This window comes from Lentzea miocenica (assembly GCF_033949945.1).
Lineage (GTDB): Bacteria > Actinomycetota > Actinomycetes > Mycobacteriales > Pseudonocardiaceae > Lentzea > Lentzea miocenica.
The window spans coordinates 219,995-306,735 of the sequence record NZ_JAXAVW010000006.1; the positions used below are offsets into that span (position 1 = coordinate 219,995).

General features: G+C 69.8%; 77 protein-coding genes and 3 pseudogenes (1 of these 80 cut by a window edge). 42 read left to right on the forward strand and 38 right to left on the reverse strand.

What is annotated here, in order from left to right:
* Nucleotides 1-197: the end of an alpha/beta fold hydrolase gene (locus SK803_RS09885; RefSeq protein WP_319965527.1), read on the forward strand. Its footprint begins 583 nt before the window's first position; 197 of the gene's 780 nt are visible here — the last part of the coding sequence; its start codon lies off the left edge, out of view; the stop codon is at nt 195-197.
* On the opposite strand, the gene SK803_RS09890 is transcribed toward SK803_RS09885, so the two are convergent.
* Genes SK803_RS09890 through SK803_RS09900 form a run of 3 tightly spaced genes read right to left on the reverse strand, consistent with a single transcriptional unit; the run spans nt 181 to nt 2,124 of the window.
* Complete coding sequence (locus SK803_RS09890; protein ID WP_319965528.1) at nt 181-933, reverse strand: class I SAM-dependent methyltransferase; 753 nt, start codon at nt 931-933, stop codon at nt 181-183. The two genes, SK803_RS09885 and SK803_RS09890, sit on opposite strands and share 17 nt — an antisense overlap.
* Nucleotides 934-943: 10 nt before the next feature.
* A complete protein-coding gene (locus tag SK803_RS09895) occupies nt 944-1,417 on the reverse strand; it encodes an alpha/beta hydrolase (RefSeq protein ID WP_319965529.1) in 474 nt (157 codons plus the stop codon).
* The gene (locus SK803_RS09900) at nt 1,375-2,124 is read right to left on the reverse strand and encodes an epoxide hydrolase family protein (protein WP_319965530.1); all 750 of its coding nucleotides are present in this window, start codon (nt 2,122-2,124) and stop codon (nt 1,375-1,377) included. Before SK803_RS09900 ends, SK803_RS09895 begins: the two co-directional genes overlap by 43 nt.
* A 138-nt stretch (nt 2,125-2,262) precedes the next feature.
* On the opposite strand from SK803_RS09900, the gene SK803_RS09905 reads away from it, so the two are divergent.
* Together SK803_RS09905 and SK803_RS09910 are read left to right on the forward strand one after the other, a co-directional pair.
* The gene (locus SK803_RS09905) at nt 2,263-2,847 is read left to right on the forward strand and encodes an NADPH-dependent F420 reductase (protein ID WP_319965531.1); all 585 of its coding nucleotides are present in this window, start codon (nt 2,263-2,265) and stop codon (nt 2,845-2,847) included.
* Nucleotides 2,844-3,863, forward strand: coding sequence for an LLM class flavin-dependent oxidoreductase (locus SK803_RS09910; protein ID WP_319965532.1), 1,020 nt, complete (start codon nt 2,844-2,846; stop codon nt 3,861-3,863). Before SK803_RS09905 ends, SK803_RS09910 begins: the two co-directional genes overlap by 4 nt.
* On the opposite strand, the gene SK803_RS09915 is transcribed toward SK803_RS09910, so the two are convergent.
* The 5 genes and pseudogenes from SK803_RS09915 to SK803_RS09935 all read right to left on the reverse strand — a co-directional run bounded on the left by SK803_RS09915 (nt 3,856) and on the right by SK803_RS09935 (nt 8,865).
* On the reverse strand, nt 3,856-5,211 hold the full coding sequence (locus tag SK803_RS09915) for a hypothetical protein (RefSeq protein WP_319965533.1): 1,356 nt from the start codon (nt 5,209-5,211) through the stop codon (nt 3,856-3,858). The genes SK803_RS09910 and SK803_RS09915 overlap by 8 nt on opposite strands.
* A 60-nt stretch (nt 5,212-5,271) precedes the next feature.
* A complete protein-coding gene (locus tag SK803_RS09920; RefSeq protein ID WP_319965534.1) occupies nt 5,272-5,805 on the reverse strand; it encodes a hypothetical protein in 534 nt (177 codons plus the stop codon).
* A gap of 17 nt (nt 5,806-5,822) precedes the next feature.
* Complete coding sequence (locus SK803_RS09925; RefSeq protein WP_319965535.1) at nt 5,823-6,992, reverse strand: ABC transporter permease; 1,170 nt, start codon at nt 6,990-6,992, stop codon at nt 5,823-5,825.
* A 149-nt stretch (nt 6,993-7,141) separates the two neighbouring features.
* A pseudogene (locus tag SK803_RS09930) lies at nt 7,142-7,816 on the reverse strand (ABC transporter ATP-binding protein); the annotation flags it as partial.
* Nucleotides 7,813-8,865 (reverse strand): HlyD family secretion protein, encoded by a 1,053-nt coding sequence (locus SK803_RS09935; RefSeq protein WP_319965536.1) that lies wholly within the window; start codon nt 8,863-8,865, stop codon nt 7,813-7,815. The pseudogene SK803_RS09930 and the gene SK803_RS09935, both read right to left, overlap by 4 nt.
* Before the next feature lie 58 nt (nt 8,866-8,923).
* On the opposite strand from SK803_RS09935, the gene SK803_RS09940 reads away from it, so the two are divergent.
* From SK803_RS09940 to SK803_RS09960, 5 genes are all read left to right on the forward strand, one after another.
* Nucleotides 8,924-9,628 carry a response regulator transcription factor gene (locus SK803_RS09940; protein ID WP_319965537.1) on the forward strand — a complete coding sequence of 235 codons (705 nt, stop codon included), beginning with the start codon at nt 8,924-8,926 and terminating at the stop codon, nt 9,626-9,628.
* A complete protein-coding gene (locus SK803_RS09945; RefSeq protein ID WP_319965538.1) occupies nt 9,618-11,312 on the forward strand; it encodes a HAMP domain-containing sensor histidine kinase in 1,695 nt (564 codons plus the stop codon). Before SK803_RS09940 ends, SK803_RS09945 begins: the two co-directional genes overlap by 11 nt.
* Nucleotides 11,313-11,346: 34 nt before the next feature.
* A complete protein-coding gene (locus SK803_RS09950) occupies nt 11,347-12,141 on the forward strand; it encodes a glycoside hydrolase family 20 zincin-like fold domain-containing protein (protein ID WP_319965539.1) in 795 nt (264 codons plus the stop codon).
* 287 nt (nt 12,142-12,428) lie between these two features.
* Nucleotides 12,429-13,076, forward strand: coding sequence for a response regulator transcription factor (locus tag SK803_RS09955; protein ID WP_319965612.1), 648 nt, complete (start codon nt 12,429-12,431; stop codon nt 13,074-13,076).
* On the forward strand, nt 13,073-14,317 hold the full coding sequence (locus SK803_RS09960) for a sensor histidine kinase (protein ID WP_319965540.1): 1,245 nt from the start codon (nt 13,073-13,075) through the stop codon (nt 14,315-14,317). The genes SK803_RS09955 and SK803_RS09960 overlap by 4 nt, the downstream gene beginning before the upstream one ends.
* 15 nt (nt 14,318-14,332) lie before the next feature.
* Here the strand turns inward: SK803_RS09960 and SK803_RS09965 are convergent, their stop codons facing one another.
* A complete protein-coding gene (locus tag SK803_RS09965; protein WP_319965541.1) occupies nt 14,333-15,829 on the reverse strand; it encodes an aromatic amino acid ammonia-lyase in 1,497 nt (498 codons plus the stop codon).
* A 63-nt stretch (nt 15,830-15,892) separates the two neighbouring features.
* Between SK803_RS09965 and SK803_RS09970 the strand changes: the two genes are divergently transcribed.
* From SK803_RS09970 to SK803_RS46500, 7 genes and pseudogenes are all read left to right on the forward strand, one after another.
* A complete protein-coding gene (locus tag SK803_RS09970; RefSeq protein ID WP_319965542.1) occupies nt 15,893-17,437 on the forward strand; it encodes an NAD(P)-binding domain-containing protein in 1,545 nt (514 codons plus the stop codon).
* Nucleotides 17,424-18,803 (forward strand): class I adenylate-forming enzyme family protein, encoded by a 1,380-nt coding sequence (locus SK803_RS09975; RefSeq protein WP_319965543.1) that lies wholly within the window; start codon nt 17,424-17,426, stop codon nt 18,801-18,803. Before SK803_RS09970 ends, SK803_RS09975 begins: the two co-directional genes overlap by 14 nt.
* An 11-nt stretch (nt 18,804-18,814) precedes the next feature.
* Nucleotides 18,815-20,359: an NAD(P)-binding domain-containing protein gene (locus SK803_RS09980; RefSeq protein WP_319965544.1), complete on the forward strand. Its 1,545-nt coding sequence runs from the start codon at nt 18,815-18,817 to the stop codon at nt 20,357-20,359.
* A complete protein-coding gene (locus tag SK803_RS09985) occupies nt 20,356-21,351 on the forward strand; it encodes an alpha-hydroxy acid oxidase (protein ID WP_319965545.1) in 996 nt (331 codons plus the stop codon). The genes SK803_RS09980 and SK803_RS09985 overlap by 4 nt, the downstream gene beginning before the upstream one ends.
* A complete protein-coding gene (locus SK803_RS09990; protein WP_319965546.1) occupies nt 21,345-22,652 on the forward strand; it encodes a cytochrome P450 in 1,308 nt (435 codons plus the stop codon). Before SK803_RS09985 ends, SK803_RS09990 begins: the two co-directional genes overlap by 7 nt.
* Nucleotides 22,653-22,667: 15 nt before the next feature.
* Nucleotides 22,668-23,945, forward strand: coding sequence for a cation:proton antiporter domain-containing protein (locus tag SK803_RS09995; RefSeq protein ID WP_319965547.1), 1,278 nt, complete (start codon nt 22,668-22,670; stop codon nt 23,943-23,945).
* 49 nt (nt 23,946-23,994) lie between these two features.
* A pseudogene (locus SK803_RS46500) lies at nt 23,995-24,198 on the forward strand (AMP-binding protein); the annotation flags it as partial.
* Nucleotides 24,199-24,305: 107 nt separating this feature from the next.
* On the opposite strand, the gene SK803_RS10000 reads toward SK803_RS46500, so the two are convergent.
* Both SK803_RS10000 and SK803_RS10005 read right to left on the reverse strand, forming a co-directional pair.
* Nucleotides 24,306-25,172 (reverse strand): hypothetical protein, encoded by an 867-nt coding sequence (locus tag SK803_RS10000; protein WP_319965548.1) that lies wholly within the window; start codon nt 25,170-25,172, stop codon nt 24,306-24,308.
* A gap of 51 nt (nt 25,173-25,223) precedes the next feature.
* Complete coding sequence (locus SK803_RS10005; RefSeq protein WP_319965549.1) at nt 25,224-26,876, reverse strand: choice-of-anchor B family protein; 1,653 nt, start codon at nt 26,874-26,876, stop codon at nt 25,224-25,226.
* 114 nt (nt 26,877-26,990) lie between these two features.
* Between SK803_RS10005 and SK803_RS10010 the strand changes: the two genes are divergently transcribed.
* The 3 genes from SK803_RS10010 to SK803_RS10020 all read left to right on the forward strand — a co-directional run bounded on the left by SK803_RS10010 (nt 26,991) and on the right by SK803_RS10020 (nt 30,098).
* On the forward strand, nt 26,991-28,427 hold the full coding sequence (locus SK803_RS10010) for a phenylacetate--CoA ligase family protein (protein WP_319965550.1): 1,437 nt from the start codon (nt 26,991-26,993) through the stop codon (nt 28,425-28,427).
* Nucleotides 28,428-28,528: 101 nt separating this feature from the next.
* The gene (locus SK803_RS10015; protein ID WP_319965551.1) at nt 28,529-28,987 is read left to right on the forward strand and encodes a peptidase inhibitor family I36 protein; all 459 of its coding nucleotides are present in this window, start codon (nt 28,529-28,531) and stop codon (nt 28,985-28,987) included.
* Nucleotides 28,988-29,186: 199 nt separating this feature from the next.
* Nucleotides 29,187-30,098 carry an ArsR/SmtB family transcription factor gene (locus SK803_RS10020; RefSeq protein ID WP_319965552.1) on the forward strand — a complete coding sequence of 304 codons (912 nt, stop codon included), beginning with the start codon at nt 29,187-29,189 and terminating at the stop codon, nt 30,096-30,098.
* Here the strand turns inward: SK803_RS10020 and lnt are convergent.
* The 5 genes from lnt to SK803_RS10045 form a co-directional block, all read right to left on the reverse strand.
* On the reverse strand, nt 30,063-31,577 hold the full coding sequence (lnt, locus tag SK803_RS10025; RefSeq protein ID WP_319965553.1) for an apolipoprotein N-acyltransferase: 1,515 nt from the start codon (nt 31,575-31,577) through the stop codon (nt 30,063-30,065). The genes SK803_RS10020 and lnt overlap by 36 nt on opposite strands.
* A complete protein-coding gene (gene mptB / locus SK803_RS10030) occupies nt 31,561-33,009 on the reverse strand; it encodes a polyprenol phosphomannose-dependent alpha 1,6 mannosyltransferase MptB (RefSeq protein WP_319965554.1) in 1,449 nt (482 codons plus the stop codon). Before mptB ends, lnt begins: the two co-directional genes overlap by 17 nt.
* 64 nt (nt 33,010-33,073) lie before the next feature.
* The gene (locus SK803_RS10035) at nt 33,074-34,660 is read right to left on the reverse strand and encodes a sigma-70 family RNA polymerase sigma factor (RefSeq protein WP_319965555.1); all 1,587 of its coding nucleotides are present in this window, start codon (nt 34,658-34,660) and stop codon (nt 33,074-33,076) included.
* Nucleotides 34,661-34,753: 93 nt separating this feature from the next.
* A complete protein-coding gene (locus SK803_RS10040; RefSeq protein WP_319965556.1) occupies nt 34,754-35,524 on the reverse strand; it encodes an SDR family NAD(P)-dependent oxidoreductase in 771 nt (256 codons plus the stop codon).
* Nucleotides 35,525-35,570: 46 nt separating this feature from the next.
* Complete coding sequence (locus SK803_RS10045; protein ID WP_319965557.1) at nt 35,571-36,152, reverse strand: TetR/AcrR family transcriptional regulator; 582 nt, start codon at nt 36,150-36,152, stop codon at nt 35,571-35,573.
* A gap of 52 nt (nt 36,153-36,204) precedes the next feature.
* Between SK803_RS10045 and SK803_RS10050 the strand changes: the two genes are divergently transcribed.
* A complete protein-coding gene (locus SK803_RS10050; protein ID WP_319965558.1) occupies nt 36,205-37,227 on the forward strand; it encodes an alpha/beta hydrolase-fold protein in 1,023 nt (340 codons plus the stop codon).
* A gap of 8 nt (nt 37,228-37,235) precedes the next feature.
* The gene (locus tag SK803_RS10055; RefSeq protein WP_319965559.1) at nt 37,236-37,700 is read left to right on the forward strand and encodes a GNAT family N-acetyltransferase; all 465 of its coding nucleotides are present in this window, start codon (nt 37,236-37,238) and stop codon (nt 37,698-37,700) included.
* A gap of 73 nt (nt 37,701-37,773) precedes the next feature.
* On the opposite strand, the gene SK803_RS10060 is transcribed toward SK803_RS10055, so the two are convergent.
* On the reverse strand, nt 37,774-38,613 hold the full coding sequence (locus SK803_RS10060) for a helix-turn-helix transcriptional regulator (RefSeq protein WP_319965560.1): 840 nt from the start codon (nt 38,611-38,613) through the stop codon (nt 37,774-37,776).
* 99 nt (nt 38,614-38,712) lie between these two features.
* Between SK803_RS10060 and SK803_RS10065 the strand changes: the two genes are divergently transcribed.
* Complete coding sequence (locus SK803_RS10065; protein WP_319965561.1) at nt 38,713-39,474, forward strand: SDR family oxidoreductase; 762 nt, start codon at nt 38,713-38,715, stop codon at nt 39,472-39,474.
* A gap of 40 nt (nt 39,475-39,514) precedes the next feature.
* Here SK803_RS10065 and SK803_RS10070 read toward each other — a convergent pair whose 3' ends face one another.
* Complete coding sequence (locus SK803_RS10070) at nt 39,515-40,714, reverse strand: PP2C family protein-serine/threonine phosphatase (protein WP_319965562.1); 1,200 nt, start codon at nt 40,712-40,714, stop codon at nt 39,515-39,517.
* On the reverse strand, nt 40,711-41,511 hold the full coding sequence (locus SK803_RS10075; protein WP_319965563.1) for an alpha/beta fold hydrolase: 801 nt from the start codon (nt 41,509-41,511) through the stop codon (nt 40,711-40,713). The genes SK803_RS10070 and SK803_RS10075 overlap by 4 nt, the downstream gene beginning before the upstream one ends.
* Nucleotides 41,512-41,590: 79 nt before the next feature.
* Here SK803_RS10075 and SK803_RS10080 point away from each other — a divergent pair, with 79 nt between their 5' ends.
* Nucleotides 41,591-41,968, forward strand: a complete 378-nt coding sequence (locus SK803_RS10080) for a DUF2231 domain-containing protein (protein WP_319965564.1) — start codon at nt 41,591-41,593, stop codon at nt 41,966-41,968.
* Here SK803_RS10080 and SK803_RS10085 read toward each other — a convergent pair.
* Nucleotides 41,950-42,573: a hypothetical protein gene (locus tag SK803_RS10085; protein WP_319965565.1), complete on the reverse strand. Its 624-nt coding sequence runs from the start codon at nt 42,571-42,573 to the stop codon at nt 41,950-41,952. The genes SK803_RS10080 and SK803_RS10085 overlap by 19 nt on opposite strands.
* Nucleotides 42,574-42,617: 44 nt before the next feature.
* Here SK803_RS10085 and SK803_RS10090 point away from each other — a divergent pair, with 44 nt between their 5' ends.
* Together SK803_RS10090 and SK803_RS10095 are read left to right on the forward strand one after the other, a co-directional pair.
* Entirely contained in the window at nt 42,618-42,773 is a 156-nt protein-coding gene (locus tag SK803_RS10090; RefSeq protein WP_319965566.1) for a GNAT family N-acetyltransferase, read from the forward strand.
* A 4-nt stretch (nt 42,774-42,777) separates the two neighbouring features.
* Nucleotides 42,778-43,134 (forward strand): 5-carboxymethyl-2-hydroxymuconate Delta-isomerase, encoded by a 357-nt coding sequence (locus SK803_RS10095; RefSeq protein WP_319965567.1) that lies wholly within the window; start codon nt 42,778-42,780, stop codon nt 43,132-43,134.
* Here the strand turns inward: SK803_RS10095 and SK803_RS10100 are convergent.
* Genes SK803_RS10100 through SK803_RS10140 form a run of 9 tightly spaced genes read right to left on the reverse strand, consistent with a single transcriptional unit; the run spans nt 43,079 to nt 54,349 of the window.
* Nucleotides 43,079-43,921, reverse strand: a complete 843-nt coding sequence (locus SK803_RS10100) for an alpha/beta fold hydrolase (RefSeq protein WP_406601510.1) — start codon at nt 43,919-43,921, stop codon at nt 43,079-43,081. The two genes, SK803_RS10095 and SK803_RS10100, sit on opposite strands and share 56 nt — an antisense overlap.
* Complete coding sequence (locus SK803_RS10105; RefSeq protein ID WP_319965569.1) at nt 43,869-44,294, reverse strand: isocitrate/isopropylmalate family dehydrogenase; 426 nt, start codon at nt 44,292-44,294, stop codon at nt 43,869-43,871. Before SK803_RS10105 ends, SK803_RS10100 begins: the two co-directional genes overlap by 53 nt.
* On the reverse strand, nt 44,186-44,443 hold the full coding sequence (locus SK803_RS10110; protein WP_319965570.1) for a LysR family transcriptional regulator: 258 nt from the start codon (nt 44,441-44,443) through the stop codon (nt 44,186-44,188). Before SK803_RS10110 ends, SK803_RS10105 begins: the two co-directional genes overlap by 109 nt.
* Before the next feature lie 9 nt (nt 44,444-44,452).
* Nucleotides 44,453-46,186 carry an ABC transporter ATP-binding protein gene (locus SK803_RS10115; protein WP_319965571.1) on the reverse strand — a complete coding sequence of 578 codons (1,734 nt, stop codon included), beginning with the start codon at nt 46,184-46,186 and terminating at the stop codon, nt 44,453-44,455.
* A complete protein-coding gene (locus tag SK803_RS10120) occupies nt 46,179-47,921 on the reverse strand; it encodes an ABC transporter ATP-binding protein (protein ID WP_319965572.1) in 1,743 nt (580 codons plus the stop codon). Before SK803_RS10120 ends, SK803_RS10115 begins: the two co-directional genes overlap by 8 nt.
* On the reverse strand, nt 47,918-49,480 hold the full coding sequence (locus tag SK803_RS10125) for an alpha/beta fold hydrolase (RefSeq protein ID WP_319965573.1): 1,563 nt from the start codon (nt 49,478-49,480) through the stop codon (nt 47,918-47,920). Before SK803_RS10125 ends, SK803_RS10120 begins: the two co-directional genes overlap by 4 nt.
* Nucleotides 49,477-51,057, reverse strand: a complete 1,581-nt coding sequence (locus tag SK803_RS10130; protein WP_319965574.1) for a hypothetical protein — start codon at nt 51,055-51,057, stop codon at nt 49,477-49,479. The genes SK803_RS10125 and SK803_RS10130 overlap by 4 nt, the downstream gene beginning before the upstream one ends.
* Complete coding sequence (locus SK803_RS10135; protein ID WP_319965575.1) at nt 51,054-51,785, reverse strand: GNAT family N-acetyltransferase; 732 nt, start codon at nt 51,783-51,785, stop codon at nt 51,054-51,056. Before SK803_RS10135 ends, SK803_RS10130 begins: the two co-directional genes overlap by 4 nt.
* Nucleotides 51,782-54,349, reverse strand: a complete 2,568-nt coding sequence (locus SK803_RS10140; RefSeq protein ID WP_319965576.1) for a class III lanthionine synthetase LanKC N-terminal domain-containing protein — start codon at nt 54,347-54,349, stop codon at nt 51,782-51,784. The genes SK803_RS10135 and SK803_RS10140 overlap by 4 nt, the downstream gene beginning before the upstream one ends.
* Nucleotides 54,350-54,808: 459 nt before the next feature.
* On the opposite strand from SK803_RS10140, the gene SK803_RS10145 reads away from it, so the two are divergent.
* The 9 genes and pseudogenes from SK803_RS10145 to SK803_RS10185 all read left to right on the forward strand — a co-directional run bounded on the left by SK803_RS10145 (nt 54,809) and on the right by SK803_RS10185 (nt 65,144).
* Nucleotides 54,809-57,208 (forward strand): type 2 lanthipeptide synthetase LanM family protein, encoded by a 2,400-nt coding sequence (locus SK803_RS10145; RefSeq protein ID WP_319965577.1) that lies wholly within the window; start codon nt 54,809-54,811, stop codon nt 57,206-57,208.
* A gap of 56 nt (nt 57,209-57,264) precedes the next feature.
* A complete protein-coding gene (locus tag SK803_RS10150) occupies nt 57,265-57,489 on the forward strand; it encodes a hypothetical protein (RefSeq protein WP_319965578.1) in 225 nt (74 codons plus the stop codon).
* 57 nt (nt 57,490-57,546) lie between these two features.
* On the forward strand, nt 57,547-60,417 hold the full coding sequence (locus SK803_RS10155; RefSeq protein WP_319965579.1) for an ATP-binding protein: 2,871 nt from the start codon (nt 57,547-57,549) through the stop codon (nt 60,415-60,417).
* Nucleotides 60,418-60,452: 35 nt separating this feature from the next.
* Nucleotides 60,453-60,998, forward strand: coding sequence for an SMI1/KNR4 family protein (locus SK803_RS10160; protein WP_319965580.1), 546 nt, complete (start codon nt 60,453-60,455; stop codon nt 60,996-60,998).
* 129 nt (nt 60,999-61,127) lie between these two features.
* Nucleotides 61,128-62,936, forward strand: a pseudogene (locus SK803_RS10165) (glycoside hydrolase family 3 protein); the annotation flags it as partial.
* A gap of 24 nt (nt 62,937-62,960) precedes the next feature.
* Complete coding sequence (locus tag SK803_RS10170) at nt 62,961-63,350, forward strand: carbohydrate-binding protein (RefSeq protein ID WP_319965613.1); 390 nt, start codon at nt 62,961-62,963, stop codon at nt 63,348-63,350.
* Between the two features lie 416 nt (nt 63,351-63,766).
* Complete coding sequence (locus SK803_RS10175) at nt 63,767-64,555, forward strand: ANTAR domain-containing response regulator (protein WP_319965581.1); 789 nt, start codon at nt 63,767-63,769, stop codon at nt 64,553-64,555.
* 66 nt (nt 64,556-64,621) lie between these two features.
* Nucleotides 64,622-64,972 (forward strand): hypothetical protein, encoded by a 351-nt coding sequence (locus tag SK803_RS10180; RefSeq protein WP_319965582.1) that lies wholly within the window; start codon nt 64,622-64,624, stop codon nt 64,970-64,972.
* A 19-nt stretch (nt 64,973-64,991) separates the two neighbouring features.
* Nucleotides 64,992-65,144, forward strand: a complete 153-nt coding sequence (locus SK803_RS10185; protein ID WP_319965583.1) for a hypothetical protein — start codon at nt 64,992-64,994, stop codon at nt 65,142-65,144.
* Here the strand turns inward: SK803_RS10185 and SK803_RS10190 are convergent.
* The 5 genes from SK803_RS10190 to SK803_RS10210 form a co-directional block, all read right to left on the reverse strand.
* A complete protein-coding gene (locus tag SK803_RS10190) occupies nt 65,075-66,262 on the reverse strand; it encodes a glycosyltransferase 87 family protein (protein WP_319965584.1) in 1,188 nt (395 codons plus the stop codon). The two genes, SK803_RS10185 and SK803_RS10190, sit on opposite strands and share 70 nt — an antisense overlap.
* A complete protein-coding gene (locus SK803_RS10195) occupies nt 66,259-66,768 on the reverse strand; it encodes a VanZ family protein (RefSeq protein ID WP_319965585.1) in 510 nt (169 codons plus the stop codon). Before SK803_RS10195 ends, SK803_RS10190 begins: the two co-directional genes overlap by 4 nt.
* 138 nt (nt 66,769-66,906) lie before the next feature.
* Entirely contained in the window at nt 66,907-67,533 is a 627-nt protein-coding gene (locus SK803_RS10200) for a response regulator transcription factor (RefSeq protein WP_319965586.1), read from the reverse strand.
* The gene (locus SK803_RS10205; RefSeq protein ID WP_319965587.1) at nt 67,530-68,543 is read right to left on the reverse strand and encodes a sensor histidine kinase; all 1,014 of its coding nucleotides are present in this window, start codon (nt 68,541-68,543) and stop codon (nt 67,530-67,532) included. Before SK803_RS10205 ends, SK803_RS10200 begins: the two co-directional genes overlap by 4 nt.
* An 84-nt stretch (nt 68,544-68,627) precedes the next feature.
* Nucleotides 68,628-69,857, reverse strand: coding sequence for an aspartate aminotransferase family protein (locus SK803_RS10210; protein ID WP_319965588.1), 1,230 nt, complete (start codon nt 69,855-69,857; stop codon nt 68,628-68,630).
* 92 nt (nt 69,858-69,949) lie between these two features.
* On the opposite strand from SK803_RS10210, the gene SK803_RS10215 reads away from it, so the two are divergent.
* The 7 genes from SK803_RS10215 (at nt 69,950) to SK803_RS10245 (ending at nt 78,738) form a co-directional block, all read left to right on the forward strand.
* Nucleotides 69,950-70,837: a LysR family transcriptional regulator gene (locus SK803_RS10215; RefSeq protein WP_319965589.1), complete on the forward strand. Its 888-nt coding sequence runs from the start codon at nt 69,950-69,952 to the stop codon at nt 70,835-70,837.
* A 2-nt stretch (nt 70,838-70,839) separates the two neighbouring features.
* The gene (locus tag SK803_RS10220; protein WP_319965590.1) at nt 70,840-71,823 is read left to right on the forward strand and encodes a LacI family DNA-binding transcriptional regulator; all 984 of its coding nucleotides are present in this window, start codon (nt 70,840-70,842) and stop codon (nt 71,821-71,823) included.
* Between the two features lie 89 nt (nt 71,824-71,912).
* Nucleotides 71,913-73,196, forward strand: a complete 1,284-nt coding sequence (locus tag SK803_RS10225; RefSeq protein ID WP_319965591.1) for an ABC transporter substrate-binding protein — start codon at nt 71,913-71,915, stop codon at nt 73,194-73,196.
* On the forward strand, nt 73,193-74,089 hold the full coding sequence (locus SK803_RS10230; protein WP_319965592.1) for a carbohydrate ABC transporter permease: 897 nt from the start codon (nt 73,193-73,195) through the stop codon (nt 74,087-74,089). The genes SK803_RS10225 and SK803_RS10230 overlap by 4 nt, the downstream gene beginning before the upstream one ends.
* Complete coding sequence (locus tag SK803_RS10235; RefSeq protein WP_319965593.1) at nt 74,086-74,904, forward strand: carbohydrate ABC transporter permease; 819 nt, start codon at nt 74,086-74,088, stop codon at nt 74,902-74,904. The genes SK803_RS10230 and SK803_RS10235 overlap by 4 nt, the downstream gene beginning before the upstream one ends.
* A 20-nt stretch (nt 74,905-74,924) precedes the next feature.
* Nucleotides 74,925-77,666, forward strand: coding sequence for a glycoside hydrolase family 2 TIM barrel-domain containing protein (locus tag SK803_RS10240; RefSeq protein ID WP_319965594.1), 2,742 nt, complete (start codon nt 74,925-74,927; stop codon nt 77,664-77,666).
* A gap of 67 nt (nt 77,667-77,733) precedes the next feature.
* Nucleotides 77,734-78,738 carry an LLM class flavin-dependent oxidoreductase gene (locus SK803_RS10245; RefSeq protein WP_319965595.1) on the forward strand — a complete coding sequence of 335 codons (1,005 nt, stop codon included), beginning with the start codon at nt 77,734-77,736 and terminating at the stop codon, nt 78,736-78,738.
* Here the strand turns inward: SK803_RS10245 and SK803_RS10250 are convergent.
* Complete coding sequence (locus SK803_RS10250; RefSeq protein WP_319965597.1) at nt 78,735-79,523, reverse strand: lanthionine synthetase LanC family protein; 789 nt, start codon at nt 79,521-79,523, stop codon at nt 78,735-78,737. The two genes, SK803_RS10245 and SK803_RS10250, sit on opposite strands and share 4 nt — an antisense overlap.
* 647 nt (nt 79,524-80,170) lie before the next feature.
* On the opposite strand from SK803_RS10250, the gene SK803_RS10255 reads away from it, so the two are divergent.
* A complete protein-coding gene (locus tag SK803_RS10255; RefSeq protein ID WP_319965598.1) occupies nt 80,171-83,212 on the forward strand; it encodes a BTAD domain-containing putative transcriptional regulator in 3,042 nt (1,013 codons plus the stop codon).
* 19 nt (nt 83,213-83,231) lie between these two features.
* Here SK803_RS10255 and SK803_RS10260 read toward each other — a convergent pair whose 3' ends face one another.
* The 3 genes from SK803_RS10260 to SK803_RS10270 form a co-directional block, all read right to left on the reverse strand.
* The gene (locus SK803_RS10260; RefSeq protein ID WP_319965599.1) at nt 83,232-84,005 is read right to left on the reverse strand and encodes an ABC transporter permease; all 774 of its coding nucleotides are present in this window, start codon (nt 84,003-84,005) and stop codon (nt 83,232-83,234) included.
* A complete protein-coding gene (locus SK803_RS10265; RefSeq protein ID WP_319965600.1) occupies nt 84,002-84,952 on the reverse strand; it encodes an ATP-binding cassette domain-containing protein in 951 nt (316 codons plus the stop codon). Before SK803_RS10265 ends, SK803_RS10260 begins: the two co-directional genes overlap by 4 nt.
* A gap of 67 nt (nt 84,953-85,019) precedes the next feature.
* Nucleotides 85,020-86,138, reverse strand: coding sequence for a MalY/PatB family protein (locus tag SK803_RS10270; protein ID WP_319965601.1), 1,119 nt, complete (start codon nt 86,136-86,138; stop codon nt 85,020-85,022).
* A gap of 327 nt (nt 86,139-86,465) precedes the next feature.
* On the opposite strand from SK803_RS10270, the gene SK803_RS10275 reads away from it, so the two are divergent.
* The coding region (locus tag SK803_RS10275; protein ID WP_319965602.1) for a DUF222 domain-containing protein at nt 86,466-86,741 on the forward strand (276 nt) is incomplete at its 3' end.

Genomic DNA, 86,741 nt, shown 5'->3' on the forward strand with positions numbered 1-86,741 from the left:
AGATCTCCGTGCCCGCACTCGTGCTGCACGGCACCGCCGACCTCGCCTACCCGGTCGCGAAGGCCGAGGCGCTCGTGGCCGCGTTGCCCAAGGCCGAGCCGCTGGTCGTGGTCGAGGGCGGCGCGCACTTCCTGAGCCTCACCCACGCCGCGGACGTGAACCCGCACCTGGAGCGGTTTCTCAGCGCGACCCTCTGACGGCCCACGCCTTGGCGGTCAGCTCGATCGGGCCACCGGCATCCAGGCGTGACTCCAGCAGGTCGCGGATCGCGGCCTGCTGGCCGGCGGGCAGCGTCGCGTAGTAGGCGGGTGCCGCGCCCGCGCCGCCCAGGAACGGTTCCCAGAAGTCGGCGAAGTCGCGGAACACCGTGGGCACGACGATGCCCGTCACCTCGACGTCCCGCAGACCGGCACCGGACCACAAGGCGCGCAACGGCTCCTCGCCGCTCACGTTGGCGAACCGCAGGCCTTCGTCGTGGGTGGCGGCGGAGGGGTCGACGTGCCGTGCCGCGTCCCAGAAGTGGCGCATCATCTGCATGCCGGCCGTGTAGTCCCAGACGTACGAGCCGACGAACGAACCCGCGCGGGCGAACTCGGCCACGGCGCGGGGCACGTCGGGCACGAAGGTGAGCACGAGCCCGCTGACCACGACGTCGGCCTGGAGGTCGCCCAGTTCCATCGCGTTGCCGACGTCGAAGGTGGCGCCGTGCACGCGTTGCCTGGCCAGTTCGAGGAAGCCCGGCGACGGGTCGACGCCCATGATCGACGCCGGCCGCGCGTGGGCCAGCACGGTCTCGGTGAGCGCGCCGGTGCCGCAGCCCACGTCGAGCCACGTCCGGTCCGGCGGCACGTCCAGCCAGCGCAGGAACTCCACCGCGACCGGCCTGCTCCACCGGCCCACGTAGCGTTCGTACGCGTCACCGAGATCCCACATTCCCGCGACGCTAACGCAGCGGACGGAAGCCCGCCCAGAGTTCCCGGGCGAACAGCTGTGGCTGTTCCCAGGCCGCGAAGTGCCCGCCGGCGGTCACCCGGTTGTAGTGGATGAGGTTGGGGTACGCGCGTTCGGCCCAGCTGCGCGGCGCCTGGTAGACCTCCTCGGGGAACACGCTCACCGCGACCGGCAGCGTGACGCCCTTGGCGGCGATCACCGAGTACTTGCTCTCCCAGTACAGGCGGGCCGCGGAGAGCGCGGTGTTCGTCAGCCAGTACAGCGAGATGTTCTCGACGACGTCCTGGCGCGTGAGGCCCTCGCGATGGCCGTCGAACGCCCGGACGATCTGCGCGAGGCTCGCGAGGTTGTGGTCGATCATGAACGACGCCAGCCCTGCCGGGGAGTCCGTGAACGCCATCAGCGTCTGCGGCCGGGTGCCCATCATGCGCGCGTAGGCCTGCCCCTTGCTGTAGCGGAAGAGCACGTCCTGCCACGCCTTGAGTGCACGCCGAGCAGTCCGGCCGGCTGGCGCAACGCCATGAGGTCGACGACCAGCGCGCCCCAGTCGCCGCCCTGCGCGACGTACCGGTCGTAGCCCAGTCGTTTCATGAGCTCGATCCACGCACCGGCGATGTGGTCGGGTCCCCAGCCGGTCGCCGCCGGCCTGCCGGAGAAGCCGTAGCCGGGCATGGACGGGATGACGAGGTGGAAGGCGTCCTCGGCCTTGCCGCCGTGCGACGTCGGGTCGGTGAGCGGCCCGATGATCTTCAGTTGTTCGATGACCGACCCGGGCCAGCCGTGCGAGACGAGCAGCGGCAGGGCGTTCTCGTGCTTCGAGCGGACGTGCAGGAAGTGGATGTCCAGGCCGTCGATCTGGGTCATGAACTGCGGCAGCGCGTTGAGCTTGCGTTCGGTCGTGCGCCAGTCGTACTCGTGCGCCCAGTAGTTCGTGAGCGCCTTCATCGTGCGCCGCGGCGGGCCCTGGGAGAGGTCCGTGACGGTCTCCGCCTCGGGCCAGCGGGTCGCGAGCACGCGGCGGCGCAGCTCGGTCACGTCCCGCTCGGGGATCCGCACCCGGAACGGCCGGATGGCGCCTGCCGCCTCCGCCGTACTGGCTTTGACCAGCCCGAACGTGAGTGCGGCCGCTGCCGAGGCGGTCAGGAAACTGCGGCGAGAGGGCTCGTTGGACACGGTTCACGACCGTAGGGAGGCGGTGCTGGCCGTCGCGAGCGTCGGGTGACGGCGTTCCGGTACGTCACCCCGGCGGAATAAACGGGGGCTGGTCCGGTTATGCTGGATGACACGTCAACTAGCCAGGTCGGGTGAGCTGTGAAGATCGCTGTTCTCGGTGCGGGCCACGTCGGTCCCGTCATCGCGCGCCTCGCCCTCGCGGCGGGCTGTCCGGTGGCCATCGCGGGTTCGGGTGATCCCTCGCGGATCGAGATGATCACCGAGTTCCTGGCGCCGGGCGCGGTGCCGCGGTCGGCCGCAGACGCGCTCGCGGACGCCGATCTGGTCGTGCTGGCGATCCCGTGGCACCGGCTCGGTTCACTCGAACCAGCGATGTTCGCGGGCAAGGTCGTCATCGACGCCATGAACCACTGGCCGCCCGCCGACGCGCCGTTGGGCACGAGCGAAGAGGTGGCCGCACGGCTGACCGGCGCGCACGTCGTCAAAACCCTCAACCACGTCGCCTACCAGGACATGGAACCCCCGAACGGCCGTGCCGTCGGCCTGGCCGGTGACTCGCCGGCCGCCGTCGAAGCGGTGCGGGAGTTCTTGTCCCGCATCGGCTTCGACCCGGTGCCGGTGGGCCCGCTGACGTCGGGACGCCTGCTGGAACCCGGCAGCCCGGTGTTCGGTGCCGCCGTCCGCCGTCCGGAACTCGAGAAGCTCGCGAAGGAGCAGTCATGAACACGTTCGGACTCGACACGTTCGGCGACGTCACCCACGACGCCGAGGGCAGGCCGCTGACGCACGCCCAGACCATCCGCAACCTGGTCGAGCAGGGCGTGCTCGCCGACCAGGTCGGCCTCGACTTCTTCGGCATCGGCGAGCACCACACCCCGGACATGCCGCTCTCGGCCGCCGACGTGGTGCTGGCCGCGATCGCCGCCCGCACCTCCCGCATCCGCCTGGGCTCGGCCGTGACCGTGCTGAGCTCGGACGACCCGGTGCGCGTGTTCCAGCGGTTCTCGACGTTGAACGCCGTGTCGGACGGCCGCGCGGAGATCATCCTGGGCCGCGGGTCCAGTGTGGACTCGTTCCCGCTGTTCGGCTACGACCTCGCCGACTACGAGGACCTGTTCGAGGAGAAGACGCACCTGTTCGCCGAACTGGTGAAGGGCGGCCCGGTGACGTGGCAGGGCAAGACCCGCTCGTCGCTGCACGAGCAGGACGTCGTGCCGTTCACCGAGCCGTTCCCCACCTGGATCGGCGTCGGCGGCAGCCCGCAGTCGGTGGTGCGGGCCGCTTCGCACGGGTTCTCGCTGATGCTCGCGATCATCGGCGGTCACCCCGGCCGGTTCGCCCCGTTCTCCGAGCTGTACCTGCACGCGCTGGAGAAGTTCGGCCGCTCGCCGCTGCCCATCGGGATCCACTCCCCCGGTCACGTGGCGCCGACCGACGAAGAGGCCCAGGAGGAGTTCTGGCCGCACTACCTCGACATGATCTCGCGGCTCGGCAGGACGCGCGGGTTCTCCACGCCCACCCCTGAGTCGTACGCGCACGAGGTCGGGCCGCACGGCGCGTTGTTCGTGGGGTCGCCGGAGACCGTGGCCGCGAAGATGGCGCGGACGATGAAGACGTTGCGCGCCAGCCGGTTCGACCTGAAGTACGGGATCGGCGGGCTGTCGCACGAGTCGCTGATGCGCACGATCCAGCTGTACGGGACCGAGGTCGTGCCCCGGGTCCGGGAGCTGCTCAGCTGATCAGCCGTTCCACCTCGTCGTGGCTGATCGGCAGGTATCGGCTGTAGTACGCCTTGTTGATCTGTTCCTGCGGGCCTGTCGGCACCCAGCCGGCGGGCCCGGAGAACTTCTCCTCGATCTCGGCCCTGCGCCGGATCACCAGCCGTGCGCGGGAGAGGTCGAAGGCGGCCTCGCGGGTGGGGAAGATCGCGAAGTACTCGTACTCCTGGCCGCGGAATTTGACGGCCCTGCTGAGGTGCGCCGACCAGAACCGGTGGCCGGCCATGCTCTCCTCGTCCACCTCGCCGACGAACCACGACTGTTCGCCCGGCAGCCGGGTGAGCACGTCGGACGGCTCCCAGCCGAGGTCACGGGCTGATTCCTCGGTGGTGCCGGTGAGCCGGAGAAGTGCGACGGGTCCCCGGTCCCGGCAGCGCACCGCCAGGTAGCGGGACTCACCGGCGGCGAGCCTGGCCGTGACCGCCGCCAGGTCGGCGTCCCCGAGCGGCAGCAACGTCTGCTGACTCGACGGCCGTACCGCCGGCAGCCACTGTCCCGGCCGCACGAACACCTCCCACCGCTGCGGCGAGGCGTCCACAGTGGAGCGGATCACCGAGTAGGCGTTGCGGGTGTCTCCTGCCTCTCCAACGTTGTTGAACAGCCCGAAGTACTGGTGCGCACCGACCGCCGCGGCCTGTCGTTTCGCGTTCCTGAGGCGGAGCAGGTCCGTCAGGCGTTCGGCCTCCGACGTGTCCAGACGCACGGTGAACTCGTGCTGCTCCCCCGGCTCCGGCACGACCGCGCAGGCGGAGTCGAGGTCGAGCACGTCGATCAGGGTGCGGAACACCGCGTAGCCGCCGGTCAGCCCTGACCTGTCGCGCCGCCGCTGCTCGATCCGGGCCAGGACCTCGCCGGCCGCGGCCGGTTCCACCACTTCGACGCTCCACGTCGGTTCGGCCGACACGCGGTCGAGCAAGTCCGTCTCCGAACGGCCGTGGTACCCGTACCGCGAGATCTCCTGCGGCCGCCGCCCCCAGTCCCGGTTCTTCGCTGTCAGCACCACGGCGAACGGCGTGCCGTCTGCGGAGATGACGTGGTGGTGCCAGTGGGTCGCACAGGACTCGTCGATCAGGGACCTGAGTTCAAGCGCCTCGGCCTCGGTGATCGCGCTGTAGTCGTCGGTCCAGTCCCGGCCGGAGTCGAGGCGGTAGAGCTTGTCCGTGTGGACCCACAGGCCGTAGCCGACGTAGCTCTCCTCGCGATAGCCCTCCGGCCGTCGCACGAGCATCGACGCTCGGTCCATGCCGCCGACGCCGTTCTTGAAGACCGCGTAGTAGCGGAAGTCCGCGAGTTCCCGTTCAACGTTCATGAGACCGCCCCCCAGCAGATCCGTTGATCCAAGTCTAGACCAACGGATCGCTGCGGAGGCTCACTTCTTGGACGAGGCGATCTCGCACTCCTTCGCGTGTTCCAGGCCGAGCGTGATCGACGCCGCGTCGTTGTTGGGGCCGCCGAGCGCGTAGGAGACGATCTCTGCGCCGGGTTCGTTGTGCACCTCGACGTAACGAACTCCCTTGTCCCGCAGGCATTGCACGACGCGGTTGGCGAAGTCGAGTGCCTCGGGGTTGGTGACGTCCTTCTCCCACGGCGGCAGCGGGGTCTTCGACTCGCAGGCCTTCAGCGCCTTGTCGACCTCTTCCTTGGCCGGCTGCGGGCGGCCGCTGCCCTCGGGAGCGCGGCCCTTCTGGTCCAGGCCGAACCCGGCCATGCACTGGTGGTACGGCGCCTGCAGGGCCTCGTAGTCCTCCGGCGTCATGTCGAGGCGTTCGCGGGGCCGTTGTTCCTGCTGGGCCGACGTGGTGGCGGCGCTGCTCGGGGTCTGGATCGAGGCGACCTCCGGCTCGGCGGCGGGCTTGGAGCAAGCTGCCAGCAGGAGCAGGAGTACGAGCGCGGCCTTCTTCATCGGAGATTTTCCTTTCGTCACGCGGAGAGCGCCTGTGTCGGGGTGAGCCGGGCGGCGCGGATGGAGGGATAAAGGCCTGCCGCGGCGCCCACGACGAACGCGGCCAGCACGCCGGAAGCCAGGACTGGCAACGGAATCACGAGCGGCCAGTCGTGCAGGGCGGCGTACCCGGCGACTCCGGCGGCGCCGAGCGCGGTACCCGCCAAGCCGCCCAGGGTGGACAGGAGGACCGCCTCGGTGAGGAACTGGGCGCGAATGTGGCCGCGGGTGGCGCCGAGGGCCCGGCGGAGGCCGATCTCGCTGCGGCGTTCCAGCACGGAGATCACCATCGTGTTCGCCACGCCGACCCCGCCGACCAGCAGCGCGACCCCGGCCAGCCCGAGGAACAGCGCGCTGTAGGAGTTCTGCGTGGCGCGTTTGGCCGCCAGCGCGTCCGACGGCCGGCTCACCTGCACCAGCCCGGGGATCTCGCCGTACAGCGTGGCCGGCAGCACCGCGCGGACGTCCTCAATGGACTCCTCGCGGGCCTTGACGTACACGACGGTCGGGTGGCCGTCGAAGCCGAGCTGGGTGCGCGCGGCCTCCCAGCCGACGAGGACCGAGCGTTCGATGTCCGGGGCGAGGGGCATCGGCCCGAGCACGCCGACGACGGTGAACCACCGCTCCCCCACGAACACCGCCGGCCGGTCCTGGGCGTGCGCGATGCCGAGCCGTTGCGCGGCCGTGTTGCCGAGCACGACCGACGGGAAGTCGGGGCGTGGCAGGAACTCCCCGCTCTGGACGTGGCCGTTCACGGTCTCCAGGAGGTTCGGCGTGGCGGCCAGGACGGTGATGTCGGAGCTGTGGCCGGGGTCCAGCAGGTCGTTGCGGCGGACGCGGGTGTGGGTGTTCGCGACGGCCGCGGCGGCGGTCACCGGGCCGATGCGCTGGACCATCGCCACCGAGGACTCCGGGAGCAGCACCGGGTCCTCGGTGCGCTGGGCGGGCTGGGCTCTGAGGAGGTTGGTGCCCAGCGCGGTCAGCTCGTCCAGCAGGGCCTGCTGACTGGAGGCGGGGATGCCGGTCACGACGATCACCGTGGCGATGCCGAGGGCGATGCCCAGGGCGGAGAGGGCGGCGCGGAGCCGGCGGGTGCGAATGCCGAGCGAGCCGAGGGAGATCAGGTCGGCGAAGGAGAGGCGGGTCATCACGCGCCGCCGGTGTCGGGCCGTGGGAACTGAACGGTCGCGGCTGCCCCGGTGTCGGCGACCACGTGCCCGTACCTCACCTCCACACGCTCGCGCGCAACACCCGTGTCAGCCACGGCGGGCCCGCCCCTCACCTCCACCCGCTCACCACCGACACCCGTGTCCGCGACGATCCGCCCGTCCCGCAGCTCCACCCGGCGCGGCAACGACGCGGCGATGTCCCGGTCGTGCGTGATCAGCGCGATCGTCGTGCCCTGCCCGTTCAACTCCCGCAGCAACTCCAGCACCGCCCGCCCGTTCGCTGTGTCGAGGGCGCCGGTCGGTTCGTCCGCCAGCACCAGGGCCGGGTTGTTCACCACGGCGCGGGCGATGGCGACGCGTTGCTTCTCCCCGCCCGACAGCTGCGACGGCCGGTGATCGGTCCGATGGCCGAGGCCTACCCGCTTCAACGCCTCCACGGCCAGCGCCCGCCGGTCCTTGCGGCGCACGCCCGCGTACAACAAGCCCGTGGCGACGTTCTCCGTCGCGGTGAGGCCGTCGGACAGGTGGAACTGCTGGAAGACGAACCCCAGCCGGCTCCCCCGCAACACCGACAGGCGGCGGTCCGACAGGGACGACACGTCCTGGCCGTCGATCTCGACCGTGCCCGACGACGGGAGGTCCAGCGTGCCGACCAGGTGCAGCAGGGTGGACTTGCCGGAGCCGGACGGGCCCACGATCGCGAGCAGCTCTCCTGAGCTGACCTGCAGCGACACGTCGGACAGGGCGGTGACGCCGCCGGGGTGGTGCTTGCTCACCGCGCGCAACGCGAGGACCGGGGTCATTGGGCCGTCACCACTTCGAGGCCGTCGGTGATGCCGTCGCCGGAGATCTCGACCTTGTCCTGCGAGTACAGGCCGGTCTGCACGGCTTTCAGGCCGCCGGCGGGCAGTTGCACCGCATAGCCGCCCTCTTTCAACGCCACCAGCGCGGCCAGCGGCACGGTCAGGACGCCGGTCCGGCTCTCGGTCGTGATCTTCAGCCGGACCGGCGCGGTGTCCAGGTCCGCCACGTCGGCGGGGTTGTCGGGGGTGATCACGACGTCGATCTTCTGGCCGCCGCCGTTCTCCGCGGGAGGCGCGGTGGTCACCGACGTGACCTTGCCGGGCACCTCGCGGTTGTCCGGGCGCACGATCGTCAGCGGCAGGCCTGCCTTGAGCGCGCCGGCCTCCGTCACCGGCACCTGCACGGTGACCAGGCGGGTGGTCGGCGTGACCTCGAAAAGTTCCTCTGCCGCCGGGGCTCCCAGCTGGGCCTTCACGGTCGCCACGCGCATGGGGCGGTCCAGCACCAGCACGCGGCCGGGGGCCAGGACGCCGTTCTGCTCGACGCCGAGGGTCTTCTGCCACTTCTTCAACGCCTCGACGACGCGTGGGGTGAACTCGGCTTTGGCGGCATCGCGAGGGCGGGTGCCCACCTGGTAGCCGAGGGCGGCGAGGTTGTCCATCACCACGGCGACGTCCGAGCCCTTGAGGCCCGGCGTGTCCAGGGTGCGGAACAGCGGGGTCGCGCCGAAGAACACGACCACCGGCTGGTCGTCCACCCGGTACAGCTCCTTGCCCAGTTCGGTCGTCTGGCCGGCCGCGGGCAGCTTCGTGACGGTGCCGGTGCCTCCTTTGACCGGGCGAGCGGCGCCGAACCCCAGGTTGGCCTGCAGCACGCGGGTGTTCGTGAGGTCTCCTTTCTGCACCGTCGTCGTCTTGGAAGCTGGTGGAGGGGCCGCGGCGGGCTCGTCCGGCCGGCCGCGCACCAGCAGCACGACGGCGGTGACGACCACGACGAGCAACGTGGCCGCGATGAGGGCGTTGCGCATGCCGTGGATCTTGATCAGCACTTGTGAGGATCCTGTGTCGAACCGGTGATCGCCGCGAGGGCGTCCGTATCCTCGCGGCGTGAGCGCTCTGATCCTGGTCGCGGAGGACGACGAGAACCAGGCCGAACTCGTCCGCCGCTATCTCGAGCAGGACCACCACCGGGTGCTCGTCGTCCACGACGGACGGGACGCGCTCGGCGTCGTCCGGGCTCACCGGCCAGAACTCGTCGTGCTGGACCTGATGCTGCCGGGGCTGGGCGGGCTCGATGTCTGCCGGGCACTGCGGGCCGGTGAGGACCAACCCGACGTGCTGGTGCTCATGCTCACCGCGCGGTCCACTGAGGACGATCTGCTGCACGGGCTGGGGATCGGCGCGGACGACTACATGACCAAGCCGTTCAGCCCGCGCGAACTGGTGGCACGGGTGCGGACGCTGCTCCGGCGACGCCCGGCCGCCCGGCCCGCGCCGTTGCTGGAGGTCGGGCCGATCGTGGTCGACCCGGTGCGGCACGAGGTGACGGTGCGCGGTGAGCAGGTCGAGTGCACGCCCGGCGAGTTCGGGTTGCTGGAGGTGCTCGCGTCCGAAGTGGACAGGGTGTTCAGCCGCGAGCAGTTGCTGGAGCGGATGCACGGCATCGACAGCTTCCTGACCACCCGCACGATCGACACGCACGTCAAGAACCTGCGCCGCAAGATCGAGGCCGACGCCCGCGCGCCGGAGCACCTGGTCACCGTCTACGGCATCGGCTACAAGCTCACCGCTGGACGCCGTGATGCGCCGTAGCGTCTTCACCCGGCTGCTCGTGGTCGTGGTGCTGATCGCGGTGTGCTCGATCGCCGCGACCGCGTGGCTCGCCACCCAGCTGACCAAGGCGTCGATCGCCCGCGAACAGGGCCGCGAACTGGCGTCGGACAACAAGATCTACGCCACGCTGCTCTCGTACTCGACCGGCCACCGCGACTGGTCCGAAGTGGACGGTTGGCTGGAGTCGCTGGTGACCGAGCATCCGCACCGCCGCATCGCGCTGGTGACCAAGGACGGCAGGACGATCGCCGACCGGGGTGGCGACGGTGGTCAGCTGCCCGCGACGGCCGCCGCGGTGGTGGATCCGCTGGCGGTCGACCCGGTGCTGGTGCCGGACGCACCGGCCGACCGGATCGACGAGCGGGTGCTGGGGCCGTTCCGCACGCCGATCGACTTCCGCGACCGCGAGGACCGCACCGGATCGCTGATCTGCCTGCGGCTGCTCAAGCGCAAGGAGGTGAACATGGACTGCCGGGACTCGGAGCTGCCGTTCGACACCGCCGCCGACTTCTACGCGTTGCTCGACCTGGAGGACCTGGTCAACGCCTGCCTGGCGCGCAAGTCGCTGCCGCCGGTCGAGCTCGACCCCGACCACACCCCCGCGAGGAAGCAGACCACCGGCCTGACGGTCCCGGACGAGCCCGCCGTCGCCGCGTGTGTCGCCGCGGGGCGCAAGGAGCAGCTCACGCCGTACGTGGCGCCACCGGTCCTGCTCTACCTGACGAACCCGTCGGGCCCGCCGACCGCCGCGATCTCGTTGTCGGGCAACGGCTGGCAGGTCGTGGGTGCCGCGGCGGCGGTGCTGCTGGCCGCGGTCGGGGTGGCGGCGCTCGCGGGCGCGCGGATCACCCTGCCGCTCAGGGCGTTGACCGCGGCGGCGCAGCACATGTCCGGCGGGAGCGACATCCCTCCGGTGCCGGTGCGCGGTCAGGACGAGATCGCGGGGCTGACCAAGGCGTTCAACACGATGGCGGCGAACCGGGCGCAGCTGGAGCAGGCCCGCAAGGCGATGGTCAGCGACGTCGCGCACGAACTGCGGACGCCGCTGAGCAACATCCGGGGCTGGCTGGAGGCGGCCGAGGACGGCGTGAGCGACCTCGATCCCGCGCTGGTCACGTTGCTGCTCAAGGAAGCGCTGGTGCTCCAGCACGTGGTGGACGACCTGCAGGACCTCGCCGTGGCGGAGGCGGGTTCGTTGCGGCTGACCGTCGAACCGGTGCCCGTGCTGGCCGCGTTCGAGCAGGTCCGCGCGGCGCACGAGGCACGGGCGGCGCAGGCGGGCGTCACGCTGTCGGTCTCCGCGGACCCGTCGCTCGTCGTCCGCGCGGACGCGTTGCGGCTCAGGCAGATCCTCGACAACCTCGTCGCGAACGCGCTGCGGTACGTGCCGTCCGGTGGCTCGGTGAAGGTCGGCGCGGTCGAGCAGGACGGTGTGGTGATCTCCGTGGAGGACACCGGGGCTGGCATCGCCGAGGCGGATCTGCCGCACGTGTTCGACCGGTTCTGGCGCGCGGACAAGTCACGGGCCCGCAGCACCGGTGGCAGCGGACTGGGGCTGGCGATCGTCCGCAAGCTCGTCGAGGCGCACGGCGGAACGGTCGGTGTGATCAGCACGACAGGCCGGGGAACCACGTTCACCCTCCGGTTGCCGGAACTCACCTGATACTGCCAGCGTTAGTCCGCTGGAGAGGAAACCGGTGATTGTTCCCATGCCCACGAGCGCGCCCCGTCGCACGGGCTCGTTCGTACTGACCGAGGACGTCGCCGTCCGGGTGACCGGACAGGCCCGTACCGCGGCCGCCCTGCTGCGCGAGCACATCTTCGCGCAGACCGGCTACCTGCTCGCGGAGTCGCCTGACGGCATGCTGATGGTGTCGCACGATCCCGCCATGCGCGGGCTCGGCCCCGAGGGCTACGCCCTGCTGGTCAGCAACGACGCGGTGATGTTGCGGGCGGGCACCCAGGCCGGGCTGCGGCACGGCGTGCAGTCGTTCCGGCAGCTGATGACCCGTGACGCCACGGTCCGCGCGGCCGACCTGCGGGACTCCCCCGCGTTCGCCTGGCGCGGCGTGTCGAGCGCCCTGCTGCCGCCGGCCGAGATGCGCAAGGCCATCGACAAGATGGCCGCCTACAAGCTCAACGTCCTGCACGTGTTCCCTGACGGCGATCCCGACGCGTTGCGTGATCTCGTCGAGTACGGCCGCGACCACGGCGTCACGGTCGTCCCGGAGCTCAGCCCGGCGACGATCGAGCTGCTGGACCTGTTCCCGAGCCGCTGGGTGCACATCGGCAGCGCCAAGCTCAGCACCAAGTTCGGTGCGCTGCTGCACCGGCACGGCCGGCTGCCGGTGCGGTGGCACGACGGGAGCTCCGACGTTCTCGGTCCGCACGGCCGGCTCGCCGAGGGCGACGACGGACTGCGCGCGATCGCGACCGCGGGCTGGGTCGGTGGTGGCGGCACCACGTCCGCCGTGGCCCCCGCCTGGACGTAGCTGTTCACACCTGACGATTGATCGCAGGTCACGCCGGGCTCGCCGTTCACATGTTTATCGTTGAATTGCCGGTCCGGCACGATCGCAAAGCCGCGCGAACTTATCGAGGTCTGAGCCGAATGCCGCAACCGACCGTTTCGCACGGCGGCAGAACAGCGGAAATACCGCTGCACCCTGCCGTCCGGTCACATTTGTGAACCATCTCCCGTGCCTGTCCATTGGCTGTTGCACCACCTCCATGACCTGGTCCGACTCCCCGGCGGCGTGCCATTCTTCGTGCTGTGCGCCTGCTGCTCGTAGAGGACGACAGGGAGCTGGTGGAGTTGCTCTCCGCCGTGTTCCGAGGGGACGGACATGTCGTGGACATCGCGTTGGACGGGCAACGCGGACTGCATCTCGCACTGACTCGGCCATATGACGTGGTCGTGATAGATCGTGGACTGCCCGTTCTCGACGGGCTCGATCTCCTTTCCCGGTTGCGTTCCCGGTCCGTGCGAACGCAGGCATTGGTTTTGACGGCAATGGGCACTGTTCGCGATCGAATCGACGGGCTCGACGCCGGTGCGGACGACTATCTGATGAAACCGTTCGACCTGGGCGAGCTGCGGGCGCGACTACGGGCGTTGTACCGGCGAGCCGCTGAACTGGCCGCGGTGCTGCGGATCGGCGCAGGCCGGCTCGAGCTGGAGCAACACCAGGTGGTGCTGCCCGACGGCGAACGGGTGCCGCTGACCGCCAGGGAGTTCGCGCTGCTGCGGGTGCTCGCCACCCACCCCGACACCGTGCACACGCGGGCCGCGCTGCGGCGGACCGTCTTCCAGGACGCCCCATCGCCGTCCATTGTGGACACCTACGTGCACTACCTGCGGTCCAAGGTGGGGCGCACGGTGGTGCGGACGGTGCAGGGCGTCGGCTACCGGTTGGGGGCGCTGTGACGACGTGGGCCGAGGCCGAACGCGCGGAGGTCCGGCGGGCGCGGCTGCGGGTCAGCGTGCTGGTGGGCCTGGCGATCACGGTGATGATCGCGTTCGTCGGCGCCATCGCGTACGTGGTCATGGTGCACGCGCAGGAAACGCAGGTGGCGCGCGAACTCCGGTACAACGCCCGGTTCGGCGTGCCCGACGTCGCGCCCCGGTGCGCCTGGGTGTTCGTGCTGGAGGACGGCGTGCTCGACGAGGGCGTGCTGACGGTGCCGGGCGGGTTCCCGTTGCGCGGTGATCTCGACGCGGTGCGGTCGTCGGGTGCCGCGGTGGAGCGTGACGTGTCCGCGAACGGCACGGAGTACATGGTGCTCACGACACCCGGCGCGGATTCCACGACGGTGCAGGCGGTGTTCGACATGCGGTACCTGCTGGCCGACCGCCACCACCTGTTGCTGGCACTGGGGATCGCGCAGGTGGGCGGACTGCTCGCGGCGGCGCTGATCGGCCTCGGGGTGAGCCGCCGCACGGTCGGTCCGCTGGCGGAGGCGCTGGCCAGGCAACGGCAGTTCGTCACGAACGCGAGCCACGAACTGCGCACCCCGATCGCGCGGGCGTACCTGCGCGCCCAACTGCTGTCGTCGGCCGCGGACCTGCCCGACGACCAGCGCGACGGCCTCGACGCGCTCGCCCGGTCGATTCGCGGGCTGTCGGACGTGGTGGACGACCTGTTGCTGTCGGCGCAGCTCAACCGGGAGTTCGACGGGCAGCCCGTGGACCTCGCCGCGGTGGCCGAGTCCGCGGTGGCGGGTGAGAGCGAACGAGCTGCGGAACGCCGGATCGCGCTGTCCCTGGAGCTTCCGAGTGGTCCGCTGGTGGTGTTCGGCGTGGAGACCGCGTTGCGGCGGGCGGTGGACGAACTGCTGGCCAACGCGGTCCGGCACACGCCGGAAGGAGGACGGATCTCGGTCCGGGTGGCGCGTCGGGACGGGCACGCGGAGGTGACGGTCGCGGACACCGGGGACGGGTTCGAGGCGGTGGAGGCCGAGCGGCTCTTCGACCGGTTCCGGCACGGGCACGGCGAGAAGCGGTTCGGGCTGGGGCTGGCTCTGGTCCAGGAGATCGTGGCCGGGCACGGCGGCACGGTGGAGGCGTTCGGGCATCCGGGCAGGGGCGCTCGCTTCACGCTGAGGTTGCCGATGACGGGGAGGGAATCGGTGCCGCCGCGCGAGAGGATCACGTCCGCCTGCCCGTGATCACCCCTGCCGTGCTCACCACCGCCTCCCGGTGACCACGTCCGCGGCGACCCGCACGTCCACGTCGAGCGGCCGGTCCGGGTCCACCGGCTCGATCGCGTCGGCGAGCGCGTCCAGCAGCGCGGCACAGCGCGGCGCCGTCGGTCGCCTCCCACCCACGTACACGGCCTGCCGCAGCCCCAACGCGAGCGAGCCGCACAGCAACCGCAGCAGGTCAGCGAGGTCGTAGGCACGCAACGCGGACTGGGTGCCGAACGGCACGACGTCCTGGTTGTGCAGGTTCGTCGGCAGACTCTGCGTGCTGGCCGGCAGCACGTTGCGCCGGATCTCGGCGATGAACGCGGTCGTGGCCAGTTGCACGCCCTGCAACCCGTGCTGCTGACCGGGTCCCGCGGCCAGCATCGGTGGCAGGCCGGTGTTGCGGGCCGGGTCGACCAGCAGGTCCAGCTGCCGTTCCGCCAGGTTGCCCAGCGACGCCGTGACCATCGCCAGCACGTCGGCGGCGAACGCGGCGGGCTGGCCGAAGAAGTTGCCGCCGTGCGCCACCAGGTCGTCGCCGGGGAAGAACAACGGGTTGTCGCTGACCCCGCCGAGGTCCGCCGCGACCACGCCGTCCACGTAACGCAACGCGTCCTCGGCCGCACCGACCAGCTGCGGCGCGCACCGGATGCTGTACGGCTCCTGCAACGCCCGCGATCCGCTGGGACTCGTTCCGTCCAGCAACCCGCGCATGTCCGCGGCCACCGCGACAGCACCGGCGTGACCGAACGCGGAGATCAGCCGCGGATCCAGGAACCCGGGGTCGGCGCCGAGAACGTCCACCAGCAGACAGGTCAGGTCCGCGACGGCACGAAGCGACGCACGCACTGACGACAGCGCGAGAGCCGTGGCGGCGGTGGTGACGGACGTGCCGTTGACCAAGGCCAACGCGTCGCGGCCGTCGAGCTGCAACGGTGACAGTCCCGCGGACGCCAACGCCTCCGCGGCAGGCAGCCGGACGCCGTCGAGGTATGCGTGCCCGCGGCCGCGCAACGCCTGGGCCGCGTAGGCGAGCGGGATCAGGTCACCGCTGGCGCCGACGGATCCGTAGCGCGGGATCGCCGGCACGAAGGTGGTTCCGAACATCGCCGCGAGCCCGTCCACGACGTGCGCGGACACCCCGGACAGGCCCTGGGCGAGCGACCAGGTTCGCACCAGCATCGCGGCGCGGGCGATGTCCAGTGGCAGGTCGGGGCCTTGGCCGGCACCGAGGTGTGCCAGGGTGTTGTCGCACTGGTCAGCCTCGGAGGCACGGCCCGCGAAGCCCACCAGGGCGCCGAACCCGGTTTTGGCGCCGTACACCGGTCGTTCGTCGTCGGCGAGCACGGTGCGCAGGAACGCGCGGCCCTCCGCGACGCGGTCCGCGACAAGTGCCCCGAACCGCACGTGCAGCGGCGCGGAAGCCCGCAGCAGGTCGGTGATGGCGAGCGGCGAACCGAGGTCCACGGACGTGTCTGAAGCGGTCGTGGTCACGGCACGGACGGTAGGCAGCCGATCTCAGAAAGTTCTGAGATCGCGTGGGTAGCTTCCCCGTCCATGGCGCACGACTACCTGATCATCGGCGCGGGACCGGCCGGTTTGCAGCTCGCCGCACTGCTGGAGCGGGACGGTCGCGACTACGCCGTCCTCGAACGCGGCAGCGGGGCCGGCACGTTCTTCACCCGCTATCCGAGGCACCGCAAGCTGATCTCCATCAACAAGGTCCACACGGGGTCCAAGGATCCGGAACGACGCATGCGGATGGACTGGAACTCGCTGCTGCTCGACGATCCGGACCTGCTGTTCACCCGCTACAGCCCGAAGTACTTCCCGGACGCCGACGACATCGTCCGGTACCTCCAGGACTGCGCGGCCACTCTGAAGATCCAGTACGACATCGATGTCACCACCGTCGAACGCGACGGCGGCGAGTTCGTCGTCACCGCCAGCGGTGGACAGACCTGGCGGGCGAGGAACCTGGTGATGGCCACCGGGGTCTCACAGCTGTACGTGCCGGAGATCCCCGGCATCGAGCACGTCGAACGCTACGACACCTTCGACACCGACCCGGAGTCGTTCACCGACCAGCGGGTGCTCGTGATCGGCAAGGGCAACTCGGGTTTCGAAACCGCCGGCGCACTGGTCGAGCACGCGGCCGTGATCCACGTGGCCGGGCCGCACTCGGTGAAGCTCGCCTGGCAGACGCACTACGTCGGGCACCTGCGCGCGGTCAACAACAACTTCCTCGACACCTACCAGCTCAAGAGCGAGAACGCGGTCATCGACGGCTCGGTCGAACGCGTCGAACCGCGGCCGGAGGGCGGGTTCCGCATCCAGTTCCGCTACGCCCGCACGGTCGAGAAGCTGCGCGAGCTGGAGTACGACCGGATCATCGCGTGCACCGGCTTCCGGTTCGACGCCTCGATCTTCGCGGAGAACTGCCGGCCGGCGCTGATCATCAAGGACCGGTTCCCGCGGCAGACCTCGGCGTTCGAGTCGACGAACATCCCCGGCCTGTACTTCGCCGGCACGATCACGCAGTCCCGTGACTTCAAGAAGTCGACCAGCGGGTTCATCCACGGATTCCGCTACGGCGCACGCGCGCTGCACCGCGTGCTGAGCGCCCGCAACCACGAAACCCCGTGGCCCGGCAGGGATCTGGAGCTGTCCCCGGAGGCGATCAGCGACGCGCTCGTCGCCAGGGTGAACACGTCGTCGTGTCTGTGGCAGCAGTTCGCGGTCATGGGCGACGTCGTCACCGTCGACGCCGACTCCGCGCGGTACGAGGAGGAAGTGCCGGTCGCGTACGTGGCCGACCGCGGCCTCGGCCCGGCCGAGCACCGGTTCGTCGCGACGCTCGAGTACGGGCCGGACCACGACACCGTGGACCCGTTCGACATCACCGTCCCGCGCGTCGCCGAGAACGACCCGGTGAACGCGGCCGACGCCGGCTACCTGCACCCGGTGGTCCGCCACTACCGCCACGGCGTGCTCGCCGCGACCCACCACCTCGCGGAGAACCTGGAGAACCACTGGGACCTGCCGGAGGTGCACCAGCAGCCGCTGGCCGTGTTCGTGAAGGAATGCCTTGCCGGCGCGTGACGCCGAGGCGTTCCCGCGCGCGGTGCTCGACGTGCTCGGCGCCGCCGCGGACCGGCCGGTGTTCGAGCACGGCACCCGCGTGGTGACCGGCACCGCGATGCTCGACCTCGTCTCGCGGATCGCGACCGGGTTGCGCGCCAACGGACTCGGCCCCGGTGACGGGGTCGCGTTGCTCCAGGGCGTCGACCCGGAGGCGTTCGCCACGATCCTGGCCGCGCACACGGTGGGTGCACGGGTCGTGGGCGTGCGGCCAGGACTGACCGACGCACAGGTCGAACACCTGCTCAGCCTCGACATCAAGCTCGTGGTCCGCGACACCGACGACCTCGCCGAGCATCCGGCCGAACCACTGCGCTGCGCTGGCCGGCCCGGCGACATCGCCCGGCTCATCCACACCAGCGGCAGCACCAGTGCACCCAAAGCCTGCGCTCAGACCTATGCGTCCATGACGAACGCGTGGACCGCCCGGCCCGACGCGTGGCCGCCCGCGATCCGTGAACTCGCCAGCAGGCTTGACCGCTACCTGGTGTTCGGATCGCTGTCGAGCCAGGTGATGTTCGAGTACGCGATCCTCACCCTGACCGCCGGTGGCACGGTCGTCGTCGCCGACAACCCCGGCGCCATCGCGCAACACCGAGCGACCGCACGCGTGATCACCGTGCCCGGCCTGGCGAAGCTCGTCGCCGGCCAGCGCCGCTCCCCCGCCGACCTGTCGACGTTGCGGGCGCTGCTGGTCTCGGGCTCACCATTGACGACCGAACGCCACCGCGAAGCCCTGGAAGTGCTGGGACCGGTGCTGTTCCACGGTTACGGCCAGACCGAGACCGGGATGATCTCGATGGCCACGCCCGCGGATCCGCCCGGCACGGTCGGGAGGCCACCGGTCGACGTGGAGGTCCGCGACGGCGAGCTGTTCGTCCGCACGCCCGGCCAGGCGAGCGGGTACTGGGCGAACCCCGAGGAGTCGGCCGAGGTGTTCGTGGACGGGTGGATCCGCACCCGCGACCTGGGCAGGTTCGACGCCGACGGCTACCTGCACCTGACCGGCCGGGCCAGGGACGTCGTGATCGTCAACGCGAACCTGCACCACATCGGCCCGATCGAGCACGTCATCGCCGAGCACCCGGACGTCGCCGAGGCCTACGTGGTGGCGGCGCCGGACGACGACACCGGCGAAGCGGTGCACGCATTCGTCGTGCCCAAAGGTGATCGCGTTCCCGAACTGGAAGAGCTGCGGCAGCTGGTGACCGAACGGCTGGGCGCGGCGTGCGCTCCTGTTCACGTCACCGCGATCGCCGAACCTCCTGTCGCCCCGAGCGGCAAACCCGACAAGCGCCAGTTGGCCAAATTGGTGAACACCGCGTGAGGAGAGAAGTCGTGTCCAGCGAGGTTTCGACCGAATGTCTCGTGATCGGCGCCGGTCCGGCGGGGCTGCAGGCGTCCTACCTGCTCAAGCAGGCCGGACGTGACCACCTGGTGCTGGAGGGCGGACCGGCGGCGGGAACGTTCTTCACCCGCTTCCCCCGGCACCGGCAGCTGATCTCCATCAACAAGATCTACACCGGCTGGGACGATCCGGAGCTCAACCTGCGCGTCGACTGGAACTCGTTGCTCAGCGACGATCCCGAGTTGCTGTTCACCGGCTACACGCCGCGCTACTTCCCCAACGCCGACGACATGGTCCGCTACCTGGGCGACTTCGCCGTCAAGAACGACCTGCCGATCCGCTACGACACCCGCGTCGTATCGGTGAGCAGGCCGGACGACTTCGTGCTGCGCGACCAGCATGGCGTCACCTACCGGGCCAAGCGGATCATCGTGGCCACCGGCGTCTCCCAGAAGTACGTGCCCGACATCGAGGGTGTCGAGCACGCCGAGCACTACTACGACGTGTCGGTGGACCCGGCGGAGTTCACCGACAAGAAGGTGCTCATCATCGGGCGCGGCAACTCGGCGTTCGAGACCGCGGACGCCCTGATGGAGACCACGTCCGTCATCCACGTCGCGGGCCCCGGTTCGCTGAAGCTGGCGTGGCAGACCCACTTCGTCGGCCACCTGCGCGCGGTCAACAACAACTTCCTCGACACCTACCAGCTCAAGTCGCAGAACGCGTTGCTGGACGGGCACATCGCGGGCATCCGGCGCGACGGCGACGGCTACCTCGTCAAGGTCAGCTTCCAGCGGGTCGACGAGGTGATCAAGGAGATCCGCTACGACCGGGTGATCCTCGCGACCGGGTTCCGGTTCGACGCCTCGATCTTCGCGCCGGAGTGCCGGCCGCGGCTCACGATCAACTCGCGTTTCCCGGACCAGACCGCGGCGTGGGAGTCGGTGAACGTCCCGGACCTGTTCTTCGCGGGCACGATCACGCAGATGCGCGACTTCAAGAAGTCGACCAGCGGGTTCATCCACGGCTTCCGCTACGGCGTCCGCGCGCTGCACCGGATCGTGGAACAGCGGTATCACGGCGTGGACTGGCCCAGCCGCGCCGTGGCCGCGGGGGACGTCACCGAGGCGATCATCGAGCGGGTCAACCGGACTTCCGCGCTGTGGCAGCTGTTCGCGTTCATGTCCGACGCGGTGCTGATCGCTCCCGACGGCACCGTCCGGTACGTCGAGGAGGTGCCGGTCGCGCACCTGCACGAGGCCGTGGCGCGGGGCGAGTTCGGTGACGTCGAGACCTACCTGACGGTGACGCTGGAGTACGGCGCGGACCACGACAAGGTCAACCCGTTCGACATCACCGCCGGACGGAACTCGCAGCAGGACACCAGCGGGCTCGACGGCCGCTACCTGCACCCGGTGGTCCGCCGGTTCCGCGCCGGTGAGCTGGTCGACGAGCACCACGTCACCGAGAACCTCGACAACGAGTGGGACAGCGAGAAGGTGCACAAGGCGCCGCTGCGGGCGTACCTCCGGTGAACCCGGTGCTCGCGGAGCTGCACGACAAGGCACGCGCGGTGCTCGACCCCGTCCACTACGACTTCTTCGCGGGCGGGGTCGGGGACGAGATCGTGCTCGCGGACAACGAGGCCGCGTTCCGGCGCCACGCCCTGCTGCCACGGGTGTTGCGGGGCAAGGGAAACAGCGCGGAATTCCCCGTGTTGATATCGCCGACCGCCTTCCACAAACTCGCTCACCCCGACGGCGAACTGGCGACGGCGCGGGCCGCGGAAGGCACGGTTCTGGTGTCGAGCATGGCCTCGACCGTGCCGATCGCCGACGTCGTGGCGGCCGCGACCGGGCCCGTGTGGTTCCAGCTGTACCTCCAACCGGATCCGCGCGTCACGGAAGCCCTGGTGCGGCGGGCGGAACAAGCCGGATGCGAGGCGTTGGTCGTCACGGTCGACTCCCCCGTGTTCGGCAGGCACCGCAGGGACATCGCCAATGAGTTCCACGACCTGCCTTCCGGCTTGGCGGCGGAGAACATGCGCGATCTCGCCGGTGTCGCCGGTCCGCGCGACATCGAGATGGCGGCGTTCTCGTGGCAGGACGTCGACCGGTTGCGCGCGTCGACATCGCTCCCGGTGTGGTTGAAGGGAGTTCTCCACCCCGCCGACGCGGTGCTCGCGGTCGGGCACGGAGTGGCGGGGATCTTCGTGTCCAACCACGGCGGCCGCCAGCTCGACGTCGTACCGGCGGCACTGGACGCGTTGCCCGCAGTGGTGAAGGCGGTGGGCGGGCGGGTTCCGCTCGTGCTCGACGGCGGTGTCCGGAGTGGAGGTGACATCGCGCTGGCGCTGGCGATGGGGGCTTCTTCGGTCGGCATCGGCAGGCCGGTGTTGTGGGGGCTCGCCGCCGATGGTGAGGCGGGCGTGCACCGGGTCCTCGGCGTGCTGCGGGACGAGTTCGAGCACGTCCTCGCGATGTGCGGCGGGGAGTTGAGCCACGACATGGTGGTGGCCCGATGCTGAGCTGGTTGCCGGCGCGCGTGGTCGCGTTGCGCGCCAAGGTGTTCGAGAAGGTCAACGGCGACAACGCGATCACGTTCCCCAACGACCAGGTGGGCCCGGACCGCTTCCTGGAGCTCTACAGCCACCCCGCCGCGAACGGCCGCAGCAAGGGCGCTGGGCTGTCGGACCTGTTCTGGTACTGGCTCTCCCCCGGCCCCGAAGTGCACCAGGAACACCTGGAGCCCGGGCCGCGCTACGACGACGTGGCGCGCGCGACCCGCACGTTCCTCGCCGGACCAGCGGAAACCCTGTCGGCGCTGGCCAGGAACTGCACCGGCCGCGTGCTGGACGAGGCACTGGCCGGATCGGTCACCCACGTCCGGCTGCGCGAGCTGATGATGCCGATCTGGGCCGAGTACTTCTACGAGCTGGTGTTCGGCGAACCGTGCCCGCGCCCGGCCCGTGACCTGATCGTCGGGCACGCCGACGACGTCGTGACCTCGTTGAAGTGCACCGGTTTGCGCCACCCCGCCCGCCGCGCCCGCCTGACCCGGTATCTGGAGCAACGGCTCGCGGACGTCCAGCACCCGCTGCCCGCAACCTTGTCCAAGACCGAGCAGGTCCACTACCTGCAGGGCACCTACTTCAACACCGCCGTCGTGCAGATGTCCGAGGCGATGGCGCACCTGCTGCTCGCACTGGCCCAGCACCCCGAGGTCGCGGCACGACTCGCGGAGAACCCCGACGACGACAGGTACTTCACCCACGTGCTCGACGAAACCTTCCGCCTGTACCCGTTGTTCGGCATCGCACACCGCATCACGACCGCCGACATCGAACTCGACGAGCACACGACGTTCCCGGCCGGTTCGGTGCTGTGCTTCAACTATCCCGCCTACCACTCGACCGGATACCCGAACCCGGACGAGTTCGACCCCGGCCGCTGGGAACACACCGCGGCCCGCAACGAGCACCACATCCCGTTCGGCATCGCCGCCAACCGACCCTGCCCGGCGTGGCGGCTCTCCCCGATCGCGATGCGCGCCGCCACAAGAGTGGTGCTGCGCCGCGTGACGCTGCACTCCTCCGTGACGCACACCCGTTCGTTGCCGAGCCGCGGCCCGTGCCTGCTCGTCCGCGACGGCACGATTCCCCGCTCCCGCTTGGCCTTCATGCGCCTGCGCGACCGCTGGGAGGACGTCTGGCGCAGCGTCGTCCAGCTCGTGCTCGGCACCGCGATGGTGCTGCACGCCCACCGGCAGCGGCTGGCGGGCCGGTATTTCGACACGCACGACACGCAGGGTTGCCCGGTCCGGCACTAACCCCAGGAGATCCCGGTGAACCAGATCCACTTCGCCTTGCAAGTCTTCGCCGCACTGGCGGTGGTGCTCGTCGCGACGACGGTGTGCGGCCGCCTCGCCATGCTGGTCCGGCAACCCAGGGTCGTCGGCGAGATGGTCGCCGGCGTCCTGCTGGGCCCGGCACTGCTCGGTGCCGTGGCGCCCGGCGTGCAGGCCCAGCTCTTCCCCTCCGACGTCAAAAGCACCCTGTACGTCCTGAGCACCATCGGCCTGACGTTCTACATGTTCCTCGTCGGGTCCTCTTTGGACCACGGCATGACCGCCGGCGCCAACGCACGACGAGCCGGAGTGCTCGCCGTCTCCGGCATCGTGCCGACGTTCCTGCTCGGCGCGGGCGCCGCGGTGATCTTCTTCGACTCGCTCAGCCCCGAGGGGTCGAGCCTGTGGGTGTTCATGCTGTTCCTCGGCGGCGCCCTGTCGATCACCGCTTTCCCGATGCTGGCCCGGATCCTCCAGGAACGCGGCATCGCCAACACCCCGATCGGCGGCCTGACCCTGGTAGCCGCGGCGATCGACGACGCCGTGGCGTGGGGCTTCCTCGCCCTGATCATCGCGGTCGGCACCTCCGGCAGCCCCGCCGGCGCCCTGCGCACCATCGGCGGCGCCGCCCTGTTCGCGGTGCTGATGCTCACGGTCGGCCGCAAATGGCTCGCCAAACTCGGTGAACGCGCCGAACGCGACGGCAAGCTCAGCCGCGACATGATGGCGATCATCCTGCTCGTCGTCCTGCTCGCCGGCTGGTTCACCGACTTCATCGGCGTCTTCTCGGTCTTCGGCGGCTTCATCACCGGCCTCGCCATGCCCAAGATGAAGGTGATCCGCCACGAACTCGAAACCAAGCTCACCGACCTCAACTCGATCCTGCTGCTACCGGTGTTCTTCGCCTTCAGCGGCCTCAACACCCAGGTCTCCGGCTTCGGCGCGGGCGGAGCGCTGTGGTTCCCGCTCGCCGTGATCATGCTGGCCGCGTTCGCCGGCAAGTACCTCGGCTGCGGCCTGGTCGTGCGCGCACAGGGCTTCTCGTGGCGCTACGCCTCCGCGGTAGGCGGCCTGATGAACGCGCGCGGCCTGATGATCCTGATCTTCATCAACATCGGCCTCGCCTACGACCTGGTGACACCGGAGATGTTCGCGATCCTCGTGCTGGTCGCGATCGTCACCACCGCGGCGGCCATGCCGATCTACCGCGCGTCCCTGTCCGATCACCTGGAAGCACAGGCGGATGTCAAACCCGCGCCGGCCACGGTCAAGTGAACCCCGGGTCGGCGAAGGATTGAGATTAGTCAGCACTGAAGTTATAGAGATGGGGGAACTGGGCTCCCCGCTGCTCGACGACAGCGTGGAGTTGGTCGAAGCGGTGCTGGCGGTGGCGCGGGCCGCGGCGGTGTGCGTGTTGTTGAGTCCGTACGCGACAGAGGCCGAGCTTCGGCAGCTGCTGCACGACTGCGAGCCGTCGCTCGTGATCACCGATCCGCGTCAGCTGCCGAAGCTCCCGGCGTCGTTGCGCGTGGTGGTGAGCGGGGAGGAGTTCGAGGCGCTCACTGCCTTTGCCGGCTCGCCGCGTGACGACCTCGGGAGCGACGAGCACGCCGGCGGCCGCGATCCGCGAGTGGATCAGAGGACGTCGATGGTGATCGCGGCCTTGTGCACCTTGCCGCCGTGGGCGAACTCCAGGAACAGCCGGTACTCGCCGCGGTCGGCGAACACCGCCTGGAAGCTCAGTTCCCCGTTGGTCAGCGGAATGCCCGCGAGTTCGACCGGGTGCAGGTGCGTGGCGGACAGCAGCATGGTGTGGAAGCCGGTCATGTGCCCGTTCGCGCCGAGGTGGGGTTCCAGGGCGCTCACCGGAACGCCGTCGGGGCCGCGGATCGAGAACTTCAGCTGCTGCGCGCGCAACGCGGTTGGTTGAGAAGGCGAGTCCACGCGCGTGACGCGGTAACCGTCGCTCACGGTGGCATCAGCGGCAGGAGCGGGCACCGGGACGAAAGTCGTGTCGCCGGGGATGCTGAACGGCACACCGAGCACGACCGGGTGCCGTGCGTCCTTGGTGTCGAGCGGCACGAACTCCGCGAACATCCGGTACGCGCCGCCGTCGGGCAGCGTGAGGGTGGTGTGCCAGGTGTCGCCTTCCAGCACGGGGTGGACGTGCTCGTGCACGTTCATGTCCTCGCGGACGGCGAAGAAGTGCATCTGCTTGGTCTGGTTGTCCAGGAACCTGGTCACGGCCTGGCCGGCGCCGTCGCGGATCCGGAACGCCACGGGCACCGCGGTACCGCGAGCAAGAGGCGTTGTCACGGGTTCGAACCGGTAGCCGCTCTCCACATCGGACAGTCCGTCGCTGTGCGCCGCGGGCGCCACGGGTCCCATGTTCTGGTGCTGCACGGGTGCGGCGGTCCTGGCGAACACCATCACCCCGCCGCCCGCCACGACGAGGACGGCGACCAGGGCGAAGATCCAGTCCACGAAACGCAACTTGCGCATGATCACTCCCAGGAGCGGGTGGGCGGACGAGGCCGCCCACCCGCGTCAGGTTCAGAACTGCAGGCTCCACGCGTCGATGTAGCCGGTGTCGGCGCGGGCGGTGTCCTGGACCTTGAGCTGCCAGGTGCCGTCGGCCGCCTCCGCCGAGGCGTTCACCGTGTAGGTGGTGATCACGTTGTCGCCCGAGTCGGAACTCGTGCCCTTCAGACGGAACGCCGTGCCGTCCGGTGCGACCAGGTCGATCGTCAGGTCGCCGCGGTAGGGGTGCTTGATGTCGACGTTCACGCTCAGCGTCGCCGGCGCGTTGCCGGACCGGCCGGTCACGTTCACCGCGGACGTCACCGCGGCGCCCGCGTCCGGAATGGACACGTCGGTGGTGTTCTCGAACTTGCCACCCGCGGGCGGCGGTTCGACGGCGCCGAGGTTGGGCTTGACCACGACGAGGCCCTGCTCGATGCCGTTGACCAGCACGATGCCGCTGGCGAAGTACGGGTAGTTGCTCCACGCCCCGTTGAACTTCGCCTCGTTGGCCGCCGGGTAGATGTCGAAGTACCCGGCCTCGGTCAGCTGCGCGGAGGCGATGTTGCTGACGTCGAGGATGCGCAGGCCCGCCTGGTAGTTGGCCTGGTAGGAGTACTTGCCCTTGATGTACTGGTTGTGGTCGATCGCCGTGGCGGGCGAGTTGTAGACACCGGTGTGCACCGGGTTCGCGAGGCTCGCGAGGTCCCAGATGTAGGTCTTGGTGCGCTTGTCGGTGCCGCGCGACTCGTCCAGCTCGTCGTCGAGCAGGAAGTACCGCTGGTCCTCGGTCAGCCAGCCCTGGTGCGAGTACTGCGCGCCGGAGTAGGCCTTGCGGACGATCTGGACCGGGTTGGCCTTGTCGGTCACGTCGACGATCGTCAGCGTGTCCTCGTTGGAGTTGAAGCAGATCTCCCGGCCGCGGTAGGTGGCGTCCGGGCCGCGGTAGATCACGCACTGGTTGTCGTGCGTGTACCCGTCCTGTGCCACGCAGCCCGCCTTCTTGGGCGACTTCGGCGTGCGGATGTCGACCATGTGCGGGCCGCCGCTGCAGGTGTTGGAGCCGATCGCGTAGGCGTACCCGGTCTCCTCGTTGATGGCGATGTTGTGCGCCGGGCCGAACTCCTTGTACAGCGCGTCGGCGGTGAGCGTCTGCGGTGTCGTGATCGTCCGCAGGCGGGTCAGGTCGAACACCTGCATGCCGTGGCCGGTGATGAAGTCGGCGACGATGAACGCGTGGTCTTTGTAGACCTTCATGTCACGCCACGAGCTGCTGCCGCCGTTGGACGGCAGGTTGCCCAGGAACTTCGGCGCCGTCGGCGTGCTGACGTCGACGAACGCGGTGCCGTTGGTGCGGCCGACGATCGCGTACTCCTTGCCGGAGGACGGATCTGTCCAGCCCCAGATGTCGTTGCCGTTGCCACCGCCCATCGAGGACAGCGGCAGCACGCTGAGCAGGTCGACGTTCTTGCAGGGGTAGATGTCGGCCTTGCCGTTGACGCACGGCACGCCCGCGGCCTGCCCGGTCACGGCGTGCCGGTCGGCGGGGAGGTGGTCGGCCAGGAACGTTCTGGCCGCCGCCTGCCCCTCGGCGGTGTTCGGATCGTGGGCGGATGCGCCCGTCATCGAAAGGGCGACCGCTGAGACCGTCAAGACGGCCAGCGCGCCCATGCGCAGGGATTTCATGTAGTTGTGCTCCTTCACCGGAAAGCAGGGGGTTTCCGATCAAGTACTCACGGTAGGAGCCGCGCCCACTCCTCGTGAACCTTCGTTCGTCTGGTCCCCCGCTAATCTCGGATCATGGACAGCAGCCGGCAGACCCGTGTGCACCAGGCGTTCGACGACTTCTTCGCGGCCTCCGCGCCTCAGTCCGAGAGCTGGGTGCTGGACCTGTTCCTGCGCACCGCCGAGACCGTGCCCGCCTACCGGAAGCTGTTGCGGGAGAACGACATCGACCCGGCGGCGATCACGACGTTCGACGACTTTCAGCGGCTGCCGCTGCTCGACAAACCCAGCTATCACGAGCGATACCCGTTGCCGGAGCTGTGCCGCGACGGCGCGCTCGCGAGCTGCGACATGATCGCCGTCTCGTCCGGATCGAGCGGGCGGCCGACGATCTGGCCGAGAACCCTCGAGGACGAGTTGCACGTGGCGCGGCGCTTCGAGCAGGTGCTGGTGGACGGGTTCCACGCGGACTCACGCACGACGCTGGCCGTGGTGTGCTTCCCGCTCGGCACCTGGGTCGGCGGGCTGTTCACACAAGCGTGCGTGCGGCATCTCGCGGCCAAGGGCTGCCCGATCACCGTGGTGGCACCCGGTAACAACAAGGCGGAGATCCTGCGCGTGCTGCCCGAACTGGCGCCGCACTTCGAGCAGGTAGTGCTCCTCGGTTACCCGCCGTTCGTCAAGGACGTCATCGACACGCCCGGCGTCGACTGGCCCGCGTACCGGATCAAGCTGGTGCTGGCCGGTGAGGTGTTCAGCGAGCAGTGGCGGGATCTGGTGTCGCGGCGGGCGGGCGTCGCCGATCCCCTCAGTGACATCGCTTCCCTTTACGGCACAGCGGATTCCGGCGTGCTGGGCAACGAGACCGCGCTGTCGGTGGGCGTTCGCCGGTTCTTCGCGCTCCGGCCTGATCTGGCGCGGGAGGTCTTCGGCGACTCACGGCTCCCGACGCTCGTGCAGTACGACCCGGCCAGCCGGTTCTTCGAGGTGCACGACGGCACGCTCGTGTTCACCGCGGACGGCGGGATTCCGTTGATCCGCTACCGAATCGCGGACGAGGGCGGGATTCTCGGGTACGACGAGCTGATGGAGTTCTGCGCCGGGCACGGCTTCACTCCCCCGCCCGGACCGGAGCTGCCGTTCGTCTTCCTCTTCGGGCGATCGCTGTTCACGGTGTCGTTCTTCGGCGCGAACGTCTATCCGGAGAACGTGACGGTCGGCCTGGAACAACCGGGCATCAGCGACACGGTGACCGGCAAGTTCGTGATCGAGTCGGTCGAGGACGCCGACCGCGACCGGTCGCTGCGGATCACCGTGGAGACCGCGCCCGGCCAGACCGCCGACGCCGCCGTGATCGCGGCGTCGATCAGGGACGAGCTGCTGCGGCTCAACAGCGAGTTCGCGCACTACGTCCCGGCCGAGCGCCAGCTGCCCGAGGTCGTGCTGCGGCCGTCCGGCGATCCGGAGTACTTCCCGGCCGGCGTGAAACACAGGTACACCCGACGGCCGTGAAATGAGCTTTTGCGCTACGGAGCAATAGCTTTTCCAGGATTCCTCTCTCTGCTTAAGGTGACATCGGCGGAATTCAAGCCATGGGGTGAGGGAGGAAATCCTTGAGGTTCGTTCAGCGTATTTTTCTGGCGTTGATGCCGCTCGCGATGCTCATGGTCGTCGGGCTTGCTGCCCCGAGCGCGCAGGCGGAGGTTCCGGTCGCTCAGGCCGCCGCCGTGGGTGCTGCCTACGACACCGAGACCGGCCAGGCGCTCGCCGCCTGGGACTGCAACACCGGCCACGTCTGCTTCTGGAACGGCTTCGGCGGAACCGGTGGGCGCTGCATGTGGGAGGTGGCCGACCCGGACTGGACGGCCGGCTCCATCAAGTGCTCGTGGGCCACGACCAAGGAGGTCAAGTCCGTCTACAACCGGGGCACGTCCTCGGCGACGGGCGTCGTCTTCTACCGCAACACCGGGTACAACAACCGCATCGGTTGCACCAGGCAGGGGCAGAAGGGCGACCTGGCCGGCACCTACCAGGTGCGTTCGCACCAGTGGACCAGCGGCAGCTGCGGCTGATCCGGCGCTGATCACAGAACCGGGCGTGAGGCAATGGCCTCACGTCCGGTTTTCGTTGCGTAATTCGGCGGAGTGACACGCCGGGTAATGTGTTCCACGGTGACCTGGGCCTGGGGAGGTTGCTGTGTTGCGCATCCATTTTTCGCCTGGCGATCTGGAGCGTACGCAGATAGCAGAAAGGGTCGATCCGCTCTGGGAGATGGTGTTCAGCCGGAACAGGCTGACCGAAGGCGACAGCGGCATGCTGTTGCAACCGTGGCTGCGCGACATCCGGCGCAACGGCAACACGCAGGTGATCCGTTCCGGCGTGCGGCTGTTGTCCGTGCTCGCGCCGTTGGGTCCGTACTTCCCGGACTTCCTCACACCGCCGGAGGGCGCAAACGGCCTGACATCAGCACTTGACGCGATCCGGTCGACGCCACGTGCCCGGTTGCGGGAGGAGTTCAAGCTGCTCGCGGACGTCACCCCGACGCCCACGTGGACACGTCCACTGGCGGAGGGCTGCGACGGCGCACTGGCCGAACTCACCGAGACGCTCTCCCGGTACCACGGCGCGGTGATCGAGCCGTACCGCGACCTGATCGACGAGGCGGTCGAGACGGACCGCCTGCACCGAGCCGCGTCGGGGGCCGAGGGGCTGCTACGGGGCATGTGGCCGTTGATGAACTGGCGTCCGCCGATCTTGGAGGTCCAGTACGCGTACGACCGGGATCTGCACCTGAACGGGCGGGGGTTGCGGCTGGTGCCGTCGTACTTCTGCCGGCGAGCCCCGGTGGCGCTGGCCGATCCGGGGTTGCCGCCGACCGTTGTCTATCCGGTGCACCACGACTGGACCTGGCAGCGGCAGCTCGCGAGTGGACGCCGCCAGGTAGGGGCGTTGGCGGCGTTGCTGGGCAACACCCGGTCCGCGGTGCTCGCCGCGGTCGGTGCCGGGGCCACGACCAACGAGCTGGCTGAACGTCTGGGCGCTTCGGCGTCCGCGGTCAGCCGGCACACCACGGTGCTGCGAGAGGCGGGACTGCTGACCACGGAACGACAGGGGATCTCGGTACTACATCAACGAACGCTGCTCGGGTCAGCTCTGCTGGGCAGCAACTTCGGCAACAACTGAGGCCCGGCGGCGCATCCACAGCCCTGCCACGCACGCGGCGAACGCCGCACCCGTGAGCAGGACGTGGATCGCGCCGCCGAACCTCGTCGCGAACGTCAGGCCGGTCCGCAGCGGCACGGAGTCCACCATCAGGTCCTCGGTGAACATCCCGGTCGACCGCACCACGCTCCCGTCCGGACGGACGACCGCGCTCACCCCGCTGATCGCCGCCACCACGACCGCACGGCCGTGTTCGATGGCGCGCAGGCGGGCCATCCCGAGCTGCTGGTAGGTCATCTCGCCGCGGCCGTACCAGGCGTTGTTCGTGGGCACGACCAGCACTTGTGCGCCCGCCGCCGCGCTTTCACGCAGCACGTAGTCGTACGCGACCTCGTAGCAGATGCCGAGGCCCACCCGCGTGCCGGCGATGTCCAGCACTCCGGGTTCGGTTCCGGCTTCGAGGTCGGGTTGATCAGCGAACGGCGTCACGAGCCGGGCCAGCGAGCGCAGCGGGATGTGCTCGGCGAACGGGACGAGCTCCTGCTTCGCGTACGACTTCCCCGCGCCGCGTCCGGGTTCCCAGGCGATGACCGAGTTCTTGCCGTTGCGCAGCGCGCTGACCAGCACGGGCACGCCGAGGTCGTCGACGGCGCGGTCGAGCACCGGGTCGCGGTCGCCGGTCCTGGTCGCGCTCTCCGGCCACACCACGAGGTCCGGTTTCGGGATCGAGCCGCCCCGCACCAACGCGGCCAGCTCGGCTGTTTTGCGCAGGTGGTTGGCGCGCAACGTCTTCTGCTCGGTGAGCAGGCCAAGGCCGATGTCCGGCGCGTTGCCCTGCACGACGGCAACGGTCCGTTGGCCGTTCTGTGCGTCCACAGCGACCAGCGGGCCCACGGCAAGCGCCGCAGCGACCGGCAGCAGAGCCCAGGAGGCCTTCACGCGGGGCAGCCAGGCCGCGAGCCCGAACCCGGTCACGACCACCGCGAAGGTCACCAGCGGCGCGCCGCCGATCACCGCGAGCCGCGCGAACGGGCCGTCGACCTGGCCGAACGCCACGCGGCCCCACGGGAAGCCGTTGAACGGGATCAGACCCCGCGCGGTCTCCTGCAGCACGAACAGCGAAGCAGCCCACACCGGGGCCGCGGGCAGCCGCGAGACCAACGGGAAGAGCGCGCACACCCCGGAGATGAACAACGCCATCAGCGCCGACAGCACGAGCCACGGCGCGGGACCGAACTCGTTGCCGAGGAAGTGCTGGATCCACCGCAGGTGCGGCAGGAAGAACGCCAGCCCGAACACGAACCCGAGACCGGCCGAGCGACGGGCACCCGCACCGTTCAGCGTCAGCCACAGCACGACGAACGCCGGCACCGCCAGCCACCAGAACGTGCGCGGCGGGAAGCTCAGCGCCAGCCCAGCACCGGCCAGGGCAGCCGCGCCGTACCGAACGAGACCGGCCCGGAGGAGACCGACCCTGAGGAGATCAGTTCTGGACGGCAACGGGCACCCGGCGCAGGACGAAGTAGGCGCCACCGACCAGGGCGATCCCGAGCACGTAGGCGAGGACCAGCTCGGGCACGCGGCCGGCGAAGTTGCCCGCGAGCGGCGGCACCAGCAGCGCGAACACGCCGACGAGAACCGCGACCCTGGTCCGCCACTTCCCCACCGGCAGGCAGGCGGCCAGTGGCAGCGCCGCCCACAGCAGGTACCACGGCTGGATCACCGGCCCCAGCACCACGATCACGCTCATCATCATCCCCAGCGCCGTCACCTGAGAGACCCGTCCGCGCAGCTGGAGGTTCAACACCACCGCGATGCCACAGAGGATCAGCACGAGCCCCGCGATCCGTGCCGAGGAAATCATCGCCTGACCGGTTTCCCGGCCGAACACCGCACCCGCCAGAAAGCCCGGCCAGTTGGTCGGCGCCATCCAGCTGTTGACCTTCGACGGCGTCCCGAGCGCCTGCACCCAGCCGAAACCGGCTCCTCCGGCGAGCGACGTCACGACCGACACCCCGACGGCGGCCGCGACCATCCCCAGGCCCGCTCCCACGAACCTGACCACGCCGCCGCCCAGCCGTCGGGCCAGTGCCGTGCCGACCACCGCGAGAGCGACCAGCGCGGGCAGTTTCACCTGCGCACCGAGTCCGATGAGGACTACACCGGCCGTGAGCTGCCACCACCTGAGGTCGTCGAGTGCGTGCAACGCGACGACGGTGCCCGACAGCATGAGGCCGAGCATCAACGCGTCGTTGTGCACGCCGCCGATGAGGTGCCACAGGACCAACGGGTTCAGCACGCCCAGCCACAACGCCGTGCGCTCGGACGTCCCGGCCATCTCCGCGAGCCTCGGCACGGCCCACACGACGAGCAGCAGACCCAGCACCGCGACCAGCCGGTACAGCGCGATGCCGAGCACCGGATCCCCGCCGGTGACCTGGGCGATCGCCCGTTCGACCGTGCTGAACAGCGGCCCGTACGGCGACGGGGTCTCACGCCAGTAGACGCCGACCCGCGCCACCGCTTCCGCGCTGGCTCCGGCAGCCGGGCTGACGACGTTCGGATCGAGCCCGCGCGCCGCCACCTCGCCCTGGGCCAGGTAGCTGAACACGTCGGCGCTGAACAGCGGTGGCGCCACCAGCAGCGGCCCGCACCACAACGCCAACGTCCGCCGCAACCACGTCGCGTCCGGCCTGGCGCGGCCGAGCAGTGCCCACGTCAGCACGACCAGCCCGGCACCCGCGATCGCGGCGCCCAGGGCGACCGGTACCGCTCTCGTGGCCCACGCTCCGGCGGTGAGCAGGACCGCGCCACCGAAACCCGTCCATCGCAGGACGTCCGGGGTTCCGGTGGTGACGGTCGCGGGCGTGCGCTGAGCAACGGTCGACGGCATCTGCACGGTGGAGACAGTGCTTTCCGGACGGATCGTCACGCGTCCGACTGTGGTCGCGTTCCCACGTACGACCACAGGATGATCTTTTCTAGCCCGAAGTCGGTCAACGCCCGGCGAAGTCGTGAGTCATCCACACGGTTCCCTTGGCGTCGCGGATCACCACGATGCCGATGCGGGTGGACGAGTTGCTGAGAATGTTCTTGCGGTGGCCGTCGTTCGGCGGCTTCTCGTCGATCATCCCCTGGGTCAGGCCGAGCGCCATCTTGGAGATCGCCTCGACCGTGTCTTTTACCGGACCGCCCATGCCGACGTTCTCCGCCACCGAACTCCACTTGACGCCCGCCGCCGTGCTGCGTTCGCCCAGGCCGCTCTCGCCGGGGCACTGATGCGACAACCCACAGCCGTTGGTCATCATGGCCTTCGTGTGCCGTTCGGCCGCGACGACCAGCGCCGGGTCCACGGTCAACGGTGGCAGGCCTGCCTTGGCCCTGGTCTCGTTGATCAACGCGAGGACGCGTTCCTCCGGCGTGGCCGCCCGCACCGGTTCCGGCGTCTGGGTGGTGGTCGTCGTCGTGGTTGTGGTGGTGGTCGACGGCGTGCTCGAAGCGGTGGACGAGGTGGTTTCCGCGACGGACGACGAGGTCGTGACGGCGGCAGCCGCCGGAGTGTTCGGGTTCGCCACCGCGGCCGGCGGGTCGGACGGGAACAGCACCATCGTTCCGACGACACCGACGAGCGCGCACACCGCTACGGCACCCGCCACCGCGAGAACGGGCTTGCTGGTCAGCCCTGCCACCTTGCCCAGGAAACCCGCGGGTTCGGCCAGGTGGGCGGCGTCGCCTTTGGCCGCGCCCAGGTGGTAGGCGTGCGCGACCTGGTCGAGCGCGGGGCCGCCGAGGTTCTCCAGCAGGTGGGGCAGGTAGCTCGCCGGGACCGTGAGCAGCGCGGCACCGGTCAGGATCCGTTCGACCGGCATCGCGTCGGCGACCCCGCGCCGGCACCGCCCGCACTCGTCGACGTGCCGCAGGAGCCGCTTGCGCCACAACGGGTTCGGCTCGCCGTTCCAGCCCTGCGCCGCCTGCGCCAGCCCCGCGCAGCGCGGTTCGGCCGACAGGGCGCGGACCAGGTGCCGGATCGTCTCCAGGCGGCCCTTGAGCCGGCTGACCCGCACCGTGACGGCGTGCGCGTTGAGGTCGAGCGCGTCGGCCACCTCCGCGCGGGTCAGCTGCCCGACGCGTTCGAGCGTCCACAACGCCAGCAGCTCGCGGTCGGCCGGGTCCAGCCAGCGTGCGGCCTCGTCGACCTCGCGCCGCTGCTGAGCCATGTGCAGCCGGGACAGCGCGACCTCGACGAACTCGGCGCTGGGGTCGGCCCTGTCGTACTCCTCCAGCGGCGCGGGTGCGGCGTCGCGGCGGCGGTAGTGCTCGCGGACCTGGTTGATCGTGACGGCGACCAGCCACGACCGGAACCGATCGGGTTCCCGCAGCGCGTCGATGCCGCGGATCACGCGGAACATCGTCTCCTGCACCACGTCGTCGACGTCGGCATCGGCGTTCAGCGCCCGACCGGCGACGTTGTAGACCAGTGGCAGGCAGCCCGCGACGACCGCGTCGAGCGCCGCCCGATCACCGGCCCGCGCGGCCTCCACCTGCTCCGCGTCCACCTGCCCCAGCCACTCCCGACCCGTCACTTCCACACCCTTCGCCGACGACTTTCTGTACGTCATGGGAGACCGGGCAGTCTCACCTCAGGTCACAGAAACCGGGCGAATTGGTGACCCAGGTCACACGGCGACCACCGCCACACCGGTTCGGCCGCCGTCGACGTCGATCACGGTGCCGTGCACGAAGGCCGATTCGTCCGACGCGAGGTAGACGGCGGCGGAGCCGATCGCGTCGGGATGTCCGGAACGTCCGGCCGGGGTGCCGTGCATCATCACCTCGCCGGGGTGATCGGTCGCGGAGTCCCAGTCCGGCGAGACGACGACGCCGGGCGAGATCGCGTTGACCCGGACGCCCCGCGGGCCGAACTCCGCGGCCCACGCGCGGGTCAGCGTCTCCATCGCACCCTTGGTGGAGCTGTAGAGGGAGCCGATCGGGACGCCGAGCCGGGCGATCCACGAGCCGAGGTTGATGATCACGCCACCGCCGGCGCCGATCATCGCGGGGACGAGGGCCTGGGTGAGGAAGAACGGCGCCTTCACGTTGACGCCGTAGACGCGGTCGAACGTCTCCTCGTCGGTCGTCGGGGTGGTCGACGCCGGGTAGATGCCCGCGTTGTTCACCAGGATGTCGACGCGGCCACGCAGCACGTCGGTGGCCGCCGAGGCGAGCGCCCGGCTGGCGGCGGCGGTGCCGTCGAGGTCGGCGCGGACGAAATCGGCCTGGCCGCCTTCCGCGCGGATCTGCTCCACGACCGCCGCTCCCCTGGCGTCGTCCCGCCCGGAGACGACGACGTGCGCGCCCTCCCCGGCGAGGGCGATCGCGATCGAACGGCCGATGTTGCTGGTGGACCCGGTGATGAGGGCGGTCCTGCCCTGAAGTCGCTGTGCCATGCCATCGAAGTTAGGCACCTATTTTTGGACCAAAAAGTCCAGAACTTCAGGATTTGAGGTAGTCGACGAGGGTGTCCAGCGCCGCTTCCAGATGCGCGACGCCGCCGGTAGATCTGAGCACCTGGACACCGCCCTGGATGCCCGCGATGAACGCGGCGGCGACTCGATCGGGGTCGATGCTCGCGCGCACCAGCCCGGTCTCCTGCATCTCGACGATGCCTTCCTGGACGTGGAACTGCCATCGGTTGAGCAGCGCGGTGACCACCTCGTTCGCGCCCGGTGTGCTGCCGACCTGTCCCATCAGCGCCCCCAGCGGACAGTTCCGCCCCTGCGCGCGGTACCGCGCGACCACCGCGTCCCGCCAGCGGTCCCAGGCCGCCCACGAGGTCAGCGCGCCGAGGTGCGGCTGCTGGTCGTCAAGCACGCGGTCGGCCTCATAGCGCGCGACGGCGAGGAAGAGCTCCTCCTTGCCGTCCGGGAAGTAGTGGAAGATCTGGCCCTTGCTGGTGCCGGTGATGGCCCGGATGTCGTCCAGCGTCACGCCGGCCGGATCGTCGCTGCGCAGGTAGGCCGCCGCGCCCTCGATGATGCGCTGCCTGGTCGCGCGCCCCTTGACCGTGAGTGCCATGCCTCGATTCTAACGTTCTGGACCGCTCAGTCCACCGTGGTTGACTGGTCCCATGCTTCCTTGGGAGGGCCCGCTCGCCGGCCGGCTGGACCGGCACACCGTCGTTTCCGACCTGCTGCGCGGCAACCCGCTCGGCGATCCGCACGAGCGTCCGCTGTGGGTGTACGTCCCGCCGGGCTACGACGAGTCCGCCGAGCGCTACCCCGCTGTGTACGTCATCCAGGGCTACACCGGACACGTGTCGATGTGGGCCAACCGGATGCCGTTCCGCCAGCCGTTCATCGAGACCGCCGACGCCGTGTTCGCCGACGGTGCGCCGGGCTGCGTCGTCGTGTTCGTGGACGCGTGGACCTCCTACGGCGGTTCGCAGTTCGTCGACTCACCGGGGACCGGCCGCTACCACTCGTATTTGTGCGACGAGATCGTGCCGTGGGTCGACGCGCACTACCGGACGATCCCGGACCGGGAATCCCGCGCGATCGCGGGCAAGTCGTCGGGCGGGTTCGGGGCGATGATCACGCCGATGCTGCGTCCCGACCTGTTCGGCGCGCTGGCCACGCACGCGGGCGACTCGCTCTACGAACTCTGCTACCTCGCGGACTTCGGCAAGGCGGTGCGCGGCCTGCGCGAGCACGACCACGACATCCGGACGTGGTGGGCGGACTTCTGCTCGCGTCCGTCGTTCACCAAACCCGAGGACATGACGCTGCTCGGCGTTCTCGGTGTCGCGGCGTGCTTCTCGGCGGCCGAGGACGGTACCCCGGAGCTGCCGTTCGACCCGGTGACCGGCGTGGTGCTGCCCGAGGTGTGGCAGCGCTGGCTCGACTGGGACCCGGTCCGGATGGTGCCCGTTCACGCGGACGCGGTGCGCTCGCTGCGGGCGGTGTGGATCGACGCCGGCCGCAGCGACGAGTACTTCCTCGACCTCGGTGCGGAAGCTTTCCGTTCCCAGCTAAGGAAAACCGGACTACCGGACGACCGGGTCCACTTCGAACTCTTCGACGCGGGACACGGTGGGATCGACTACCGTTACCCGCTCTCACTCGCATGGCTCGCGGAGAGGTTGGCACGTTGATAAACGAAGTGACGTTGAGGGGTCTCGAGGACGCGGACCTCGACACGTTGTTCGAGTTCATGCGGGACCCGGAGTCCGTGCGGATGGCCGCTTTCACCGCGAAGGACCCCAACGACCGCGAGGCGTTCGACGCGCACATGCGCCGCATCCGGGCCAATCCCGAGACCATGAACCACGTCATCCTGGGCGACGGTCAGGTCGTCGGCAGCATCGCGAGCTTCGTGATGGAGGGCGACACCGAGATCACGTACTGGATCGACCGCGCTGTGTGGGGTCAGGGCGTCGCCGGGCGGGCGGTGGCGTTACTTCTCGACCTCGTGTCCACCCGGCCGCTGCACGCCCGCGTCGCCACCGACAACGCCGCCTCGCTGAGGGTGCTGACCAGAGCCGGTTTCGAGATCGTCGGCACCGACGTCGGCTATGCGGAGGCCCGGAAGGCGGAGATCGAGGAGACGATCCTGGTCCTCAACTGACGAACTTCTCCGTGTCGAGCACGGCGACACGCGAACACCAGCAAGCCTGCGATCGAGGAGACGATCCTGATCCTCAACTGACGAACTTCTCCGTGCCGAGCACGCCGAGCAGCTGGAGCTTGTCGAACGCCTCGGTGCGTGGCGGCGCGGTGAGCACCAGCAGCGCCTGCGACTGGTCCTCGGTGAACAACGCCTGGCAGTCCACCTCGATCTCGCCGAGCTGCGGGTGGACGAGCACCTTGTGGTCCTCGAACCGGTTCGAGACCTCGTGCCGTTCCCAGATCTCGGCGAACTCGGCGCTTTCCTTCTGCAGCACGCGGACGAGTTCGCCGGCGCGGGACTTCGGTCCCATCGTGGCGTAGGCGGCGCGCAGGTTCGCGACCTGCGCGCGGCTCTGCCGGTCGCGGTCGTGCTCGGGGTAGACCAGGCGCTCGTCCGGGTCGGTGAACCAGCGGTAGATCCCGCTGCGGGCCAGACCGGTGAAGTGGGAGCTGTCGCCGTACAGGGCCTCGGCGAACCTGTTCTGCATCAGCACCTCGCCGAGGTTGGACAGGATCAGCGCGGGCGTGTCGTTGAGCCGGTCCAGCACCCGTTGCAACGCGGGCGCCACGTGCGTGCCGCCGGCCTGGTGCGACGGGGCGTTGCGCCCGGCGACGCGGAACAGGTAGTCGCGTTCGTCGTCGCTCAGCCGCAGCGCGCGGGCCAGCGAGCCCAGCATCTGCTCGCTGGGCTGCGGGCCACGTTGCTGCTCCAGCCGCGTGTAGTAGTCGGTGGACATCGCCGCCAGCGACGCCACCTCCTCACGCCGCAACCCCGGCGCACGCCTGCGCGCACCCACCGGCAAGCCGACGTCCTCCGGCCTCAGCTCTTCCCGGCGGCGGCGCAGGAAGGCCGCGAGTTCGACACGATCCACAACCCCAGTATGGAGGCGATGCGAACGACAACCAGGGATCGCCGATCCCCCGACAACCGGTCTCTGCCGTGATCTTGTCCGGCGCCCGAAGCTCGGTGCATGAACATCACCGGAAACACCGTCTTCATCCCCGGCGCCACCAGCGGCATCGGCCTGGCGCTCGCCCTCGCTCTGCGGGAGCGCGGCAACACCGTGATCGTCGGCGGCCGCCGCACCGAACTGCTGGAGAAGATCGCCGCCGAGCACCCCGGCGTCGAGACCGTCCGCATCGACACCACCGACGCCGACAGCGTCCAGACCGCGGCCAAGGACGTGTTGTCCCGCTTCCCGTCGCTCAACGTCCTGGTCACCATGGCGGGCGTCATGCGCGTGGAGGACTGGCACAGCCCGGCGTTCCTCGAGTCCGCCGAGAACACCATCACGACCAACGTCCTGGGCCCGATCCGCCTGATCGCCGCGTTCGTCGAACACTTCCAGACCCGTCCCGACGCCACGATCATGACCGTCTCCTCCGGCCTCGCCTTCGCGCCGCTGAAGGTGACGCCGAGCTACAACGCCTCCAAGGCCGCCATGCACATGCTGAGCGAAACGCTGCGCCTGCAACTGGCCGACACGTCCGTGCGCGTCGTCGAACTGGAGCCGCCGTCGGTGCAGACGGACCTGTTGCCCGGCCAGGCCGACAACGAGCACGCCATGCCGCTGGACGAGTTCATCACCGAGGTCATGAGCCTCATCGAGACCCAGCCCGACGCCCACGAGATCCAGGTCGAACGCGTGAAGTTCCTGCGCTACGGCGAGGCGCGGGGCGAGTACGACCAGGTCGTGGCCGCGCTCAACGGCGCCGACCCGCACGGCAAGTGACACCCCAACGGCGGGCTGGGCGGTGTCGTCCTGGACGCCATCACCCGGCCCGGTCAGCACCCGAGCCGCTGGCCGGGACACTCAGCGCCAACAGGGCAGTGTCGTCCTCCACACCGTCACCGAACTCAGTCAGCAGCCGGGTCGCCGCCGCGATCACCGTCGAGGCGGTCGCCGGGGCCATCCCGCCCAGGTCGTCGAGCAGCGCTTCCTCGCTGTAGCGGGTGTCCCCCTCGATCCGGGCCTCGGTCAGCCCGTCGGTGTAGAGCAGCAGGGTGTCGCCAGGCCCGAGGCGCACCTCCGCCGTGGTGAAGCGGGCGTTGGGCAGCACGCCGACCAGTTGTCCGCCGGGCATGCGCACCAGCTCCGAGGTGCCGTCGCCGCGGATCAGCAACGGCGGTGTGTGCCCGCCGTTGGCCAGCGTGACCACGGCGCCGTCGTCCGTGGGCTGGATGCGGCCGTAGATGACCGTGCACAGACGTGGGTTCGTGTAGTTGAGCACGGTGTTGAGGTGCTTCAGCACGCTGACCGGGTCCGCCTCGTGCACCGCGGCCGCGCGCAGCGTGTAGCGCACCAGGGACGTCACGACGGCCGCGTCCACGCCCTTGCCGGAGACGTCGCCGAGGAAGAAGCCCCAGGTGTCGCCGGTGAGCGGGAACAGGTCGTAGAAGTCGCCGCCGACCTGGTCGAGCGAGGCCGGGTGGTAGCCGGCGTCGACCTGCACGCCGGGTACCTCGGGCAGGGCGGGCGGCAGCAGGGTTTGTTGCAACGTCCTGGCGAGCTGCTGGGCGCGGTCACGTTCCCGTTCGGCCTGCTGCCGGGCTCGCAGCAGCTCCTCTTCGTAGGCGCGTCGGTCGCCGGCGTCGAACACGGTGGTGCGGATCAGCTGCGCCTCGCCGCCGGGACCTGCCTTGACGGTCGAGGTCAGCAGCACCGGAAGTCGGGTGCCGCTCGCGGTCTTCATCTCCAGCGCGACGCCACCGAGCTCGCCCTGCATGTGCAGCAACGGCGCGAAGTGGGTCTCGTAGTACATCCGGCCGCCGGCCGTGAGCAGGTCGGGGAACCTGCGGCGGTCCACCACGTCCGCGCTCTCGTAGCCGAGCCAGGCGAGCAGCGTCGCGTTGATCTTCGCGATCGTGCCGTCCAGCAAGGTGGAGACGTAGCCGCAGGGGGCGTTGTCGTAGAGGTCCTCGGCGCTGTCTTCCAGCAATCCCGCGAAAGCCACGCCATCGGGACAAGTCATCGGCCGTCCACGAACTCCAGTATCGCCTCTGCCGTGGCCTCCGGCGAGCTGAGCTGTGGGCAGTGGCCGATCGCGTCCAGCGTCACCAGTCGGCTGCCGGGGATCTGCTCGTGGGTGAACCGACCGACCTCCGGCGGTGCGATGGCGTCCACCGCACACTGGATGACCAGCGTCGGAACGGTCACCTTCCGCAGGTCCTCGCGGTTGTCGGACAGGAACGTGGCCCTGGCGAAGACCCGCGCGATGTCCGGATCGGTGCGGCAGAAACTGTTCTTCAGCTCCTCCCCCAGCTCCGGCCGGTCGGGGTTGTCCATGATCACCGGCGCCATCGCCGCGGACCAGCCCAGGTAGTTCGACTCGAGCGCGCCGAGCAGCTCGTCGATGTCCTCCCGGCTGAACCCGCCGCGGTAGTCGCCGTCGTCGACGTAGCGCGGTGACGGCGTGAGCAGCACCAGCTGCGCGAACCGGTCCGGCTCGGCGTTGGCGGCCAGGACCGCGATCATGGCGCTGACCGAGTGCCCGACCAGCACCACGTCGTGCAGGTCGAGTTCGCGGCAGATCTCGAGGACGTCCTCGGCGTACCCGCGGAGGTCGCTGTAGCGGCCGGCGGACCAGGCCGTCAGGTCCGAGCGGCCGCACCCGGTGTGGTCGAACAGCACCACCCGGCACCGCTCGGCGAGCTGCGGAACGACGCTGCGCCACAGGTTCTGGTCGCAGCCGAAGCCGTGCGCGAGCACCACCGCCGGTCCGGTCTCGTTGCCGGTCACGACGACGTTGTTCCTCCGCAACACGTCCACGAACAGATCCTAGGTGCAGCCGTGTGATCACCCGCCGAAGCGGGTAACTGAGCCTCAGCTTCTCCGGGGAAGGAACACCATGCCGCGCCGTCTCGTCGTCCTGCCACTCGCACTTCTCGCCATCGCGGCCGGACTCGACCTGCTGCACCTGCTCACCGGCAGTGCGACGCTCGCCGCCGCCTCGTGGCACCTGATCGCGGCGGGTCTGCTGCTCGGCATCGCGGTAGCGGCGACCGAGTGGCTCGACCGGATTTTCGCGGAATCCGCCGACCGCTCGCCCGGCCGGGATCTCGGCATCGCGGTCGTCCTCGCGTTTTTCGCTGTCAGCTGGGCGTTGCGGCTCGGCCAGACCGGGTGGGAACCGACGTGGGCGGCGGTGCTCGCCGGATGGGCCGGCGCGGCCGGGTGGCTCGCGACCTCGATGGCCGGGCGCCGCGCTCAGCTCAGTTCGGCCTGACGCCGTTTCAGCTCGTCGATGGTCGCGTCGACCTCGTCGCGGTGCTTTTGGAGCCGTTCCAAGGCCTTTGCGGTCTCGGCGCGGATCTCGTCGACCTTCTCCCGGTCGACCTCGGCGTAGTCGCCGTGGAGTTTCGTGCGGTCACTCGGAACCAGCCGCACGTCCCACCGGGGGAAGTGCCCCAGCCGGTTGTTGATGAAGTCGTGCAGCCCGTCCATGCTGTCGTTGAGGCGCTCCACCCAGGACCGGCGCCGCTTGGCCTCCTCCTCCGGATCCTTCGCGTTCCAGGACGCGTCACGCATCGTGCGGGTCAGCGCTTCGTCGGTCGCGCGGAAGTTCGACAACAGCCGGGTGATCGCGTACCGGACCGACTCGACGTCCGCCGGTTCCGCGTCCGCCCGCTTCGACCAGCTCCGCTCGCCGCCGCGGCGTTTGTAGTGCTGCTGCATGGCCTGCTTGGAGCGCTCGCCGTATTCCGCGCCCAGCTGTTCCCAGGTCCAGCCGCTGTCCATGACGGACTCGATCAACACCCGTTCGGCCCGGTCCACCGACTCCCGGGCCCAGGGCATCATCCGCAACGCGCTCAACGACTCGTTTTCCCTCACCTCGTCAACGTATCCGTTGACGCTCAGATTCGTCAACCGATACGTTGACGAGGTGTGCACGAGGCGAGGGGCTGGGCACACGGCTGCTGCTGGCCGTCGCGCACGGGATCAGGGAGCGCCGCAGGGTTCCGTTCCTGCACGTGCTGGCGTCCAACACCGGCGTTCTGGCCGCCGCCGGGTCACCGGCGTCGGTAGCGTGAGCTCATGCCACAGATCACCGTCGAGTACTCCGCCGAACTGAGCGAGGCGTTCGACCGCCGCGCCTTCGCCCTGGCGCTGCACCAGACCCTGTCCCCGCTGGTCAGTTCGGACGTCGCCGCGTTCAAGACGCGGCTGCGGCAGATCGAGGAGAGCGTGATCGGTGACGGGTCGCCGGCGGCGATGATCCACATTCGGGTCGGGCTGCTTTCCGGGCGGTCGGTGGAGCTCAAGCAAGAGGTCGGCAAGGCGAGCATCGGGCTCGCGCGGGAGCACCTCAAGCCGGTCGAGGGGCTGGCGGTCCAGGTCACGCTGGAGGTTTACGACCTGGATCGCGAGCAGTACCAGAAGGTCGTGGTCTGAAAAACTCGGCCAGTGCGGCCGCTACCTCGTCGGGACGTTCTTCCGGCAGGTAGTGGTCGCACGGGAGCGCCTGGCCGCGGACGTCGGTCGCGTACGAGCGCCAGACGTCGAGAACGTCGTAGTGGCGGCCGACGAAGCTGTGTTCTCCCCACAACGCCAGCAGGGGCGCTTCGATCAGGCCGCCTTCGCTGTCGTGCACGAGGTCGACGCCGGCCGCGGCTCGGTAGTCCGAACAGGACGCCGCGATGGACGCCTGGTCGAAGCAGCGGACGTACTCCTCGATCGCGGCCGGGTCGAAAGCCGTGCCGCCGTGGTGGCGGGCGCTCATCCGCGAGGTGATCCAGAACCGCGGGTCGCCGCCGATGAGGTGTTCGGGGATGCCGTTGCCCGTGGCCAGGAAGAACCAGTGGTAGTAGCCGAGGGCGAAGTCCTTGTCCGCGTTCTCGAACGCGTGGCGGGTGGGCACGACGTCCAGCACTGCCAACGCCGACACGGCTTCCGGTGCGTCGAGGGCCAGGCGGTGCCCGACCCGGCCGCCGCGGTCGTGGCCCGCCACCCCGAACCGGTCGAAGCCGAGCGCGTTCATGACCAGCAGCTGGTCTCGGGCCATGGCGCGCTTGGAGTATTCGAGATCGTCCGGGCCTGGGCGGGGTTTGGCGCTGTCGCCGTGGTGGCACAACGGATACGCACGCCATCGGCGTCGATCGTGCGGTAGGTGGAGGGCAGCGGGACGCTCATGACGCCTCCAGCACTGCCCGCGTGAACGCCTCGGTGCTGGCCGTGCCACCGAGGTCGGGCGTGCGGATCGGGGTCTTCGCCAGCACGTCGGCGATCGCGCGCTCGACCTCTGCGGCGGCTTCCGGGTGGCCCAGGTGATCGAGCATCAGCGCGGCCGTCCAGATCGCGCCGAGCGCGTCGGCCAGGGGTTCGCTGCTGCCGAGCAGGCCCAGCTCGGTTCGTCCACTTCGGACTTCCTCGATGACGTCCTCGGCGGTGAAGGCCGCTCGCACCGAGATCGACAGGCCTGGGTGCTTCTCGGTGACGGCCTTGATCATCCGGGCGAGCGGCTCGACGGACTGCGACGGCATGGCCGCGATCTCGACGCGTCCGACCCGCAGGCCCGCCACCTCGTTGACGCTCGCCCGTGCGGTGGCGAGCACGCGCACAACAGGTCGAGCCCGAGGTCGCGTTCGAGCGCCCGGATGGCCTGCGACAGCGACGGCTGGGCCACGTGCAGGGCAGCGGCGGCCTTGTTCACGCTGCCGTGGTCCACGACGGCGAGGAAGTAGCGCAGCTGCCGGATGTCCATTCCGGCAAGTTAGTCGGCAAACGCGTCGGCTTGCGACCGGTAGAGCCTCGCGTAGCGGCCGTCGCGGTCGAGCAGCTCGCGGTGTGTGCCGAGCTCCGCGACGCCGCCGTCGGCCAGCACCACGACGCGGTCGGCCGATCTGACCGTGGAGAAGCGGTGGGTGACCAGGATGGTGATCATGCCGTTCGCGCCGTCGGTGGCCCTGGCCATGCTGTCGAACAGGGCGTCCTCGGTGAACGCGTCCAGGCTCGCCGTCGGTTCGTCGAAGAACCGCACCAACGGGTTCGTGCGCATGAGTCCACGGGCCAGGGCGAGTCGTTGCCATTGGCCGGTGGACAGGTCGGTGCCGCCCCACGACGTGCCGAGCTGGGCGTCCTGCTCCAGCACGTCGGCGTTGGACCGGGTGATGGCGGTGCGGACACGTCCGGTGTCGTCGAGGTGAGGCAGGTCGCCGACGCCCACCGCTTGCTGGAGGGTGAACTCGAAGCGGGCGAAGTCCTGGAACGCCGCCGCGAGCCGTTCGCGCCAGGCTTCGACGTCGAGGTCGGCGATGTCCACGCCGTCGACCGTGATCCGGCCTTCGGTGGGTTCGTACATCCTGGTCAGGAGCTTGACCAGGGTGGTCTTGCCGGCGCCGTTCTCGCCGACCACGGCCAGCACGCCGCCGGCCGGGATGGTCAGATCGACGTTGCGCAGCACCCACTTCTGCGTGCCGGGGTAGCGGAACGACACGTTCTCCAGCCGGATGCCGTCGACGATCTGCTCCGGCGCGGGCAGGCTGCCGGTGGCGGCACGGGCGTTGTCGACGAGCCAGAGGAAACGGCTGACCGTGTGCAGGGTGCGGCCGAAGCCGGTGACGGCCTGGATCGGCCAGATCACGGCGGTCTGCACCTGCTGGCTGAGGTAGATCGCCAGCACCACGTCGCCGGGCGCCGACTGCCCCTGGATCGCCTGGTACAGCACGAAACCGACGGCAACGATCACGCCGATCACGTACAGGACCTGCTGGGCGAGCGAGGCCAGCGCGACCTTGCGTTCGGCGTGCTCGACGGGCCGGCGTTGTTCGTTCCACAGCGCGTCGATGCGGCGTTCGAGGTTGTCCGCCAGCCCGAACAGGCGGATCTCGACGGCGGCGTCCCGGTCCTGGGCGATCGTGCGCAGGTGGCGGGCAGTGCGGCCGGGCAGCGCGGAACTGTCTTCCGCCGTTGCGCGCCAGCGTTGTTGAGCCTTGGTGATCAGCAGGGCGGGCAACGCGAGCAGCACCAGCGCGAGCATCGCGGGGTGCGCGATCACCAGCAGGATCAGCACGGTCAGGCCCGCGCAGATCGCCTTGACCGTCACGGCCAGGGCGCTCATCGAGTTGCCCAGCTGGCCCTGGCGTTGCCGCAACAGCTCCAGCTGGTCCTGGTACTCGGCGCGTTCGAAGTGTTCCAGGGTCGGGAGTTCGGCGGACAGGCGGGCGATTTCAGTGTCGAACGCGTGCGCGACCTTCTCCCCCAGCACCATCCGCCACTGGCTGGCGGACAGGTCGAGCTGCCAGCCGAGCCCGGCGCCGAGCACGAGCGCCGCGACGCCGATGACCACCTGGCGGGTGTCCTGCTGGATCACGCCGTTGGTGAGCATCGCCAGCCACAGACCGGACATCAGCACGAGAGTGTTGCCGAACGGCTCGGCGATCATCGCGAGTGTGAGCCTGCGGTCGACCCGCCACGCGGTCGCGATCAGGACGCGGATCTCACGCATGGCTCCACTCCTTCCCAGCGATGTCTTCTGCGAACCGGTCTGCCTGCAATGAATACATCGCGGCGTATCGACCGTTGGCGGCCATCAGTTCGGTGTGGGTGCCGTCCTCGACGATCCGTCCGTCGGCCACGACCACGATCCGGCCGGCGTGCCGGACGGACGCGAGCCGGTGCGAGACCAGGATCGTGGTGATGTCGCCGGCCAGTTCGCTGAAGCGGGCGAAGAGTTCTTCCTCCGCCAGCACGTCGAGGTTGGCGCTCGGCTCGTCCATGATCAGGGTGTCGGCCCCGCTCTCGACCGCCAGCAACGCCCTGGCCAGCGCGACCTTCTGCCACTGGCCGCCGGAGAGGTCGCGGCCGTTCGGGTGCGACGAGGACAGGACCGTGTCCCAGCCGTGCGGGAGGTCGTCGAGCAGGCCGAGGCCGCCCGCACGTTCCAGCGCCCGGTGGACGTCTCCTTCGCCGAACCCGATGTTGTCCTTCAACGAGAGCTCGAAGCGGGTGAACCGTTGCACGATGGCGCTGACCTTGCCCGGCATCGCGATCTCGCCCTTTTGCGGCTGGTAGATGCCGCACAGCAGGTTGACCAGCGTGCTCTTGCCCGCGCCGTTCTCGCCGACGATCGCCAGCGACTGTCCTTTGGGGACGATCAGGTCGACACCGGCGAGCACCGGCTCGTCGCGTCCGGGGTAGGTGAAGTGGACGTCCTTGAGCTGGATCGTGTTCGCGGTGTGTTTGGGCGTTTCCGCGCTGGTGAGACGGCGTGCGAGAGACAGAGCGAGGGCGGTGACCTTGCGTGCCCTGGCCAGCGGGATCTCTGCGCCGAACACGTAACCGAGAGCGCTCGTCGACAGCACCGCCTGGGCGTACACGACGATTTCCGCCGGTGTACTGGTGGTTTGGGCGATCGCGGTGAGGACCAGCAGGTGCGCGAGCAACACTCCGCCGGTCGCGGCGAAGACCGTGCGCATGCCGAGCTTGCGGCCCGCCCACACGACTTCCAGCGCCGCCAGGTAGGAGTCGCGGTACAGCGGGACGAGCCAGCCGGCCAGCCCGAACACCCGGATCTCCTTGGCGGCAGGGCTGTCCACGGCAAGGCCGCGCAGGTAGCGGGCGCGGCGCATCGCGGTCTCGCCCTGTTGGGCGCCGAGGTTCATGCCGTGGTCGAGCCACTTCCGCACACCGAAGCTCAGGCCGCGCCAGCCGAGGAACATGACGATCGGCGCCCACCACGCGAACGTCGCCAGCACAACGGCCGCGCCGATGCCGGTTGCCCGTTGGCGCAACAGCTCCCTGAGGGCGGTCACCGTGCCCACGAAGCCGTCGACGCGCTCGAACTCCGCCAGCGCGCCGAGTTCGCCGCTGGTTTCCGGGTCTGCGAGGTGGGCGACCGCGGTGCGCAGCGTCGCTTTGGCGACCGTTTCGTGGATGGTGCGGGCGAATCGGCCGTCGAGCACGGCGGCTTGGTGGTCGAGGACCGCCGAGAGCACGGTGCCGGTGAGGAGTGAGGCGCCGAACAGGGCGAGTCCGAGTGCGGCTTGCGCCGGGTTGTTCGGCAGGCCGGACACGAGGACGCCGGAGGCGGCGATGGCGGCCGCGGGGGCGAGGCCTTGCAGCACGGCCAGCACGCAGAACAGGGTGAACCGCCACCGGCCCGCCTGCCAGAGCAACGTGGCGATCCCGGCACCCCGCAGGCGGTCCACCACCGCACCCGCCCACCACGACGACGTCCTCACACCAGCACCTCCGCGAAGTGGTCCACCACTGCCGTCGTCCAGGAGCCGAAGTCGGCTGGTTCGTGGCCGTTGCCGGTCTGTTCCAGGTAGCGGTCGGCTCCCAGGCGCTCGGCGAACCGCCGCGACTGCTCGACCGGGACCCTGTCGTCGCCCTTGCTGTGCCCCATCAGCAGGCGTGGCGCGGTGAACGGCCGGTTGATCGGGCTGCGCTCCCGCAACTGTTCCGAGTCGTCGGCGAGCGTGCCGAGTTCGGTGCGCAGCCACTGCTTGTGCAGGCCCGTCGCGGATTCCAGCAGCAGCGGCAGGTCGGTGACCGGAGCCCACACCGCTACCGCGTCGACGAGTTCGGCGGCCGCGGCGAGTAGAGCCAGGTAAGCGCCGTAGCTCTGGCCGTACAGGCAGATCGGCCGGTCGCGGCGCAGCTCACGGAGCCTGGCGGTGACCGCGGCCACGTCGGCGCCACCCCAGTCGCCGACCACGACGTCGCGGAACTCGGTGCCGTAGCCCGAGCTGCCGGGGTAGTTCATGCCGATGACCGTCCAGCCCGCACGGACCAGGGCGGCGATCATCGGTTCGTGGATCTGCCGGAGCTGGCTGCGCGGGCCGCCGTGCAGGTGCAGGACGACGCCCTGGTGGCCGCTGGTTTCCGGTTCGTAGAGCCATTCCGGGGACTGCGCGGAGTTCTGGTGCTGCCAGCGGACGGCGATCTCCTCGCGCTGCTGGCCCGGTAGCGGCCGCATCTGTCCACTGTGGATCTCCCAGTGGACGAGCGCGGGTGAGGCCGCCGGTGACTGGTGGCGGCCGAGGAGGTGGCGTTCGTCGGCGGTGAAAGTGAGGTCGGTGGCGATGCCGTGGTCGGGGACGGGCGTGCCGACGACCTCGCCGTCGCGGTCCAGCACCTGGTAGGAGTAGCGGTGGTCGGTCCAGGCCGTGGTCAGCAGGAGGCCGGACGGGGAGACCGCGACGCCCGCGCTGCCGGGTGCGAACCAGCGCACGTCGAGGTTCTGCAGATCGAGCACGCCCGGCACTTCGCCCGCACCCGTGAGCGCGATCAGAGGTCCGTCACCCGCGGCCGACACGGCCTCGACCTCGACGATCTGTTCGCTGCCCGTGTCGTTGTAGTGCACCACCACGACCTTGCGGTCCCGCGTGAGCACCAAGGTCTGGCCGTCCCACGCGGCCACGGACGACACGCCTTCGGTGGCGTCTAGGACCTGGTAGGTGCCGGCCGACGGGCGATGCACGCACAGCACCGGGCGGCCGTTGCGCACGACCGCTACCAGGGCTTCCTCGCCGTTGTAGCGCAAGGTGCGGCCGACCACCGGATGCGTCGACGTCAGCATCCGGCGGTCGGTGTCGAGGAGGCCGAGCTCGCCGCGGCGGCGCAGCGCGACCAGGTTCGGCGCGGCCCAGCCGACGAGGTGCCAGTCGCCGGCCGGGATCCAGTCGATCTCGGCCAGGTCGGTGCCGCCGTCCGGACCGACCTGGGCCAGGCCGACCTCGCCAGGTCGTGTGACGACCAGGCGGTCGCGGTGGAGGGAGAACTCGGCGATGGTCATGCCGCGGCCAGCAGTTGGCGCAACACGTGGAGATCACCGGCGACGACGGCGTGCGCGGCGCGTTCCCGGGTCAGCGGTTCGATGAGCGTTGACGGTTGTTCGCCGAGGTTGCGCAGGATGGTGTCGACGACCTCGGGTGCCCCGCGCCGCATCCGGCTGACCGCCGCGAGGTACCAGCGCGCTGCTTCGTCCGTCGCGCCCGCTGCCAGCCGGTTGTCGGCGAGGCGGAAGCACACCGCGGACACGGCCTTCTCGCTCGCCTGGTTCGTGTCACCCGCCTGGTCGAACAGGTCCAGCAGCCGCGCGGCGACGGCCTCTGCTTCGGACGCCTCCCCCGCGTCCAGCAGCACGCGCACCAGGTCGGCGGCGACATAGGTGGCGTTGGCGACGTCGTTGGCGGCCGCCCACGCCTGGCGGTACAGGCCGACGGCTTCCGGCGTGCCCCGGCGGAGCTTGGCGAGGTTGGTGAGGAGCTGGACCCGTTGGTCGGCAACGGTGTCGTGGCCCTCCAACAGCGACAGCGCGGTTCGCATGCTCGTCACCGCGCCGTCCAGATCGCGGTCCCGGTACAGGGCCAGAGCGGCACCGTTGAACGACGCGGCGACCTGGGTGACCGGCACGTCCAGCTCGCGGGCGTGCTCGAAGCACCGCGCAGCCGACGTGCGCACAGCCGGGTCGGGGTCCTTGGCGAGGAGCTGCCCGAGGCTGTAGGCGAGCATCGCCCGTGACGTCGGCTCGACGTCCTGCTTCGCCGCCTGAGCGAGCAGCAGGTCGGCGAGCGGACCGGACACCCGTTCGCGGTCGGCGACCAGCGCGGCCAGGTAGGCGCTCGCCGTGGCGGAGTTGGGAGCGAGCCGGTAGAGGTTGCCCGCGTACCGCGCCAGCACGCGTCCCTGACCTGCGGCTTCGGCGGCGGCACCGGCGGTGAACGCCTTGAGCGCCAACGCCGGGTCGGTGAGCATGGCGGCGGTGGACAGCGGCGGCGCCTCGGAACCGGCCACGACCTCGGCCGCCAGTTCGGGCGTGGTCGGCAGCTCTCGGTGGACCGGGGTGGCGTAGGTGCGCAGACCGTCCCTTGTGGACGTGACGGCGTGGACGAGCGAGTCGTCCCACCCGCGCCTGGCCTGCCAGCGCTGGAACTCGGCCTCCGGCACCGCACCGCCGGCCAGGCGCAGCATCGCCAGGATCTCGTCGCCGTCTGAAGGCACGGCGGCGCGGACGTGCCTGAGCACGGTGATCGACTGTCCTTCCCCGCGCACCAGCCGCATCCGGCACTCCTGGAGGAACCGCACGTCGTCACGCGTCGGCGCGCCGAACAGTTCCACCACCACCACAGCCCGTGATCCGCCCTCGGCCAGCCACTTCCGCACGTTGCCGACTTCGGCACGCAGCCGCGCTTCGCGTTCGTCGTGGCAGCGCAACAACGCGGTGGTGATGTCGCTGTGGTCGGCGGGCCCGCGCAACCACAGCGGACGACCGGCGCCCAGGTAGTACCGCACCGCGCTGTGTCGCGCGCGCAAGTCGGCCAGCACACCGGGAATCCGCGCGGACTCCACCGACAGCACCGTCACGCTCATGACGTCACCCGGCTCGCTTTGAGGGTCGCGCGGTCCTGCACGAAGCCGATCGACCGGTACAGCCTGCGCGCGGTGAAGTTGTCCGCCATGACGTTGAGCCGGCAGTCCGCGTACCCCGCCTCCGCCAGCCCGAGCATGCTTCGCACCAGCAACGCCTTGCCCAGCCCCGCACCCCGTTCGGCACCGTCGACCACGAGGTGCCCGATCAGCGGCACACCGCGGTCCTCCGTCACGGCGATCGCGCCGCGCGTGGTGCCGTCCGCGGCGATCCGCAGACTGGCTTCCGGCACCAACGGCCCGTACTGGCCGGATTGGAGCTCTTCGAACACGCTGAGGTCGTGCGGCTCGCCCGGCAGGTCGTCGCCGAACGGCTCGAACCCGTACCCGATGGGCAGCACGCGTTCGAACGACGCGATCATCTCGCCGTCCAGCCGCAACCACATCGGCACGATCCGGCCGCAGTCGGTGCCGCCGACGTCCCAGAACTCCGGGTGCACCACGACGACGTCGTCAATCCCCTGCTCCTTGAGGTACGCGAGCGCCCGCGCCAGGTGTTCGACCACGGCCGGGTCGTCGCGCTGCGGCAGGCACTCGGTGACGTACCAAAGGCCTTGGGCCGGTCGCACCACGCACGAGAACACGGTCTCGCCCTTGCGGGACGCCACCACCCGGCGGTTCGGGCCCCAGTCCACGACCATCTCGTGGACCAGGAGATCGGTGAGGGTCACGGTCGCTCCTCGAGTCGCAGGGTCAGTGGTGAACGGGCGATGTGTCCCGCGAGCCGAAGCCGGAACGCGTGCACGCCGGTGTAGCCGCGCATGTAGTCGGGCCGTGGCGCGCCGATCCCCTCAGGCGCCCACTTGACGGCGAACCCGTCCCGGAACCGCAGCGCGTCGAGCTTGCGTCCGATGTGGACAGCGCCGTCGTGGAACTCCTCGCCGTACTTGGGATCTGCGGCGAGGTCCAGCAGGAAGTCACCATCACCGGCCAGGCCGTGGCACCGGCACACGCTCCCGAACGGCCGTGCGGTCGTGATCGCCCGGCCCGCTTTCGCTGCCGCGTTGTGAAACTCGTCGTCGTTCGTGTGCTGCGCCAAGGTGTGCATCAGGATGCCGACACCTGCGGCGCCGTTGCACCAGTGCGACCAGACGGTGTCCTGGCCTGGTTTGTGCGGCCACGACAGGCCCTGCGCCGCCGGGACAGCGGCGTTGAGGAGTGCACGGCCGGTGGCGATGGCGAGGTCGATCGCAACGGGGTCGTCGACGGCAAGCCCGGCGTGCAGCAGGAAGTACGCGACGCCCGCGCTGCCGTGCGCGAAGCCGTGGAAGGAGGAGCCGTTGTTCGGCCAGGCCGGTTGGCCGTCCTGGGTGGACACCCCGCTGAGGATCTTGCCGATGATGGCCTTGACCTCGTTCTTGCCTTCGCCGGTGGCGCGCAGGAGCGCGATCCTGGCCAGTCCTGCGCCGGCCCAGCCGTGCGTGACGTCCGAGCCGTGGACGTCGATCGCGGCGAGCGCGTCGGCGAACCTGAGTGCTTCGCGGCGCCACAGGCCGGGTTCGTGTCCGGCGGCGGCGAGGTCGGTCATCAGCCACGGGAGCGAGCCGAGGCCGAAGTACAGGCCGGGAGGGGTCTGGCCAGGGACGACCGGGTGGTTCTCCAGGGTCCAGGTCAGGAGGGTGTCGGTGTGCTTGAGCCAGGCGTTGTCGCCGGTGGCCTCCGCGAGGTCGAGGTAGTAACGGGCGATGCCGGCCGTGCCCGCCATGAAGGAGGCAGGGTGCATCGAGCCGGGTGCCCAGCGCTGGGGCCACGGCCAGGGGTGACGGTCCCACTCGACGAGCTTGACCAGCTCCTCCCCCGCGGCGACCGCTTCCTCGAAACTGTCGGACCTGCTTGAGATGATGGGAGTGGGGGCCTCGCGCACCCCCCGGAGGGGGCCAGGGTGAATCGATTCCGGGCCTTCACCCAGCCGGGTGTGGATGCCGTCCAACTCACCGATGTCGAGGCCCGCCGGGGCGAACGCCTCCAGCACCGCGGGCAGGTGCTCGGCGTAGCGCACGTTCCGGCCCAGGTACGGGTCGATGCCCGTCAGCAGGTAGTGATCGATCGCCGCGAGCGCGTACTCCGTGTCCCCCGCCCAAGGCGCGGACTCCGGCACATATCCGGGCGTGTGCGCGACGAACGGCGGCTCCGGCGAATCCACCAGCCCGGCGTGCTCAAGATCGATCACCGCGAGCCGCGGCCCGTCCACCATGATGTTGTTGGGCGTCAGGTCGAGCAGCCGGATCCCGCGTGCCTCGACCTCCCGGACCAGCCGACGCACCCCGTCCCGCAACGCCAGCAGGTCAGGCACCGAGACCGAGGCGCGGTAGTTCAGCCGTTCGACCTCGGCACGCAAGGTCCGCCCAGGCAGGAACTCCTGCACCAGGTAGGCGTTGTCCTCCTGGTGGAAGAACGCGAGCGCCTCAGGAGCCAGCCCGGTCCCGCTCAACGCCCGCAGCATCTGCCACTCGTTGCGCAGCGCCGTACGTGAGTCACGGCCGAGCCGGTCAGGCGTGGTCCCGATCCGCGCTTCCTTCAGCACGGCCGGCGCACCCCGGTGCAGAACCCGGAACACGCCACCCTTCACCGACTGGCGCAGCACCCCCTGGACGACGATCTCGCGGCCGAACAGCCCGGTCCCCGGCCGCGACCGGAACACCCGAGACCGCACCGGCACCAGGTCGTCGACCCAGTCCGGCGCGGCGACACCGGGAGCACGCTTGTCCTCGACGCGACGGCCGGAAGGATCGACCAGCACGTGCCGGAGACTCTGCTCGACCGGGTCGAACACGCTCTGCGCGGAGAAAGCGCCGTACCGAAGGTAGACGTTGGAATGCGGGCGGAAGCGGCGGTCGGACGGCACCACGGGCGCGTCGAACTCGCGCGTCACCGCGTCCAGTTCGGCGGCCAGGCCTTCGACGTCGCCATCGGGGTAGATCGTGATGAACTTGCCGGACTGGGTGAGCGGCGAGGGCGGTGAGCTGAGGTCCATCAGCTTGTCGATGGACCGCGCGGCCTTCCAGCGCAAGGCGTGCGGGACCACGACGGCGGCGACTCGGCGCAGGACCTCCGCGGCGTGCGGAGGCGAGGCGCTGACGTGGATCTTCCAGCCCTGCCGGCGCAGCGGGCGGTCGGCCACCGGGTCGAAGTGCCACCAGAACGGCTCGCCGCGCACGGTGTAGGTGCCGGCGCACGCGGCGGCGATCTCTCCTGCCCCGCGCCGGATCGGGTCGGTTGCGACGCGTCGTCGCATGGAACTCACCTGCCTAAGAGGGACTTGCCGCGGGCCGCCGGAAGGCGGCCCGCGGCATCACCGGAGATCCGGTCAGTTCTGGCTCGAGGTCCAGGAGCAGAGCGTGCAGAGGGAGTTGTCCTCCATCAGCAGCGCGTCGTCCTCGAAGCCCATGGTCAGCAGGTCGTTCGCGTCCACGATCTTCTCCATGTGAATGCACCTCCGTGTTGTTGGTGTTGCGGACCTCGTTGCGGCCCGAGAGAAATCTCCCGTCTGGGGGCCCGAATCTCATCCGTGGCGGCCACCACCATTCCGTCGTCGCAGGTGCGGGGCGTTGCGACGGCCGCGCCGAACGGGTTGCGCTCAAGTGGTTCGCGAGCGGGGTGCGGGAGGATGCGTAGTGGCGCGTACGTACGCCGGTGCCAATGGTGGTGTTCTCCACGCATGACCGGCCCGCGCCGCCCTGGCACGCTTCGTCTCATGGAGATCGCCTGCCGCGCCACACCCGCTCCCACGGACGTGTTCGCGCACGTCGTGGCCCCGTGGGTGAACGCGACGAGCGCCCGTCTGCACCACGAGCTCGCCGCGTTGCCCGAGACCGCGGTTGATCCGGAAGCCTTGATCGCCTCCTGCGCCGAGCGCCTCACCACCCGGCTCACCCGGCTCGCGGCGCCGGTTCTCGTCCATGAACTCGCACGGGCCACGCTCACGGGCGACGACGAGCGCGAGCGGTTCGCGGACTTCCTCACCCACGACCACTTCGAGCGCTATCCAGTGCTGGTCCGGGAACTGGACCGGGAACGCGACACCGCGGCGAAGACGATCACGGAGATCGCCACCCGGTACGCCGCGGACCAGGACCGGTTGACCGGCACGCTGCTCGACGCCCAGTCGGTGCTCATCGCCGTTCAACCTGGAGGTGACCGCCACCGGGGAGGGCGCGCCACCACGATCCTGGAGCTGGCCGACGGGCAACGCGTGGTCTACAAGCCGCGCGGTGTCGACGCCCACCTGGCGCTGGCCCACGTGGTCGAGCTGGTGAACGACCTGGTGGACCTCGGTCTCGCCACGGTCAAGTCGCTGACAGCGGACGAGTACGGCTGGACCGAGCACGTCGAGCCGGCGCCGCTGCCGGGCGGCGACGCCGTCGCGTACTTCCACCGGCTCGGCGGGTTGCTCGCGGTGCTGCACCTGCTGCGGGCCACCGACATGCACCACCAGAACGTGATCACGCGTGCCGACCAGCCGCTGCTGATCGACGTGGAAACCCTTTTCCAGGCGCAGCTTCCCGGCGAACGGCCCGATCCCGCCACCGTCGCGCTCGGCCGTTCGGTCGCACGCACCGGCATCCTTCCCGCGGTCGCCGGGCGGCACGGGCTCGTCGACATTTCCGCGGTCGGCGGTGACGCGGGCCAGGAAACCTCAGGCGCCACAACCGAATGGCTCGACGCCGGCACCGACCGGATGCGCGCGGTGCTCAGGCCGGAGGTCCTGCCGGGCGCCGCGAACCGCCCGACGTGGCAGGGCCGTCCGGTCGAGGCCGCCGACCACGCGGACGCCGTGCTGGCCGGGTTCCGGCTGACCTACGACGCGATCACCTTCCACCGCGCGGAGTTCGCCGGTGTGCTCGCCGCATGCGCCTCCGTGCCGGTCCGGGTGGTGCCGCGCCCGACGGCCCAGTACGTCGGACTGATCACCGCCACTCGGGGTCCGGAGTTCATGCGGGACCCCGGCATTCGGCTCAACGCGCTCACCGCGGCCTGCGCCACGGACTTCCTGCCCGGCCTGGCCGAACTCGAGGCCGCCGAACTCGACACTGGCGATGTTCCGCTGTTCACCACTCGCGCGGACGGCCACGATCTGGAGTCCTCGAAGGGAAAGCTCGGCGGAGTGCTCGCCACGTCCGGCTTGGAGGACGCGCTGGCGTGCCTCGCCGCGTTCGACGACTTCGACCGCGAAGACCAGGAATGGGTGATCGCCGCGGCACTGGCCACCCGCCGGGTCGCGGTGACGGGCGCCGGTCCCGGCCAGGTCGGGCAGCACGCGGTCGGCACGGACGAGGTGCTGTCCGCCGCCTGCGCGATCGCCGACCGGATCGTCACGACCAGCTACGGCTCCGGCCGGATGAACTGGATCGGCCTGGAGCCGGTCGGCGACACCCGGTGGCTGGTGCTGCCGATGGGTGCCGGGCTCGCGCACGGCTACACCGGCGTGGCGCTGTTCCTCGCCCAGCTCGGCCGGATCAGCGACGTCTGCCGCTACACCGACGTGGCCCGCCGTGCGCTGGCGGCGGTGCCGGACCTGCTGGGAATGTTGCGCGGCAACAACGACCTGATCGCCGCGGTCGGCTCGGGCGGGCTGACCGGGTTCGCCGGAATCGGTTACGCGCTCGCGAGGATCGCGAAGCTGCTGGACGACGACGAGGTCGCCCGGTGGGCCCGCACGACCGTGCGGCTGGCCGCGACGGCAGCCGAGTTCGAACCCGAACACGGTCTGGCGGCGGCGATGCGGGCGGTGGACGCGGAAATCGGCTGCGGGGACGCACGCGAGCTGGCCGAGCGGTATCCGGACGGACCGGCAGGTCCGGCCCAGTGGTGCCAGCACGACGCTTCCGAATGGACGGACGACGACTTGTCCTTGTGCCACGGGGAACTCGGCCATGCGGACGTGTCGATGAGCGGCTGGTCCGCCGCGACCCGGCACCGCCGAACGGGCGATGTGCTGGCTGTGCTGCGCCGGGAAGGTCCTCGCTGCGTCACCCCCGACCGCGTGCCGACCCCGGGGCTCCTCACCGGACTCGCCGGGCTCGGGATCGGGTTGCTGCGCCTGGGATTCCCGGAGCAGACGCCGTCGGTCCTGCTTTTCGAAGCCGGAAACTGATCTTCCCGCGTTTGCGGGAAACACGAAGAAACCGTTACTCACCAACAGGAGATGCAATGAGATTCTCGGAGACCCACGACCAGTCCGCCTCGACCCGCGCCACCACCAGGAAGATCGGCCTGCGGATCGCCGCGCTGACCGGGGTCGTCCTCTCCGCGGGTGCCATCGCCGCAGCTCCGGCCGTCGCCACCGCGCCCAACGCGGACGTCGTGCTCGACTCGGTCGTGTCCGTCAACGGCGGTGGCAACGGTTCCACGTGCTGTCGTCCGGGCGAAAACTGACTCCCGGTATCTGACCGCATGTCAGCATTTCGTGGCATGTCGTGATCTCATGTGCACGTGGCATTACGTGCACCAGTCGTCGTCGGTCGTGACCATGAGCTGGAACTGATCAGGACGACGTTGGCGAAAGTCGCTACGGGGCGGGGTCAGGTGGTGTTCCTGACCGGCGAGGCCGGGATTGGCAAGTCCCGGCTCGCTTCCGTCGCGACAGATCTCGCCTACCAGAGCGGGATGAGCATCATGCGCGGCCGCGGCAGCGCGATGAGCCGCACGATCCCGTTCCGGTGCCTGAGCGAAGCCTTGTTGTCGTTGCAACGTCTGGGAACCACCGTCGACATCGACGAGCTGGGTCCCTACCGGCCTGCCCTGGCCCGCCTCAACCCCGATTGGGGCGCACCGGCCGAGGACGCGTCGAGCAGCTCGCTCATCGTGCTCGCCGAGGGCGTGCTCCGGTTGATGGAACTCGTTGGCCGCAACGGCGGATGCGCCGTCGTCATCGACGATCTGCAGTACGCCGACCCGGACACGTTGGCAGTGCTGGAATACGTCATCGACAACATCGCGCACCAGCCGGCGTTGCTGCTCGCGACGATGCGCGACGACGACAGCGCGGCGCTGGAGTTCGCGCGCGACACCAGCAAACGCGACTCGGCCGTGCTCGTCGAACTTCGCCGTTTCCGGCAGCAGCAGGTGTCCGCGCTCGCGGGAGCGTGCCTGGAAGGCTCTTTGCCCGCACCGGCGCTGGACCTGTTGTGGGCGGGCAGCGGCGGACTTCCTTTGTTCGTCGAGGAACTGCTCGACGAGATCGTCTCGGACGGACAGCTCGTGCGCACGGGTGACGTGTGGAGCATGACCGCCGCGGGTGTTCCCCCGTCCGCGTTGGTGCACAGCGTCGCCGGGCGGTTCGGCAGGCTGAGCGACCAGGCCCGCGAGTTCGTGTCGGTCGCGGCGGTGATCGGCCTGCGGTTCCCGTTGACCGTCGTGCGCGAAGTGACCGGCCTCGACTACCGAACCCTGTTGCGGTACCTGCAAAGCGAGCCCGTAGCCCACCTGATCGGGCCCGACGACCACACGCCCGACTGGTACCTCTTCACGCACGCGCTGGTGGCCGACGCGGTCCTCACCCTGATTCCCGAAGAGGTTCAGGCCGATCTCGCCCGGCGCGCGGCGGACGCCGTCGAGAAGCGTTACCCCGGCGTGCCGGGCGACTGGTGTCACCTGTGCGCGACCCTGCGGGAAGCGGCCGGCCAGACCTCGGAAGCCGGTTCCCTGTACGCGGAAGCGGGCCGGCGGGCCCTGGCCCAGGGTGCGGCGCAGTCGGCCGTGACGCTGCTGGACCGGTCGTTGGAGCTGGTGCACGAGCCCGTGCAGCGGTTCGAGGCGCTGGAGGCCCAGCTGCTGGCGTTGACCGAGGCCGGTCAGGTGGATCGCGCGCTGGCGATGAGCTTCGACAGCTCCGGGCTCGACCGCGCGCACCGCGCCCGCCTGCACACGCAGCTGGCGTGGGCGGCGAACCTGGCCGGGCGGACGTCGGACGGCTTGGCCCAGGTGGAGGTCGCGCGGGCGTTGCTCGGTTCCGGCGCGCCCGCCGAGGCGTCCGCGCCGATCGACGTGGTGGCCGCGCACCTGGAACTGGACCGCTCCGAACCGGGCAGCCTCGACCGTGCCGAGTCCGTCGCCCTGCGCGCCGCGACCGTGGCCGAACGGGTGCCGCTGCCCGTCGTCGCGTGCCAGGCGTGGCAACTGCTCGGCGCGTTGACGCGACGGCGTGATCCGGCGCAGGCGACGGCCTATCTGGAACGCAGCCGGGCCTTCGCCATCGCGCACGACCTGCCGATCTGGGAGATCCACGCGTTGGTGCGCCTGGGTTTGAACGACGCGCTGCGCGATGGCGAGATCGGCAGGCTGGAGCAGGCGCGCGACCTGGCGTCCCGGATCGGCGCGGTGATCGCCCGGTACCAGTCGGAGGTCAACATCGGCCTGCAACTGGTGCTGCGCGCCGACCACGCGGCCGCCTCCCTGCTGATCGACGACGTCTCCTCGGCCGCGAAACGTCTGGGGCTCCAGGAGATCGGCCAGTTCATGGCGGTGCTGCGGGCCGTGCTGGCCGGGCATCGCGGCGACAGGACAACGTTGACCGAAGCGTGGTCGGTGCTGAGCGAACCAGGCGGCGAACAGCACACCGCCCGGCTGTACGGCCTGGCGGCGACGTTCTGCTCGCTGCTGGAGGAGGACCGACCGCGGGCGCGGGCGGACCTCTCCCAGGCTTTGGCCGCCGAACGTGCCACCCCGACGACGTATCACCTGACCGGCAGGCTCGGCCTGTCCCTGTTGCTGCGGGCCGTCGACGGTGACCTGACCCGCGCCGAGTACGAGGAGACCGTCGCGGACCCGGCCGCCGGGCTGCGCTGGGACCACCACTTCGCGTTGCTGGCCTCCGCGGTGCTGGCCGGCGCGGCAGGTGACGCGGAGGCCGCGCGGACCCAGGTCGTGGAGAGCGCCGACGTGGGCATGCTCTACCCGATGGCCAGGCACCTCGGGCTGCGGCTCGTCGGCGAGGCGGCCGCGCGGGACGGCTGGGGTGATCCGGAAGCGTGGCTGCGGACCGCCGAGCACTACTTCCACGACGCCGGGATCGCCGCGGTGGCCGGGGCTTGCCGCGCTCAGCTGCGGCAGATGGGTGTGCGGGTGACGCAGCGCCGCTCCGGGACCGACGAGGTGCCGGACGAGTTGCGGCTGGCCGGCGTGACGGTGCGCGAGTACGAGGTGATGCGGTTGCTCGGTGCGCGGCTGGCGAACAACGAGATCGCCGCGCAGCTGCACGTTTCTCCGCGCACGGTGGAGAAGCACGTGTCGAGCCTGCTGACGAAGACGGGCCTGACCAACAGGCTCGCGCTCGGCAAGCTCGCCACGGGACGGCCGGACTGACCGTCAGGCCTGATCCGTTGAAGTACCGTGCCCGCGTGGAGATCACTGACGACCGCGCGTTCCCCGCCGCACTGGCCGCGTTGAGCGGCATCGAGTTCCCCTGGGACTACGACGAGAAGACCGAGGACCCGGCGCCGACCAACATCGACTACGAGCCCTACGACGAGTTCGACTCCGCTGAGGAGACGACCGACTGGATCAGGTCGTGGACCGGCAACAAGGAGCTCGACGGTGACGCGTTCCGGGTGTTCGGGCAGGACGGCACGGGCGGGCTCGCGGCCTGCTGGCTGGTGCGGCCTGGGCGTCCGCCGGCCGAGCAGCCGGTGGCGTTCTTCGGTTCCGAGGGCGAGGTCGGGGTCGTCGCTTCGAGCCTGGGCGAGTTCCTGTGGTTGCTGGCGGGCGGGGTCGGACCGCAGGAGGCCGTGGAGTTCGGGTCGGACAGCGGCGTGCCGCACGAGGAGCTGCGCGCTGTCGCCGAGAAGTACTCCGGTGTCGAGCCGCGCACACCCGCGGAAGTGCTCGCGGCGGCGCGAGCGGAATTCCCGGACTTCACCGAGACGGTCCAGTCCTGGTGTCGTTAGAGCGTTGAGGGGAACCGGTTCTCGTTCCGGTTCCCCGGTGGTCTATACCACTTTGTGAACGCAGGTTACGCTCGGAAAACCCTGTTGTGCCACAAGGTAAACAGGACCTCGCCCCCGGAGGTCTGCCCCGTGAGAAAGCTCCTCGCGGCCGCACTTCTGCTCAGTGCCGCCGTCATCCCCACCGGTACCGCCGCCGCGGCCGATCCTATCTACAAGGATCCGGCGCAGCCGATTCCCGCGCGCGTCGCGGATCTGCTCGGCCGGATGTCGCTCGACGAGAAGGTCGGGCAGATGACGCAGGCCGAGCGCAACGCGGTCAGCAACGCCGATCTGACCAACTTCCGGATCGGTTCGCTGCTGTCCGGTGGCGGTTCCGCGCCCTCGCCGAACAACGCCACGTCGTGGGCGAACATGTACGACAACTTCCAGCACGCGGCGCTGGCCACGCCGCTGGGCATTCCCATGATCTACGGCGTGGACGCCGTGCACGGGCACAACAACGTCGTCGGCGCCACGATGTTCCCGCACAACATCGGACTCGGCGCGACCCGTGATCCCGGCCTGGTGCAGCGGATCGGCCGGGCGACCGCGGAAGAGGTGTCAGGCACCGGCATCGACTGGGACTTCGCGCCATGCCTGTGCGTCGCGCGCAACGACCGTTGGGGCCGCACCTACGAGTCGTTCGGTGAGACGCCGGAGAACGCGACGTCGATGACGACGATGATCACCGGCCTGCAGGGCGCCAAGCTCTCCGATCCCGGCTCGGTGCTCGCGACCGCCAAGCACTACATCGGCGACGGCGGCACGATCGACGGTGACGACCAGGGCAACACGCAGGTCAGCGAGGCCGAGCTGCGCGCGACCCACCTGCCGCCGTTCCGCGAGGCGATCGCCCGCGGGGTCGGCTCGGTGATGATCACCTACAGCAGCTGGAACGGCACGAAGCTGCACGGCCACAAGTACCTGATCACCGACGTCCTGAAGAACGAGCTGGGCTTCAGCGGCCTGGTCGTGTCCGACTGGAACGCCATCGACCAGATCGACGGCCAGCCGGGCTTCACCGCCGCCGAGGTGCGCGCCTCGATCAACGCCGGCCTGGACATGATCATGGTGCCGACCGCGTGGCGCTCGTTCATCACGCTGCTCAAGGCCGAGGTGCAGGCGGGCCGGGTGCCGATGTCGCGCATCGACGACGCCAACCGCCGCATCCTGACCAAGAAGTTCGAGCTGGGGCTGTTCGAGAAGCCGCTGACCGACCGCTCGTACACGCCGACCGTCGGCAACGCGGCGCACCGGGCGCTGGCGCGCGAGGCCGTGCGCAAGTCGCAGGTGCTGCTGAAGAACCAGAACGGCGTGCTGCCGTTGTCGAAGACCTCCTCGAAGCTGTTCGTGGCGGGCAAGAGCGCGGACAACATCGGCTACCAGAGCGGTGGCTGGACCATCTCCTGGCAGGGCGGCAGCGGTCCGGTCACGCCGGGAACCACTGTGCTGCAGGGCATCCGCTCGGCCGTGTCGACCGGCACCACGGTGACCTACAACCGCAACGGCACCGGCATCGACGGCTCGTACCAGGCCGCCATCGCGGTGATCGGTGAGACTCCGTACACCGAGGGCGTCGGCGACAGGCCCGGCGGCATGGGACTCGACGCCGAGGACCTCGCGACGCTGAACACCTTGCGCGCCACGGGTGTTCCGGTGGTCGTGGTGCTCGTGTCCGGACGGCCGCTGGACATCGCGGCCCAGCTCTCGGGCTGGCACGCACTGGTCGCGGCCTGGCTGCCGGGCACCGAGGGCAACGGCGTCGCGGACGTGCTGTTCGGCGACTACAAGCCGACCGGCACACTGCCGTTCACGTGGATGTCCAGCGCGAGCCAGCAGCCGATCAACGTCGGTGACGGCAAAACACCGTTGTTCGCTTACGGGTCCGGCGCCCAGTACCCCGCCTCGCAGAACGCCTACGCGTTGATCGGTGCCTCGTACTACGACGAGCAGCGCGGCACGCAGGTCGAGCGGTGCACGGACTCGGGTTGTGGTCAGAACGTCGGCTATCTGACGCCGGGCGACTACGTGGCCTACGCGGACGTCGACTTCGGTGCCACGCCGCCGACCTCGGTGACCACGCGCCTCGCGTCCGGATCGACCGCGAGCGGGACGCTGCAGTACCGGCTCGACAGCCCGACCGGTCCCCTCGTCGCCACGGTGTCCGCGGCGAGCACCGGCGGGTGGCAGACGTGGACCAGCCGCACCGCGACGGCGTCCGGCGCGACCGGTGTGCACCGGCTCTACCTGGTGGCGACCGGTGGCACGGGTGGAGACCTGGCGAACGTGAACTGGTTCCAGTTCGCTCGCTAGCCGGTGGGCTGAACGGGGCTCCAGGCGGGTGCCCCGTTCAGCCCACTCGCACCCCGGCGGCGTGCTCTGAGAACTCCCACTGCCGCGCAGAGGGGCGGGCCCTAGCTCACGCCGTCGACGCGACCAGGCAACGCCGGGTTCAGGGGTGGAGGGATGAGATGGGCGTCCGCCGGGTACTGAGTCAGCACCGTGCACGCGCGCGTCAGCACGGTAGGCCCACCTTCGGATGGACCGGCCGGTTCGGCTCGGGGAGTTGAACACTCCAGCTACCCGATGCCGTCCCGGTTGGGCCGCGGCTCACGATTGACCCCCGCGGATGAAGCCCTGCGCGATCAACAGTCGTACCATGCGCTGAACGACGTCAAGCAGCAGGCGCCGTCGACTCTGCTCTCATCGCATGAATGAGGTGTCGCGGCATGGCCGACGAGACGCGCACGTCCCCACCAGCAGGTGCCAGATCGCTCCACGGTGATCGCCCTGACCCGGTGGTCCGCCTGGACGAGACCGCCGAGGCGCTCGAGTCACTGCGCGACGCCTTCACCGGCGAGGAGTCGCTGGACAACGCCCTCCAGCGACTCGCGGAAACGGCGGCCAAAGCGATTCCCGACGCCGACGCCGTGACGGTCTCCGTGGTGACCTTGGAACAGCCGCGCACCGCGGCCGCCACGAACGACCAGCTCGTCGAGGTCGACGAGAAACAGTACAGCGCCAACCGCGGCCCGTGCTTCGAGTCCGCGCACACCTTGCGCCCGGTGCGCGCCGTCGTCGGCGAACACCTCGACACGTGGCCGGAGTTCGAAACCGCGGCCGCCGAGCACGGCTTCCGCGCCTACCTGTCGGTGCCGGTCGTGCTGCCCTCCACGGACGTCGCTGACCAGGAGCACGTCGGCACGCTGAACATCTACAGCTACACGGCGGCGGCCTTCGACCCGTTCGACGAAGGCCTCATGCGGCTGTTCACCACCGCGGCGTCGGCGACGATCACCAGCGCCACCAGGTGGCAGCGCTCTCGTGAGCGCATCAACCACCTGGAACAGGCACTGACGTCGCGTGGCACCATCGACCAGGCGAAGGGTGTGCTGATGGCCGTGCACTCCTGCTCCGCCGACGAGGCGTTCAAGATGCTCGTGGGTCGGTCGCAGCACGAGAACGTCAAGCTGCGCGACGTCGCCAAGAACCTGCTCGACTCCGTCGCCAGTTCCTGATCGTCGCCGCTGAGATCTGCTGCACGTTCTCACCCCAGCCGGTCGCCGAGTGGGTAGAACAAGATCATGACGTCACGGATCACGGTCTGCCGGGGATGCTGCTGCGGCACCGAACGCAAGCACCCCGACGTCGACCACGACCGCCAGCTCCAAGTGCTGCGTGAACGCCTCCCCTCGGTGCGCGTCGCCGACTGCCTGGACGCGTGCGAGGTGTCGAACGTGGTCGTCGTGCAGCCCACTCCGGCCGCACGGGCCGCGGGTGCGAAACCGGTGTGGGTGGGATCCGTGCTGGACGACGACGCGGTGCACGGCGTGGCGGACTGGGTCGACGCGGGCGGGCCGGGGCTCGCCGTACCGCCTGCCTCGATCTCGGCCAGGATCGTGGCCACGCCCCTGCCAGCACGCGGAATGCCGTGAGCAGGCCTAACATGGAGGCATGGGTACCATCGCCCTGGAACTGACCGACGAGGAGCTCGTCCTCCTCCGGCACGCGCTGCGCCACTACCTCTCGGAGTTCGGTCACGACGAGGCCGACATCCTGCGGAAGGCGCGCGCACTGCTCGGCAAGCTGCCCGTGCCGGTCAAGTAACCGGCGGGGTCACCGGCATCGCCGCGGGCCGGCGAGCGATCCCGCCTGGCCTGGACCGCGCACCAGACGAGGAACGCCAGGGCCAGCCACACGTAGGCGTTGCCGATCAGGTGCTGCCACCAGGCCCACGCGAGTTCCCTGTCGCCCGCGGTGGGCAGGAGCCAGTGCGGGCCGAGCGCGAACACGCCCGCGACCGCGATCCTCGCCCAGCCGTGCAGCAGCAACAGGGCCGGCGCGATCCACACCCAGTGGTGCGACCACGACACCGGTGAGATCAGCAATCCCGCGGCGGCGACGGCGAGGAGCGCGGTAAGGTCGTCGCGCAGCCGTGGCAACAGGAAAACCGTGGCGGCCAGCACGAGGAGACAGAGCACCATCCAGACGGACTCCGGCGCGCCGAGGCGGAACAGCAGGCCGCGCAACGACTGGTTGGCGGAGTAGGCGAGGCCACCCACGCGTTGCGGGTCGAGCATCGCGTCGAACCAGAACTGCTTCGACTGGCCCGGCGCGAGCACCCAGCCGACCAGGCCGGCGCCGGCGAAGGTGCCGACGGCGGTCAACGCCGGCCGCCATCGCTTGCGGGACAGGAAGAACAGCACGAAGATCGCCGGGGTCAGCTTGATCGCGGCGGCGAGTCCTACGAGCGTTCCCCGTGGCCACGGGGTGCGCGGGAGCAGGCAGTCGGCCGCGACGAGGCCGATCAGGATCATGTTGATCTGGCCCAGGTCGAGGCCGCCGCGGAGGGGTTCGAGCAGCAGGCACAGCGCGGCCAGACCGCAGCCCACCTGGAGTCGTTGGGCGGCCACGTGACAGGCCGCCGTGAACAGCGCGATGCCGGCGGCGGTGAAGAGGACGGCGATGATCGGCAACGGCAGCGGGGTGAGGCCGCTGAACAGCATCGCGGCCAACGGCGGGTAGGTGAACGGCAATCCGTTGGGGCCCTGGAAGTCCGCGGTGTAGAGGTCGGTGCCGGAGCGCCACGCCTCGCCGCCCGCGAGGTACACGCGCAGGTCGAGGACGCCGGAGCCGAAGCTGCGCGCGAAGATCCAGACGAGCAGTCCGGCCGCCACGACGGCCCAGACCTTGCGGAGATCGACACGGGTCAGGACGGCGTTCATCGGGCCACCGCCGAACGTTCGAGCGCCAGCACGCCCGCCGCGACGAGAGCGGCCACCGCGGCTCCCGCGCTGTTGTTGAAGAAGTCCTGCGTCTCGCAGAGCCCACGGCGGGTGAGCGGCTGCACGATCTCGATCACGGCGCTCAACGCCACCGCCGAACCCAGCACCGCGAGCGGCCGTCGCGTGGCCAGCACCGCGAAGAACACCAGCGGCACGAACAGCAAGGCGTTCAACAGTTCTGCCGAGCCGTACAACGAGAAACCGTTGAGGTGGCAGAACTCCTGGCCCGCCCAGTCCGGCAGCGCGCGCGAGAACGTCACGCCCAGGACGATCCCGAGCGAGATCCCCGCCAGCACCGACGGCACGGGCCGCCACCAGAACCTCCGTGCGGCGAACCACCCGCCCAGCCCGAGCGCGCCTCCCCCGACCACCACACCGCCCGCGATGAGCGGGTTCGCCAGCGCGTTCAGGATCGCGCCGAACGCCCACCCCACCTGTTCCAGCACAGGTCATCCCCTCGTCCACCCGGAAATCCGATGTGGACGAGCCTGCTGTTCGAAGGGTGCGGCCGGATCGGCTCACGAGCCGGAAGATTCTGGCCGTCCGGCCGCCAACCTCGGCCCGGGTCGGCCGTTCGGCCGAGGTCAGCCGGCCACCACGTGCGAGCGGAACGCCCACGCCACGATCTCGACGCGGTTGCGCGCACCCACCTTGGCCTGCACCGACGCCAGGTAGGCCTTCACCGATGACACCGAGACCCGCAACGCGGAGGCGATCTCGTTGTTGCTCAGGCCTTGTGCGACGTGCCGCACGACGTCCAGTTCGCGCGGGCTCAGCACTTCGGCGTCGGCGTTCGCGACGGGCGGGACCGAACGCCGCAGCACCCGGAGCACGACCTGCGGCGACACCAGCACGTCACCTCGCGCCGCCGACCTGACCGCCTCGACCAGCAGCCCGGGACTGGCGTCCTTGGTGAGGAACCCGCAGGCGCCGAGGTCCAGCGCCTTGTTCAGCACGTCGTCGCTGTCGAACGTCGTGACGACAACGACACGGGTGTGCGGGGCGAGCCGCCGCGTCACCTCCAGGCCGTCCAGGCCCGGCATCCGCACGTCGACCAGACACACCTGCGGCATCAGCTCTTTCGCGCGCTGCACGGCGGTGAGACCGTCCGCCACGTCCGCGACCACGCTGACGTCCGGTTGCGCCTCCAGGATCAGCCGGAACCCGGCCCGCACCATGTCCTGGTCCTCTGCGATGAGCACGGAGATCACGCGCGCACCTCCAGCGGCAGCTCGGCGGTGACCAGCCAGCCCTCGCCGGTGGCGCCGGCGAAGAACCGTCCGCCCAGCTCGTGCACCCGCTCCCGCATGCCGACCAGCCCGAACCCGCCGGAGTGCGCGGGCCTCGTGGTGCCGTTGTCCACAACGGACAGCAGGACGGCCGCCGACGTGAGGCGCACGTCCACCTCGACGTTCGTTGCGTCGTGAGCGTGCTTGCGGGCGTTCGTCAACGCTTCCTGCACCAGCCTGAGCACCGACCGTCCCAGCTCCGGCCGCACGTCCTCGGTCAGCTCGATGCTCGTGCGCACCGGCAGTCCAGACTTCTCCACGAGCTGCTGCAGGTCGGACGTGAGATCTCCGGTCGCGGTCGCGGCACCGTTGTCGCGCAACGTCCTGACCATCGCGCGCATGGCTCCCAACGCGTCCGTGCCACCGTCCACAATGCCCGGCAACAGCTCGCACGCCTTGTCCTTGTCCTGCTCGGCCACCACGAGCGCCGCCTGTGCCTGCACCAACATGCCCGTCACGTGGTGCGCCACCACGTCGTGCAGCTCTCGCGCCATGTCGAGCCGCTCGTCGCGCCGGGCACGTTCCTCCGCGGCGGCCGCCAGTGCTGCCCGAGAGCGGTCCCGCATCCGCAGCACCACCCCGGCCCCGGCCGCGACGGCTCCCGCCAGCAGGGCCATCTGCACGGTATCGGTGCGGTAGTAGAGGTACGACAGGCGGAAGTACTGCGCGTGCGCGCTGACCAGCAACAGTGCGGCGACACACACCCAGGCGACCCGAGGCGGCACCTTCCAGGTCAGCACGAAGATCCAGGCCACGAACACGACGGACTCGGCGAGGCTCATCAGCGGATGGCCGAGCACCGGCGGAGTCGAGACGCCTGGACCACCCATCATGAACGCTCGGCTGAAGCCGCTGACCAGCCCGGTGACCGTGACACTCGCCGCACACACCAACGCCGTCGCGAGCAACGGCCACCGAAGAATTACCCCCACGGCGGCGATCGTACGAGGTGGGCTGACCACCCGGCCTCGACCTTCCGACCGAGCCGGATGGCCATCTGGCCACGACCGACACACTCAGCAGGCGGCGCCGATCGCCTCGTCCAGGATGCTCAAGCCGAGTGCCAGCTCCTCCTCCGACGCGGTCAACGGCGGTGCGATCCGGAACACCCCACCCATCCCCGGAATCTGCACGATGTTCATGTGCAGCCCCAGGTCCAGGCACTTCTGGGTGATCGGCGCGCTCAGCGACTCGTCCGCGATCTCCAGTCCCACCAGCAGGCCGCGTCCCCGCACGTCCGACACGAGCGAGTGGCGCGCCGCGATGTCGTCGAGCCCGTTGCGCAGGAACGCGCCCAGCTTGGCCGCGCGTTCGTCCAGCCGTTCCTCGACCAGCACGTCCAGCACGGTGTTGCCCACCGCGGCGACCAGCGGATCGGACACGTGCGTCGTGAAGAACAGGTAGTCGCGGGCGTGCGCCTCCTCCTCGATCTCCGCCGACGTGATCACGGCGGCCAACGGCAGGCCGGCGCCCAACGTCTTCGACAGCGTCAGGATGTCCGGCACCACGCCGTCGCGTTCGAACGCGTACCAGGTTCCGGTGCGGCACAGGCCGGTCTGGGCCTCGTCCAGGATCAGCAACATCCCGCGCTCGCGGCACTTCTGCCGCAACGCGGCGAAGTAGCCCAGGGGCGGTTCGAGGACTCCGCCGGAACTCAGGATCGGCTCGACGATGCACGCGGCCAGCGAGCCGACGGACTGCGCGTCGATCAGGTCGAACGCCAGGTCCAGCTGGGCCTGCCAGTCACCGGCCGGCGCGGGGATCGCGAAGTTGCCGGGCGTGGCGGGGCCGTAGCCCTTGCGGCCGGCGCTGTAGGTCGCGGCTGCGGCGGCCGCGGTCATGCCGTGCCACGAGCGGGCGAACGCGACCACCTCGTGTTTGCCGGTGACGAGCTTCGCCATGCGCAGCGCGGCCTCGTTCGACTCGGCGCCGGTCGTGAGCAGCTGCACCTTCGACAAAGAGGGAGGCAGCGTCCCGGCGAGCCGGCGGGCGAGGTCCACCACCGGGCGGCTGAGCATGCCGCTGAAGAGGTGGTCGAGGTTCGCGATCTGGCGCCGCACGGTCTCGACGATGCGCGGGTGCGAGTGGCCGAGGATGGCGCTCATCTGCCCGGACGTGAAGTCCAGGACGCGGCGGCCGTCCTCGGTGAACAGGAAACTCCCCGACGCGCTGTCGATGATCTCGCGCGTGAACGTTCCGCCGTAGCGGACGAGGTGGCGATCGACGTCGTCCCAGAAGGTGTCCATGCGATCGACGCTAGGACCCGCCGAGCATCAGGTCCATCTCACAATTCCACTCTGACTGTTCGGATATCCTGCACAAGACCACACTGCACAGCATGACGCTGAACCCGTGGCGACTGCGGCTGCTCAGCCAGCTCGACGCGCTGGGCACCGTGCGGGCCGTGGCACAGGCCGCGAACCTGAGCCCTTCGAGCGTGTCGCAGCAGCTCGCGGTGCTCGAGAACGAGACGCGCACCCAGCTCCTCGAACGGACCGGGCGGCGGGTGCGGCTCACGTCGGCCGGGCTGATCCTGGCGCGGCGGGCGCGGTCCATCCTCGACCAGATGGACGCCGTCGAGGCCGAGTTGCGCGAGCTCAGCCAGGAGCCGTCCGGGCGCGTGCGGCTGGGCGCGTTCCAGAGCTCGATCCACACCCTGGCCGTGCCCGCGATCGGGCACCTCGACCACCCGCACCTGCAGGTCGAACTGGTCGAGCTCGAACCGCACGCGAGCATGCCCGCGCTGCTCGCCGGCGAGGTCGACGTGATCATCACGACCACCGACTTCGTCGAGCTGCCGGTGCCACCGGACATCGACGTCGTGCCGCTGGGCGCGGATCCGATCGTGCTGGTCACGCCGCCCGGCCAGCCGAAGAACGACATCGCGGCGTGCAAGGACGAGCCGTGGGCGTTCGACATCCCCGGCTCGTACATGGCGAACCTGGCCACGCGCCTGTGCCGGCAGGCGGGGTTCGAGCCGCGGGTGGTCGGCCGGTTCAGCAACTACATGCTGACGCTCAAGCACGTCGAGGCCGGGCTGGCGGTCGCGGTGCTCCCCGCGCTGGCCGTCGACCCGCGGTTCGACGTGGTCACCCGGGAGCTGCCGGTGACGCGCAGGATCACCGCGGCGGTGCGGCGGGATTCGCGCGCCGCGATCACAGTGGTGCTCGACGCCCTGCATACCCTCCAATCCCTGCGTAACCTGTCGCAGTCGGACGAGAGGTGATCATGGGCAAGCGCGTCACGATCAACGACGTCGCGCGGATCGCCGGGGTCTCGCGGCAGACCGTGTCGCGGGCCCTCAACGACAAGGGCGAGATCGACGGCAGCACCAAGCAGCGCGTTCTGGACGCCGCGCGTGAGCTGGGATATCGGCCCAGCCGGTTCGCGAGAGGCCTCGTCCGGCAGGACAGCACCACCATCGGCCTCGTGATCCCCGATCTGCTCAACCCCTTCTTCACCGAGGTCGCGCACGGTGCGTTGGAGGCCGCGCGCGCACGTGACTGGCACGTGATCGTGTACGACACCGCCGACAGCATCGACGAGGAACGGCGCACGATCGAGGTCGTCGTGTCCCAGGTCGACGCCGTGGTCGGCTACTTCAGCCTCGACGAGGCCGAGCTCGACCAGCACCTCAGCGGCATCCCCGTCGTGCTCATCGGCCGTGAGCACCGCACGCCGCGATTCAGCTCGATCCGCATCGACGGCCAGAAGGGCGTCCACGAGGCCGTCGACCACCTCGTCGCCGCGGGTCACCGCAGGATCGGCATGCTCGACCACGCCGGCCGCGCCGAGCCGAGCCTGCGCCGCGGCTGGTTCGCCGACGCGATGGCCACGCACGGACTCGACGCCCCGGTGGTCGGCAACGCGGTGCAGTCGGTCGACGGCGGCGCCGAGGCGTTGCACGAGATGCTGAGCCGGCATCCCGATCTCACCGCCGTGTTCACCTACAACGACGTCGTCGCCATCGGCGCGCTCAGGGCCGCACGGCGGTTGGGCCTGGCCGTGCCGGGGGACCTCGCCGTGATCGGGTTCGACGGGCTCCAGCTCGGCACCGTCGTCGATCCGGCCCTGACGAGCGTCGCGCTGGACACCACCCGCATCGGCGCGCTCGCGATCGACCAGGCGGGCAGGCTGCTCGCGGGCGAGCCTCCGTTGCCGCCAGAGGAACTGCAGGTCAGCGCCACTCTCTTAGTCCGCGACTCTGCCTGACCCTTGACACGTTCACTCGTTCGGCTCATGCTTCGCGCCACGCCGTGAACGTTCACGGGAGCGTTCACGGGCTCCTCGGAGGGTCCCCGATGACGTTGACTCGACGCAGGTTCCTCGCCGGAACCGCGGCAGTGGCCGCGACCGCGTTCGGCGCAGGAGCGTGTTCCAGCCCGACCACGGCCAACCCGGGCCGCCTCACGCTCTGGTACTCCACCAACGGTGTGTCGGAGAAGGTGCTCGGCGAGGCCGTGCGGCGCTTTCCCGCCCAGAAACTGACGCCGTCCAAGATCAGCGGCGAGCTGAACCAGCGGCTGCTCGCCGCGTTGTCCGGCGAGGCCTACCTGCCGGACATCACGATGCTCGGCGACGGCATCTCCACGTACTTCTCCGCCACCGACCGGTTCGCCGACCTCAACGCGCTCGGCGCCGCGCAGGACGAGAAGAACTACCTGCCGTGGAAGTGGCAGGCCGGGCGCAGTCCCGACGGGTTCCAGCTCGGCTTCCCCATCGACATCGGGCCCGCCGCGCTCTACTACCGGCACGACCTGTTCGCCGAGGCCGGGCTGCCCAGCGAACCCGACGCGGTCGCCCAGGCACTGTCCACCTGGGACGACTACTTCGAGTTCGGCATGCGGGTCAAGGAGAAGCTGCCCGGCCGCTATCTGATCACCGACACGAAGATGGTCTTCACCTACTCGCTGGCGCAGGAGAGGCAGAAGTACCTCGACCGGCAGAACCGCTATCTCGCGGACCAGTCACAGGTGCGGCGGGCGTGGGACCGCGCGGTCAGGGCGTTCCAGATGGGACTCACGGCGGGCTATGCGGGTTCGGCCGGCGGTGAGGGCGTCGACCGGCTCGCGGCCTGGAACAACGGCAAGGAGGTCGCGTTCGTCAACGCCTCCTGGATCACCGGCAACCTCAAGCAGTCCGCGCCGGGCACGTCCGGCAGGTGGCACGTGTGCCGGGCGCCCGGCGGTCCTGGCAACCAGGGCGGGTCGTTCCTCGCGATCACCAAGTACTGCCCGGATCCGCAGGGTGCGTACGAGATCGTGAAGTGGTTGCTGTCGCCGGAAAACCTCGCGGCGGCCTACCTGGAGCTCGGGCTGTTCCCGTCGAGCCCCGCCGCGTTCGACGACCCGCGGGTGCAGGCGCCGGAGGAGTTCTTCGGCGGCCAGACGACCATCGAGGTGTTCGGCAAGATCGCCGAGGAAGTCCAGCCCGTCTACTTCTCGCCGTACGACATCTCGATCAGCGACACGTACACCGACGAGCTCACGAACGTCGAGAGCGCGGGCAAGGACCCGGAACGCGCCTGGGAAGACGCTAACACCGCCGTCGAACGGCTGCTGCGCCGTCAGGGGGTGCTCGCATGAGCGTCAACAGGAAATGGCGATACGCGCCGCAGTACCTGGCGATCGCGCCGTTCTTCGTGCTGTTCGCCGTGTTCGGGGTCTACCCGATCCTGTACTCGCTGTGGCTGTCGCTCCAGCGGTGGAACGGCGTCAGCCCGATGAAGTTCGTGGGACTGGAGAACTTCCGGTTCCTGCTCACCGACACCGCGTTCTGGGACTCGATCGGCAACACCCTGATCATCTGGGTGATGTCCACGGTCCCGATGCTGGTCCTGTCGATGCTCGTCGCGCTCGGCCTGAACTCCTCGGTGCGCCACAAGGGTTTCCTGCGGGTGGCCTACTTCCTGCCGAACGTCACGTCGATCGTCGCGATGTCGCTGGTGTTCGGATCGTTCTTCTCCAACGAGTTCGGGGTCCTGAACTGGTTCCTGAGCCTCATCGGCGTCGATCCGGTGCAGTGGCTGGGCGACCCGTGGGCGATCAGGATCGCGATCTCGTTGATGATCATCTGGCGCTGGACGGGGTACAACGCGATCATCCTGCTGGCCGGTCTGCAGGCACTCCCCCAGGACGTCTTCGAGGCCGCCGAGCTCGACGGCGCCGGGCCCGTGCAGACGTTCTTCCGGGTCACGCTTCCGTTGCTGCGCCCGGTGTTGCTGTTCTCGGTCGTGATGTCGGCGATCGGCGGGCTGCAGATCTTCACCGAGTCGCAGATCCTGCTCGGCAACCGGGGCGGCCCCGAGGGCGCAGGGATGACGATGGTCCTCTACTTCTACAACACCGCCTTCGCGGACAACGACTTCGGCTACGGCGCCGCCATCGCGTGGGGCATCTTCGTGGTCGTCGTCCTCTTCTCGATCCTCAACTGGCGGCTCGTGCAGCGCCCGCCGCGCTTGAAGGGGGATGTGCGGTGAAACCGGGCAGTCTGCTGACATGTCTCGCGCTGGCGATCGGTGCGCTGATCACGCTGTTCCCCTACTACCAGCTCGTGGTGATGGCCTCCAACACCACCGCGGACATCTACTCGACGCCGCCGAAGTTCTGGTTCGGCGGGCATCTGCTCGAGAACATCGGCGAGGTGTTCGCGAAGGTCGACTTCTTCGGCTCGGTGCTCAACACGTTGGTCGTGGCGATCGCGACCACGTTGCTGGTGCTGTTCTTCGACTCGCTCGCGGCCTTCACGTTCGCCAAGTACGACTTCCCCGGCAGCAACGTGTTGTTCGGCATCCTGCTGGCGACGTTCGTGGTGCCGACGCAGCTCGCCGCGATCCCCCAGTTCGACCTGATGGCGGCGTTCGGCTGGGTCGGCGACCTCAAGGCGTTGATCATCCCTGCGGCGGCCAACGCGTTCGGGATCTTCTGGATGCGCCAGTACGCCCGCGGCGCGATCGCGGACGAGCTGCTGGAGGCCGCACGGGTCGACGGCGCGGGTTTCTTCCGCACCTACCTCTCGGTCGGCCTGCCGGTGCTGCGGCCCGCGCTCGCGTTCCTCGGCATCTTCACCTTCGTCAACACCTGGAACGACTACCTGTGGCCGCTGGTCGTGCTGATCGACTCGAACCACGTGACGCTGCAGGTGGCGTTGTCGCAGCTCAACGGCCTGTATCTGAAGAACTACGCCGTCGTGATGGCCGGGACGCTGGTGGCGATCGTGCCGCTGGTGATCGTGTTCCTGATCGGCGCTCGCCACTTCATCCGCAACATCGCCGCCGGCGCCCTAAAGGGATGAAACACTGAAGGGCTGAAACCTTGTCGCACTCGTACATCGAAGAAATCGATCCCGGCACCGGCGCGCTGCCGCCGCGTGCGTTCTTCACCTCCGATGCGGCCTCGTTGTCACTCAACGGGACCTGGGACTTCCGCCTGGACGAAGGCGACTGGGGCACCATCACCGTGCCTGGCCACTGGCAGTTGCAGGGCCACGGTTCGCCCGCGTACACCAACGTGCGGTATCCGTTCCCGGTCGAACCGCCGTTCGTGCCTTCGGAGAACCCGACTGGTGACCACCGGCTGACGTTCGACCTGCCCGCCGACTGGCCCGACGAACCGGCCGTGCTGCGTTTCGACGGCATCGACTCGTGCGGACGGATCTGGCTCAACGACGTCGAGCTGGGCATCACCCGCGGCAGCAGGCTGCCGACGGAGTTCGAGGTAGGACACCTGCTCCGCCCGTCCGGAAACGTGCTGGTGGTGCGGGTGCACCAGTGGTCGTCCGGCAGCTACCTGGAAGACCAGGACATGTGGTGGATGTCCGGGATCTTCCGTGCCGTCTCGCTGCTGTCCCGGCCGCGTGGTGGCGTCGCGGACTACCAGATCCACGCGTCCTACGACCACGTCACCGGGCTCGGCACGCTGGAGGTCGCGGGCGCGATGGTCACCGTGCCGGAGCTGGAGGTGCACGATCTCCTGCCAGGCCGGTCCTTCTCACTGCCCGTGGAACCGTGGAGCGCGGAGAACCCGCGGCTCTACGACGGAGTCGTGCACACGGACGTCGAACGGGTGCCGGTGCGGATCGGCTTCCGGACCGTCGCGATCGAGGACGGCGTCCTCACGATCAACGGCGCACGCGTGGTGTTCCGCGGCGTGAACCGGCACGAGCACCACCCGGAGTTCGGCCGCGCGGTGCCCCGCGAGTTCGCCCTCGCCGACGTTCTGCTGATGAAGCAGCACAACGTCAACGCCGTGCGCACCAGCCACTACCCGCCGGACCCGTACTTCCTGGAGCTGTGCGACGAGTACGGCCTGTGGGTGATCGACGAGTGCGACCTGGAGACCCACGGCTTCGAGAAGCTGGACTGGGCCGGCAACCCGAGTGACGACCCGCGGTGGGCCGAGTCCTATGTGGACCGCATGCGCCGGATGGTCGAACGGGACAAGAACCACCCGTCGATCGTGCTGTGGTCGCTCGGCAACGAGTCCCACACCGGGCGCAACCTCTCGGCGATGGCCGAGTGGACGCGTGACCGCGACCCGTCCCGGCCGGTGCACTACGAGGGTGACTTCGACTGCGAGTACGTCGACGTCTACAGCCGCATGTACGCCTCGCACGAGGAAGTCGACCAGATCGGGCAGGACAAGACGCACGGCATGCCGTTCGTGCTGTGCGAGTTCGCGCACGCGATGGGCAACGGGCCGGGTGGGATGCTCGAGTACCGCGAGCTGTTCGAGCGCTATCCCACCGTGCAGGGCGGGTTCATCTGGGAGTGGATCGACCACGGGCTGGAGCGCGACGGGCACTTCGCTTACGGCGGCGACTTCGGTGAACCGCTGCACGACGGCAACTTCGTGATCGACGGACTGGTGTTCCCGGACCGCACGCCGTCGCCGGGCCTGCTGGAGTTCGCGAAGGTCTTCGAACCGGTCCGGATCACCGGGACCGGGCAGCACATCCGGATCGCGAGCCTCTACGACCACGGATCGCTGGACCACCTGCGGTTCGACTGGGTGTACGAGGCTGACGGAATCGAAGTCGCGTCAGGCGCCCTCGACGTGCCCGCGGTCGCCGCCGGTCAGCACGCGGACGTCCCGCTGCCCGAACTGACTGCCGCGACAGGTGAAGGCTGGCTGACCGTCCGAGCCTCCCTGGCCGAGGCCACGAGCTGGGCGGATGCCGGTCACGTGGTCGCCTGGGGCCAGATCTCTCTCGCGCGGGCGAACACGGTCACCCCGATCAGCGGCGTGGAGCTCGTCGGACTCGGCGACGTCCTGTGGCTGGGCCCTGGCGAGTTCGATCCGGCGACCGGTCTGCTGACCAGGCTCGGCGAGTACCCGGTCGAAGGCCCCCGCCTCGATCTCTGGCGTGCTCCGACCGACAACGACCGCGGCTCCGACCAGCCGGAAGAACGGGCGTGGCGCGAAGCGGGCCTGCACCGGTTGCAACACCGCGTCATCGAGGTCGACGTGCGGGAGACCGCGCTGGTCGTGCGGACGCGGGTGGCGCCACCGAGCTGGGCGTTCGGCATGCTCGCCGACTACCACTGGACCGCCGACGGCAACCGGCTCCGCCTGCACCTCGACGTCACCCCGGACGGCGACTGGCCCTGCGCGCTCCCGCGGCTCGGTCTGCGGATGGCGCTGCCCGCGGCGCTCGACACCGTCGAATGGTTCGGTGCCGGGCCCGGCGAGGCATATGCGGACAGCCGTCAGACCGCCAGGATCGGCCGTTTCTCGTCCACTGTGGACGCCTTGCAGACCCCGTACGTCTTCCCGCAGGAGAACGGCAACCGCGCGAACGCCCGCTGGCTGCGGATCGGCGACCTGAGGATCGAGGGCGAGCCGGTGTTCGACTTCACCGCCCGCCGCTGGACCAGCGAGGACCTCGACGCCGCGCGGCACACTGACGACCTGAAACCGCGCGACCACGTGTACCTGAACCTCGACCTGGCTCAGCACGGCCTGGGCACCGCGTCGTGCGGACCGGGCGTGCTGCCGCAGCACCGGCTCCACGCGCAGAAGGCGAGCTTCGCGGTCACGTTCGCACCGCCGGCCTGAGCCGTTCCACGATGTGGACCTAGTTGAGACGTCACCTATTCTCGAAAGGAGACTTGAGGGAGGTTCCGTGCCGCAGAAGTCAGACCCGTTGCGGAAGCTGGGTTTTCTCACCATCGGGCTGTTCGACGAGCACAACCCGGACGCTGGTCACCGGACCACGCTGGACATCATCGCGCTGGGCGAGGAGCTCGGGTTCGACAGCGCCTGGGTGCGGCACCGGCACCTGCAGTTCGGGATCTCGTCGCCGGTCGCGATCCTGGCCGCCGCCAGCCAGCGGACCAGCCGGATCAGCCTCGGCACCGCGGTCATCCCGCTGGGCTGGGAGAACCCGCTGCGGCTCGCCGAGGACCTGGCGACCGTCGACGTGCTGTCCGGCGGCCGGCTGAACCCTGGCGTCAGCGTCGGGCCGCCGATGCACTACGACGACGTCAAGCACGCGCTCTACCCGCAGACCGCGGACATCGAGGACTTCAGCTACGACCGGCTGCAACGGCTGTTGGACTTCGTGGGCGGCGAGAAGGTCACGGACTTCAGCGGCACCGAGGGCATCGAGGTGTTCTCGGATCGCGTGCAGCCTCATGCGGCCGGTCTGCGCGAACGGATGTGGTACGGCGGCGGGAGTCTGCGTTCGGCCGGGTGGGCGGGCTCGCACGGGCTGAACCTGTTGTGCAGCAACGTGGTTCAGGCCGAGGAGTCGGAGGACTTCGCGGAGATCCAGTTGTCGCACATCAGGACGTTCCGCGAACACGGTGGCGGGCGGGTGTCGCAGGGACTGGTGGTGATCCCGACCGACTCGGCCACGCCGGAGCAGCGCGCGAAGTACCAGGACTACGTGGAGAAGCGCACCGCTCGCACCGGCACGCCGTTCGGGCCGCGCCGGTACATGTTCGAGCGCGACATCATCGGCACGTCCGCGGAGATCGCCGAGAAGCTGTCCGCGCACCTCGCGTTCCAGCAGGTCGACGAGGTGGCGTTCGCGCTGCCGTTCAGCTTCGACCACGAGGACTACGTGCAGATCCTCACCGACATCGCCACGAAGCTGGGTCCGGAACTGGGCTGGCAACCCGCCTAGACATCACAACTGAGCGCCCACCAGGTGTCCATGCGCGGCACGGCGGTCGCGTCGCCCTGAGCGGCGCGACCGGCGTGGAACAGGAACCCGGCGATGCCCGCCGTGCCCTGCATCCAGCCGACACCCGCGGGCAGCAACGGGTCCTCGTCGCGGTGTTCGACGAACCGCCAGCACACGCCGTTGCCGTCCGGAATCGCCCGTTCGACCACCACGTCGGCGAGGTGCAGCGCGAAGTCCCGGTCGCCTGAGTCCAGCAGGACGTCTCCCACCCCCGCGGTTCCCCAGCAGCGGCCGTCGTTGTCCCAGAAGCCCGGATAACGCCGTTCCGGCAGACCGGACACACGGATGCTGTGCATACACCGGCTGTGCCAGTCCATCACCGGGGCGCCCGCCACCTCCGCCACGCCCGCGTGACGCAGCGCCTGCCACAGCAACGACGTCCCGGTCGGGCCGTGGCACCAGCCGTAGCTGAACGGCCCGAACCCCTCCAGCGGGGGAAGGATGAGCGGACTGCGGAGGCCTCCGTCGCCGAGGTCGGACAACGACACGAGGTGTTCGGCGCCCGCGGCAGCGGCTTCGACGAGGTCCGGGCGGCCGAACTCGGCACCGGCCAGGGCGAGCGCGGTCGCGATACCGGAGAGTCCGTGCGAGAAGTTCGGCATCTCTCGCTGCCTGACGCACGACCGCCGCGGCACCTGACGCCAGTTCAGTCCGGCCGGCACCTCCTCGCGCTCGGCCATCAGGATCCCGGCCGAGGTCTCGGCCAGCTCCTCGGCACGGGCCACGCCGCGCCCACACCGCGCCCAGGAGCACCCCGGCCGTGCCCAGCGTCAGGTCGTGGCAGCGGGCGCCTTCGAGGAACCGCGGCGGGCGGTAGCGCTCGTTCGGCCAGCCGTCCGGTGTGGACAGTTCGAGAAGCCGCGCGACAGCGGCGTCGGATCCGGGCGCGTCCAGTGCCGTCAGCACGCCGATCGAACTGACCAGACCACCGAAGAAGTCGTAGTCCGAGGCAGTGGCGACCCCCGCCCCGACCTGGCCCGCAATGGCGTCCGCGAGTCGTTGCTCCTCCGCGGTCCACGCGCGACTCAGCCGGATCTCGGCCAGCACGTGCGCCAGTCCGCCGACGCCCGCGTACGTGCCGTCGCGATCGTCCGGATCCAGCTCCTCACCGACGGACGGCGGAATCCAGACGACGTCGTCGTGGCGAACCTGATCCAGCACCCATCGCCAACCAGCCTCGGCGGTCCCCCAGTACGTCGCCATGCGTCGATCATCGCATCGCACGACGAGACGGACGGTCCGATACGGCCGCATCCTCCGGGTACCGCGCGGCAGCATCGGCGACGGGATGGAGAGCATGATCACCGACGCGCTCACGTGCGCACTCGGCGTTCTCGCCTGATCGCCGGACGTGATCTGGAAAGCTGGACCTGTGCGAGTGGCATTGCTGGGCCCGACGACCGTGGTGGCCGAGGACGGCACACCGGTCGACATCGGTGGTGCCCGCGTCCGCATGCTGCTGGCACGCCTCGCGCTCGACCCCGGCCGCCCGGTGCCGACCACCACGCTGATCGACGACCTGTGGGGCGAGCAACCGCCGGCGGACGCGTCGAACGCCCTGCAGTCGCTCGTGTCGCGGCTGCGCAAGGTCTGCCCCGTCTCGCTGGAACCAGGCGGCTACCGGCTCGGCATCGCGACCGAGGACGTGGACGTCTTCCGGTTCGACCAGCTGCGCGCCGCCGGACGCCTGGACGAGGCGCTCGCGCTGTGGCGCGGCGAACCGCTCGCCGACGTGCGGGAAGCACCGTTCGCCCAGGTCGCGGCGGCGAAGTTCGACGAAGCCCGCCTCGCGGCCGAGGAGGAGCGGTTCACCACCGGCGAACTCGACGCCGCCGCCCTCACCGCGATGCACGAGCGGCACCCGTTGCGCGAACGCCTCGCCGGGCTGCTGATGCGCGCGCTGTGCGCTCAGGGCCGTCAGTCCGACGCGTTGCAGATCTACGCGGCGGTCCGCGGCCGGCTGGCCGACGAACTGGGCGTCGATCCGTCCGCCGAACTCCAGCAGGTCCACCTCGCGGCGTTGCGCGGCGAACTCGGGCCACGCGCGGCGGTCGACCGGTTGCCGGTGCGGCTCACCAGCTTCGTCGGGCGCGACGACGAGCTCGCGGAGATCACCGGGCTGCTCGGCCAGGCCCGGCTGGTGACGCTGGTCGGGCCCGGAGGTGCCGGCAAGACGCGCCTGGCCACCGAGGTCGCGGCCCGGCACCCGTTGCACGCCAAGGGACGCGTGTGGTTCGCGGCGCTGGCCGGTGTGCGGGCGGCGGAAGACCTGGCCGGTGTGGTGCTCGGCGCGTTCGAACTGAGCTTCGGCACCGGAGATCCGCTGCGGCGGACCGGCGAGGGCATGAACCGGATCGCCGACGTGCTCGGCGCCGGCGAGTCGTTGCTGGTGCTGGACAACTGCGAGCACCTGATCAGCGCGGCGGCCGAGTTCACCAACGAACTGCTGCGCCGCGTGCCGAACCTGCGCGTGCTCGCGACCAGCCGGGAACCGCTCGCGATCGACGGCGAGTCGCTGTGCCCGGTCGGCCCGCTCGCGGTGCCCGACGGACAGGACGACGTGTCGGCGTTCGGCGCGGTGCGGCTGTTCCTGGACCGGGCGAGCGCGGTGAAGCCGGGCTTCCAGCTCGACGAGTCCACTGTGGACGACGTGAAGCTGATCTGCCGCAGGCTCGACGGCATGCCGCTCGCGCTGGAGCTGGCGGCCGCGCGGCTGCGGTCGATGACGGTCCGGCAGATCACCCAGCGCCTCGACGACAGGTTTCGCCTGCTCACCTCGGGCAGCCGCACCGCGCTCCCCCGCCAGCGCACGTTGCGCGCGGTCGTGGAGTGGAGCTGGGACCTGCTGACCGAGGAAGAACTCCGGCTGGCCAGAAGGATCGCGGTGTTCCCGGCCGGCGCCGATCTGGCCGCGATCGAGCAGGTGTGCGCCGAAGACTCGTTGTACGTGCTGACGTCGTTGGTCGAGAAGTCCATTGTGGACGTGGTTGAGCTCGACGCCGAGCCGCGGTACCGGATGCTGGAGACGATCCGGGTCTACGCGGCAGAGCAGCTCGAGGTGTGCGGCGAAAAGCAGGAGATCGTCGACCGGTTTCGGCGCTACTACCGGGATCTGACCGGACGCTGGGAGCCGCTCACCCGCACCGCCCGGCAGGTCGAGGCGATCGGTGTGTACGAGGCTGAGCAGGACAACATCGTGGCCGCTCTACGTGGTGCGATCGACGACCGCGAGGTCGGGCTGGCGGCGGACCTGCTCGCGGGCGTGTTCTGGTACTGGCTGGTCAAGGGCGACAACGAACGCGCCGAGCTGTCGGTGCGCGACGTGCTCGCGCTCGGCGACGGGCTGCCGGCCGACGTCCACGCCACCTTCCGGGCGATGCAGCTGATCATGGCCGCGGTGCCGGGCCTGCCAGCGACCGCCGAGGCCGCGCAGGTCATCGAGGACTGCGTGAGCTCGGGAGCCGCAGACAAGCACGCGTCGCTGGCGATCGCGCTGCCGATGCTCGCGTTCCTCAGCCAGAACCAGGAGCTGGCCCGCCGTGAGGTGAAACGGGCGGCGGCGAGCGAGGACGCCTGGGCGCGGGCAGGGGCGGACTGGGCGCTCAGCTTCATCCTGGTCGACGAGGGCGATCTCGAGGGCGCCGAGGTGGCCCGCGACCGCGCGTACGAGCAGTTCGTGGCCGTGGGCGACCGGTGGGGCTCGGCGATGACACTCGGCATGAAGGCCACGTTCGTCTCGCACACCGGCGACAACCTGGCCGCGATCGCGCTGTACCAGCGGGGTCTCGACGTCGCGATGGAGCTGCGGTCGCTGGACGACGCCGTGCAACAGCGGTGGCGGCTCGCGGTCGAGTACGCCCGGCTCGGCGACCACGCCACGGCCGAGCGCGAGGTGATCGAGGCCGAGCAGTACGTCCGGAACATCGGCAACGACCAGATGTCCATCATGATCGACTACGCGAAGGCGGAGGTCCTGCTGCGCGCGGGCCGGATCGCCGAGGCACGTGAGCTGAGCTCCCGCTTCAAGCGGCGTGCCACCCTCTCGGCCGTGCTCGGTTCGTTCGTCACGGAGTGGTCGGCCATCCTCGACAGCCGCATCGCCATCGCCGACGGCGATCCCGCCGAAGCCGAGAAGCGCGTCGCTGTGGCGATCGGCACCACGTCGCAGCGCAGCGACATGCCGGATCTGGCCACGGTGACGGAGTTGCTCGCCCAGGTCCGGTACGCGCAGGGCCGCCACGAGTCGGCGTCCCGGCTGCTCGGGCTCGCGGCGGTGATTCGCGGGCGGCTCGACATGGGTGATCCGGACATGCGGAGGCTGGTCGCCGAACTCGGCGAGCCGGAACCGTTGGGGATCGCCAAAGCCGAGGCGTTGCGGGAAGTACGCGAAGAAGCGGGCATCAGCGACAGCTGACACCCGCGTCCCCCTCTGCTCACACTCGGCGGCGGTAGGCCCACATCGCCAGCGGGAAGAACACCGCGACCGCGGCCACCATCCAGACCACCGATCCGGCCAGCGGTCCCGCGATCGCGCCGCCGTTGAGCAACCCGCGCAGCGCGTCCGCCATCAGCGTGACCGGGCTGATGTCCGCCCACGCCTTCAGCCAGCCCGGCATCGTCGAGGTGCCGACGAACACGTTGCTGCCGAACGTCAACGGCATGATCAGCACGAACATCAGGCCCTGCACCGCCTGCGGGGTCTTGAGCAGCATGCCCACGAACACCGAGGCCCAGCAGAAGCACAGCCCGAACGCCAGCGCGAGCCCGACCGCGATCAGCAGCTCCGCCGGGCCGGTCTGCACCCGGAAGCCCATGACCGTCGCGACGATCAGCAGCACCAGGATGCACACCACGTACCGCACGATGTCCGCGAGCACCGCCCCGATCAACGGCGCGGATCTGGCGATCGGCATGGCGCGGAACCTGTCGAACACGCCCTTGGACACGTCCGTGTTCAGCTGCACGCCCGCCGTCATGCTGGCCTGCAGGATGTTCATCACCAGGATGCCCGGCACGAGCATCTGCAGGTACGCGTCCGTGTTCCCGGCCAGCGCACCACCGAACAGGTAGGTGAACATCACCAGGAAGACGATCGGCGCGATCGTCACGTCCGCGAGCTGCTCGGGGTTCTTGCGGATCTTCAGGATGCCGCGCCAGGCAAGCGAGAACCCGTGCCGCACACCGCGGTCCAGCGCGATGGTGCTCATACCAGGCTCCCTTCGCTCTGCTTGCCGGTCAGCGCCAGGAAGACCTCGTCGAGCGAGGGCAGGCGCAGCGCCAGTTCGTCCGCGGTGATCCCGGCCTCGTCGAGCTTGCGGACCAATGTGGACAGCAGCACCGGGTCGTTGACCGGCGCGGTGAGCAGCCCGGAGTCGTCGTTGAGCGTCGGCCGGACCCCGGTGAGGTCACCGAGAATCCGTTGCACGGCATCGAGATCGAGCAACGACGTCGGCCGCACCTGCAACGTCTGCCCGCCGACCCGCCGCTTCAGCTCGTCGGGCCGCCCCTCGGCCACCACCCGGCCGTGGTCGAACACCGTGATCGTGTCCGCGAGCTGGTCGGCCTCTTCCAGGTACTGCGTGGTGAGCAGGACCGTCACGCCGTTCGCGACGAGCTTGCGGACCACGGCCCACACCTCGTTGCGCGCGTGCGGGTCCAGCCCGGTGGTCGGCTCGTCCAGGTACAGCACGGACGGGCTGCCGACCAGGCTCGCCGCGAGGTCGAGCCTGCGCCGCATGCCTCCCGAGTACGTCTTGGCGGCTCGGCCCGCGGCGTCCGTCAGCTCGAACTGCTCCAGCAGCTCGGCCGCCTTCGCACGCGCCCCCGCACGTGAGTAGTCCAGCAGCCGGGCCAGCAGCACGAGGTTCTCCGTACCGGACAGGTCCTCGTCGACCGACGCGTACTGCCCGGTCAGCCCGATCAACGACCGCACGGCCCTCGGATCCTTCACCACGTCATGCCCGTGCACCGTGGCGTGCCCCGCGTCCGGGCGCAGCAACGTCGCCAGCACCCGCACCGCCGTGGTCTTGCCCGCGCCGTTCGGCCCGAGCACACCCACGACCTTCCCCTCCGGCACCTCCAGATCGACCCCGTCGAGCGCTTTGGTCTGTCCGTAGTGCTTGACCAGGCCTTCAGCCCTGATCGCGAGCGACATCGTTCGTTCCTCCCTGTGTCGGGAGAACAGTGCGCCGCGCCGCTGACAGGACGCGCACAGCCGGCTGTCAGCGGCTGACAGCCATCCGCCGAACCGCCTCGGTGATCACCTCCGGCGACGTCGCGATGTTGAACCGCGCGAACCCCGCTCCGCCGGTGCCGAAGTCGTTTCCCGAGGTCAGCGCGACGCGGCCGCGTTCGAGGAACAGCTTGGCCGGGTCGTCGCCCAGTTTCCGGCAGTCCAGCCAGGCCAGGAACGTCGCCGGGGACGGCCGGTAACCGATCTCGGGCAGATGTTCGGCGAGCAGGTCCGCGAGCAGTTTCCGGTTGTCGTCGAGGCCGTCCAGCACCGCGTCGAGCCAGTCGCCGCCGTCGCGCAACGCCGCCGTGTGCGCGATCGAGCCGAGGTGGCTGGGGCCGTGGCTGACCTCCTCCGGCAACCGGGCCAGGTCGTCGGCGGCTGCCGGACCGGCGATGGCGACAGCGGCTTTGAGGCCAGACAGGTTCCAGGCCTTCGAGGCGGACATCAGCGACAGCCCTCTGTCGTCGACGCTGAGGTACGGCACGAACGTCGTGTTCTTGGAGACGATCGGTGCGTGGATCTCGTCGGCGATGACGCGGACGCCGTAGGTCCTGGCGAGGTCGGCCACGGCGGTGAGTTCGTCAGCGGTGTGCACGGTGCCGGTCGGGTTGTGGGGGCTGCACAACAGGAACACCGGCTGCCTGGCGCGGATGTGCTTGAACGTCTGCTCCAGCACCTTCAGGTCCAGGCGTTCGTTCGTCAGCGGTGCTTCCACGAGTGGCAGGCCCATGCTGCGCACGAACATGTAGAACGGCGGGTACACGGGCGGGGTGACGACGACCAGGTCGGCGTCGACCAGTTTGATCATCTCGACCAGGCCCAGCATGACGTCCGGGACGATCGCGGTGCGTTCGATCGCGATGCCGTCCCAGTTCCACCTGGCCTTGGCGAAGTCTCTGAGCGCTTCGGCGTAGGCGGTGCCGGCCGGGTAGCCGGTGTCGCCTTGGCGGACCGCGTCGATGATCGCTCGCTGCACCGGTTCGGCTTGCTCGACGTCCATTTCGGCCACCCACAGCGGTAGGACGTCCTCTGGGTACTGGCGCCACTTCACGCTTGTGCGCTGGCGTAACCGGTCTAGCGACACCTGGTTCAGCGGGCTCTCCATGACGGCCACGGTAGATGGTTCGACGGCTGGCGCCGACCCGGCACATGCCCTCCTTCTTCGGGCGTGTGCCGGAACGAATTTCTGTGGTTGGGTTGCTCGGGTGGTTGCGGGGCGTGGACCGGTTGCGTGCGTCGGTTCCGGGTGCGTTGGTGGTTGCCAGGGGCGGGTTGCGTTGTAGAAAGAATTTGTCACTCGATCGTGTGTCGCTCAGCCCCCTTTGGCGTTTTTGATCACGAATAGAATGGTGGCATGGAAGCGGTCGAGGTTCTCGATGCTCTCGCCTATCATCAGAAACAAGTTGCTTATCATCAGGCGCAGGCTATTCGTGTGCTCGCTGAGTACGCGGTCGCGTGCGCGGGTGATGAGTTCTTCGACGCTGAGATCGCGGCGGCGATGCACTGGACGTCGCGGTGGACCACCGACCAGGTCCACCTGGCGGTGGAGTTGGCGAGCAAGTTGCCGCAGACGCTGGACGCGTTGGAGAAGGGTGAGATCGACCTCTACAAGGCCCGTGTGTTGTACGAGCGGACGTTGCCGTTGACGGCGGATCTGGCCGCCGAGGTCGAGAAGCGGGTGCTGGTCAAGGCGCCCGAGCAGACCGGT

Coding starts and splice junctions, on each gene's coding strand:
- SK803_RS10110 (WP_319965570.1), bottom strand. CDS start 44,443: ATGGACATCCGGCAGCTGCGCTACTTCCTCGCCGTCGTGGACCACGGC.
- SK803_RS09990 (WP_319965546.1), top strand. CDS start 21,345: ATGCTGAGCTGGTTGCCGGCGCGCGTGGTCGCGTTGCGCGCCAAGGTG.
- SK803_RS10050 (WP_319965558.1), top strand. CDS start 36,205: ATGCTTCCTTGGGAGGGCCCGCTCGCCGGCCGGCTGGACCGGCACACC.
- SK803_RS09920 (WP_319965534.1), bottom strand. CDS start 5,805: ATGAAGAAGGCCGCGCTCGTACTCCTGCTCCTGCTGGCAGCTTGCTCC.
- SK803_RS10265 (WP_319965600.1), bottom strand. CDS start 84,952: ATGTCGCTCGCGATCAGGGCTGAAGGCCTGGTCAAGCACTACGGACAG.
- SK803_RS09925 (WP_319965535.1), bottom strand. CDS start 6,992: ATGACCCGCCTCTCCTTCGCCGACCTGATCTCCCTCGGCTCGCTCGGC.
- SK803_RS10215 (WP_319965589.1), top strand. CDS start 69,950: ATGACGCTGAACCCGTGGCGACTGCGGCTGCTCAGCCAGCTCGACGCG.
- SK803_RS10185 (WP_319965583.1), top strand. CDS start 64,992: ATGGGTACCATCGCCCTGGAACTGACCGACGAGGAGCTCGTCCTCCTC.
- SK803_RS10140 (WP_319965576.1), bottom strand. CDS start 54,349: ATGCGACGACGCGTCGCAACCGACCCGATCCGGCGCGGGGCAGGAGAG.
- SK803_RS10270 (WP_319965601.1), bottom strand. CDS start 86,138: ATGGAGAGCCCGCTGAACCAGGTGTCGCTAGACCGGTTACGCCAGCGC.
- SK803_RS10220 (WP_319965590.1), top strand. CDS start 70,840: ATGGGCAAGCGCGTCACGATCAACGACGTCGCGCGGATCGCCGGGGTC.
- SK803_RS10005 (WP_319965549.1), bottom strand. CDS start 26,876: ATGAAATCCCTGCGCATGGGCGCGCTGGCCGTCTTGACGGTCTCAGCG.
- SK803_RS09910 (WP_319965532.1), top strand. CDS start 2,844: ATGAACACGTTCGGACTCGACACGTTCGGCGACGTCACCCACGACGCC.
- SK803_RS10190 (WP_319965584.1), bottom strand. CDS start 66,262: ATGAACGCCGTCCTGACCCGTGTCGATCTCCGCAAGGTCTGGGCCGTC.
- SK803_RS10065 (WP_319965561.1), top strand. CDS start 38,713: ATGAACATCACCGGAAACACCGTCTTCATCCCCGGCGCCACCAGCGGC.
- SK803_RS10210 (WP_319965588.1), bottom strand. CDS start 69,857: ATGGACACCTTCTGGGACGACGTCGATCGCCACCTCGTCCGCTACGGC.
- SK803_RS10175 (WP_319965581.1), top strand. CDS start 63,767: ATGGCCGACGAGACGCGCACGTCCCCACCAGCAGGTGCCAGATCGCTC.
- SK803_RS10045 (WP_319965557.1), bottom strand. CDS start 36,152: ATGGCACTCACGGTCAAGGGGCGCGCGACCAGGCAGCGCATCATCGAG.
- SK803_RS09915 (WP_319965533.1), bottom strand. CDS start 5,211: ATGAACGTTGAACGGGAACTCGCGGACTTCCGCTACTACGCGGTCTTC.
- SK803_RS10230 (WP_319965592.1), top strand. CDS start 73,193: ATGAGCGTCAACAGGAAATGGCGATACGCGCCGCAGTACCTGGCGATC.
- SK803_RS10000 (WP_319965548.1), bottom strand. CDS start 25,172: ATGCGCAAGTTGCGTTTCGTGGACTGGATCTTCGCCCTGGTCGCCGTC.
- SK803_RS09970 (WP_319965542.1), top strand. CDS start 15,893: ATGGCGCACGACTACCTGATCATCGGCGCGGGACCGGCCGGTTTGCAG.
- SK803_RS09945 (WP_319965538.1), top strand. CDS start 9,618: ATGCGCCGTAGCGTCTTCACCCGGCTGCTCGTGGTCGTGGTGCTGATC.
- SK803_RS10010 (WP_319965550.1), top strand. CDS start 26,991: ATGGACAGCAGCCGGCAGACCCGTGTGCACCAGGCGTTCGACGACTTC.
- SK803_RS10115 (WP_319965571.1), bottom strand. CDS start 46,186: ATGCGTGAGATCCGCGTCCTGATCGCGACCGCGTGGCGGGTCGACCGC.
- SK803_RS10145 (WP_319965577.1), top strand. CDS start 54,809: ATGGAGATCGCCTGCCGCGCCACACCCGCTCCCACGGACGTGTTCGCG.
- SK803_RS10095 (WP_319965567.1), top strand. CDS start 42,778: ATGCCACAGATCACCGTCGAGTACTCCGCCGAACTGAGCGAGGCGTTC.
- SK803_RS10020 (WP_319965552.1), top strand. CDS start 29,187: ATGGTGTTCAGCCGGAACAGGCTGACCGAAGGCGACAGCGGCATGCTG.
- SK803_RS10040 (WP_319965556.1), bottom strand. CDS start 35,524: ATGGCACAGCGACTTCAGGGCAGGACCGCCCTCATCACCGGGTCCACC.
- SK803_RS10260 (WP_319965599.1), bottom strand. CDS start 84,005: ATGAGCACCATCGCGCTGGACCGCGGTGTGCGGCACGGGTTCTCGCTT.
- SK803_RS09890 (WP_319965528.1), bottom strand. CDS start 933: ATGTGGGATCTCGGTGACGCGTACGAACGCTACGTGGGCCGGTGGAGC.
- SK803_RS10070 (WP_319965562.1), bottom strand. CDS start 40,714: ATGACTTGTCCCGATGGCGTGGCTTTCGCGGGATTGCTGGAAGACAGC.
- SK803_RS10130 (WP_319965574.1), bottom strand. CDS start 51,057: ATGAGCGTGACGGTGCTGTCGGTGGAGTCCGCGCGGATTCCCGGTGTG.
- SK803_RS10225 (WP_319965591.1), top strand. CDS start 71,913: ATGACGTTGACTCGACGCAGGTTCCTCGCCGGAACCGCGGCAGTGGCC.
- SK803_RS10125 (WP_319965573.1), bottom strand. CDS start 49,480: ATGACCATCGCCGAGTTCTCCCTCCACCGCGACCGCCTGGTCGTCACA.
- SK803_RS10180 (WP_319965582.1), top strand. CDS start 64,622: ATGACGTCACGGATCACGGTCTGCCGGGGATGCTGCTGCGGCACCGAA.
- SK803_RS10080 (WP_319965564.1), top strand. CDS start 41,591: ATGCCGCGCCGTCTCGTCGTCCTGCCACTCGCACTTCTCGCCATCGCG.
- SK803_RS10150 (WP_319965578.1), top strand. CDS start 57,265: ATGAGATTCTCGGAGACCCACGACCAGTCCGCCTCGACCCGCGCCACC.